The sequence below is a fragment of the Paenibacillus sp. 481 genome, from assembly GCF_021223605.1.
In the GTDB taxonomy this organism is placed as follows: domain Bacteria; phylum Bacillota; class Bacilli; order Paenibacillales; family Paenibacillaceae; genus Paenibacillus_B.
The window spans coordinates 2,593,185-2,708,527 of sequence record NZ_CP075175.1 but is presented as its reverse complement, the minus strand read 5'-3'; the positions used below and the strand labels follow the sequence as shown (position 1 = coordinate 2,708,527).

Genomic DNA, 115,343 nt, shown 5'->3' with positions numbered 1-115,343 from the left:
GTCCCTTCGCCTTTGCCAAAGCCGACGCCTCTAGCCTGTAACGCATGCAAAATGTGACGAAACTCGGCCTGCAACTCTGGCAAGTAGCGAAAGGCAATATTAAAAGCATAGGCAATCTTATACGGCACCCCGATGCGATTTAAGCTGCTTGCAAAGCGTGTCGGGTGTGTCGTAAAAATAAACAGCACCGTAATCGGCATAAGCGACATGTATTTCATCGATAACGTCAGCACGTAAAATACCGTTTCCAGCGTCAGCACATTGTAGCCTAAATGAAGCAGCACGGTTGTCGACCCCGCTATTTCACTCCCATATGTCGGTGTAATCCACATGTTAAGCAGCGAGTTAAAGACGTTAAAGCCAATCATCAGCCAAATGAGAAACCGGACACGTCTAACAGGAAGACGCGCAGAGGATAACAACAGCAAACCGACGACAAATAGCCCTATAAAAATACGTATGTCCTGAAATAGAAACACGATGACGGTCCAAGCCGCCAGCAGAAGCATTTTAGCTGCTCCATCCATCCGATGGAACAGCGTGTCACGTGCGATGTATAGCGTCATTTGACTCATCGTTCGCCACCTAATTGTACCCGCAGCAGCCTTTCTTGCCTCAAAAAGTGGCGTACAAATTCAGTCGGGTCAGCCACACCTGTCTGGCGCGCTAACGCGCTCAGGGACGTTTCGTTCAAATTGGCACGGGCCATAGTGGTCGTATCCGTCAGCACTTGTACCGTGTCCCCTACTGCAATTAGCTCCCCATTGCACAGCACAGCTGCTCGTTCCGTATATTCAAGCGCTACATGCATATCGTGGGTAATAAATAAAAATGAAATCCCGCTGTCCGCCAGCTTCGTAATGAAGCGCATAAAATCAGTGTAGTGCCTGTAATCTTGCCCTGCTGTCGGTTCATCCAAGACGATAAGCGACGGTCTCATCACGAGTATAGAGGCAATCGTAACTCGTTTCTTCTGTCCGTAACTTAGTGCGGAAATCGGCCACGTACGATACCCGCTTAAGCCGCATATTTGCAGCGTTGCTTCCACGTTGCACCGTATCTCTTCTTCAGGCAATCCTTGCATACGCAAGCCGAGTGCGACTTCATCGGCGATCATATGCTGGGTAACCATATGATTCGGATTTTGCATGACGTAGCCGATATGTTGCGCGCGACGGCGTATCGACCAGTCGTTGATACGCTCTCCATGCAGCCGTATGTCACCTGCTGTCGGCTTGGCGATGCCTGTAAGCAGACGGCATAGGGTTGACTTACCGGCACCATTGTTGCCGAGAAGCGCCATTCGCTCGCCCTGCCTGATGGCAAGCGAAACGTCACGCAACACTTGATGTTCGCCGTCATATGTAAATTGTACATTGGTCAATTTAATTAGAGGCTCATGCGTGACGGATGACTTGCTCACTTTATGAGGGGCTTTCACGTCATGTGAAGCAATCATTCCTCGTGAGCCATTCACCTCATGTGAAGTATTCATCTCACTTCCGACATTCACGTCATGTGAAGCATACATCCCATACGAGACATTCACCTCACGAGAGCTATCCGCCTCATTCCGTACAGCAAGGTCATGTCTCGTCGGTGAAGTCGACCATGTCGACATTGTCGACACCGTCGCCTCCGCCATCGACGCGTCTAGCCATTGCGCTAGCTTCTGCCGCACACGCGGTGAAGCCGCCACCGCGTCGAGTGACGCAGGCCGCTCGTCGGCGCGTAACACACATCCTGCACGCTTGAGCGCTACCGCATACAGCGGCTCGCGCAAGCCGTGCACACCTAGCACACCAGACGCCACAATCTCGTCTGGCGCCCCCACTGCAACAATACGTCCTTCCGCCATCAAGATAATCCGATCGAACGGCTGTGCAAGCATATCCTCCAACCGATGTTCAATCATAATCGTAGTCTTATTCGTTTGGCGATGAATTCGATCAATCAACGCCATAGCCCGCTTCGCACTTACGGGGTCCAAGTTAGCGAGCGGCTCATCAAAGAGCAGCACCTCAACATCCATCGACAAAATGCCCGCCAGTGACACGCGCTGCTTCTGCCCGCCAGATAACTCATGCGGGCTGCACGCCTCAAAGGGCAGCATGTCCACAATGTCGAGTGCCGCTTCTACCTTAGGCTTCATTTCGGCCTGCGGCATGCCCTCATTTTCAAATGCAAATGCAACATCCTCACCGACCGACAACCCAATAAATTGACCGTCTTGATCTTGCAAAATCGTGCCCACCGTGCAACTAATTTCCGCTATGTTCATCTCGGCGGGGCATTTGCCCTGAAGCGAATAGCTGCCAGTAATCATGCCGCTGTATGTAAATGGAATAAGCCCATTAATACAATGGGCCAAAGTCGACTTGCCGGAGCCACTCGGCCCGACAACGCCTATTTTTTCTCCTGGATAAATGTCTAGCGTAATATGTTGCAGCGTCGGCTCCGACAAGCTCCGATACTGAAAGCTGAAGTCGCGAAATGAGATAAGCGGTGTTCGAATTGTTTCCCCTTGTGGCATTTGGAGTATTTGTTCCATTGGCAGCAATTGTGTCGCCTGTATCACTTGTTTCATTCGTTTCATTCGTTTCATTCGTTTCACTCGTTCCGCTCGCCTCTTTAGCCTCATGAATGCCCCTCCTGTTATTCAACACTCAAACGCTCAGCAACCTTATTTTTGCACCCTTAAATTTGAGCTACGGCGGTTCACATGAATGAGACCCGCTACTGCGGATACACCAAGCACAAGATGCACCACAATGTTAGCGATAGACGACACAGCCCATTGCAGCCACATTTTAGCCGCTGGTTCTCCGAATAAATAAACGTCCAACACACTAGAAATGCCATAGGAAATGGCCAAACCAAGCGAACCGATGACACCTAACGCAATAAGATTTGATTTCTTAGCCGCACCTTCACTCACGTTGAATGACGAAGCTAGAAATACCAAACCCATGCTCAAACCTGCGAGCCCAGAACCTAATACCCATGACCACCAAATTTGCCCGCCACCCCATGTCAAATCCGTAATGATATGACCAATAGCCCCAATCAGAAAGCCAACCACCGGGCCAAACAGCGCCCCGAAAATAGTCAAAATCGCAACGGACACCCTTAAACCCGTTTGTGGAACAAGCGGAAGCGACAAGTTGCCAATTAGCCCATACAATGCCGCTCCAATTCCAATCGCAACAACCATTTTCGTGGAAAATGAGAACGTGGACGATTTCATATGGATCACCCTTCTTGTACAATGTATTGTATTTCTATGATCATAGTAGGAGTTTAGAACGGACAACATGATGCGCAGCAAAAAAAACCCCTGAAGCGGCGCTTCAGAGGTTAAACCGTGTACAAACTTATAACGGTGGATTTTTGTAACATTTGCGACAAACCGGATAATAACTATCATTACCTCCGATTTGAATTTGTTCACCACTGTATATCGACTTTCCTTGTTCATCAACGCGCATATTCATGGTCGCTTTTCGCTCACAGAACCAGCAAATCGTTTTCATTTCTTCAATTTTATCCGCATACAGTAGCATATACTGGCTGCCCTCAAACAATTCGTTGCGGAAATCATTTTTCAAACCAAAGCCCATCACGGGAATGTTCAACTCATCTACGATTTGTGTAAACTGCATAATGTGCTTCTTGTGAAGAAATTGCACCTCATCGACCAACACACACGAAATTTTGCCGGGATGGCGCTTTACAATCGCATACACATTCGTGTCTTCATAAATGGGTGTCGCTTCTGATCGCATGCCAACGCGCGAAGATACATATCCAACCTCATCCCGGTTGTCCACTGCGGACGTAAAAATAAGGACAGATTTGTTTTGTTCCTCATAATTGTGGGCAACTTTTAAAATTTCGATCGACTTTCCACTATTCATTGCTCCATATCGAAAATATAACTGAGCCAACTTACGCAACTCCGTTCTCTGCTAAAATGTCGACCTAATGATAGCATAAGTGTTGGGGTGAGGTACAGGCCGCAGGTTTTCCTTTTATTATCTCTGAATAGCCAAGCCACTAAATGATGTAGGACCGACTATATCCGCCCTAGTCCCTGTCGTTAAATTTTCAGCTGTTACGAAGTAAGTGTGCGATCCAGACCTTAAATTGGCATCAATCCCTTGAAAGGAAAAAATATAATTCTGTTCAGAAGCTGCCGATTCAACACCTTGCTGCGTTCTAAAAATTTCGTTGCCGTCTCGAAAAATTCTGAACACCACCTGAGCAATACCAGTGACCCCTCTTACTCCCACACTTGCGATCAATTCTACTCTGTTATTTAAATTGGCACTTTGAGGAATGTTGAGGCTAAAAATAGCAAATCTAGTTCTGCGCGGCGATTGAGCAATGATAACGGAATTAGATAAGCTAAATCTACTAAGAGGTTGAACAGCTCTGTAATCCAATACTCGTGACAAAATACATCATCTCCTTTGATATGGATGATGTATTTTATGTTGAATATGAATGAGATGCTTGGATTAAAAACTATCAATATGATAAATAGGTAATCTCTCACTGTAGATGAGAGAGTTGTTCTTATAGCTCTAGTTCCCTATTGGCGAATTGTAACTCTAGTTCCTATCGGAACTAATTTAGATAATTCAAGTACATCTTCGTTGTACATTCGGATGCAGCCATGCGATACGATTCGCCCTATAGATGAAGGATCGTTGGTACCATGGATGCCATAATGGGGCTTGGAAAGACCCATCCACATCGCTCCGAAGGGCCCGCCGGGGTTCGGCTCCTTGTTAATAATGGTGAACTCGCCTCTAGGGGTCTGGGTAACCATCTTGCCGATGCCGACAGGGAAGCCCCTTACGACTATATTTCCGTCTAGCAGGTAGAGCATCCGATCCGACAAATCGACAATGATGCGATATTGAGGCACACTGACCCCTCCTTCTGTGATTAAGCTATGTGAGGGAGGGGTGCTATGCGCTAATGGTAATGCCTATTTCGAGTAGAGTGGATGCCCTGATTAGAGGCTCTGAGCAGAGGCCTTGAGCTGACGCATTGATGCAGCGCCACAACATGCAGTGCCCTCAATCATCAGCGCGGAATCAGTGCTACATGCGCTCTATCAGTCGCTCTGTGTAGCGCAGCTCGTCTATTGTACGAGCGCCAATGCCGAACATAGCTGTGCGCAGCTCAAATTCCACCTGCGCCAGCACATCATGCATCGCTTCATCAGAGTGCGTTGCAGCCGCAAGCAGTGCGCGGCCAAACCCAGCTGCATCTGCGCCCAGCGCAATTGCTTTGGCCGCATCTACGCCTGTGCGCAAACCGCCGCTGGCGATAACCATAGCGTCGGGCAGAGCAGTGCGAACTTCGCGCACGCTGTCTGCCGTCGGAATGCCCCAATCGGCAAACGCATCTGCCGCCCGTCGGCGTACCGGATCGTTGCCGCGGAGCTTCTCCACTTGGCTCCACGACGTGCCGCCCGCTCCTGCAACATCGATAAACGCGATGCCAGCGTTATGTAAATCACGTGCCGTATCGGCTGCAATGCCCCAGCCGACTTCTTTCACACCGACAGGCACATCCAGCTTGCTACACACCGCTTCAATTCTAGTTAATAGCCCTGCAAAGTCGAGGTCGCCTTCTGGCTGAAACACTTCTTGCAGCGCATTCAAATGCAAAATAAGCGCATCCGCCTGCACAATTTCTACCGCACGTCGGCACTCGTCAGCTCCCATGCCCATGTTGAGCTGCACAGCGCCTATATTCGCGAACAGCGGAATTGTTGGCGCGACATCGCGCAATTGAAACGTACGTGCAACGTCTGGATTTTCGACCGCCGCACGCACCGAACCGACCCCCATCGCCCAACCACGCGCCTCAGCCACTGCCGCTAGGCGACGATTGATCGGCCCTGTATGGTCGCTTCCACCTGTCATCGAGCTAATGAGCAACGGTGTAGCTACCTGCTTGCCAAACCACTCTGTCGAGAGGTCAATGTCGTGAAAATTCACTTCTGGCAAAGCCTGATGACGAAAACGAAATCGCTCCAAACCCGTCGTCACACCTACGCCGTTCACTTGCTCTTCCAAGCATATACGTACGTGCTCTGTCTTCCGCTGTTCGGTCGTATGCTGTGTCGTGTCGTTTGATCGTTCCCGCATGCGTTATTCTCCTATTCCTGTCTCTTATCGTAAAAAGCATCTTAAAACGTGTAACAGCCGTCTGTGTTAAAGCTGCTGCCTATTTGTCTATGTTGTCTCTACTGCCTACGTATCTAGGTTGCCCCTATTACCCATGTTTCTACGTTGCTACTATGTTGCTATGTTGCTTCTATGTTTGTATTTTGCCAATTGTATTGTACCCTGAACGAACTTGATTTCAACATGACCTAGCATAGCAAAAATTACGATTCACGTACATGGGATGACGTAAGCACAGTCCGCAATATAAAAAGAAATACCCCACCCCATATCCAATGCGTTGCGCACCGATTAGAAAGCGAGGTACCCCGTATCATTTTAAAATGTAAAAATGAATAATAATTTCTAGGAACTGACGACCTTACTCGGTTCCGTACCGAAAATTTCTTGCTTCAAGCGCACACCTGTCGGTGTAGCCGCCAAACCTCCAAGCGCCGTTTCCTTCATCGTCATTGGCATCGCCTGCCCAATACGGAACATCGCTTCAATAACTTCATCGCATGGAATAACGCTTTCTACACCAGCCATCGCCATATCCGCTGCCACCATCGCTACTGCAGCACCCATCGCGTTCCGCTTCACACATGGCACCTCAACAAGACCTGCAACGGGATCGCACACAAGCCCGAGCAAATTTTTCAATGCGATCGCCATCCCATGGCCCGCTTGCCGCGGCGTTCCACCGACAAGCTCGACCACAGAAGCTGCCGCCATCGCTGATGCGCTACCGACTTCCGCTTGGCAGCCACCTGCTGCGCCGCTGATCGACGCATTGTTTGCCACCACTAAACCGAATGCACCTGCTGTGAACAGAAACTCAATCATCTGCTCACGGGACGGGTTCAGCTTCTCTTTAAGCGCGAACAACACGCCAGGCACAACCCCTGCCGCTCCTGCTGTAGGCGTCGCGCAAATAAGGCCCATTGCCGCGTTCACTTCATTCGTAGCCACCGCTTTACTCACAGCGTCCATAATCGTGTAGCCGCTAAGCATTTTGCCCGCTTGCACATACTGCTGAATCTTCACAGCATCGCCACCCGTTAAACCGGAATGCGACTTTACGCCCGACAAGCCGCGCTCTACGGCCTGCTCCATCACGTCCAAGTTGCGGCCCATGCGCTCGATAACTTCCTCGCGCGTCAACTGCGCCACTTGCATCTCCTGCTCAATCATAATATGAGCAATCTTACATGACTTCTGCTCGGCTAATGCCACCAGCTCCGCCACATTGCGAAACATCACCTTTACCTACCCCTCTCATCCTCAAGCTCAAAACCAACTATTCCAACACCTTTTATGAAAGCGTATTCAATAACACAGTCCCCGCTCAATCTCTACTTCCTAATCTTCCATCCGTAGCACGCGGCTTACCCCTGTCAGATCACGAATTTCATTAATTACTTGCTCGGCAATGCGATCATCCGTCTCGATAACCATCAGCGCCATCTGCCCTTTTTCTTTACGGGACACTTCCATATGGCCGATATTAACCTCTTCACGGCTCAAAATTTGCGTAACCCCAGCAATAACCCCATAACGATCATGATTCAAAATCAGAATAGCTGGGCACGCGCCAGACAAACGCAATTCAAACCCGTTCAACTCAACGATCTCAACCTTACCGCCGCCGATCGAAATGCCGACAACCTCTAATTGCTCTCCCCCATCAATCAAACGGATGCGTGCCGTATTTGGATGCTCTGGAACCGCATCCTCGATAAAGAACTTAACCTCAACACCTGCTTGCTCCGCCAGCACCAACGCTTGCGGCAAACGGTCATCATCTGTATCAAAATCAAGCACACCCGCAATAAGCGCAACGTCTGTTGCATGCCCTTTATGCGTCTCCGCAAAAGATCCATACAAAAATACGTCCACCTGCTTAGGTTGCTTGCCGAATATGCTGCGTGCCAATCTCCCGATTTTTGCCGCTCCTGCTGTATGAGAGCTTGAAGGCCCCACCATAATCGGTCCGATGATGTCAAATACGCTGCGATACTTCATACCGATTCTCCTCCGCTTCGTCCTCCCAATAACTACATTCCACTCATATTGTACGTAAAAACGCGACAAAGTACCATCCGTCAGCCATATATTTATTTTTCCATGTGCTACACGTAATTCCGGTTAAAATACTAAAAAAAGAAAACTCTTTCATTTCTATTTAATTTAATCAAAGCTAATTTACCAAATAGGAAATACATGGTACTATAAAATACAAATATCACTACGTTTTGAGGAGGGAACAACTATGTCCTCGGGTTCGCTACTATATTCAACTATAGGCGATCTCCTTAGACAACGCAGAATAGATACAGGTATATCTGTCCACCAACTACAAGAAATGTCTGGGGTTCATCGAACAAGCATAACAAGAATTGAAAATGGGGAGATCAAGCGACCTGAATTCGTTACCGTTCAGCGTATTGCTAATGCCATGAACATCCCCTTTGAGGAAACAGTTGAATATTATATTTGTGCTGACCAAAAGTCCGATACACTATTCTTAATTCTTGAAGACACGATCCCGACAGGTAATATTTCATTAACTTCCAAAGTAGCCCTTAAATATTTGGAATCCCCAAATGAAGATAGTTACGATTCGATTGAGCGACTGTACAATACGACTTCTACTTGCAAAGCTGATCCCGCATTAAAACTTTCCTTGTTTCAATCGATTGTTAGCTATGCACGTGACCACGGCGTGATGCCGTATATAGCGAAAGGGCAATTACAATCTTATCTAATTGAACGAAACGATTTCACCAAATTAAAAGCAACGTATTACAATGGGCGTTATATCCTTCCCTATTCTCATTTTTTATCTACCGAAGAGCGCATAATGTTGCATTACAAATTAGGCGTACACTCCTATAATTTGAGACTATTTCAAGAAAGTATCGAATTGTGTAGTGTAATTGTTGCTCAAAATGATTTTCAAGGTCAAACCAAAGCAGATGCAATTGGTATAATGTGCGACTCCTATGAGCGTTTAGGTAATTATGAAAAAGCTGAAGAATATTTAAAACTGTACGATACATATACCTATAAACATGTTAAGGAACATGTTAAAGTCACAACAGCAACTTTACATGACAAAAAAGGCAACACCGCACTTGCCATATCTTTATTTAATGAATTACTAGAAAAAGTTAGCGAAAATTCATTGCTTCATGTAGTAAATAAGCTTATTAAATTGCAACAAAAAATGAATAATCTACTCGAAATTGAAAAATTATTAACTTTTGAAGAAAAAATCACTTCTTTCTCGTACACTTCACCCTATAAACAATCAGAACTAGCTCTCTTTTATAAATTAAAAGGGGATTACCAAGTTGCAATGGGAGAAATAATAGAAGGTGCTAATTGTTATTTGGAAAGCGCCCTGAAGTATGCAAAAGTAGATGATAGTAAAAATGAACGTCTTTGCATTGGTCTAATACTAGATCTTCAAATCAATAACAGTAGTATTCTAGACAATTTAATTCTAAAGAAACTTCGTTCCGTTTATTGTCATCCTGAAAATATATAGAGGGAGGATTACCATGAAAGTTATTAAATCATTACTATTAACTGTTTTCTTTCTTACTTTGCCGCTTGGTATGTTCGAACCGGATTCCGTATTCCTCTTCAATGATCATCCTTGGCACCAATAATAATGTGAGCGCCTTACACAATGCAGGGCGCTTTTCTATTTTCACACATAACATAAGCTGGGTGTTTAGCTTTTGTGGGTGCTCAAGTCCATTTACTAAGCTGATAGAGTAATAACAACTCCATTTCATTAGCATAAGAATTTCGCCAGTGCTTGGCATCATGCAAGCACTTTTTTATGCCCTATTTTTGCTATCTCCCCTATCATCGAGCATGTAAAGTTAAAAAAAGGAAGCCCGCGCACGGCGTTATACACTACCGTTAAAAGATAGACGACGAGCTTAAATACACGAGGTGATAAGCTGATGACTTTTTCACAATACGACGGTCATACCTCTCTGTTGTACAAAATGAACAACCTACAAAAGCAGCTAGCACAAGCTGTACAAGAGCATCACAGCTTAACCGCTGATCCTGTAGTACAACTTAGCCAACAATTAGACATCTACATTTTACAGTGTCAAAAGGCCGTATGTACTAAAAAAAGAGTAAAGGAGGTTTTACAATGAAACAGCCGCGTAAATGGCTAATCCACTACCGAGGATCTAGAACTCAAATCGAAGTAGCAAAAATGTCGATGATTCAGCGTAGCTCCTACTCTAACATAGAGCGTGGAAGACGCGATCCGAGTGTCCAAGTAGCTAAAAATATCGGACAAGTTCTAGGTTTCGATTGGAAGCTTTTTTTCGAAGTTGGTGATCCGTTTGTATGTGAGGAATAAGGCTGAGTTTACTGCGAATAAACACAGCCGATTAAGTTATATCCAAATTAAATAATACACCAACTTTCACACTATCGGATTAATTTGATTCCGTGTAATTTTTGTGAATCAACATAACGAACAACACATCTTTGCAACCTCTTTAAATATCCCATGTTAATGAGTAAGACACCTCCCTTATGCACTAAGGACGGTGTCTTACTTATTTTGCGATATTATTTTGATTTCCACACCGTGCCGTCCTGATACACAACCTTGGTCACTTCCACACTCATTTTGACGACCGCGTTACTATAAGTCATCAGCTCCCAGTACGAGCGCCCTCTGTCTCCCCGTGCAACATCTCCATTGTTCACAACGCCAAAAAACGACTCATACTTCGTCTCTTTTTCTGTCACTAGCTTGTTATGTTTATCATAGAAACGCAGCGCAACCTCGAACGATTTCACCGTTTTGTGCGACAAATTAATATGGTCGATTACGGCTTGCTTCACATTCGCATCATTCACTTGTTCGACTATCGCACGTGTAATTTTGATCGGGCCATACTTATTTTTTTTGAACTCTGTGTCTAAATATTGTTGAAACAACTTCGCATCAAGCTCCACATAATAGGTCAGATTCTGTTTGTACTTCGTCTTATAGTACGTGCTATCCTGTTCGAATTGCGGATTCGAAACAACCTTCATTTCGTGATCCTTATAATGCTCAACACTTGCCCCCATATAAAAAATGTGTTTCATTTCATCTTTATACTTTGACCATGTCGCCTCGTTGTCAAACTTCACTTCTTTCCCACTTTCAATGTGACGCACTGTCTCCTTCTCAGTTCTTACTTGCTTCTTTCCAGCATGATAAAAAAAATGTACGACTTGCGCTTCTTTAATCAGATGTTCTGTATTGTTCTTTACGGCTTCTAGCTTCAGCTCAACACCGGCCGGACCTTCATACGATTCATTGTTCAACGTCAATTGCAAGGTTTTTGCTGTTGCGTCATATTGAATGTCGCCGAACACGCTCAAGTCTTTAAAGTTAATGGCTGTACTCCCCTTAATAAGGTAAGAGACTACAGCACGATTCCCTAACTGCACAGACCAATTTGAGGCTTGCAAATCCCCGATCTTACTGCCCACGGCAACGGCAGGTACAACTACCCCTTCGACGTCTTTATTCGCAATGCGCTTCACGCGTACAAATTGCGTATCGTTATCACCAATATGAATATCAAATCCATATTGGGCTAAATCTTTTAATAATACTTTGCCTCCCGTCGGATGCTCATACAATGGGATTTCATACTCATCAATTAGTGCCTTCGTCGCGCTTCCGAAGATGTCACCTATATCATGTTGTTGATTCAGCATTTTAAAGCTTCCGGCCAGAGCCATTTGGGGTGCCATAACGAGCAGACTTGCTACAAGTAGTGCCACTAGCTTCTTGTTCATCGCTTCCTTCTCCTTTATAAGTGAATGAATACATGAATCATGCTCCCTTACTTATAAGTTTACCGAATGTAGTCTTATTTTTCCAATAGCTTGTCCCATTGTGAATCGCCATGCATGAATGACTAACAACCCTACTACATTTATGTAGTGAGGTGATTAACATGAACGGTGTTTATATCGGCAGCAACCGAATGCTCATTAAGGCGGCATATGGAGGGAAACTGATAGCCCCTGCCGACGATTTAAGCATTACACCTGAGCTAGTCATGCACGGTTCTATGGAATGGCCTTTAACGAAATATTTGCACGATCATGTGCAACCTGGTCAAACTGTGGTTGATGTCGGTGCCAACATCGGCTACTTCTCCGTGCTACTTAGTCATCTAGTAGGTCCGAGCGGACGTGTATACGCTTATGAGGCCCACCCAGACATGCATCGCTACTTAGAACATAATTTATCCTTAAACACGATGCATGATCGTGCGCTTACGTTTCCTTATGCGGTCTACTCTAGAGACGAGCTGATTCATTTTCAGGCCTCCTACCGCTATATGGGCAACAGCTCGCTTCAACAGCATAATGAGGAGTATCATCATCATTATCGGGACGATATTAAAACGGTGTCTGTACAAGGTGTAGCACTGGATACGCATTTGAAGCAACTGGGTGTTGATAAGGTTGATTTTCTGAAAATAGACATTGAAGGTGGAGAGTATCACGCTTTTGCTGGGATGGAGACGATCATAAGGGAGCAGGTGAAAGTCGTTGTTTTTGAGCTGAACCGGATGATGCTGCAACACGATGAGCCGAAATTCCACGCCCTGCTCCGGCGCTACGCCATGGAGTACGGGAAACAGTTTTTTCTCATCGATCCGAATGGCCAGCCCGTGCCGACAGCATTGGAATCCATTCTGGAGCATGGCAGCATACCGAATGTTATTATGCAATAATCGTAATAAGGCTGCTCCACATATGTGGAGCAGCCTTATTGTATTTATACAGCCGTGCTTGCCGGAAAACGCAGCTTCACCTTGTCTGGAGAGCTGCAATCGTCTCTAAGCTCACAGTTCTCTGCGCAAACGCGGCCTTTGCCACGTGGCACACACATCGGTGTGCCAAACAGAGGGTCAAAGCAGACGACGCATTCCATGCTGAATACGTCCTTTACCATTTGCGGCGTCAGCACATCTTCCGGTGCCCCTTCTACATAGACCGTGCGCTCACGCACAGCTACGATATGATGGGCATATCGGCATGCTAAGTTCAAATCGTGCAGCACCATAATAATGGTGCGGCCTTCTGTAAGATTCAATTCATACAGCAAATCAAGAATCTCGATCTGGTGCGTCATATCCAAATATGTTGTAGGCTCATCCAGCAACAGAACATCAGTGTTTTGCGCTAGTGTCATCGCTATCCATGCTCGTTGGCGTTGACCACCTGACAACGCATCCACAGGACGGTCAGCCAAGTCAGTCAATCCCGTCACTTCTAACGCTTGGCGAACGAGTCGCTCGTCCTCTGCCGACCATTGATTCAGCCACGATTGATAAGGAAAACGTCCTTGCTTCACGAGTTGAAGCACCGTTAATCCTTCTGGCGCAGTAGGCCCTTGCGGCAAAATAGCCATGCGACGCGCCACTTCTTTCGTGGACGTACGGTGAATATCTTTGCCATCCAACAATACCGAACCTTGCTTCGGCTTCAACAACCGCGCAAGCGAGCGAAGCAATGTCGATTTACCACATCCGTTGCTGCCGATAAGTACCGTAATTTTACCTTCCGGAATGTTTAATGACAAATCTTCGATAATATTGGAATCACCATAAGATAATGTCAGAGACTGTGTCGTTAACGTAGACATGGTCCTCGTTCCCCCTTACCCGTTCTGTTCGTATTGTTGGCGTATATATGAATCATCTTATCGCTCACTTATGTAACTTAGCACTTGAAAATAGATGAAAATAAATGAGGGATAATGAAAATCGTTCTCATAAACATAGACAAGTTTATGATGCCACAAACGACGACTTCCGTCAATGTATTCCAATTTGTTTGAACAACAATTTTAAATATCTTTTATCCTTCGACAACGTACAGGACATCCCGCTCGCCACATACGCTCGCACAATATCAAGAGGGGATGTCTCAATAGCCATTGCAAAATGACGACGAGACATCCCCTGCCAGAATGTGTACCTTATCTATAGTCTTAACTGTATCGTGTATACTACAGCAGCGGCGAGAACAATCGCGCCAACGATTCAAGAAAACGGGTAATCGTCCGCTTACGAGCAAAATTCTCCTCGCGAATGCGGGTCGCATATTGCAAATCCCGCTCAAAATCATCACGCAAACAATTAACACTTTCCGTATGCACAAGCAGCGCGTTAACCTCAAAATTAAGATGAAAGCTTCGCATGTCCATATTGGCCGTGCCGATCGTCGCCACTTCACCATCAATAATAATAATTTTGGAATGAAGGAATCCTTTTTCATACTCATAAATGCGTACTCCCGCATTAATTAAACTCGGGAAATAAGAGTGCGAAGCGAGAAATGGTAGCCACTTGTCAGGCTTAGCCGGAAATAAAAGCCGTACATCCACACCCGATAGCGACGCCACCTTCAAAGCTGTAAAAATATCATCATCAGGTATAAAATAAGGGGTCGCAATCCAGATCGAACGTTTGGCTGAGGTTAGCATCGAAAAAAAGACGTTCTTCATCGTACTGAACTCATGGTCCGGACCGCTCGCAATAATTTGCACAGCGCCGCCCGTTGCCTCCACAGGCTGCGGCAGCAAATACTGAGCACCATAAAGCGTGCTGCCAGTGACGTGCGACCAATCCTGCAAAAAGATAATTTGCAGCGACTGCACAGCCTCGCCACGCACAATCATATGCGTGTCGCGCCAAAAGCCGTACGTCTTGTTGCGGCTCAAATATTCGTCACCCACGTTTAAGCCGCCCATAAAGCCGACATCACCATCGACAATAACAATTTTGCGATGATTGCGGTAGTTTACCCGACTGGACAGCAGTGGAAATTTGACTGCACCAAAAGCTTGCACTTCTACTCCAGCCGCTCTCAAATCGTGCAAAAATGATTTTGGCAGCTGCATACTGCCTACCGCATCATACATAAAGCGGACTTCCACGCCGGATAGCGCTTTTTCCATCAAAATATGTTTGATGCTCCGTCCAATTTCATCATCGCGGTAAATGTAATACTCCATATGAATATGATGACGTGCCTTCTTGAGCTCCGCGAGCAACTCCGTAAACGTCTCTTCGCCGTTCGTTAATATACGGGTTTCCGAGCCGAAACTAATCGGGCTCTTGCTCATCTGGCTCGTCAAACGGAGCAGCATGCGCTCGTCTTCCGTATACGTATCCAGAATTTGTTCTCCACGCACGAGCGCGTCGTTATCAATAAAGGCGTACGCTTGCTTGTTCCTCTTTGCCTTGCGATTGTAGCTCCGCCGCTTGCGATAATTTTGCCCAAAGAGCAAATAAAATATGAAGCCGACAACCGGCACGAGCGCTAAAATAAGAATCCAAGCCACCGTACTCGAAGGATGCCGATTCTCCATAAATATCATAATCGCCAACGTGACGACCGCTAACGTCGTCATAATACTTAAAGTCGTCGCAATGGATCGACCAAATGCATCATTCACGTAATAGCCCAATGTCATTAACATAATGACGAACAATCCGATCTGTAGCCCTCTTCGCATAGCTTGGCCCCCCAACATGATTCACCTATCGGATTTATCCTATTTATATAATACGACATAACTTCGTTTAATTCTTCAACATTTGACTCCCAACGTTCGCCTTGTTCCTGTGAGCTCTCCCTAACTCTCCCTTATCAACCATATTTACTATTCCCGAAAAACCATTTTGCAACTAAAAGGAAAAGGATTGACAAGGTGCTGCTCATGTGAAATAATTCAGGCGTAAACTAACTAACGGTCGTTAGGTAATAATGAATAAGCGTTGAAGTTATATTACTCGCTATGGAGGGATCATTCAATGACCGCAAACCGCATTCAACAGGTCGCTTTAGCGCATTTTGCTGAGCATGGTTACGATGGAGCTTCATTAGCAAAAATTGCTGACGACGTTGGCATTAAGAAGCCTTCCATATATGCGCATTATAAGAGTAAAGAGGACTTGTTCCTGCATGTTGTGCAATATGTGTACAACCGTGAGCAGCAGTGGATTGAGGCTTATTTTACCGAGCAAAATGAAACAAGACCTTCACTTGAATATCAGTTGAAGCAGCTACTTTACTTGTATCGTCAACGTTATGCACAGCAGTTGGAATTGAAGTTTCTGCTGCGTGTATCCTTTTTTCCACCTGCTGTGGTGCAGAGTGAAGTAATGCACAGGCTGTACGTTTATTTAGATGATTTGGAGCAGAAGCTCATGCTCCGTCTACAACAAGCGATGGAGACCGGAGAAGTTCCGCCTAACGCAGGCGTAGCGGCAAGCGAGGCTGCAACCGCCTTTATGTGCATACTGGATGCGTTATTTGTAGAAATGCTGTACGGTGAGCCGGAGCGCGTATCCAAGAAATTAGAGGCTGCTTGGCCTTTATATTGGCGTGGGTTAACGAATTAGATGGATTAGACTTCATTGAACTTCAATGTAGCTTTATTAATAGGAGGAGAACATCATGAACAAAAGCTGGCTATTAGTGCTCATTGCCGGACTGTTGGAAGTGATCTGGGTGTCTGGATTAAAATATTCCAGTGCCTGGTGGGAATGGTTAATCACAATTCTGTTCATTATCGTAAGCTTTAAAGTAGTTATTGAGGCATCCCGTAAGCTCCCGCTCGGGACGGTGTACGCCGTCTTTACTGGACTCGGAACAGCGGGAACCGTTATCGTGGAAATGCTACTGTTCGGCGAGCCTGTGCAGATTACAAAGTTGCTGTTTATCGCCTTGATGGCAAGTGGTGTTATCGGCTTAAAATTGCTAACTAAACCGGAAGATACGAAGGAGGGGACTGCATAATGGCTTGGTTAATGTTACTTGGCGCTGGGCTATGTGAAGTACTTGGTGTATTGTCCCTGAAGCGCATTACAGATAAAGGTGGATTGTTGTCTTACTTGTACTTTGCCTTAGCCTTCGGAACGAGCTTTACCCTGCTCTCTATGGCCATGGATTCGATTCCAATGGGAACGGCCTATGCGATTTGGACGGGGATTGGTACGGCTGGTAGTACATTGCTCGGTATGTTCGTATTCGGCGAGCCAAAGGACTGGAAACGTATTTTGTGTATCTGCCTCATCATTAGTTCCGCTGTGGGCTTGAAATTGCTCACTTAAGCGTGTGGGTGTGGGCGTGTAGCGTGTGAGCGTGTAGCCTGTATTGTGTAGTGCAATTATTGAATAGTTGTTGAGTGTAGTACTAACATATACGTTCTTTATTAAAAAGGAGCTGCCCCTAGGGGCAGCTCTTCAGCTTGTCTAGAAACCTCTGTTTGTTAAGACGATGGTTTCTCTTAGTTAAGATAACGGCAAGCAGCTTTGCACTTATCGGTTGGTAGTTATTTGATAGTCAGTTGGTAGTCTGTTGATTCACTGTGCCCTAACCGTAGGTGGTCAGCTCATTCACCGTGCCTCCACTCCTAACGGTCGCCACAGTTGTTATTTCAGCGAATATGAACCCGTTCAACATTTAACGGTTATGATGGCGCTTATTACGATGAAAACAGCTGGATTTTGAATGAAATTCGAGAAATAAGCTCACCTATAACCATTAGAAATCAAAACGAGCTAAATCTGGCGATATAGCCACTATGGCAACCGTTAAGAACTAACTTTGCTTTCTCGACAGCCTGAGGAGCTGCCCCTAGGGGTAGCTCTTTTTTCTGTCCATTATTCTACAAATGAATAAGGAAATAATCGTCCAAGAATCAGGATACCCCCAAGGAATGGCAGTAAAAATCAAGCCCTTTCCCAAAGCAAGATTGTAAGGAGCCCTGTGAAGATCACAGACTTTTTGGAGTTTATTGCTAATCCGATTATACCTAATACTAAGAACAAAAAGGTTAGCAAAGTTACGAGTATGAGTGGGTTTAACCCTGTTATTTTCGTGATATAATTAAAAATTTTATTTGAAAATAGCAGGAATCCTACGCATATACCCAGTGAAATTAGAGCGGTTGTAATGAGCTTATCCCTCATATGTTTCTTCTTATTATGTGTGAATATGGTATCCAAGAAAGCATCTACTCCCCTATTTATCAATCAAAGTTACTAGGATGCTTCTTAGGTTTACCTGACGGTACAACTTCCTTCACTAGCGATAAACGGCTACGGTCACGGTTTCTGTATCATTGTCTCATTTTCCATAGCTATCTCCCATTCCAGCAGGGTGCATCCATGTTTGTGCTTAAATTTATGCTTAAGACAACAATCGCCCAATAAAAATAATGTAACCAAAGAATAGAAGTGAAATTATACAAAGTACTATTGTGAGGAGTCCTGTGAAGATTACAGGCTTTTTGGAGCTTCCTATTAAGCCTATTATTCCTAATACTAAGGCCAATAAGGTTAGAAAAAATACGAGTATGATTGGATTTAGACCCGTCGTGTTCGTGATGTTATCAAAGATTTTATTTAAAAATAACAGGCATCCCCAACACATAATCAGTAAAATTAGAGCGATTGTAGTGAGCTTTTCCCTCATATGTTTCTCCTTGTGATGTGTGAATATGGTTCCTGATGCACTTCTTAGGTTTACCTGATAATACAACATCCTTTTCTAGCCCGATTACCCCAGCAAAGCTTTTGAACGATGGCAACAATCAAATATTTGTTCATTAGACCCTGAACTCAAGAGGCTTATACTCGAAGGGGAACTCGCTCTGTCCTTAGCTTTTTATATTTCTTTTTCTATCGTGGCGTACCAACACTACTATGAAAATAGTGAAATAAGTAATTAGTCCTGTGATCTCCCAAAAGAAAATGTATTCGCCTGTGAAAAAAGTAACCTCGATCAAATAAATCAAAAAGAAATACGCGATGGTCATAATGGAAGAAAGAGCATTCTTTTTAATATTTTTAATGTTGCGTACATTATCAAAGGCTGTAACCAAACACATGATAATAAAAATCTCTAGGTATGTATGGAGACCTAATTTACCCAGAAGGGAAACAACAAAACAAATGAAAAGAATAGATATAATGGATTGCTTCATGGAAAGCCCCCCTGAATTATAAAACTATTTTCTTTTCAGAACCTGCAACCATGTTAAAAAAGTATCCTCGAACTGTATTTCTTTTATTTCTTTGTATGTATGTTTATCGAGAATTTTCACTGAAGAAGTCGCCTCATTCAACACAAATAAGTAATCATCCACAATTTGAAGTTCCGTAGGGCAGTCAAACCCTTTTAGGGTCTGAATCACCTTTTTCGATTTCGTATCGAAGACGGTTATGCTATCTCCTTTCCGATCATCGTATGAATGCTTATCATTGTGAGCAATATAGGCTACACCATTATCATCAATAGCGATATCTCGGACACCAAAATCAAGTTCATAATCGGCAATTTTGTTTCCAATTGGACTATAGACGGTCAGGTTGCTACTACTATAATTTTCACGTGATATATTAATTGGTATGTTTATTGCGTATATATTTCCATCAGGACCGATATCCATCCCTTTTGAGGCGTAGTCTATTTTCGAGGTTATTTTAGTCTCGCCCGTATCTCTGTTTATCGCAATAATGTAATGATCAGGTACATCTTTATAGCCCAAATCATGAGCTTTCATGACGAAACTGTAGATATAGTCTCCTTCTATAGCCCAATGCATTAGAGCCCCTTTAATAAATATTGTATCTTCAACTTCCTTTGTTGTAGTATTAATGATTTTGAGGGGAATACCTTGAGATTCACCTGTATTCACTTTATATGCAAAGACGACATACAACTTCTCCTTTTCCTGATCGGATACCATCGAATGAGGGCCTGTTTCATTAAACGTAAGCTCTTTTATTTCTTTTGCATCTTTGAATATTTTCACTCTTTTATCTGATTCCATACCAACTCTGTCATAAAAAGAAGCAAAGATGTGCTTATCCTTTGATATTTCTAACGAGCTTAGAATACTACCATCATCTCTAAAGTTAACCAGTTGCGGGTCTGTAGCTTCTAGAGAGCTTCCTTTTTTGCTAATTTGAGAAAATCCCAGATTGCCACCGTGATTCACATACAAGTCATACATTGAGGTAGAGGAGTACTCTATCTGGTTTGACTCCTTGCAAGCCGCAAGTACGAGGACAGTCAACATAATTATTATTATCTTTTTCATTTTCAGCATATACATCACCCTTTCGAAATGATGAAAATCGCCTTGCTTTCTTATAGGGAAATAAGAATAACAAGGCGAATATAGAAAGAATAATGAAGTTGTAACCGTTTCATTCCAACGTTAGTCAAACACTGTCGCTATTTTACCTGTACAAGTTCATGATTCAGTACTTGCACTTTTGTGTTGAACTCGGAATTAAACATGTTATTCTTATACTCTTGTAGTTTTTTAGAGAAGTCTTCATACTGCAAGGACTCATCTAACACGTTGGTCTCCATCAGTTTATTCGTTAGATTTTGACGGGAAAGGAGCTTTTGATATTCTACGGGAGCAAAATCGCTCCAATATTCATCATCGCTTTTTCCCATGGCTATCAGTATCTTTTTCTGTACTTCTTGTACGTTGGATGGTTGCGCGTTTAAGACAGCTCTTAGCCTTTCCGCTTCTCTCTTACCATCTTCTAATGAAACGTACACGCCTTCTTCCTTGGCCTTCAGTAAGTAAAGTTCGTCAATAATGATTTCTTTAAGCAATTCAGAATCAGAAGGAACAGGCTTCTCCTCCAACTTTTTATACGCCTTTAAGCTCTGTAAATCATTGTTAGTGATGAGCACATCTCCGATTTTAACCAAATCAATTGGTTGGTTTGAGTTTATTGCTCTTATTTCGACATTGACTTGAGATGACACAGTTGTTAGAGGATCAGTAGCCCCAGCAAATGAACCAATCAAAATTGATAATGCTGCTATAGAAGAAACGACAAGCAAAATTCGCTTTTTCATTCTGATGAACCTCCCTCATTATTCATATTTTATGTTGGAATTTTCAATTATGCCACTTTTCAAAATGTGATAAATTACTTACTTCACCAATTAAAGTCCACTTGCCCTGTGTTATCGAACTGTATCGCACCCGAACCAGCGAAGAAGCCTGTTTTACCATAGGAGGCACCGTAACCATTCCTATCAAAAGAAATTGGGTCATCTGATAAAATTCCCTGTGCGGTATAGGGTGCACCTATTATATACGACCCTGACTTAGGAAGGTGTTGAATTTGCCCTCGAATGTTTAGCTCTCTTGGTCCAAATTGTGCACTAGGATAAATGTCGAAATAAGACTTAAACGTTTGGCTCATAAGCTCACGCTTGGTAACGTAATATGCATGAGGATTTTCTTGTCTAATAATCGTAACTTTTGAAGTTACACTTACTGGACTATATATAGAACCTTGTCTTGTGACTCTCCAAATACTAATCAAATCCGTGTCTTCATAGGTATGTCCTACTGGGTTAGATGTAATTTCTGCTTCAGTGGAAACTCGTGGAGTTGTGTCAGCCTTAACAAAGGGAGAAAGTAAAGTGAGCGAGAATGTTGCAGTCAAAAAAAGAACAAACAGTCTTTTCATTTTAATGCCTCCTATTCACTGTTTATAAAAATAAAACAAACATGAACAATTATGGGCCCCTAAAAGACTCTACCCTCCTTAACTGTTTTTCCAGCAATATATTGGTTATTACTGGATGATCAGATCATAACATTTATAACCATATATTCAACTATAAGTTTATTTAGTTTTGAGCAAAAAAATGGTATAAATGCATGATATTTAGGTGTTTTGATGCTGCGAACATAGCACATAACCCACATTTTGAACGTTTAAAATATACTCGGGCTGACACGGGTTATCTTCTAGTTTTTTTCGTACTTTCCCAATGTAGACATGAAGCTGATGTGATGAAACCTGCTCTGCATCAACGACCCATGTGTGAGCAATTAATGTCTTGATAGGCACGACTTGATTGAGGGACATGGATAATCGACATAGTAAGCGAAGTTCCGTTGGACTTAGTGAAATAGTAGTGTCGTGTTTCTGAATGAGGTGTCTGCCGAAATCTATATAAACGTGACTTCCCAGTTGAACTGTCATTGTAGGAAAATGTTCGATACTAAATCACTCTCCTTGACTTCTTCATGTAAGAAACCGCCCCAAGGGTTAGGGCGGTCCTGTGTGTATTACCAGTGTTTCGCGGTGGTTTCCAAATTAGCATCATGAGACTGTAAAAACGTACGAGAGATCAAACCTAGCAACCTGCAAGCAATGGCCTCACCCCTCTCACAAGCAGGGGATTAATCTAATGTATCTGCTCTTGTTGCACTTGTCGTGAATGCTTCCAGTTCCAATAATCTGCGCCACTTACTGCTATTAAATGCCCAAGCCATTGGGCGAAATTGATTTGCAAATACGTATTGACCCAGCCGTCATGACCAACTAAGTACATTCCGTCAGCCGTCTCTCGAATGCAGAATCTGGTTAAGTGGCCTTCGACAATGTTCAAATAATGTGGTGTTCCTACTTCTAGCTGCTTGGCAAGCTGCTCTAGGCCAAATAGTTCAATGCCCTTATCTGTGCCAATGCTGAACAATTTCGCACCATTATGAAGCTTTAGAAATTCGATGTATTCACTATGAAGGGTAAACTTATATTGGTCATAAAAGGCGCGGAGTTCATCTGTGGTTGCGGGCGGATGAAATGTAAATCTAGCGACGTGCCAATTGCCGTAGACATCAGGAACAACTAAGGTGCATTGATTCAGCCTCTTTTTCAGACCTTGTACAATATCGATTGTTCTGTAATTGTTGTTCAACGCGAGTCCCCATTTCATTGCTTGATGGCATGAGATGCTGTAAGGGGTTAAAATGTACACATATGTAGTTGATCGTGGTAGTTTTCGCAAAAAATAGAATACCTAGTACTAGACGCAACTTGTTTCATAATGAAATTGTGGTATTTGTTAATCGGCTGTGTTTATCGCGAGTAAGCACAGCCTCTACTCGATCACAATCAATCGCATCACTCCCCTCGAAAAATCGCTGCCATTGAAATCCGAGCGCTTGTCCAATTCGCTTCGCTACAGAAACACTTGGGTCACGCCGTCCTCGCTCAATATTGGAGTAGGAGCTGCGCTGAATTAAGGACAATTGTGCAACTTCGATTTGTGTTCTAGACCCCCGACAGCGGATAAGCCAATTACGCGGCTCAATCATTGTAGAACCTCCCTGTTACATTTTTTAGACCAAACATTTTTTTGAAACTGTAGTACATACATGTCCAGCTCTCGACTAATTTCCAGTACCCGCTCATCGGTTAAGTTGTGGCATTCTTCCACTGCCTGATCTAGTCGTTTCTTTAAGCTGTTCATTTTGAATAACAAGATGTCGTCGTTGCTGTACTGAAAAACATGCATTCGTATGCCACCTCCATGTGTACGAATAAACTGTTCTTGGCAAAGTATAGCATGCGTTTCCAACCCTCTTTATTTTTATATTTTTCGGAAATCAATCCTGTAAAATACAAAAAAACGACCGAAGGCGTCATAAGAAGCAATAATTATCTAACCAACTAGAATGTGGGGGGGTATAAAGGAAAACCTTACGTCTGCACCAATAGCCATCCCTTTAAATAAAAAATTCTCCATTCATTTTCTATCAATTAAATTATCGAGCATGCATTTTAAAATGACCAGTATGGCTATTGCAGAACTGAACAATGAAACAAGATAATAATTGAAATATAGCTTATTGGTGTATGTATTAAGATCTCTAGCTATATAAGAACCAGCCTCGTGTACATTCACCAAGCTAAACGTATACTCGACCAAGCCTATCTGTCCATAAAGTGAGGTTAACAATAAAATAACGAAATAACCTATCATTAGTATTAGATGTTTGGATGTTAGTTGATGTAAGCGACTGTATAACCATAAAGATAAAGTAACCAGAAAACAAAAAAGAAATATATACGATACAACGACAAAAAAAGCACCAATATTGCCATTGCCTGAACTTTGGTTGGGGCGGGCAGTAAGAGTATCACATATCATAATGTTTATATGAATAAGAAATAAGAAGGTTAAGCCCAGTAAGGCTATAATGGTATGACGGTTTATAAAGAATCCCTCCTTGAAACAAATCAGTGCTGTGGTGTTACAGCACTGATTCCAGTTTTACCAGTAACCCCATCCTACATCTACATAATTCTTATTGTAATCCCGATCAATGACCTTTATTACTGTGTTGCGCTGACCACCATCAGAATCAAGGATAGATATGGAATTAGAACTGCCACCGAAACTATAACCTATTATTGCTACAAAATGATAAGATGCATACTGATGGGAACCATCTTTCCAGAAATCAAGATCAATTCTCATTGCTCCGGGATAATCCTTGCATGACCAAACGAAATGTGTGGGAGATCAAGGCGAACCTTTTTTCATTCCGAGGGTATTCCCTCTCAATATAAAAAATTATTTTCTTTTCAGAACATTCATGGAGCTTAAGAAAGTCTCGTCAAATTTCACTTCGTTTACTACCTTATATGTACGCTTATCGAGGATTTTCACCGAAGAAGTCGCCTCATTCAACACAAATAAGTAGTCATCCACGATTTGAAGTTCTGTAGGACAGCTAAACCCTTTTAAGGTCTGAATTACCTTTTTGGATTTCGTATCGAAGACGGTAATGCTGTCTCCTTTGCGGTCGTCATATGAATATTTGTCATTATGTGCGATATAAGCTAGGCCATTATCGTCATCAATTACAATATCACGAACACCGATACCAAGCTTATACTGTGCTATCTGATTTCCAGTTGGACTGTAGACTGTTAGTTCACTATTATTGTATTCCTCACGCAAATTATTGATAGACATATGTATAGCGTATATATTCCCGTCTGCACCAATAGCCATTCCTTTGGAAGCATAATCAACGTTGGAAATAATCTTCGTCTCACCAGTATCTCGGTGTATCGCAATGATATAACGATCTGGTACGTCACCATAACCTAAATCATGTGCTTTCATAACAAAGCTATAAATATAATCCCCTGCTATGCCCCAATGCATAAGGCCTCCTTTAATGTATAACGTACGTTCAACTTCCTTTGTCTTGGTGTTGATGATTTTAAGGGGGATTCCTTTGGATTTCCCTGTATTCACGTAAAAGGCAAATACAACATATATTTTCCCTTTTTCCTGATCAGAAATCATTTCATGAGGGCCCTTCTCATCAAACGTTAACTCTTTTACCTCTGTACCATCCTTTAATATTTTCACTCGTCTATCTGGTTTTCCGCCAACTCGATCATAAAATGAGGCATAAACGTGCTTATCCTGCGTTATTTCTAACGAGCTCAAGATACTACCGTCATGTCTAAAGTTAACTAATTGCGGGTCTGTAGCTTCTAGAGAGCTTCCTTTTTTGCTAATTTGAGAAAGTCCTAGATCGCCGCCATGATTCACATACAGGTCATACGTTGATGTATTCGAATATTCAGTTGGTTTGGAATCCTTGCAAGCCACCAGTATGAGAATTGCTAACAGAAGTAATATCATCTTTTGTATTTTCAACATAAGTTTCACCCCTTATATAGATAAGCAAGTAAGGAACACGCTCTGAACGTGTTCCTTACTTGTTTAATCATTTAAGTAGAATATTTTATTGTTCCAGTTCTGTGTGACATGTATAGATCATCTGGTGTAACCCAGTAACCCCCATTTGTATCGATTTCGGTACCTAACGCACTATAACCATGCCAAGGTATTTTGGAGCAATACCATGAGTTGTGGTCACCTTTTCCTGCATACCAATAATATGTTTCTCCTAAACGCGCCGCACTTCGTGCTTGATCAAAAGCATTTGCTTTAGTTGAAGTAGTTACCCCTGTTACTTCTAACCCCCATGCCTCATCATGACCTCTCCAATGGCTAACCCTTTCCCACTTTACACCCTCACCAGGTTGAGCCGTGTAAATACAATTATCATCTTTTGTTCCATCATACATGCCAGCATGATCTATATTCCCTTGAAGACTAGTACCAGGATCATTAAGGAGCATAATGTCTCCTTTAACCAATCCATCTGTAGTGATGCTGTTTCTACCTTTACCCCCACCACCACTTGATATGCTTATATTGCCGCTACCGTCTGTTTCTAAACCATCTGAGATAATACCCAATTGTTTATTGTGCTGTGCAATTTTGCTTGTGTAAGCCTTCAGCTTCTGCTCAAACTCCTTCACAAAACTCTCATCAACGTTGTTGTCTCTTGACGTAACTGTTCCATCTTCATGAATATAAAGCTTTTTCACCAGTTCCGGATCGAGAGAGTCCAGATAATTAAAATACTCTTCCTGCCCTGTTGCTTTTTTTGCATCAAAAATCTCTTGCTTGATGTTTGACTTGCCCAAAGAGTTGGCAAATGCAAATGGAGCTGACAAAAGACAAAGGGAAATACTCAATGAAAGGACAGCCACTAATTTTTTCATGATTACAATATCCTCCTCAAATGAATGTACTGCAGCAAAAATGGTGCTGTGATGACTTATGTGAGGTAATAGATCATGAAGTAGAACATAGAAGAATTTATCTTGAGAGGTGGCCACCTTTCAATTCATATCAAAATTTCTCGTTTGAACCTTGTTCTTTGAAGATTGAACTTAATTTTTCAACTTTTTGTTTATTCTTGGATGATCAAATCATAGCATTTTTATCCATATATTCAACTATAAGTTCGTTTAGTCGGTAACCATATAATGTAAAACAAATCACATTTTGAAGATACAACTCACCTTTCGTAAATAAAAAGACGCCCTAAGGCGTCCATTACAAGAACTACATTATTTAGGCACAATCCAAGGCGAGCCAACTAATGGATCTACCGTATTATCTACTGAAAATTGACCTACGATGAGAAACATTACGAAAAGTAGAATCGGCAGTTTAATTATCACCTTTTTCATTAACGCCAATCCCCTTCCTCTATCATTTTCAGGCTTAAATTTTCACACAATTCACTAATATCCTGAATGCAGTAATTCTCAAGAAATGAACTGTCATTAATCTTATTTACAATTAATTTTATAAGCACTGAAACGATATAAAAAGCCTTTCTGTATTTAGCTACCCCCATATACTGTGTAATACTTTTACGAAAATACTGAATTGCATCCTTAAAATCATTATTTGAAAGTTGATGATGTCCGTTCAGTTCATAGTACAAGGCTAATTCAGCCCTTTTTTCTGGGGTCGTGCGAATATCTTGAAGAGATAGTTCCATTTGTTCCTCATATCTGCGTAGCTTGCCTGCTGATTCTAAATCATTTATATTCATGTAAAAGTCAAAAAGTGCTGTAACAGAATATATTAAGTTATAAGAAGACGGACTCTCTAAATAATGTTCTAGCTGTTTAATACCTAAATAAAAGTCACCTGTTCGACCACTGATTAGTCCAATCATCAACTTCACATTATCGTCTATATAGTCGTATGGAAATTTGCGATACTCTTCAAGATAAGTCTGGCAAATTTCATATTTATCCAAGTAATAATAAGCACAACATATCGTATATACTGCATGTACACGATACTCACCTTTTGCAGTGTCATTCTCTATCACATACTTACTTAGATCAATGGCTTCGTCATACTTCATAAGACTAAACGCATGAACTGCAAGAGCATAATACAATCTTAACCTTTCTCGCTCACTAAGAAAGTTCGCATAATGTAGAACCGCTCTACCTGAATAATAGGTTGCGGTGAGCTTCGTAAAATCATTTCGTTCAATAATATATTCTTCATACAAACCTTTTGCGATATAAGGCATAATGCCATGATTTCTTGAATATTCGATGATGACTTTGTAGAGTGCAAGTTGAATGGGGGTGTCTTCTATTTGATGTGTATGGGAGTGTAACTGCGCGATGAGGTCTTCACTTTCCCCATATGAGTTAAGGAATTTGTCTGCAACTTGGGTTATGACGAGTTCGTTCCCGGTCTGGATCGTCTCCATTAATATGGCTAACAGCGATTCTGGTTTTTTCTCAATTTCACTGTAGCTTACGGCTATTTCAGTGTATGGAATATGTAGCACGTTGGAAAGGGACAGAACCATATTGTAGTCCGGTTTCTTCACGTCTCCGTGTTCGATCTTTGAAATATTCCCTTTATAAACATTGGCTAACTTGGCTAATTCCGTTACCGTCAATTTGGCTTCTTGTCTGTAATGTCTGATGAGGTCGCCAATCGGAGTATATTCGTGCGAACCCGATGACATGATCCCACCCTTTCTAAAAGATGAAGTAATTAGTTTAAATTTACCATGTTGTTACGTTTAAGTAAATGAGGTTTCAGCACTTTAAGCCGGACTGTATTTACATAAACGAAGGTTATTGTGTACGCGGAAATGAACTAACGTAAGTCGGTATCCTGTAACGGTTGCCACAGGGGCTATTTTGCTAAAAATACACGTTTTTGATTTGCAACGGTTATCAGAGAGCTTATTTTGATAATGGGGGGCTTTATGTTTCCGATTTCATTAATATAAGCCCCACCAGAACCGTTAGAATCCAAATGGCTGTTTATTTATCAACATAACGTCTGTGGCAACCGTTAGAATCAACAGTAACTTTTTCGACTTACTGCTGGCTTGAATTCCATTATGTATTTTTTAAAAATAAACTAATGACGCATACAGTGAAAATAATTCTCAATAAGGGTTATACTTTTACTGAGGAGACAGATTTCACTGCGTTATGCTCGGTCGAGATACGAAATGTACGACAGTATAACAGCATGGCTGCATGATCGCAAGAAACGCAATGTGCGAGCTACGCAATGTAGCGCGGGCAGAGTCTAGCACAAATGACTCCCTCCCCTGTAGCAGAGCAAACAAAAAGAGCAACCCCGCCCAGGGCTGCTCTAGATGCAGGCTCATTTAAGTAAATTAAATTCGCCTAGTTCGCGAAACAGGTTCGCTAATGTGATTGTTAGTTAGATTTTCGCTTCGAACGTTTTGCAGTCTGTCTCTTGGCTATTGCTGGCATGCTGGCCACGATTGCTCACCACATAAATGGACGATGCGGCGCATTTGTTGCCCGCTGCCCAGAACCTGCAATTGCTAACCTCACACAATACATCTTGAGCCATAGTCTTCACCTCCTTACCTACTAAGGATGGACGAATACTATGGCTATTTATACTTGTCTTGCCTAGCTAACTTAACTTTGATTCGCCCAAGCTGCTTCCGCTTCGATAAACTCCGCAAGCAGTAGCCCGATAGCTTGGTATACAGGATGCTGCGCATGCTGTACGACATCATCAGCAAACAGCGGTACCCAGCGCTGCAAATGCTGCGTAATAAATTCACGCTGGCCGTTCATATAGCGCGTAAATCGCATTTCTGTCATCACACTGTTCATCATTTTCTCGATGAGCACAGCCATAAACTCTAATTCAACCGCAATATGATCGTCCGGCTCACCGTTCACTTTTTTAAAATACAAACTAAAATCAGCGTACATTCCGCATACGTCCTGCGCATAGCTTCTTGGCAGCATCTGCTCCTTGGCACGGTACATCGTCTCACAAGGTACAACCGGCAGTTGCCCCGTAATGCCGAACAAGCGGCTATATTGTTCACTCAATGAAGCGTTCAGTGCGTATATCTCCTCTAAAGAAGGCTGTTGCAACTGTACTTGTAACAAACGCGCTCCTTCGAACGATTCAGCTAATCGATTCAATCCTTCATCGTTACGCCAATGCATCCACATTTCCAACGTCGGTGCTTCACTTATAAAATCAACCAATAGTTGATACGACACTTTGCGCAGCTCTAGCTGATCTACGGTCTGTTCATTCCAACTTACAGGTCGTTCCGCCGTCAACAGCATCGTCCTTCCCCTCCTGAACAAACAATCCTCTTACAACCATATTATCCCATAAAACGGACGATTTAGTTGTGACAAAATGTAAACAATTGCTAGTTTGGAAGCGCTTTATGTGTCGCATTTGTGAAACATGCATATATTTTCACGTCTTTATCCATCTTAACTGTTGAAGCTTTAATAAAGGAGTCGTGCGGAGTGAACCGGTTATCGTTTTTTCCATGCTGTAGTCCACAAGAACAAACGGGAGCGCATATGTCCGAGAATATGTTTACCGTTGCAGACATTAAACGCGAGCTTGGAGAGAGCAGTGATCTGGTCATCGGCACGATTCCTTTGGATGATGGCACTGAACTGCAATTCGCCTTTTTGGAGACACTCGTTAATCCCGATCGTCTGTACGATATGTTGGAGGCGATTTATCGGCATTACAAGGATCAACAGGTCACTGGCGTTGAGCTTGAAATACATACGGACGAGCAGCAACCGCAACCAATCTCTCAACGGGGACAGCAATTCGAACGAGCGGTACTGCGAGGTTCCATTGCGGCCAGCACGCCGAAGGATATGGAGGACGCGCTATTATCTTTGTTAGCTGGAGAGACGCTACTTCATTACCCGCCAACAGGAAAATGGTTCGTTATGCGCACTTGCGGCGCTGTGCGGCGTTCGGTAGAGAAACCCGAATCGGAGAGTGTAATCCGCGGGCCACAAGAAGGCTTTAACGAATCACTCGAGGATATGCTGGCGCTTATTCGCAAACGAATGCGGCTGCCTTCTCTACGTATAGAAGAGCTGGTCGTTGGCGATAAATCGAAGACGCGGATCGCGCTCGTGTACGATCAGCAAGCAGCTGATCCTGAATTTACGCGTCATATGCGCGAAACGCTGGCGCACATTAAGATAGATGTCGTGCTTGATAGCAACTACATCGAAGAGTTTTTGCAGGAAAACAAATTCTCCATGTTTCCTACCGTACTCTCGACCCAGCGGCCGGATCGCGCTGTGGCTGCCTTAATGGAAGGCAGAGTCGTCATTGCGGTAGACGGTACACCGTTTGCATTAATTGCACCTGCAACCTTTTTGCACTTTTTTGAATCACCGGAAGATTACAATCACCGTGTGGATATCGGTTTACTGCGTATCCTGCGCTTAGTCTCATTTATGATCTCGGTGCTATTGCCCGCTTTTTTTATTGCGGTAACGAATTTCCATCAAGAAATGATTCCAACGACGCTGCTCATTGATCTCGCAGCCCAGCGCGAAGGGGTTCCCCTGCCCGCGCTTGGTGAAGCGTTAATTATGATTAGTACGTTTGAGTTCCTGCAAGAAGCGAGCGTTCGCCTTCCCCGTGCTATCGGTACATCGGTATCTATTGTTGGTGCGCTCGTCTTAGGTCAATCTGCTGTAGAAGCTGGCATCGTGTCGCCTGTAATGGTCATTATTGTAGCCGTTACTGCCATCTGCGCACTTACGATGCCTAACTACGAAATGAACTATACGATACGCTGGTTGCGCTTCGGCTTTATGCTACTCGCTTCTACCTTTGGCTTGTACGGCGTATTTGTTGGCTTTATCACACTGCTGCTGCATATCAATCATCTGCATTCCTTTGGACAGCCGTACTTATTCCCTGTAGCACCATGGAGTACAAGAGCGCAGCAAGATGGGGTCGTTCGCGCCCCTCTCTGGGGAACGAACGACGCGGACGCTTCTACCACGGATGCAGCAACTGCATCTCACGTGGAATCCTCCCCATCCATGAGTGAGAACAAAGGATGAATGTAACTATGCGAGTAGCAAAGCTATTGTGTGCCATTATATTACTGCTAGCAGCAACAGGGTGCTGGGATGGCAGAGAACTGAATGAAGTTGGCTTTATTATGGGAGTCGGCATCGATTCGAAAAATGAGAAATACACCGTGACCGCTCAAGTCGTTAACCCTCGTGGATCAGCTGCACGCGGTTCTTCCGATTACGGTGCTCCTGTCCACATTTTTAAAGCGCACGGCAATAGCGTATTCGAATGTTTACGTCAAATAAATACACAGGCTGGGCGTATCCTTAATTTAGGTCATCTACGCGTTCTCGTCATTAGTGAGTCCATTGTCCAAAAAAAGTATGCCGTCTTGCGGATTCTTGACTTTTTTGACCGCGATCTGGAAGTTCGTGCCGACTTTAATGTCATGCTGGCCCGTGGTATTAGTGCGAACAAAGTATTGCAAGCCTTACATCCATTGGACAAAAACCCGTCCACGGCTCTGTTCCGTATACCTGAATTGTCTAAAAAGTCGTTCGCCCTATCCTCACAGGTAGACTTTGATCGGATGGTTGGTGATTACTTAATCCGTCTAAAAAACATCGTGCTGCCTGCCGTCTCTATTAAAGGAGACAAACAAAATCTCGGCAACAAAAAAGGGTTAGACTCTGTCGAGAAATTACCCCTCATTACATTCGACAGCATTGCTGTCTTTAGCAAGGGACTCTTGGCAGGTTGGCTTGAGGGGATGGATGCGAAAACGTATAACTTTTTGAATGATCAGGTTGAAAATGCGTTAATATCGGTGCCCTGCACGAAAAAAAATACGTTTGATGCCATTGTGTATGAAATGACACGCAGCTCGAGTCGGATCATACCTGAAATGAAAAATAATAAGCCGGTCATCACAATCAAGTTAAAAGGCAGTGCCTTTATTGCCGAAACACATTGCGATTCGGACTTCACCAAGCCGGATGTTCTGCACCGATTACAGGATGAATTAAATCAATACATGGTGACGCATATTTATCAACTGCTTGATAAGCTGCAACATGTCTATAAATCGGACGTGTTTGGCTTTGCGAACAAGCTACATAGCTATCTGCCTTTGCAATGGAAAGGCTTAGCGAAAGATTGGGAACGAAATTTCGCTAACTTAGCCGTAGAGGTTCAAACTGATCTGCAAATCATTTCGACCGGCTTAAAAAATAAGCCTCTACTGCTGGAGAAAAAACCATATATGAATTGATGGTGTATGGATCTGAAAGAGCTATACCGGAGGAATAACAATGTTACACAGTGCTTTCATTATCATGGTAACCTTACTGCTTATTACTGCCTTTGACTGGCGGCAAATTAAGAGCAAAGCATCCAAAGCAACGAAGCGTGATCGTCGTACATATATCTCCATTACGATTGCTTTTGGCACATTGGCAGTCGCCCAGCAAGTGTTCGGGAAGCTGATGCCGAAAGTAATCCCTATTTTGTATACGATCTTAAAACCGATTCTTTCTTTAATGTATAAGCCACCAGGATAGAAGCACTTTGTTAGGAAGAAAGGGGGGCGCCCATCATGACCAATCGTCAAATTATGATTCTTATACCTTTGTTTCTGATGGGCGGCGCCTTCTTGCAGGTGCCTAACTTTACAGCCGCTATGGCAGAGCAGGATGCGTGGTTAGTTGCCGTGTTAGGCTGCGTGGTAGCTGTTGCGGCAGGCTTTTTGTACGGCGAAATATGTGAGAACAATCAGGGGAAAAACTTTTTGCAAATTGTAGAGTCACGCTGGGGAGTATGGGCTGGGCGCATTTTGGGAGTCATGTATGTCATTTACTTCTTTACTACATGCGCTTTGCTCCTCAACTTTTTATCCTACTTTTTGAAAATTATTTTATTGCGCAACACCCCGCTCATTGCGCTCGGGCTATTGTTTATGTTTTTGATTTGCTATGCGCACCGTCTAGGTGTGACGGCAGTGGCGCGAACGGGCGAAATTTTATTTTGGATGGTCATCGCAGCTGTCATTATATTTATTATCGGGCTCATGCCGTCCATGGACCCCGAACAGCTATTGCCTACAGGTTTCATTGATAAGCGTGCCATCTATCAGGGGCTATTCAACTATGCAGGCTATCCATTGCTTGAAGTAGCTGCCTTTATGTTTTTTGCTCAGCATTTCGATCGCCCTCGTGCTCGATCATTTGCGAAAGGGATGTTGATTGGAAGCTTCATCTTACTGATCTTTATTGTGGCAGCTTTGCTCGTCTATGGGCCGATCAATACGAAGCACAACGCATACGCCACCTATTCACTAGTCGACCGTTGGGGGATTGGATTAAAAACGTTTCGAGTTGAAGCGCTGTTGTCTACTGTGTGGCTTAGCGGCTTTTTCATTAAACTTACGCTGTTGTTTGAAGCCTGTTCGAATTCACTTGCCTACGTATGCCGCATCGCGGAAAATCGTTGGCTTACCGCACCCACCGCTGCGCTCATTTTGTTCGGCGTTGCTAACTTGCAGGACGATGTCGTGGTGCAAGGCTTTCAGACGACCGAGCTGTGGCCCGTGCTCGCCTTTGTTATGGGCCTGCTCATTCCATTTGCCTTGTGGGTATCGCAACGTCCGCAACGAAAAAAGAAGGTGCCAAAAGCGGTGAATCGGCAAACCTGATGTTTCGTCAGCAACTTTTAATCGGCAAATTTTCGCCAACAACTTTTCATCGGTAACCTTTCATCGCACATGTATGCGCCTCTACGTTCACTTCATTTGCGCGGGCAAATATAGGATATATGTTTAAGGCGATTCCATTTCAAGCAGGTACGTGTTATCTTCGAGATATACGATTGATTGTGTTAACGAAAGGAATGACTGCCCGTGGATAAAAAATGGAACCAGTTGCTGGCTACTATGGAAGAACAGCAATTGGACGCACTACTCATTACAGATCCAACGCATGTATACTATTTAACTGGATTTGCTTGTGATCCGCATGAACGCTTCTTAGGTATTGTCATGTGCAAAGGACAAGAGCCTGTACTTATTGTACCTGTACTGGATGCAGACAAAGCTGCATCTGTATCGTCTGTACAACGTATTGCCACACATACCGATACGGATAATCCGTATCACATCCTGAAGCAGCATTTGCCAGCTGGTTTAGAAGTGATCGCGATTGAAAAAGAGCATATGTCTGTCCAGCGCTACGAAGCGCTGCACGAGGCGGTACAAGCCAAACGCTATATGGATATCGGGCCAACGTTGCGTGAAATGCGTCTCATTAAGACCGCTGCGGAAGTCGAGCTTATGGCTGAAGCGGTGCGTGTCGTGGAAGCGGTGCTACGTGAAGGTGTCAGCCGTGTGAAGATCGGCGTGACGGAAGTAGAAATCGTCGCTGAGTTGGAATACCAGATGAAGAAACTTGGCGCTTCTGGTCCTTCCTTCAGCACGATGGTGCTCGCAGGTGAGAAGTCGGCTCTGCCACACGGCTCGCCGGGTACGCGCAAGATTCAAGCAGGCGAGTTGCTGTTGTTCGATCTTGGCGTATATGTGAATGGCTACGCGTCTGACATTACGCGTACTTTTGCCGTCGGTGAGATTGACGACGAGTTGAAGACGATTTACAACACTGTGCTGGAAGCGAATATGCGTGCCATTGAAGCGGTTAAGCCAGGTGTAACGTTCGGCTCGCTCGATCGCACAGCGCGTGACGTGATCACGGATAAAGGCTATGGGCAATACTTTACTCATCGCCTTGGACATGGACTAGGTATCGATGTCCATGAGTATCCGTCGGTGCATGGGCAAGCGGAAGAATTGTTGCAGCCAGGTATGGCGTTTACGATTGAGCCAGGCATTTACGTGCCAGGCCGCGGCGGTGTCCGTATCGAAGATGACGTCGTAGTGACTGAGGATGGCGTCAACGTATTGACGACTTATCCGAAGGAATTGACGGTAATCGGCGTATAGGCTTAGTAAGCGAAGCCTAGTATGCGAAGTGAAGCTAGTCGACATTCATTAAACAAACAGGCTAGCTGAGCGTATGTGGCTCAGCTAGCCTGCTCTATTTAGGGTTACAACATTATTTCACTGGGATTCCTTTTGCTGCACGTTCCTCAGAAGTCATCTTATTAATCTCTTCCATGCTATAGAACACTTCTTCTTCTGCTACTTCGGAATGGTCATGGTGATGAGCGGAATGTCCGTCTGCCTCTAGAATGTTGGACGCGGATGCGGCGATTTTGTAGCCTGGGAAGTAGTTAGCGAGTGGATCAAATGGAGTCGAAGAATTGTCTGTCTTACATGCACCACTGCATGTTCTTGTTTCGAAATGTAAATGGACACCTTGTGATTGTCCTGTGTTACCCATGATGCCTAACTTTGTACCGCTGCTAACCGCTTGACCGACAGATACAACAGGGGATAGATGCAAATGTGCGTATCGGGATTGAATATTTTTGCTGCCAATCTTGTGATGAACGTAGACAACCCAACCGTAGCTAGTTGACCAGCCTGCACGCGCTACACTTCCACTGTAGAAGGACACCACATTATCGCCGGCAACGCCTGCTCTTTTTCCACCAATATCAATGCCCTTATGCGCCCCGCCATACTTTTGTGTAATCCGCTTGGAGTCAGGTACTGGCCAGCTATATCCGCTATTTGCAGAGGCAAAAGAAGATACCGAACCAACCATTAAACCTACTAATGTTAAAGCTACCAAACCTTTTTTCATCGTAAATCCTCCCCATAGAACATATTTAGACTACGAAGAAAAGATAGCATGCCTCCTAGTATATTACAATGTGATCGACTGGGAAAAAATTAATATTTTTATAGATTCCCCCTCCCTTGTATAGTTTCCTTAATTCCTCATTTGCAGACCAGATTGTGCGTGGCTACAACGAAAATAAGCTGTCTCCGGTTGAACACCAGAAACAGCTTATTGCCGAGGGCCTTGTTCCATCTTTCCACTTTTCTTATGAGTGATTGCGGATAAATATAGATGATCTATACAGCCATTTTATTTGTGTATCTAGCAATGTTTTGGGTAATTTTGCGACTCGTTAAAAAACTTACTCCGAACCAAATACAAGCAAAGATGCTAACAAGGAGAGCCAAAATAAACGTATCTACTTTAATGGTTAACACGTTAATTTCGATAAACTTGTACACAAAAGGTGTCACAAACAACATCAATGGTGCGATAAACAGGATCACCCCTGCAAGCAAGCTCCCCAGCCCAATGAATAACTTGAACATCAACAGTCCAGCAATTCGCCAATACTTTTCACTCGTAATCACATCCTTGATGCTTTCTTCCGCATGCCCATGGCTAGAACGATTGTCGTGTGACACATGTTCTGGCGTCTCTTCAGCTAATAAACTGCCTAACACTTTGCGCTTCATCATCATGTCCCAATTGGCGAACTTGGGGGCTAGCTTAAGAACTTGAGCCAATATCGGCAATCCGATCAGTGTAATGGATAGACCAGCACCAAATGTAATACCCACGCTGAAAAAAATGAAATACAGTAAGCCGCTTGCAAATGTGTACATTAGAAATGCGAAATGTTTGAACGCTTCAATTATTAATTTACTCATGGTTCATATCTCCCCCGATTATCATATTGGCGTTGCAGCGCAGACCTGCAAGCCGATACATCAACCATATAAGGAGACATGCCACATTGGTAAGTGACGAAATGTCATATGACATCATTCAATCCTGTTATGTTGTAAAATGATAGCGAAATAGCTTGATACTACAGCATTCCTTCACTTCGAGCAGCATCGACAGCCGCCTCGCGATTGCTTACACCTAGCTTAGAATAAAGCGTGGAGCAGTAATTGCGGACCGTTCCTTCGGATAAGAACAGTCTTGCTGCAATGGATTTGTACCGTAATCCTTCCGACAAATACCGAAGGATCTCCTGTTCCCGCTTCGTAATTCCGTAAGGAAGCTCCGTCGGTGCAGAAATAGACTTCTCGGATTGCTCACGTTGCTGCTTCAAATGCGCAAATATCGTTGGGGAGATCGACTGATCGATCCATGTCCCACCAGTATAGATGAGTTTAAGCGCACTGATCATCTCTTGGGGTTGGATGGACTTAAGCATATATCCGTCCGCCCCTCCTTCAAGAGCCGTGGCAGCTTGTACAGCGTCTTCGAACGTCGTCATGAGGACGATCTTCATATCTGGCCAACGCTGCTTCATCGCTTGCAAGGCATCTATTCCATTCATTCCCGTCATTTGCACATCCATAAGGACGATATCAGGCTCGTGCGTGGCACATTGCTCAAGCGCGCTCTGCCCGTCTTGGGCCGTTGCAATCACGCTAACACCAGCTCGTTGTTCAAGAATATGCTGCAAGCTTTCCGTAATGATTGGCTGGTCATCAACCAGCAGCAAGCGAATGCGGTGCTCCACCGCTTCCTCTTCGGCTACTGGCAATGTGCAAATGACCACTGTTCCTTCATGCAGTGTGGAATGTACCATGAGCGAACCGCGCCACTGGGCGAGACGGTCCTTAATCCCTGTCAATCCAAATCCATGCCGAACGTCTTCCATTCCTACGCCATTGTCTTCTATTTGCAGCCGCAACTGTTCCGGATCAAAGTATAGTTGGACGTTTATGATCGTTGCCTGGCCATGGCGGGCTGCGTTGGTAAGGGATTCTTGCATGCATCTATATAAGCAGAAACTCATTTGATTCGTGATCGGCACTTCAGTTCCAAAGCGCTTGAAATGGATGGTGATACCTGTGGATTGGGAAAACTCATCCATTAACTGCTGTAAGGAATCGCCCAACGACTCCTTGAGCGGGGTTGGAGCTAGTTCGTGCAAATGCTTACGGATATCGTCCAATCCATTGCGTGCGATACCTGTAAGAATGGCAATTCGCTCGGATTGTGAGTCGGTTAAAGAGGGTCGCAATGACTCCATACCAACAACAAGCGAAGTGAGCGTATGCCCAATCGTGTCATGCAGTTCATGGGATAAGCGATTTCGTTCTTCCTTTAAAGTGAGCTCTTCAATTTGGAGAAGATGCTGCTCCAATACACGCTTCTGCTCTTTGATAACTAGGCTCTGCTTATAGTTAAGCACAAGCGTTTGGATCGCATACCCGAACATAAAGTAGAGCGTTCCATTGAACGGCATAGCTAGCAAAGCTTCAAGGAGTGACTCGCTGCGAATCCATCCCATAATAGGTAGCACAATGGCTGCACATGACAGTAAAGACCACCAAAAAGATTCCCGATTGCTGGCATACCCAATCAAAAAGATAAAGATGGCGATTTGCCAGCTATTTTCAGGCAATGCATACGTGAGATAGAGATGAAAGGCGCCTGCCATCGCGATCTCCACAACCAAAAACCATTTATTACTGAATTGTTGTATAAATACAGGAATACTGTAGACCAAAAAGGCCAGTAGAAGAACGAACCATATCGGCGCATTGAAATATTGTGGGTTAATGAATGCCACTATTACGATATTCAACAGCCACAACGTTCTGATGATAGATATCATCCAATCGTACCAATACCATTTCTTTATTTCCATATAGCTATCTTCTCCTCATCTATCTCACAATTTCATCCTCATATGAAGATGTATGCAGACGTACTAAGCGTTAAAAAAGAACTATAAACGAATATGACAAACCGTCACTTGGCGGTATGACTGCTTCTTTGTGATACTTTGGATGGCTGTTCACCACTCATCTAACGGCCCAAACCATTCTAGGGAGGCAATACCATGAAAAAGAACATGTTTAAGTTGTTGCTTGTTTCCATGCTCAGTTTGACCCTGTCGGGCTATTCCACCGTGAAGTCCCCATCCACAATCTCGGACACCAAGGCGATATCTACCCAACCGCATATCCAATGGCTCGAGCGCAATGCTATACCATTAGACTCGTCAAATCCTAGTTCTCCACTTCAAGATTTAGAACCCCTTCGCAACACGATCGGTTCTGCCTCCGTTGTAGGTATAGGTGAAGCTAGTCATGGCATGCACGAAATTTTTACGATGAAACACCGTGTTGTCCAGTTTATGATTACGGAAATGGGCTTTACCAATCTCGTATTAGAGCTAGACTGGGAAACGACTTTGAAGCTTGATCATTACGTCCTTACCGGTGAAGGAAATCCAAGTCATTATCTGACTCCTATGTTCAACACCAAGGAAATGACCGATATGTTTCATTGGATTCGTAACTATAACGCTGACCCTGCACACACCAAGAAAGTACGTGTGATCGGAATGGATAACCAAAGTGCACACAAAAACATATACGACAAGATCATAAACTATGTAAAACAACACAAACCAAATCTACTTCCTGAACTAAACCATAAATTGAAAGAGCTTATAAATGCGACAAAAAGGATTGAACCTTTCATGGTATTACCTAAGGCAGATAAGAAAAAGTATGTAGCTATTGCCCATCATATTGTGAAGACACTTGAAAAAAGCCAGACTGAGGGTGACAAACAAAACGAACAATATGCATGGGTACTGCAAAGCGCTCGTATCCTCAGCCAACTTACTACAACCGGAGCAGCAGAGAACACACCTGATTTCTTCTTCAAACATGATGTGGCTATGTATGAAAACGTAAAATGGGTGCAAGAGAATTTCGGAAAAACGATCGTATGGGCTCATAATGGGCACATTTCCAAAACAAACATGATTCCTTTTGTATACCCTGAAATAGCTGGACAACACTTGGCTAAACACTATGGCGACAACTATGTAACTATCGGAACATCCGTACATTCAGGCAAATATAATGCTAATAATAGTATTGGAAAATTAGGGATGCACGGAACCGCTCGTTCCGATAACCCTAAGAGCTTTAACTACGCACTCGGAAAAATAAAGCACGGTCAGTATGTTATCGATTTACGTAGAGCTAGTGGCTCAACAAAAAGTTGGTTAAATGAAAAACGTCCTTTGCTTCTCGGAGTAGCTACTGTAGCCCCTCATATCCCGTTAACACACGATATTCCGCTCGGCAAGACGTTTGACATTCTCATTCATGTTCAAAAGGTTACTCCATCTCAATTGAATAAATGATGTCATTCGTAGAACATCAACAATCTGCCTCCTGACGAAGGTTAAACAAGCTGTTCCCAAATGTATACTGGAAGCAGCTTGTTGCCTCAGCTTTTTGCCATGACGCCTAAATAGGCCCGTGACCATCCAAATGTTAAAGCGATTTAATATATGTTAGTATATAGGATAATTATTGAAGGAACCTAAAGAAACTATAAAATATGGACTAATGTTGAGGTCAGCGATCAAGACCATAGCAGAGCATCTACCATCCCATGTAATGACTACATGACCTCGCCATATCGTAATCTGTAACAAATTGACGAAATTTAGTTATATAGTCCTAATTTAGCATCTGGTATTAATCCCGATTTTTACGCCGCGCTCGCTTTGTATCCTCGCTCTGACTTTTCAATCATTTTCATCCTACCAATTAATATACAGAATCATTTGTTTAAATTTTACACCTTTAAAAAAATCATGCCGCACAACGGTTTGCCTAAATTAAATAACCATAATAAGTAAAGTTTAAATACGAGATCAAATATCCCCTTACATTTCCATAACATGATTTGTGTTATAAAAATCGCGCCATTCCGCGCTGGACAAGTCCTAGATGAAATAGTTACATTTTTGTCACTTCTGATTCTCCCAGACTATTGCCATCTTTTATAAACATATGGTAGTCTGGTTTTGTCGAGTTTCGACATTAACTTACACATTTTACTTCTAGGAGGGAATCTATGAAAACGGCAGCTAAAGCTGTGCTGATCGCCAGTGCAGTCTTCGGATGCATGCTTTTGGCAGATGGCGCGCTCGGGATGAAAGCTTACGCCTCAAGCGAAGCAAAAAAGCAAGCAACACTTTACATTAATCAAGCACCTGTAACTTTTAACGATATCATTCCAATCATTGATGAAGATAAAACGATGTACGTTCCTATTCGTGCTTTTGCAGAAAAAATGAACTATTCGTTCGAGTGGAAAGCACTTGGCGATGATCAAACGCAAATCGAAATCGCTAACGGCGAAAAAACGATTGTGATTACGTTCGAGTCGGACAAGCCGTTCGCAACGGTAAATGGCGTTAAAGTCGACATGGGTAACGAACCTTGGTCTTATAATGATCATACATATATTCCGTTCCGTTTCTTGATGGAACAGTTTGACTTGGATTTCAAATGGAATCCAGAATACTTAAATACGGTACCGCGCATTCAGCGCTTTGCCGAAGAAGATCCGAATCCAACTAAGCCACCTGTAACGAAGAACAAAGCAGAGCGTGTATTGGACACGGCATATGACCAGTTGGGCGTTAAATATGTGTGGGGTGGAACTACCCCGAGCGGATTTGACTGTTCTGGCTTTGTTAAATATGCGTTCAGTAAGCATGGCATCAATCTGCCACGCACATCGCGTGACATGTACAAATATGCAGGTACGCCTGTGAAAAATCCTGAACAAGGCGACCTCGTCTTTTTCGCAGCTGGCGGCAAAGGCTCGTCGATTACACATGTCGGTATTTATGTCGGCAACAACAAATATATTAATGCTTCATCCGGTAAGGCGCGTAAAGTTGTCGTATCCAGCTTGTCCTCTTCTTGGTCTAAGCGTACATACGTAGGCGCTAAAAGCGTGATGTAGTTATGAATGATGACCCCTACCTCTTTATTGCAGAGGTAGGGGTTTTTTGCATTTTTTGTCCTTTTGGCACGTGTTTCCCCCGACCTCTCACACTCAAATTGAAAACGATATCATTTTCGGGCCAAAATCATATTGTCCCCATTACCAATATCTGCTACGCTCAACTATATGTGTTTCTTATTCTGTTACATCATGCACACGCTAACTTCACATAACCTACTGCGGCTAAGGAGATGTATGAATTCATGAAGCTTTCCATTGGTGCATTTTCGTTTAATAATTTGCGATTAGAAGGTAAAATGAACATTTTTTCTTACATTGAAACGGTCCATGAACGTTTTAACTTACAAGCGCTCGACTTGTGGAATGCTTACTTCGCCAATATTTCGCGTCCACTCTGGCAAGTGGCAGACGACGCTACGCTGTTTCGCATTAGAGATGCGCTCAAGGAGCGCGAGATGACAGTCGTTAATCTCGCGGTAGATACGGCGCATGTGTGGGACCCTGACCCCGAAGTTCGTGAAGCGCTGCATCAGAACGCGCTTACGTATTTGCGCGCAGCTGAGCTGATCGGTGCGCAATCGGTGCGTATTGATGCCGTCCAGCATGGCGACGGTGTCCTCAGTGAGGAAGCGCTTGAATACATTGCAGCGCGCTACCGTGAGTATGCCGCCCGTGGACAAGAAGGCGGCTATTGGGTCGGGCCTGAAAATCACACCGGCTTCTCCGTTCAACCGGAAGCTATCGCTCGCATTAGCACAGCGGTGGATCACCCTAGCTACGGCGTATTGCTGCATATGGGCCGTTGGGCTTCAAAGGTGCCTTCCGTATCACGGAAGCCACAGTTACCAACGGAGGACGAAATGGCCGCTGGCGACGAGCACGTAGCGCGTTGGGCACGCCATACGCACATTGATTGGCGTACGCTGGAGGCAGAGAACGCCGGAGCTAGGCTGCATGGGCTGGCCCAGCAAGGCTATGACGGCTATTGGGCGGTCGAGCATCACGCGCCAAGTGGTCAGTTAGAAGCTGTCGAAGAAGCTTTGCGGCGACTGCGTGCGCATGGCGCACATGCCGCGTCGTTGTCGGCAGCGCTTTAAGCAGGTTAGTCCAGACCTGTTACACAGCACTACGCTGCAACGCGTTTCTATCGCGTTGCGGCGGGTTGTAGCGCGTACTTGGCGCACGTAGTCGGTGCGTACTCGGTGCGTACTCAGCGCGTAATCAGTGCGAGTACTCGGCGCGTGGTCGGCACGCAATCGCTCGTAGTCGGCGCATATCCACTCGTATTAGCGTGTTTCAGTATACCGATATCCTCAGGAGGCCAAGCAACTATGGAACGCAAACGTATCGCCGTCATCGGAGTAGGGCAAATCGGCAAGCACCATTTAGATGAATATAAACGAATCGGTGGAGTAGACATTATCGCGGTGTGCGATTTAAATGAGACCGAAGCCCGTCGGGTTGCAGAACAGTATGCAGTTCCGCATGTATATACCGATTTTCGTGAGTTGTTAAAGCGCGATGACATCGATGCTGTCGATGTGTGCTTGCACAACAACTTTCACGCACCCGTGACGATTGAAGCACTGCAAGCCGGCAAGCATGTTTACTGCGAGAAGCCGCTGGCTGGATCGTACTGCGACGGAGCTGCCATGGTCGAGGCTGCGAAGGAGACGGGCCGCATGCTGCATATTCAGCTTGCGACTCTGTACCAGAGCGAGACGAAGGCCGCAAAGACGCTCATCGACGGTGGCAAGCTCGGGAAGCTGTACCATGCCCGCTCGACAGGCTTTCGTCGGCGCGGCCGTCCGTATGTGGACGGCTACGGTACGCCTGCCTTCACCCGCAAGGAAACGGCCTCAGGGGGCGCTTTGTATGATATGGGCGTGTATCATATCGCCCGCTTGCTCTATTTGCTCCAATTGCCGCAGGTGACGCGTATCAGCGGCCAGACTTATCAAGAAATGGAGATGCTCGCAGATCGACGGGCAACTAGTCAATTCGATGTTGAGGAGCTAGGCATCGGCCTTGTGAAATTTGAAGGCGGTCTAACCATGGATATTATTGAAGCGTGGGCCGTTCAGCTTGATGGCTTTGAGGGCAGCAGCATCGTCGGCTCCGAGGGTGGCATTCGTCTGCCATCCCAGCATCAGGATGCACTGCCGATGACGTATCATTTTACGACATGCGATATCGATATGGATACGGTCATTCATTTAGCTGCCATGGAAAAACGCAGACATTTATTAAATGAACACGAGTGGGCTTATGACTCCTCGCAAGGACATTGGATTGCCGCCCTTAACGGCCTTGTCCCGCTTCTACCTACCGCAGAGCTGGCGCTCCAGACGATGCTCATTAGCGAAGGCATTTACATGTCGAGCACACTCGGGCGCGAAGTTACGGCAGATGAAATCATAGCAGCTTCCGTGTCTACGGCCATACGCCTTTAAGGTATAGGGTGTAGATACAAACAATTGCGCTAAGTGGCCATACAAACAATAATTCCTAGGCATGAACGAGAACTACTCAATCCAAAAGGAGCAGCACAGCAATGGGGGAAACAGGAATAGGCAAGCAAGATAGTGCAGGCAAGGGTTTTAACGGACTGCGTCTATTTATATTTTTACTTTACGGGGGCACATCGATATTCAGCAACTTCTTTCCGCTCTATTTGCAGGAGCACGGCTGGAGCAAAGCGGCTATCGGCACCCTGCTTGCCGTCGGACCGCTCCTCTCTATTTTTGCTAACCCGTTCTGGGGGTATTGGAGTGACCGTCTGCAAAATATTCGACGCATCTTAGCGTTCTTACTTATCGGCAACATGATCGTCGTACAAGTGTTGTTTCAACTTAACGAATACATATGGCTATTTGCGGCAACAAGCTTGTTATACTTCTTCCAAATGCCGCTCTCTGCTCAGGCCAGCAGCTTAATTTTGACTTCCATACAGGGCACCACGTATCAATTTGGCGCTTTTCGCCTATACGGCTCCCTTGGCTGGGCACTGACTGCTGTTGCTGCGGGCCCCTTGTTCAATGCGCTCGGTGTACAAACGCTCCATTACGTGTATGCGTGTCTGCTAGCGCTAACATTCGCCAGCGTGCTGCTGTTGCCGCAAAAGCCAGCTAAGTTAGATAAGTCAGGTAAGTCAGATAAGCCGTCGGGACAGGCTAGTACGTATTCGGCACGCCAAATGGGCCGCGTCCTATTCTCGCCCACATTTGCCGCTTTCCTCGTGTTCAGTGTGCTCGTGAGTGTGCCGAACGCCATGAACATGTCGTTCGTCTCGATCTATATTACGGAGCTGGGCGGCTCGAAGTCTGCGGTGGGCTGGTCTATTTTCATGTCATCTATTTTTGAAATTGTCGTCTTCCTACTATTCGACCGCTTCTTGCGTCGCAATATGCGCTTTATGTTCATTTGCTTGACCATCGTGAGCGCCTTGTATGCACTGCGCTGGCTGTTGATGTCCATTGCGACTGATCCATGGCACATTATTGTGATTCAAGCCCTGCACTCGATTACGTTTGGCGGCTTCTTCTATGTGGGAACACAGTTGACTGCGTTGTTAGTGCCGGGTAAATATCTTACAACGGGCCAATCCATCTATACGCTGGCATGGGGTGGTATTTCCAGCATGATCGCCGGATTTCTCGGCGGTACGCTGTACGACAGCTTCGGATCTACGACAATGTACTTATGGGGGACTTTGTTAGCTGCACTTGGTACATTCGGCTTTGCCGTACTAATGATCAGTGTTACACGCCGACAACCCGATTTGAATAGTGAAAATAGTTAGATTCTTGAACACTATTACACAAAAAAGCGGCCACACCGCCTCAAGGTAAGTTCTCACTTTACCTTAAGCGTGTGGCCGCATCATCGTGCGTTGTTTATGCTTTTGGAAGTACGAACGAGCTCTTCATCGACACAACCAAGTTAAAGACGATGTGGTCTTCCTTCGTATGCTTCGGATCTACGTTAAAGTAGCCGTGACGGAAGAACTGGAATTTGTCTTGCCCTGTTACATCCTTCATGTTCGGCTCAACGAAGCCTTGCTCGGCGATAAGAGAATCTGGATTAATACGCTCCAAGAACGAAGAATCGCTCTCTTCCTCTTCATCAAGAATAAGTGGCTCGTACAGACGGAACTCTGCTGGTACGGCATGTGTTGCTTCGACCCAGTGAATCGTTCCTTTTACTTTACGGCCCGTAAAGCCGCTGCCGCTCTTCGTTTCAGGGTCATACGTGCAATGAATCTCGATTACATTGCCGTTCTCATCCTTCACGACTTCGTTGCACTTAATGAAGTAAGCGTGCTTCAAACGTACTTCGTTGCCCGGGAACAAGCGGAAATACTTGCTCGGCGGGTTCTCCATAAAGTCATCTTGCTCAATATAAATTTCACGCGAGAACGGAATTTGGCGCATGCCCATTTCCGGATTCTCTGAGTTGATTTCAGCATCAAGCCACTCTACTTGGCCTTCTGGATAGTTCGTGATAACCACTTTGAGCGGCTTCAATACGCCCATCGTACGCGGCGCTTTCAGCTTCAAGTCTTCACGAATAAAGTGATCCAAGTACTTGGAGTCAATCGTACCGTTGCTCTTCGTTACGCCGATTTCACGGCAGAAGTTGCGAATCGATTCCGCCGTAAAGCCACGACGACGCAAGCCGGAAATTGTCGGCATACGCGGATCGTCCCAGCCATCAACGACACCCTCGTCCACGAGCAATTTAAGTTTGCGCTTGCTCATAACGGTATTCGTGATGTTCAGACGAGCGAACTCATACTGATGCGGAGTCGCTTCCATCTCCGTCTCTTGCACGACCCAGTCGTACAGCGGACGCTGATCTTCGAATTCAAGTGTACAAATGGAGTGCGTTATGCTCTCAATAGCATCCTCAATCGGATGAGCAAATGCGTACATCGGGTAGATGCACCATTGGTCACCTGTATTGTGATGCGTCGCATGAGCGATGCGGAAAATGATCGGATCGCGCAAGTTAATGTTTGGCGAAGCCATATCGATCTTAGCACGGAGCACTTTCTCTCCGTTGCCGAATTCGCCTTTACGCATACGCTCGAACAGGTCCAAGTTCTCCTCAACCGAGCGGTCACGGAACGGACTGTTCTTGCCTGGCTCAGTCAACGTGCCACGCGTCTCACGAATTTGATCGGATGTAAGATCATCCACATAAGCTTTGCCCTTATTAATAAGAAGCACAGCACGGTTGTACATCTCTTCAAAATAATCGGATGCAAAGAACAAGCCATCCCAATCGTAGCCGAGCCATTTTACGTCTTCCTTAATGGCTTCAACGTATTCTGTGTCTTCCTTCAACGGATTCGTATCGTCAAAGCGAAGATTGACGAGTCCCTTGAACTCACGTGCCAATTCAAAGTTCAGGCAAATGGATTTCGCATGCCCGATATGCAAATAACCGTTAGGTTCTGGTGGGAAGCGCGTAATGACTTTGTCTACGCGACCTGCTTCCAGATCGTCAACGATGATGTTGCGAATAAAGTTAGATGTGTTGTTCGATGTATTGTCTACCATAAAATCAACCTTTCTCTTCCCTATAACGCTTTGCTTACTACTATACCTGTTACATTCGTGGAGTTCAACAGTGAACCGCCGGAGCAAGACGCCCAATTTCTCCACCAACGTCAACGAGCGGTCATTCCATTTATACGAGCATATTGAACAAGTTCAAATCTTTATTCAGCTCGGTATATTGGAAGCCTTTTTTACGCATACGCTCGATCAGCGCATCGTAATCTTCTGCCTGTGCCAGCTCGATGCCAACTAAAGCAGGACCGTTCTCTTTATTATGCTTCTTCGTATATTCAAAACGCGCTATGTCATCATTCGGACCGAGCACATCCTGCAAGAACTCCCGCAAAGCACCTGCACGCTGTGGGAAATTAATCATAAAATAATGCTTCAGCCCTTCATACATAAGCGAACGCTCTTTAATTTCCTGCATCCGATCAATATCGTTGTTGCCACCGCTAATGACGCAGACTACATTTTTGCCGCGAATATGCTCTCGGTATAAATCAAGTGCTGCGACCGTTAAGGAACCAGCTGGCTCAACGACAATCGCATTCTGATTGTACAAATCAAGAATCGTCGTACACGCCTTACCTTCGGGCACTTGAATGACATCGTCCAGCACTTGGGAACAAATTTCATACGTCAACGAGCCCACGCGCTTAACCGCTGCGCCGTCTACGAACTTATCGATATGCTCAAGTGTGATGACTTCCTTACGCTCCAATGCAGCCGTCATGGAAGCTGCACCTGCTGGCTCTACCCCGATGACACGCGTGCTTGGGCTAACCGTCTTCACGTACGTGCCGACGCCCGCTGCCAGGCCACCGCCACCTATCGTCACAAATACGTAATCGGCTGGAACGTCGAGTGACTCCATAATTTCCATGCCAACCGTACCGTTCCCGCCCACGATATACGGATCGTCAAACGGGTGAATAAACGTGCTACCTTCCTCATGACAAATGGCCATCGCTGCCTCATAGGCGTCATCATACGTGTCGCCTGTCAGCACGACATTCACGAACGAGCCGCCGAAACGCCTCACTTGCGCTACCTTCTGGCTCGGTGTCGTGCTTGGCATCACGATCGTGCCGCGAATTTGCAGCGTCTGGCACGAATAAGCTACACCTTGCGCGTGATTGCCCGCGCTTGCGCACACAATGCCACGATCCAACTCGGCTTGCGAAAGATGGCGTATCATGTTGTACGCTCCGCGAATTTTAAACGAGCGGACGATTTGCAAGTCTTCCCGCTTTAAGTACACGTTGCAATCATACTTTGCCGACAACACCGCATCACGCTGCAACGGCGTCCGGACGATGACTTCCTTTAATACGTGATGCGCACGTACTACGTGCTCCATCGTTACAGCAGGTGTCAGTACAGTGTCCTTCTTACTTTTCGTCGTCTCCATCTCTCTAGCCGTCCCTTCATCTCTGTGTTTAAGTCATCGCGATAGGTAGCCCGCGCGATAGCAGTTGTTAATCATGACATCAGGAATGTTCCATTCACGCACCGCCCAAAGACGCAAAAAAACCCGCCCCAACAAGGGACGAGTTGATCTCGTGGTACCACCCTAATTCCGCATAAACCGCGCTTACTTCGATCCAGAAGCAGGGCTTATACGGCGCTTGGCCGCGTTGTGACGCGCATCCCGTTAACGAGGGACAGCCGTCCAAGCTTACTGCTGCGCCTACGTGCGCAAGCCGCTGTTCAGCTCGGAATCTCGGAGATGATATTCAGCTCTGTCAGCCATCGACTTGCACCGTCCGTCGACTCTCTGGAGACTGCGTCAAAGCTTACTCGTTCTCGTCATGGATCATAGTCGAACCTTAATATTGGTACTAATTATGGACTTCCTGTAATCCTCGTGTCAATGGTTGTCTGCTATTTTTTCATCAACAAATAAATAAAGTACGGAGCGCCAATAAAAGCAGCCATAATGCCGACTGGAACGCCATCAGGAGAAGCGATATTACGCCCTATTGTATCGGCGAACAATAAGAGCCAGCTACCAATCAAAATGGCGACCGGAATAAAGAACTGATGTCTTGGCCCGACTAAAGCTTTCGCAATATGCGGAGCAATTAAACCGACAAAAGCGATGCCTCCCGTGACCGATACAGCAGAAGCCGCTAACGCTACGGCCGTTAACAGGAGGATTACTCGCTCCTTCCCAACCGATAGACCAAGCCCAACTGCTACATGCTCATTTAGCGCAAGAATGTTCAGTCTATTCGCTTTATACAGCGTAAACGGGATCAATACGATTAACCACGGCAGCAAGGCCCACACAAATGGCCAATCCGAGCCCCAAATGTTGCCGACAAGCCATTTCGTAATAAAGTCCACTTTCTCACGATCTGCCGATGAGATAAGGACGACCATTAGTCCGGCAAAAGCAAAAGCAAATCCAACCCCCGTAAGCACGAGCCTTACGGGCTGAAGCCCTTCATGCCGATGGTAGGAGCATACGTAAATCAGACATCCTGTCAGCAAGCCTCCCGCAAAAGCAACGAGTGGAAGCACATACACAAATGTCCCCACGTCGATCGGTACATATAAAAAGAACACGGATATCGCTACGCCTGCACCTGCGTTAATGCCTAAAATACCAGGGTCAGCCAAATCATTGCGCGTAACCCCTTGTAAAATAGAGCCCGACAAGGCTAGTGCAGCGCCTGCCAGCAGCGTAATCATAATGCGCGGCAAACGGATGGAAAAGAGGACAAAATCCTCTTTGAAAGTGCCTTGGCCGAGCAGGGTTGGCAGTAGTCTATCGTAAGATAGAGACGCGGGGCCCCATCCCATCCCGATTACGATTGTGACAATAATAAGCGCCGATAGGCCCCCTAAGATGAAGCGCTGTTTCTTAAGTAATGCAGTGTGAATCATGATAATGATTTGCCTCCTTTATGCACAATAAATAGGAAGAAGGGCAAGCCCATCATGGCCACGATTGAAGCTACTGGCGTTTCGTACGGTATGTTCATCGTACGGCCAAGCATATCGGCGAACAACATAAAGTTAGCCCCTAGTATGGCGGACATCGGGACAATAAAGCGATAGTCTGTTCCGACTAATGCACGTGCAATATGAGGAATCATAAGTCCGATAAAGATCATATTTCCGACCAGTGCAACAGAAGCGCCCGCAAGCAAAATAATGACAATAAACAAAATCGCTTTAACTAGTTTTGTATTTTGCCCCAAGCCAACAGCCACTTCGTCACTTAAACTTAAAATCGTAAGCTGTTTGGAAAGAAGCAGGGCAATGACAATCCCCACTATAATAAAAGGAACGATAAATTCTAACTGCTTCCATGAGGTGCCGACGAGGCCTCCTGACGTCCACATAGAAACATCTTTTGAAAGTTTAAAATAAATGCCGATCGCCTCAGCGATAGCGTTCAATAATGCGGTCACAGCCGCTCCTGCGAGTACAATTCGGAAAGGGGACATGTTTCCCTTTTTAATGGATACGATGCCAAGCACCATAGTGGCTCCGACGCCCGCACCGATAAAGCAAGCAACGATGATCGTTATGTAATTGGCAGTAGGCAGCCAAGCAAGCGCGATCGCTAAGGCCGCGTGTGCCCCAGCAGTTAAGCCGAGCAAGCCCGGATCAGCAAGCGGATTTCGTGTCATGCCTTGCATAATAGCGCCTGCTATCGCCAACGCAGCGCCAACAACGATGGCCGCGATTTCCCGTGGTAAACGGATTTCTCGAATAATGGACATCGAATCGCCTACGGCTTGAGTAGTTAAAGCTAACCATACTTCTTGTATAGAAGTATCTGCTGCCCCAACAACCATAGCTAACGCAAATATCGCCACCAGTGAGAGAAAGCCGGCAAAAAGTTTATAGCCAAATGGAATGGAACGTCGTTTATGTATTGTCATTGGTCTCTTCGCTCATCTTTCTGTTATAAAATAAAGGAAGAGGAATTCTTAAATTTAAGAATTCCCCCTCTTACGATTATTTTTTGCCGAGAAAGCTTTTAATAAAGAAGTCTAATTGTAATTCAAGCGTTAACGGATCATTGAAATAAAATTCCATCATATTCGCTTCGAACACTTTATTGTTCTTCACGGCTGGAATGTTCTTGTACGTATTCGTTTCTTGGAACGCAACCGTTGCTTCTTTATTTTTGCTGAAAATGATGTAGTCTCCTGCATATTGAGGAAGAACTTCAAGTGACAACGCGTAGTAGCCATCCTTCAACGCCATTTCCTTTACTTTTTCAGGCATCTTCAATTTCATTTCTTGATACAAAATTTCAGTGCCGCGGCCCCAGTTGTCGCCGTATACGTAAAGCTGCTTATCAAAGTTCTCGATAACAGATACAGTTGCATCTTCACCGATCTTAGCTTTAATGTCTGTTCCGGCCTTTTGTGCACGTTGCTTGAAATCATCAACCCATGCTTGTGCTTCCTTCTCTTTATTGAGAAGTTTACCGATCTCGACGTGCTGGGTTAAATAATCCACTTTACCGTACGTGTATGTGACAGTAGGTGCAATCGCCTTCAGTTTCTCAACATTTTTGACATTGGATAGTCCAATGATGAGATCCGGGTTCAATTCAATAATTTTCTCAATATTCTCATCCGACACTTCAGCTACATTCGTTAGCTTGTCCTTAAAACGTGGATTCTTCATCGTCCATGTATCCACACCAACAAGATTAACGTTCAAAGACATCACGTTACCCGCAAAGGATGACAAAACGACAACGCGTTTAGGATCAGCAGGAACGACAACCGGCCCATTTTCAGATTGGTACGTGATGGTGGTTGCTTGGCTTTCTTTAGCTGGCGTACTATTACAAGCACTCATAATGAGTAGCATGATGAATAGAAACGGAATGTATACTTTTTTCATGGTGTGCTCCCTTGAAATCTTATTGTGACAACGTCTGATAATGTTTGATAATGATTATCATTTACAATCTGATAATTAATATAATGGCAACCATGCGGGATGTCAATAGTGCCTGGAACTACAAAAAAAAGGGAATGGCATTTACTTTATTGAAAATGATATACAAGTAAGCTTTATTTTCAAAAAGTTACAGTTTAAATCGTATTATGCATTGACGTGGTAAAGTGGTCATGTTTTAATAAGTTATCATACTAACGTTTAAGGTGGAACTGATTATGAATGCTGTCTTATTGTCGTTAGGCGTCTTGTTCGGTTTAAGCTTATTGCGTGTAAACGTCGTGCTAGCGATGCTCGTCGCCACGCTGGTAGGTGGACTTACTGGGGGCCTTAATTTTGCTGGCATGACTGGAATATTTACAGAAGGACTTAAAAATAGTGCTGGCCTCGCGCTGAGTTACGCGCTACTTGGCGCTTACGCCGCAGGCTTAGCGGATACCGGCCTACCGGAGCGGCTCGTGAACGGTGCTGTACGGCTGATTAGCCGCAAGCAACGCGCCGAGGTACCTAGCATGGCCGCGCGGATGATTGTGTTGGCAGCGATTGCGCTGATCGCCTGCCTGTCGCAGAACGCGATTCCAGTGCACATCGCGTTCATTCCGGTGTTAATTCCGCCGTTGCTCGTGCTGTTCAACAAGCTACGAATTGATCGACGCGCAGCAGCCAGCGCGCTGACGTTCGGCTTAATTGCCCCCTACATGCTACTGCCTGTAGGATTCGGCGCCATCTTTCATGATACGGTAGCCACAAACATGACACAGAACGGACTTACCGTTGATGCAGCTATGCTGCCGCAAGCGATGCTCCTGCCGACGCTCGGTATGGCCGTCGGTCTCGTCGTAGCGCTTGCGTTCTCCTATCGGAAGCAGCGTGTATATAGCGACAGTACGGGAAATATGGTACATGCGAAAGCAAGCGGTGAACATGATACAACTCGCGAAGAATTTGTTGGTGCAGAAAAAGGAACAGGTACTAGTGCAATTGTTGGTGCGGGAACAGGTGCTGATGCAGCAACCGGAGCAGCCATAGGAACCGCTACAGGCGCAAGCGTTGGTACCGACAAGCAAGCAAAATCTCATGATCGTTGGATTGCAGCTACTGGGCTGGGCTCCGTTATCTCCATGTTAGCCGTACAACTTAGTACTGGCTCGATGATTTATGGCGCTGCCGCTGGCCTTGCTGTCCTGCTCCTCACACGTGCTGTTGCCTGGAAAAATGCCGACCGCGTATTTACGGACGGCATGCGCTCAATGGCTTACATCGGCTTCGTTATGATGACAGCGGCCGGATTTGGCGCTGTACTGCGCGCTACAGGGCATATTAACACCCTTGTAGAAGCTACTGCTGGTGCCGTTGGCGACAATCGGGCGCTTGCCGCCATCTTAATGTTAGCCATCGGCTTGCTCGTCACGCTCGGCATCGGTTCGTCATTCTCAACCGTGCCGATTATCGCTACCGTCTTCGTGCCGCTGTGCGCTGCACTCGGCTTCAGTACGCTAGCAACGGTCGCGCTGATCGGCACCGCCGCTGCACTGGGCGATGCAGGTTCGCCTGCCTCGGACAGCACGCTAGGTCCAACCGCGGGGCTAAACGCGGACGGCCAGCACGACCACATATGGGATACATGTGTGCCTACATTTTTGCACTACAACATCCCGCTACTCATCTTCGGCTTTATAGCCGCAATGGTGCTATAAATAGAAAGGCGACCGATTACATCATCATAATCGGCCGCCTTTTTTGTATGTTGGGAATGTGAACTGCACTTGTCCTTCCTGTATGGAATTACAAGGTTCAGTGTCTTTCAAATAGTGGACAGCTTTTTGGATCTAGGATGTATTAAAGCCTAAGCTGCCTCTACTCGACCGCCTCATCCATATCATATATCTAGTGCATAAATCCAAATTAGAGCACTACATATAGATACACGCACCGTACCCACTTCCGATTAACGCAGCCTATCTTATATCCCCCTGTTGTCCTCTTTTGTATAGACATTTTGTTGTTTTTCTACCACTAGAGGACATCTAAAGCACATTTGGAGTACATCACACGATCGACGGACATCTGAAACATATCTGGTGCACATCACATAATTGACGGACAGCTGACATCATTATCATCGAAGGCATCCTGACCGTTATATTTCCTTTCGCTGAAAGTAAGTTAATCCACCCACAAAAAATACGACAAAACCGCCAATGATAACGAGAAGTAACGTCTCCATCGATACATTAAAAGCTCCGTAGCTGTGCGTCTCGCGTGGCAGCATTGACAATGCAGGCTGGACCCATGGATAAAACGGGCCGAATCTCTCCGAATTGACGATAAGTAAATTCGGCATTGTCAGCATGACATTAATGGCCAGAGGTGCGGCAAAGCTGGACCACGCTACGGAGACGAACATTTGCAGCGCGGCAAGCGGCAATGTAGCCACCCAACTGTTGAAGCCACTGCGCACAAGCTCCGCCCAAGGTACAGGCGTTGCGAAGTCGCGCAAGCAGCCAATAGCCACGACACCGCTAATAAATAGTAGCTGTGTCACCAGCAGCATGAAGCTGACAAGTAGCATCTTCGTTATGTACAAGCTACTGCGCGACATAGGCAGCGCCAGCATCTGCTTCCATCCGCCGCCTGCATGCTCGTAGCGGCAGACGAAGGCCGAAAATACGCCCGCCAAAAGAGGCAAAAATAATAGCACGTGGGCTGCACCCATAACAGACAACAACATTGGCCACTGCATCTGCTCATCGCTACCCACGTTATACATCAAGCCGATCAGCGCGGCTAGGGCTGGGCTTACGAACATGAGCAGCCAAATGTTTGATCGGCGCAGCTTAATCCATTCTGAGCTTAGTAAGTTCATAAATGAAGTTATCGATCCCATGCTAGTTCACGTCCTTTCTGAAGAAGTGAATGACACTGAACCCATAGACAATAGCTCCTGCCGCCAACCCCGCCATAACAAGATGCTCCGGTACATGGCTCTTAATAGCTAGGTGTATCCATTTATAAGGAAACCAGTCTGGCATTGCAAATGAAAATAAGCTGACAACGGTTCCTAAAATGCCAACCGTTAAGGACACGGCTTGGTTACGCACAACGATAGACAGCCATAACTGAAGCGCTACAATTGGCATTGCTGCTCCAAGCGGATAAAAGCAGTTGCTCAACAGCTTAGTCCAAGGCACTTCCCAACCGAAGCCAAGCCCGACGCCTAAGATAACGGTGCCCACTACTAGCAGTAAGCAAGAAACAAACAGTAGGATCAAGCAAAGGATCAGCTTTGATGTATATACACTAGTGCGCGATATAGGCAGCGCCAGCACTTGCTTCCAACTATGTTGCTTATGCTCAAGTCCCGCAATCATCGAAGCCACAAGCGTAATACCGAACAACAGGGCTACCATAGCTAACGAACTTACTTGTTCTAGTAAAGCCCCCCACAAATCAGAGGCATACCTAGTAACTAAATAGTCGTATCGAATACCGAAATTTAGCGCCTGCAAGCTAATGACGCCAAAAGGACCTAAAAAGATAAGTACCCATATCCATGTACGGCGTATTTTAATGAAGTCCGAGGAGAGCACCCTGCCTAGGCCTATCATAGTATGCTCTCCTTCCCCGTCATCGCCAAGAACAGATCCTCTAGCGACTGGCGCTTTTCCTCTACCCGATAAACATCATGGCGTTTATGTACAAGCTGCTCGACTAAGGCAGCTATCTTCGCATCTGTCATGTTGTCGAGCATAATAGCACCGCTCTCAAGCTCGGCTGAACATCCAGCAGCTGACACTGTCCGAAACGCTTGCTCGGGATCGGACACGACAAGGCGCACACGGTGTTGCGCCCGACTTTGCAGCGCTGCTATTGAATCTTGAAACATGAGTCGGCCCTGCTGAATAATAGCGACGCGGTTAGCCATTTGCTCCACTTCACTCAGCAGATGGCTAGAAACGAGTACCGTAATGCCGTGTTCCTGCGGCATGCTTTTGATCAGTTCCCGAATTTCCAAAATGCCGGATGGATCTAAACCGTTTGTCGGCTCATCTAAAATGAGTAGTTCTGGGTTTCCTAATAATGCTGTCGCAATGCCGAGACGCTGCTTCATCCCCAACGAAAAACCTTTGACTGGGCGTCGAGCTTCCTGTGTAAGCCGCACAATGGACAGTACCTCACTAATGCGCGACTTCGGCACATCCAGTATGCGTCGAACGGTCTCCAAGTTCTCCATGGCCGTTAAGTGACCATAATAAGAAGGGTACTCTACAAGCGAACCGACCTTTTTCAAAATTTCCATACGCTGCTGATGCAGCTCTTTTCCGAATATGCGAATATTGCCCTTTGTCGGGCGAATTAACCCAAGCAGCATGCGGATCGTTGTCGTTTTCCCAGCCCCGTTCGGGCCTAAAAATCCGTATATGTCACCACGCTTTAATTGCAGCTTCACGTTATCGACCGCCCGACGAGAGCCGTACTGCTTGGTCAAACCGTCCGTTTCAATCATCATTTCACTCATCGTTATCACCTCGGTAATTAGCTTACAACCGGCAGGTTAAACGAAGAGTACGCTATGTTTAAGTTTCGTTTAATTTCAAGTCTGTTTGTTGAAAAAAGACCACCTGTGTTCCGTCCACACTACTGCGCAGCTCCCACTGCAAGTCCATTTCGCGCATCATCATTGACACAATCGTAAGGCCGATGCCCGCGCCTTTGTCTTCCGATGCGGCCTGAATGCCCGGCCCTCGATCTTCTATGATAAGCGCCAATGTATGACGTACGGGGAGATGTGCAGACGGTGTGCCATCTCCTGTGAGCTTCTTTGGACGATGCGTGGCCTGCGCATCTCGCCCTGCGGCTTCCACCGGAGAATGCGTGGCTTGCGCATCTCGCCCTGCAGCTTCCACACGAATGCCGATATAGCGCCCCGAGACAGCGTGGCGCATTATATTTTGAAACAAGTTGTCTAGTATTCGCTTCATCCACAGCGGGTCAACATTCCACATGAGAGGTTCGTCTGGTAGATCGACGTGTACTTCCAGTCCTTCTTTTTCCCAGATTGGATACCAGCTTGCCGCGCTTGTACGAACTAGGCGCAGGATATCAAGACGCTCTGGATGAAAGGGGTACTTTTTTGCTGAGAGCAAGGTGTAGGAAAATAAATTGTCTACAAGTTGCCCCACATCATCCACCTTAGCATCAATTAATGCGAGCGACTGCTTTCCTTTTGCAGACAGCACTTCATCACCCAAAGAGTGGGCGTGCCCCCTGATCGTCGTCAATGGCGTTCGGAGATCGTGTGACAAATTGGCAATTAGCTTTTTCCGTAATTCCTCTTCTTCTCGCTCCCGTTCACGACTCGTATGTAGCTCGCCAATCATCTGATTGAACGCTTGCTCTAAGCGTCCGATTTCATCCCATTTTTTAACCTCGACTGGGTGTGGAAATCCGCTATCATCTGTTGTCGTCATGGCCTCCTCCAAATGGACGAGTCGCTTGCGCATATGATAGAAGAACAGCCAAGAAGCTGTCACGAAAGCAATAAATATAACCGCGATGACGATGACAATTTCGGTCGTTCCGTATAAAGAATCTTCTTTTACCATAAGGGAACGCTCAATTTGGATGGCAATAAAGCCTTGCTTGGGGTCTTTGCCGATGAATGCAATAGATGTAAAGGGATTTCCATCATACGTTTGCTTCACAAAATGAATACTGTCAGCGGCGCTCCACTGTTGTGGCAGATCGCCTCGCTCCGGCAGCGCAAGCTGCGTGTGTCCCGTACTGTCCACCCAGAAAAACTGCGCCTTCGGATACTGGCGCTTCATTTCATGCAATGCGAGCTTAATCTCCTCAGGAGCGATAGCCTTGAGCTTGCCAGCAGTTTGATGCCATTCCTGCTCTATCCTTTCCCCATTGGCATAAATATTTTTCGCTTCATGATCATTCTGGTCGGATAACAAAAGCGGTAAATTCGTGATAAGGGCGGTAATCGGAAATACAAGCGGCCACACCAAAAGTGCGCCCAACACAATAAGCATATATTTAGCTAGCATCGAGCGAAAGAACGGAACCTTCATCTGTTCCAGCTTCATTGCTTCACTCGGTAGCCGATGCCGCGTATCGTTTCAATAATGTCTGGTTCCCCAGGATTGCGTTCTAGCTTTTCTCGCAAGTGTCGAATATGTACCATGAGTGTCTTATCGCCATCGATGTAAGACGCGCCCCATACGCCTTCATAAAGCTGTTCTTTCGTCAAAATTTGATTCGGATGGCGCAGCAGATACGAAAAAATATGATATTGCTTGCCTGTAAGTGCAATTTCAGTCTCTGTGTTGTTGTCTACGATGCGGTTCTCTTCGAGGTATATGTGTAAGTGCTTGAGCTTGATCATGGCAGGTGTCTGTTTCTCGAAACGGCGCAGTAGCACTTCGATTCTTGCTGCTAACTCATCAGGATGAAACGGCTTCGTTACGTAATCGTCGGCAAACTGCAATCCGTGCAACTTATCGTCAATGGCGGTGCGCGCAGATAGCATGAGGATAGGCGTATGCGGGAACTCCTTTTTTAGCCGCTGTCCGACTGTGAATCCATCTAAACCTGGTAGCATCACGTCTAAAATAGCGAGATCACATCCGCCTATAACTTGGAGAGCTTGTTCCCCAGAGGTCAGCCAGTGGACATCGTAGCCTCGATCAATTAAGTACGCGCTCGTCCATGAGCCAATTTCACGGTCATCTTCAATATATAACAACTTTTGTTTTGTCATGGCGCAATTCTCTCCCATCGTCTCTGAATCAAGGTGATTTGTGTTGAAACGTATACATGAACAGATGGTTGTTGCTTTAATATCCGTAGCAGCAGCGTGCATTTTCTCGCAGCAATACGGCGGCTTCCTGTTCTGTTATCCTTTGCAGTCGGGCCCAATATGCCGCCACATCACGGACCATGGTTGGAACCGTAACTGTTCCAGTGAACTCACCCTCAAACGGCCATGGCCCATCCGTTTCGGTCATGACTTGCGTAATCGGATAGCGTCGTGCTAGCGCTTGAATGTCTTCCTCATATGTAATATCCGGTGTGAACGAAATAAAATAGCCGTTAGCAGCCATCCGCTCTACCGTATCGGCGTCCCCCTTAAACCAATGAAAATGCGCTTTGCGCACGTTATGCCGCTCTAGTAAATCACATACTAGCGGCGCGTCGTCATAGACGGCATGCAGCACAATGGGCTTGTTCCAAGCAGCCGCCCGCTGAACAAATTGCTCTAACAGCTCCACGTAGGGCTCGCGACTAAATACATTCCCTTGCTTTGCCGCCGCTTCCCGCTCGTAATAAGGCAACCCCACTTCACCTACCGCAGCCATCTCTGCTTGGTGGACATCCATCCAAGCCAGCAGTTCTGCCACTTCGGCATCCGTTGGCAGCGCCTGCTCCGGATGGAAACCATATGCAGGCAGCACCCGCTGCGGGTAACGACGTGCCCATGCTTGCGTCGCTTGGCTAGACTTAAGCCCCATCGAGACCGCTACGACATAATCAAGCGGAAGTGTATCGTCTTCAAGCAGCTGAATGATCGCTGCTTGTGCTGCCCCTGAATACGTATCCAAATGAATATGCGCATCGACGTATGCCGACTTCTTTGTAATATCTACATGGCTGCTTTGCATACTTACATCTCCTTAAACGATCGGATAATCATTCCTTTTTAATTCCGTAAGCGTTGCCTAAGCGTTACGTAGAAAGTCTCTCCCGAAGCTGCGGGCGCAGCTCCTGCTTTGTAATGACTTGCGCCTTGTTAATAAGCTGAGCATGCAGCAAATCGAAAGCCTGCTCGCCAATTTCGCGGCTTGAATTCGTAACCGTTGTAATGTCGAGCAATTCGCCTGTCTGTTGATCGTCGCAGCCGACTACTGCTAGGTCACGAGGAATGTCGATCCCGCGCTTCTTCGCCGCGGTCACAATGCCAGCCGCAATATGGGTGCATGCGGTCAGCAGCGCTGTTGGGCGCGTCTGCGGCTGCATGTGCTGCCATTTGTCCACAACCTCGCTGCCGTCTTGGAAAGTTATGCAGCCTTCAAATGCCCACGCAGCCGCTGGGGCGACCTCAATGCGCTGCATAGCATCGAAGTAAGCTCGTCTGCGATGACGGCTATTGAGGCTGTCCGCTCTGCCGATGCAGTAACCGATATGGCAATGTCCTTTTTCGATTAACACATTCATGCCCATCAAAAAGTTGCGGTAGTGATCGGTATATACACTCGAAATACGCTCCGAGTTCGTCATTTCACACGTCACAATAGGGCCAAATTGCGTATAGGGCTCAATCGCTTCATATTCATTTAAATGGGCGCACATAATGACACCGTCCATCTTTTTCATTTTCAACATTTCCAGTACTTCTAACTCTTTATCCGCACGATAGTCGGTCTGGCACACCATCAAATAATAGTTATGGCGGGTAGCTTGCTGCGCAATCCCAGCCAAAATGGAGTTGTAATAATGATTGCTAACAAGCGGCAGGATGACACCGATGACGTTCGTCTTCCCTGTTACGAGATGAATCGCATTTGAGTTAGGTAAATAGTTGAATTGTTTGATTATATTTAAAATTTCGGCTCGTTTCTGTTCGTTTACGTAGGGATGGTTGTTAATGACTCGAGAAACCGTAGACACGGACACGCCAGCCATTTGCGCGATTTGCTTAATATTGTACATGTCAATGTCTCCCTTCTCATCCCTTTAGTATAACGGGACTACAGGTAAATTGTAATTCAACGCTTGCTCTGGAAAGGTTACCACAGTTTATAGTAAGTTGTATGTCATTAAAAGGGAGCATCGTTACTATGCGCATTCAATTAAAGCACTTATTTTTTATTGGCGGCTTACTTATTCTTGCCCTAGGCATCAACATGATGACCACCGTCACTTCGTTCGGGCTTAGTCCGTACGATTCTCTGTTTATCGCTTTGTTTCAGAACTTCGGCGTTAGTATAGGCTTCTGGATGTTTATGATTAATTTCGTGTTTACGATTGTGGTGTGGGTGATGGACAAAAGCTATCTCACAATCGGCACGATATTGACGATGATTCTGATTTCGGTGTTTGTTGATGCAATCGGATCTGTGCAGGTGCTGATGGATATGATCCGTTCCTTTCCTAAGCTGCTTACACTTGTGCTCGGCAATATATGCATTGGAACGGGGATCGGCATATATGTCGCTTCGCGCGTAAGTACAGCTCCGCAAGAAGCGTTCGTACTCGTTGTGTCCGACCGAACCAAATGGACGTTTCGCAAAACGGAAATTATGTTGGCCTTTATCTTTTTGGCTGTGAGCTTCTCGCTAGATGGCCCGATTTATTTCGGCACGATCGTGCTGTCGTTTACGACGGGCTGGATTATTCAAGCAGCCCTCAACGTAGGTGAACGCGTGCTGCAAAAGGCGCAGAAACAGCCGCAATCGGCCTAAGAGGTTACTTGGTTCTTGCGCCCATTATTCTGGGCCAAGGTAGGCAAATGATACAAAAATCGCTCTCTTCTTGTTCAGTAAAGTACGGTATAGGTACGGGCTGAATCTTTTAGAAAGAGCGATTTTTTTGTCGTGTTATATGTTCAGCCAAGCATCCAAACGCTTTTTCTGCCTTAAATGATGCCTAACGTGCATTAAAATGTGATCATACCATTCTATCGCATTGATATGTCCAAAATAAGGATGCTCCACTTTTCGATCAGAATCAATCTTCTCCAATTGGGGTGCCAAATCCCTCATTTCCTGCGCGAAAGCTTGAAGCCGTTCCTTCAATTCTTCTTTGCTCGTCGGCTGAAACGCAGTATGCTCAGCAGATTCCGGCACCTTCGCACGAATGGGTGGTATGGAGCCTAACATAAAGACCACTTTCCCTTTCCACGTCTTCGTGGCCCCGGGCATCTTAGGAGCATCTACACATTTTTTTAGCGCAGCTATTTGCAACAATCCGGTTTCTATAATGTGATTGTACATTTCACCTAGTGACCATTGTTGTGCGGACGGCTTCTTTACTAGTTGCTCAAATGTATACGTATCAAGCGCATGCTCGTACTGTTGCATAATAGATAAAAATTGGCCAAGTATTCGCTTCTGCTTCACAAGTCCATCCCCTTAGCGTGTGGCACCCATAATTAAGATATGTTTCCTTCAAAAATGAAACAAAAAAATTATACCATGTTCACATTCAGCTAAGACATCTTCGTTTCGGTTTGAATATAGCGCAGCAGTTCTGCTAAATCGCGCTTCATGTGTAGGAAGCGCGGCTCTTGCGTCAACTGTTCTGTGCGGGGACGAGCAAATGGCACTTCGATCCGCTCCAATACACGGGCTGGACGATTGGACAGCACGTAAATCGTATCGGACAACAGCAGCGCTTCTTCGATGCTATGTGTAATAAACAGGACGGAGCGGCGATTGCGCTCCCACAAATCAATGAGCCAGCGCTGCATATCGCTGCGCGTCAGTGCGTCCAACGCGCTGAACGGCTCGTCGAGCAGCATCAGCTCTTGCGGGCTCATTAGCGCCCGCAAAAAGGCGACGCGCTGCTGCATCCCGCCAGATAGCGTATGCGGGTACGCCTGCTCGTAGCCGCGCAAGCCGACATTGGCGAGCCATTGACGCGCTTCGGCGCGGGCTTCGTCTTTGGCGCGGCCGGCAATTTCCTGCGCCAAGATCACGTTGTCCTCGATGGTGCGCCACGGAAAGAGCGCAGGCTGCTGCGGCATGTAGCTGATGTGTCCGGTCTGACCGGACACTTCGCTGCCGTGTACATGAATGCTCCCCGCATCAGGGCGCAGCAAGCCGCCGATCAGATGAAACAGGGTACTCTTGCCCGAACCGGACGGGCCGATAATCGATACAAACTCTCCTTGCTTCACTGTCAGCGAAACGTCGTTCAAGACATGCAACGGCTGACGATGCGCATCTTTGAAAGATTTGCTCACTTGCGATAGCTCTAACGCAGACAGCGCTGATACTGGTGCCCGCTCCACTAAAGCAGCTGAGGCAACCGTTGATTCCTCTATGGACTCAGACGCTAACTCTCGTTGATTTTGTGTGGCTTCGACTAACTTGTTATCCATACTGTAGTTAACCTCCCTTCATTGCACTCAGCGGGTTCATTACGCTCATTGTGCGCATCGCACTCATGGCACTCATGGCACTCGTCGTACTCATGACATTCATGGCATTCATGACGTTCATGACGTTCATGACGTTCATAGCGTTCATGACGATCCCACCTAGCGCGTTCATCTTTCAACTTTCATCGTTCACTTTTCACGGTTCATCGTTCATTTTCGGCGTTTATCTTTCATCTGCATCGTTTATCTTTCATCCGCATCGTTCATCCGCGTTGATTACACGCGATCCTTTTCCCGCCACCGCACTGTGTATCGCTCCAACACACGAATAAGCGCGAACATCGCGAGACTAAGCATAACGATAATCGCAATCGCGACAAAAATGCGATCCGTCCGAAACGCTGATTTTTGCAACATTAAATAATGGCCAATGCCCTTATCTGTTCCGATCCACTCCCCGACAATGGCACCCATTACACTGTAAGCAGCAGCAATTTTCAGACCTGAGAACAATGTCGGTAAAGCATGCGGAAACTCTAGCTTCCAAAATAACTGCGTCCGACTCGCCCCAGCCATGCGCATGTATTGCAGCATCGTGCGATCCGTCTGCATCAGCCCATCCATCGCTGCGATACATATGGGGAAAAAGCAGACCAGCGTAATGACGATCACTTTCGGCAGCAAGCCGAAGCCGAACCAAATGGCGAGCAGCGGTAGCAAAGCGATACTCGGCACATTTTGCGTAATAATAATGAGCGGATAAATAGCACGCTTTAACCATGGAATCGAGTGCAACACAAAAGCGAGCAGTAGGCCAACTACTGTGCCTGAACTGAAGCCGACCAGCATAAGCTTCATGGTTGCCCACGTATGCATCGCCAGAGAAGGCGCACTCTTGTAACCCTCTACCACAATGTCGAGTGGGCTTGGTAGCAACCATTTTTCCACTTGGAATACGATGATACCCAATTGCCAAATCATTAAAAAGAGCAGGACCGCCACAATGGGCGGCCCCGCCTTCGTCAACCGACGTCTGTTCATGGCCGATATTTCTCCGATAATGTATCCATCGTAATGCCAGATGGCATGTACAATATTTTCACTTGTGAAATGACATTCAAACTGCCCAGCGCAATCATCGCTTCGTTCATCTGCTCGATCACTTTCATTAACTCGCCAAGCTCACCTTCCATCGTCGTTTCCAGCGGTCCGACTTGGTGTTTGACACCTGATTGCTGAATGATTTCTATCGCGCGATCAACATATGGAATAACGTCTTCCCCGTTTTTAGTCTTCGGAATAATTTGAATGCTTACTAAGCTGTTCGCCATATCTGCTCTCCCCTTCACCTGCATGATGTTATTTCACATGATTTATGGCAAAAAATCGTTCGTAAACGCTTTGTCCACATCAATAGCTTGTTCCAGCAACTTGTGCTGCAGCAGCCAGTTCATATAATTGTCCCACACACTGCGTTTCTGTTCCCCCCAGCGTGGAGCATCGTCTTTATATTTCGGCGCAAGCCACTGTTGCGACTTCATCACAAGCTCTTTGTTCAAATCAGGCACTGCCTTCAACAACATGTTAGCTGCATCTTCTGGCTTGTCGATCGCAAGCTGGTAGCCTTTAGATGTTGCACGCATAAAGGCCTTGATCAGTTCTGGATCAGCCTTGATTAGCCGTTCATTAGTGGCCAGCACAGGCGTATAATAGTCCAACTTGTCCGAATACTGATTGACATACATCATATCAACAGGTTCATTGCGTAGCTCTGCTTCAATGCCTGTCCATGCATAGAAGATCCAAGCAAAATCAATGTCCTTTTTCGTTGCTGTGAAAAAGTCGACATCGCCCATGCTTACGTTCTTCACTTTGCTGTAATCAGCGCCCTCTTGCTCCATAATGGAGCGCAGCACCGCTTCTTCGACGGGGGAGCCCCAGCCGCCGTAAGTTTTGCCTTCAAAATCTTTTGGCGTCTTTATCTTTTTAGCTGTTGGCGCAGCAAAACCAGACGTATTATGTTGAATAACGGCCGCGATCGACACGATTGGCACGTCCTGCGTTCGTGCTTGCGTAATGCTTTCTTGATAGCTTACACCAAATTGAGCTTCGCCAGAGGCAACCAGTGCATCAGCACCCGCTTGTCCAGGTGGAATAATCTCGACATTCAGGCCTTCTGCCTCATAAAAACCTTGGTCCTTTGCAACGTAAAGCCCTGTATGATTCGTGTTCGGCGACCAATCGAGCACCACTTTAATGTCGCGCATCCCCTTCGCTTTATTGCTGTCACCATCTTGGTTACCTTGTGTGCTACCTGTTTGGTTACCAGTTGACGGTTGTGAGCTGGAAGCTCCGCTTCCGCAAGCTGACATGGCAAACGCCATCATGATCGTCAGCGCGAGCAGCATGCCGCGCTTCCACGGTGTACGTGTATGATGTTGCATAAGTTCAGTTCCCCCTGTACAAGTTGTAGTTGATTCTTGCTGCATTCGACTGCCACACGTCCGACATCAACACGCTGCATGCGTAACCACTATATGTCCATTTTCCCCAAGTGGCTCACATGTTAAATCTGCTCTAAGCTCGGCTTGCAATCGCAAAAAAGAGCGCCCCATCTGGGACGCCCTTGCCATTTATATGTGCGTATATGTTAATCCGCGTGGTCATGGTTCTGTTATAACCATACCTTGTCTCTTCATCATATGCTTCCTAAAAAAGTGAACCAGCATGGCTCGTAATGGCATTGCCATCCATCGTTAGCGCCTATCGCCTTGCTTCTAGCTCTGAGCTCTTAACTTGTAACTCTCAGCTTACCGCTTGCGATTTGCAGCTCATCGACACCATTATCCATCGCCCCCCTATTTGGGAGCCATGTAGCAATTATTTGCTCATACGCTGTTGTCTTTTTTAGTAGCACACATGTTACGACGCGGTTCAACGTCTTTCCTACGCTGGCATTACCCAGATCAGGTCTAAGGGTCGGTGTCTTACGGAACACATTCTCAGCTGGCCATATCCCAGCTCCCCTAGCATGCTTATGTAATTGTCGAATGTTGTAGATTCCTTGTTCAACGTAAATTATAGCCCTCGTTGTCGGGAAAGTCCAGCCGTGTTAGCCGCGCTATCCGTGAATCTATTGCGGCACTTCTTGAATGTGTGACATGATGATAAGCAACACTACCTTTAATAGGAGAATTAGCGATGACGATATCTCGCAAGGAACAACGAGCTGCCCGCACGCGCATCGAGCGGCTATGGGCAGCCCACAAATACGACATCATGGCCCGCGGCTACCGCTATTATAAAGAAGTCGCGCTCATGTTCCGGCACGCCACTACGATGGAAGAGCTGCTCGATATTGAAATCCGAATATCTGGCTTGCGCCATTTACCATACACGACGAAAGGTTTGCGCACATCGTTGGAGCATATGTGGGGTTATGTTAAAAAGCACGCGACGGTAGCGGAGCGTACAACGTATGAGCAGCTGACAGCAGCACTATGGGACGCAATGCATGCTCAAGAAAAGGCTGACGGAGCATGGATCAGCGAGCAGCAACCTTTGCCTGTGGAAGCACGCAGTGTGCTTCATCACCTCTCACAATTAGCTAACAAATATGAAATCATGTATTTGCAGACGACGTTCCAGCAATCTTTCGAGTAAATATCTAAGGCGAAAATTGACATGATTCGACATTTTTCTTTGCTACCTAGGCAACGTTATGGTAACATCAACCTCAGAATGTATGATTTTTGCAACGGACATTTCAACAGGAGGATTGACCTACACCATGAAAGATGTACTCATAGGTAGCGCCGTCTCTGCGTTGTCTACCGGATTGGGCGCAGTGCCTATTCTATTTATGAAGCGGATGTCCCACCATTGGCGAGACATATTGCTCGCTTATACGGCGGGCATTATGACGGCCGCTTCCATGTTTAGCTTACTTCCAGAAGCGCTTGCCCTTTCAAATGTATTTGTGATGTCTATCGGCTTGTTGCTCGGCTGCTTTGCCTTGCTGCTACTGGAACACTTTATACCTCACGTCGATCTAGAGAACACGGAACAACGAATGACGACGTTTAATTTGGAACAGAAATCATTTCTAATCATAGCGGCTATTACGCTGCACAACTTACCGGAAGGCTTATCGGTCGGTGTCAGCTACGCAAGCAACGCAGGCGAACTCGGTCCGCTTATTGCGTTCTCGATTGGCTTGCAGAACATGCCGGAAGGCTTTCTTATCGCGCTTTTCCTCGTTCACCAGAACGTAAACCGCTGGAAAGCACTCGGCATTGCTACATTAACGGGCGCTGTCGAAATTGTGACAGGACTCCTTGGTTACTCCCTCAGCTCAGTCGTGGGCGACCTCGTGCCGTACGGCTTGTCGTTTGCTGCTGGGGCAATGATGTTCATCGTGTACAAGGAGCTTATTCCTGAAAGCCACGGTGACGGGCACCAGCGTTCAGCTACCGTATCGTTCATCATGGGTTTAATTACGATGATTAGTTTGACCGAATGGTTTTAAACCTTACAAGCGTTGGCGTAGGGTTACAAAAAAGACGCGTACATCCTTGATCACCTTGTCAGGCGAATCAAGACTGTACGCGTCTTTGCTTTATTGCACCTCATCGCGCACTTTGAAGCTGCGCGCTGCATACAAGACCGGTGTCGATACGACCGACAACACGAGCTTAATGAGGTAAGTTGTAATTAGAATTTGGATCCAAATATCCCATGGATACAGCTCGGAAAAGGCAAACGCAATCGTACAAAACACGAGCGAATCAACGAATTGGCTAATGCCCGTACTTACGTTACTGCGAATCCATAGCTGTCCTGTGTTCGGAAATTTAGCTCGCACCTTACTGAACAGATGCACATCGAGAAACTGGCTAATCAAATAAGCCGACAAGCTTGCAATCGCGATTCGTGGCAAGAAGCCAAAAATCGTTTCTAGTGACGGCTGCGCAAAGTCAGTCGCCTGCGGCGTAAACGCCAATGCCATCTGCATAATGACGGTCGTCATGATCAAGGTGAAGAAACCGAACCAGATCGCACGACGGGCTTCCTTCGGCCCGTACCGTTCATTAAGCAAATCAGTCGTTAAGAACAATGTCACATTGGCCGTGTTTCCTAACGTCATCACGATGCCAAACATATCAATTGTCTTAAGCACTTGAATATTAGCAATTACGGTCATAACGCCTATCCATGCGTATAAGCCGTACTTACCGAACATGCGGTAACAAATAAGGAAGAACGCAAAGTTCGTCAACACGAACAGAACGCCCCACAAAAAATTATACACGAAGAGTTCCCCCTTAGTTTTGATAACGCGGGATGGTTACGAACCGCGGGGCTCACCTTGTGCGCTTCTTCGTACGCCAAGCGTGAACACAGGGCACTACTGTATCACATCTTTGACTCTATGCCAAGCTGTCGGCAATAAGTCCATATATTACCACATTAGCATGAGCAAGTTGCCCGCAACAAAAAAATCGCACATCTGGCTGCCGAATAAATCGGCACCTGCGATTTAGTTGCTAGACTATTTTTTACTTGGCCACTTTCCACCATTCCAACTCGTGTAGCGACTCTATTTGTTCTCCATTGTTATAACCCGATTTCAAATACGAAATCGCACGCTCAAACATACAAATCTGTGAACGATAATCAATTAGACCCAATTGTAGCGATAACATTTGCGGTGGTGACAAGATTGTCTTCGATTCTTCATAGACCGCTTCTAGCTGTTGCAGCAGCGATTGACGAAGCTCTAGCGTCTCTTCTAACCAACCCGTTACTTCTTGAACGTGGGCAAAGCCCCCGAAATATAAGCGCGCTAGCACATCCGAACGATAGAGATCCGGCTGAACGGGCGAAGCAAGATATTGCACAAACTTCTGCCTACCTTCATCGGTAATCGAATACACATGCTTATTCGGCTTACCTTCTTGAATAATCGTTTCTTTCCTAATATGTCCCGCCTTCTCTAATTGCTTTAGCGTCGGATACACCGATCCATAACTCGCATCAAAAAAATGAGACAAGTTCAGCTCGTATGCCTGCTTAATATCATAACCAGATTTCGGGCCTTGCATGAGCAGACCGAGCACGATGTCTTTCGCTTGCATGTTCCCACCCCATTGTTCGTCTACTATTCATTATTTGGAATAATGTACCATTGTTAATATCATTTCTATTTTATAAGATTACCCGCTAATGTGCAAAAAAAGGAATTCAGTTTCAGGGGATACATGCACAAACGCAGCACCTTTTTTAAAATACGTACATAATAAGTACACTTGCCTCATTTATCGTTACATACAGATGGCATCATGAGGTTAGATAGAAGTTCAGGCTGCATTTATATAAAATGGAGTTAAGTACTTTTTGGTTAAACCATATAAATAGCAAGTTGCTGTTAAAAATGCGAGGAGGCCTTCGATGAACCGGATACTTTTACAGGACACGTATCAACAGCTGGGAGACGTTCTTTCTCCAGTAGCCAACATCGCACTGCAAGCCGGCGTGGACGAGCCTATGCTGCTTGAGCTGGCAACTATGCTGTTAGCGCATGATATACAATCGCAGGAACGGTTCGCACTGCTAGGCTGCTACGCATTACTGCTGCAAGCGCTGCGCACGCATCAACATGTGCCTCTGGCGGAGGCGGATGCCGCCAAAGCGGTGCTTGATGGCGATTATTTGCTAAGTATGTATTATCAGCACGCCGTCCGTAACGGCTTGACGAATCTGATCAGCTACTTAGCCACAACTGTCAAACGCGTGCAAATTCACCGTGTAGCAGCGCTCGACGCTAGTCTGCTGCTTCACCAGCGAATGAGCCGCTATGTACAAAAGTCGTATAAGAGGTCTGCCTATGAAGTTATATAACGATTCATCGAACGATTCATTAAGCGAGCCCTTACACATTTCGCTGCGCAAAATAAATCGCCACTTGGAGCGGATCATTCTATTTGACCGCGATCTGCCATCACGCTCCATCATTGCCCGCAACGTTCTAGGGCTTATCCGTGCTGGCGGGAAGCGGCTACGACCGATGATGACTATCGTCGGTAGCCGTTTCGGCCAACACGCCGAATCTAACGAAATCTACCGCCTAGCAGCAGCACTTGAGCTTATTCATGTCGCATCGCTTATCCACGATGACATCTTAGATCAAGCGCCAATGCGGCGTGGCGAACCTGCACTTCATTATAAAACGGACGTATATACCGCCGTCCATATCGGTAATTATGTGATGTGCCGCATTATTGAGCTCATGACTGCATACAGCAGTGAAGTGGAACCTTATTTGCACAACTTAACATCGGTCACGACGGCACAGCTATGCTTGGGTGAATATCAGCAAATGCAGCACCGCTTCAACTTTGATGTGACGCTTGACCAATACTGGGAGAAGACGCGCAACAAAACGGCGCACTTAATGGCTTCCTGCTTACAGCTCGGTGCTTCGATATCGAAAGCAGACACCGATGTCATTCAACAACTGTACACCTTTGGTGACTGTATCGGGATGGCGTTTCAAGTCCACGATGATGTGTTGGACTTTGCCCAGTCAGCCGCAAAGCTCGGCAAACCTGCGGGCACGGATCTGCGCAACGGTCACATCACGTTGCCTGTTATGCTCGCTATGGAGCACCAGCCGATAGCTGACAAGTTGCGGCGCTTGCATGCGAATGCGCCCGCTACTGCCTTTGACGAAGCTGTAGCGCTCATCAGAGAAAGCGACGCGCTAGATCGCGCCTTGGAGATGAGCAACCGCTTTATGGATCAAGCATGGGGGATAACAGAGGAGCTACATTCGTTTCCAGCAAGCCACGATCTACAGCATATTTGGACGTATTTTAAAAATCGCGAGCAGTAGCCGTTTTCCGCCTAAATTCGTACAATGCTTACAACTTGTACCGTTTACTCTAGTGCCTGATGGGGCAAGGTGGTATTATGTAAATATAGATAGTCTCAATTTGAAACAGTCATACCAGCTGTCATCGCACATCTCAGATAAGGGGGATCGATTGTGAAGCCTCGGCGTTTTGTTATTGAAGCCGTCATGTTAGCGGTGTATGGACATTTACTTGCTCCACACCGCCCTGTACAATACATCATTCCATATACGACCATTAGAGAACTGTACGAAATACGGCAAAGTGGAGAGCATGTCTTGCCTGATCCAGAGGAAGATATGCATGCAAAGGAAAAGATTGAGGAATTAATTTCTTATTTCGAAAGTGAACTGAATCGCAAAAAAATTGAACGAGCCTTGTCTGTTCCATGGCGACAAAGCTCCCCTTTATTGTTGCATGCCAACGTATCTTGCATCATCTTAAATGCAGTCGATAGCGCACGTTACGGCGAACTGTTCGATCCGGTTGAGACTGAGCTTATCTTAACGTCAACTCGCGAGCAAGCTCCATTGCTTACGGATCAGTTCGAATTTTTAGAGCGGCTCATCAACAATGAAGTTCCGATTCCGATTTATGATATTGACGATTTTGATTATGCGCTAGAGCAAGACGAGCCGCATCGCGACTCGGGAGCTACTACGTAAATAGACCGATAGCAGGTTGCAAATGTAGGGGATGTCTCAACCGTCATTGAACATGACAGCGAGACATCCCCTTCAGCTTGATTCCTACAAATAAACAGCTTCCAGCTTGGCCTCTTTCAGCGCCCGCAACCATTTTATTTCTCGGCTCAGCACTTCAAACGGCTGAGGCCCGAACCACTCCAAGGATGCAAAATGATCCGTATGATCAATATGATCAATAATCGGTTCGTAATTTACGGCACCCTCAGCTAACGGTACCATCCCCGTGCGGTTACCACTCGCAGCATATACATTTTGCGGCTGGAACACATGCAAATGCTCGGCAGCGCTAATATTTTTCAAATGATAATGCTTGACCCACGGTGCTAACTGCTTGTAACTATCAATCGGATCTGCCCCTGATTCCCACATGTGTAAGAAGTCGAGATTAATTTGCAAGGCATCGTGACGAACTTCGTCCAATAGCTGTAACGTAGAACTTAAATTGTCGCTCAACGTATTCGGATGCGTCTCCGCCAATAAGGAGAACCCATGCTCCTGACACAACTCGCACAACATGCGCAAATGGCGCACATAGCGTCCACGGTCCGTTGTCGTTACACCGTTGCTTGGCTGCTGTCCAGCGAACGTTCGTATTTTGTTGACGCCGAGCCATTTGCCAATCTCAATCAACTTCAAACATTTATCCAGCGTTACATCCATATAGGCTGACGGCGATACATCTAAATAATCGCTAATCATCGCTACACTTAGCTGCTGCTTGCGCATCCACTGCAATTGCTCCTCTGTGCGCTCACGCTCAGACTCGTACAAGTGAAGGGCGTGAATGCCCCACAACTCGATCCCGTCAAACGTCTGCTCACGGGCAAATTGAACGATGTCTGCAAAAGAGACAAGATGATGTCGAAAAGAAATGGTACACAACGAGTATTTCATAAACTAGCACCCACCTTTTTAGCTTAAAAAGATACGAGAAGATACGTTTCAAATCCATGTTGCTTACTGCTTGTCTTACGACGTTACATCTCCTAGCTCCATGCGCTTGCGGCTCACTTTACCGGTAGCATTCTTCGGAATATCAGTAGTATGCTCAATATGAGCAGGCACTTTATATGGCGGCAAATGAGTCATACACCAATCGCGAATCCGATCTGGGGTGACTTCTTCTGCCACAGCAGTCGGCTCAATGATGACTTTGCACTTTGCAATCTCCCCCATGACGGGGTGTTGACCACGGTACACAATGGCTTCGCGAATACCGTCCATTTGCAAAATAACTTCTTCCACTTCTAACGGATATACTTTAAGTCCAGACACGTTAATAACATCGTCCAGACGCGATAGGAACCGAATATGGCCTGTGTCTGTTCGATAACCAAGATCGCCTGTACGTACCTCTTGATTGCCGTTAGTAACGACAATCTCACCAGGCTGTGTTTCATCAGCGCCTGTCGCTACGGTTAAATGCGGCAGCGCTTGTCCTAGATCAGTATGCGTCTGCATCTGATTACAAACGCTGATGCATCCGACTTCCGAGCAGCCGTACTGCTGCATCATCACATCGGTGACCGCGCTCAGCTTCGTGAACAAGGCTTGCGGAAGTGGCACACCGGAACTCATCAGCTTATGAAACCGGGTCTGCCCTTGGCTAAAGCTCGTGATCACATGGAATAGCAGCGGTACGCCATATACAAGATGGCGCGGCGTTTCCCGAATCAGGCTTAGCGCAAATTTAGGATTTTTGTTCGTTACGATAATTGGTGTGCTGCCCCGTTCAAGTGACGCGAGTACACCGCACAACAACCCGTACGAATGGGTAACAGGCGCAAGCACGATTGGCGTTTCCGTCTCATCCGTATCCAGCGTGCGATTGTACGCTTCCATCTCTGTGCGCACAGCCGCCCACGAACGGCGAATGAGCTTGGCATTGCCCGTCGTACCCGAGCTGAATTGATAAATAGACGGCTCGAAGGGCTCGCTGTTGCTTGGACTTACACTGGCGTCTACGTCAGCGTCGGCGTTGCCATTGCCATTCGTGTTAGCCGTTGACTCCATTCCCGCGATTCCCCTACCAGCCTCACGCGACACTTGGTCACGCAACGAGTAGAAATGTTCCGGTTGCCCATACACAAGCCCTTCGCACCGCGCTTCAAGCGCTAGCTGCTGGGCCGTTTCTTGAGGAGTTTCTCCGTGAATCAACAAGACAGAAGCATGGTGATCACGCAAATAAAGGACAAGCGTCACGATTTGCAACGGGTCCGTTAAGCATAGCGCAAACAACTTGCCTTCTACGTGTTGAAAATGCTCTATGCCCTCGTAAGCTTGCATACAGGCAGTAAACTGCTCTCGATTAACAGGATTGCGGTTAACCGAAAGTATAACGTCTGATGAATTGGATAGGTGTGGATTACTCATTTCTGTTTTCACCCCATAGGTAGCATTAATTAGAGCGGATTATGCGAAATGAAAAAACGAAACATGAATTGCATGTGGAGAACAATGGATTGCGTAAACGTTATCTGATATAGCTGCATCATCAATGGCCGCAACATGACCATAGGCTTGTAACAGATATAAGGAAAAAATAAGCGAACAACCCTCTTTTTGAGAATGAGAATTATTATCAAACATATTTTACATAAAAATAGCCATGTTCGCAATCAAAAGGTTTATTCCCGCAAACGAACCTCCTAATTGTAAATAGCATGTGTTCCGGGTTACTGCAAATAATGGAATTTAAATGAAAATGATCTTTTCTTTGCAAGATTTGATGCAACTGATATACTAGCTCATAATTACAACACACTTTTGCAAGCTGTTAGACAACTTAGAAGAACGTCTGTTTAACGCTGCCCGCCGCTGCGGTGCTTTGCCTGTCATCAGGGAAGCGCTGTGTCGGCGGGCGTTTGCGTATGAATAGGCTACAAGAAGATAATGGAAGGGTGTTTGCATTGTTTTGGTTACAATTTCTCGTCGTGATCGCCGCCTTGTACATCGGTTCACGCATGGGCGGCATCGGGTTGGGTGTAATGGGAGGATTAGGCCTTGCTGTGCTTACGTTCGCCTTTGGCCTGCAACCGTCCGCGCCACCCATCGACGTTATGCTTATGATTGCCTCGGTTATTACCGCGGCTAGTGTGATGCAAGCAGCCGGCGGGCTGGACGTGCTGGTCCGCCTAGCCGAGAAAGCGCTGCGCCGCAATCCGCAGCATATTACATTTATGGCTCCGTTCGTGACGTACGTGTTCACGCTTTGCGCAGGTACAGGTCACGTCGCATACTCGGTTATGCCTGTTATTGCGGAAGTGTCCCGCCAATCAGGCGTGCGCCCAGAACGCCCGATGTCGATCGCGGTTATCGCCTCGCAGCAAGCCATTACGGCGAGCCCGATCTCGGCAGCTACCGTGGCATTGCTGGCGCTCATTTCCGGACAAGGCTACCAACTGATCGATATTTTGTTGATCAGCATTCCCGCTACATTCATCGGTTGCTTTGTCGCAGCTCTCGTCATGAGCCGCTACGGCAAGCCGCTCGCAGAAGATGAAGAATATCTTCGTCGTGTAGAAGCAGGCAGCGTAGCTCCGATCGGTGTAGCTGAAAAGGCAGACCAAGGCGAAGCTGCCACTCAAGGCAAGCTAGGACGGGGAGCAGTTGCTTCCGTTATCTTGTTCCTGCTAGGCGTCTTTACCGTCGTCCTGCTCGGCTCTATCCCATCGTTACGTCCTGCTTGGACTGACGCAGCTGGCGCTGTACGCATGCTTGGCATGCCAGAAGTAGTGGAAATCGTCATGCTGTCTGTTGCTGCCATTATTTTAATGGTGACGCGCATTAACGCAGCAAACGTCGTGAAGAGCGGTGTATTTACGGCCGGCATGCAAGCGTTAATTAGTATTTTCGGTATCGCGTGGATGGGCGATACGTTTTTCCAAGGCAATATGGATGTGCTGCAAGGTACGATTCAGCAGATTGTCACAGCAGCGCCGTGGTTGTTCGCATTTGCGCTATTCTTGATGTCCATCTTGCTGAACAGCCAAGCATCGACCGTACGCGGCCTTATGCCGCTAGGTTTGGCGCTCGGCTTGCCTGCTCCCGCACTAATCGCCATGTTCCCGTCGGTCAACGGATATTTCTTTATCCCGAACTATCCGACGGTCATTGCAGCTATTCACTTCGACCGCACAGGCACAACGCGTGTAGGCCGCTACTTATTCAACCACAGCTTTATGCTGCCTGGTCTGATCGCGACTAGCGTAGCTGTCGGCGTAGGCTTCCTGCTGGCATCGATCGTACTGTAATCGTGCTGTACATGTAATTCCAGTTGAGTTCAATTTATCGCATTCAATGATAAGAGGCGTTCCCCTTTTTTTGGAGGATCGCCTCTTTTTCATAGCCAGCCACTTGAATGTAGCCCGACCAGCCATTATGATCAGATCGCAATAGCCCATTTCCAATTGTATAACGATGAAATGCGAGAGGATGGATATGCAATGACAAGGATCAACATGAACAACGTGAACAGTACATCGGCGTTAGATATGCTTCGCTTTAGAGTACCGGGGGAGTTCGAACCGCAAGACAGTGTCATGCTCTGTTGGTCTGACATTGAATACCCTTGTGAAGGATACAACGTAGATGCTGTTAGCGTGGAAATTGTAAAAATAATGCTCGAGCATGTTGAATTAGTCATCGTGAACACATCTAGTGAGCAAGTCACACAACGTGCCAAAGACAAGTTAGAGCAGCAGCACGTTGATAGTAGTCGCATCCAATTTTCACACATCAAGAACCATATTATGTACCCACGCGACTTTGGCGCAGAAATTATCGTTGATGATGCTGGCTGCCGCAAGCTCGTCGACTTTGACTTTGATCTATACGGCGTGTTGACCAAATATGAACCAGTGTCCCGATTAATGGAAGCCTTTGACCGCGAGCACGCCCAGCTGCTCGGTATTGAGGAAACCGTGTTTACCCGCCTGATCAGCGAAGGCGGAGACCGTGAATTCAATGGACAAGGGGTCATGATGACGATTGAAAACACCGAGGTTAACAAACGAAATAGAGGCATGACCCGTGACGAGGTAGAGGCTGAATTCAAACGCATATTCAACTTGAAGCAAGTCATCTGGCTGCCGCTGCCGACATTTGACGACGAGCATATTATGCTCGGCCCCGTGCCTGGGCCAGACGCCGCGACATTGGCCTATCGCTCGGCCTCAGCCAACGGGCATATTGATGAGATGTGCCGATTCGTCGATGAGCGCACGATCCTACTGGCCGAAGTTACCGCAGAGGAAGCTGCTCAGCACGAACTTGCTGCTATGAACAAAGTCAGACTCGATCAAGCCTATGAAGTCCTCCAAAAGAGCTTGAACACTGACGGAGAACCGTTCCGCATTGTACGCATTCCGATGCCTGATCCGATATATGTGCGTGTCAAAGAAGGAGATGCGATATACCAATCATGGCACTTTTTAAAGAGGAGTTTACGCTTAACGCAAATGCACGACGGCTCCGCTTTTCCGACGGGCGATATGACGATGCTGCCTGCCCTGAGCTATTGTAACTTTTTAATTTTAAATGACATCGTAATCGGGCAAAAATATTGGAAAGAGGGGCTTCCTGAACGCATTAAAAAGAAGGACGAAGAAGCCCTGCGCGTACTCCAACACGTATTCCCAGAAAGGCAGGTCGTGTTACTCGACACGATGGCGTTGAATTTATTTGGTGGCGGTGTGCATTGTCATACACGCAATGTTCCTACTGCGTTTAGCTAGTCGCCGCTCTCTTATTGATGCTCTCTCGTTGGCGTCCTTTTTAGCTTTTACTGGATTTGACAAACAACCTAATTTGCATTAATCTATTATTAATCGTAATTATTACTAATTAATACAAGAAAGGAGGTGCACACATGAGAGTCATCGTCACATTAGCTTGTACCGAATCCGGTGATCGTAATTACACGACAACTAAGAACAAAAGAACGAATCCTGAGCGTTTGGAACACCATAAATACTGTCCCCGCTTAAAAAGAGTAACGCTACATCGCGAAACTCGTTAATTCAACTTCGTCCCTTCATCTTCGTGCCTTCATCTTTCATAGGGACGCTTCTGCACAAACAAAGACAGAGCAGCTAAATGAGCTACTAAGCTGCATCCCCCTGCCCTGTCTTTTGCTGTGCGCTGCCCTCAACAACGGCGAAATCATTTTTTTTCAAGTAGACGATATAGTAGGCCCCCGCCACAAACACCGCTCCACCCGTTAAATTGCCCAACCACACCGGAATCATATTTTGAACAAATGCCCCCCAACTATAAGAACCCGCAAAAATAGCGGCCGGAATCACAAACATATTCGCCACCACGTGCTGAAACCCAATCGCTACAAACGCCATCGTTGGAAACCAAATACCCGCGATTTTGCCGCCAAAGCTCTTCGCCCCATACGATAACCACACAGCCAGCGCTACAAGCCAGTTGCAGCCAATGCCTGATAAAAAAGCCTGTAAGAAGTTATCGTGCAGCTTATGACCCGCAATCTCAATTGTCTTCTGCACATAAACACCACTCGCGGTAAAGCCGGCCAGATGTCCGAAAAAATAAGCAACAAACAGCGCTCCCAACATATTGCTGAATGTAATGACAGCCAAATTGCGCATCACCTCAAGCGTTGATAATTGTCCTTGCATGCGCGCCAACGGAACAGCCATCATATTGCCAGTCAGCAACTCTCCCCCTGCCAACACGACAAGGATAAGTCCGACTGGAAATACGGCTGCCCCGACCAAGTTATTCAAACTGCCCCACTCTACAGGCATTGCCGCTGTTACACGAATGCTCAGTAAGTATCCAAGCGCAATAAAGGCTCCTGCCATAAATCCAAGCACAGACATCTGCCCCGCGGGCATACGCCCTTTTGCAATGCCTGCGTTTACTGCGGCTTCAGCGATTTGCTGCGGCTTCAAATCGATAGTCGTACTTCCGTTCATATCTCCAGCCATACTTCCAGCCTCCTTGCTTATGCTTCTCCTCTCATTTTAGTATCCTTTCTCTACATATGTTGTGCAAAAAATCACAATCTTAAATATATAAGATTAGGTACTGCTCGTGTGCTTTCTCACAAGCACCACTACGTTTCCTAGCATAAATTATTAATAGAATCATATAAGTGAAAGATATGGAACGAAGCAAACATGGATTTCGGAAAAAGAGGGGGATTGTACATGACCAATTTCGCAGTCTTTAACAATCAGCCCAATCCGCTCTACACCTTCTTAACGAACACCTACACCAATCCAGGTGTAGGTAGTAGCACAGCCCAAGCAGCTGCACAAAGCGGCGTTGCTTTTACTTTAACGACCACGTCTATCAGCGTACCAGCCAGCCAGAACTTACTGATCCAAATAACAAATCCAAGCGGCAGCGGCAGAACGGTGTACATCAGTCATTTAGTAGGAGGCACATCTGCCTCCGCTACATTAACAGTGCTTTCCGGTGGAACAATAGCTGCTGCGGGAAGCACGACTCCGGTTCCTGTGAATCGAAATCTCGGCAGTGCTACAACGAGCGTTGTGACGACACGGCAGAACACAGGCACGTTAACAGGCACTCCTGTTACGATTTACTCTAACTTTTTAACTGCGGGCGTGTACGGGCTTTCATTTGGCGGGAGCTTAATTGTCCCTCAAAATCAAACGTTTACCATATCGCTAGGAGTTGGAGCACTTACAGGTTCGATTAACTTTGCTTGGTGGGAGTTGGTGACTTCATGACAAATGCTTCTGTATTTAACACGCCCAATAACAACGTCTATACATCATGGACGAATTCACTTAACTCACCTGCCGTCATCACCGAACCACCGTATGATGCAAGCAAGAGCGGCAACGTATACAGCGCCTTCGTCAGCAACTCCGCTTCACTGGGGCTACTCGGTGGTTCTGTGACCGCATCACTCCGCCTTAATAATGGCGGCACCAAAACATGCTACATCATTCGCGTTACAGGAGGAATTGGCGTCGGACTGAGCTTGCTTTCAAGCTTAACGGCGTCAGTGAACTTTTTTAAAAATGGTACGCTCACCGCACCTGCTGCTGTTACGCCTGTTAACAGCAACTTGGGCAGCAGCAACACGAGTACGATGACAGTAACGAGTTCCACCGTTGCCGTCACAGGAGGGACGACGTTAATTTCATTGCCGCTTGGATCGGGCTACTTCGTGACTGACTTCTTCGGCTCGATTATCGTCCCTCCAGCGAGCACATTATCGCTGTCCGTCTCGGGTTCGCTGTCAGTAGCCGGATTGTTAAGTTCTCAAGCGAGCTTGTTCTGGTGGGAGGCTTAATGTGCAAGGCAGGTTAAGCCTAGGCAAAGTGGAACAACGTAATTCGTAGTAGCCCGCTCCCGCTATGACCCCTTAGCTTAGCGGGCATCGTTTAAGTACAGCATTTTCACTTCTATGCGTATAATTGCGCTATTTCTTACTCCATCTGTCCACTATATGCGGAATTTCAAAAGGTTTGTCTTGCAAATAGTGGACATAAAAGGGATGGGCATATATTTTTATTCCAGCTGTTATTGTATTTCGATATCTATATGCAGTGAATAATTTCAGATATATTGTCTATATATAGACATTGAAGAAGGCTTGTCTTTGCAGTTATGCTCCAGACCCTATATGTCCCCTGTGTCCTCTTTTGTATGGACATTCCCGTCATTTGTTCACGGCTCAAGAACATTTAAACCTCCTTAGCTTGCGTTATTGGTGCGTTATTGGTGCTTTATTGGTGCTTATTTGTGATTTATTAGTGCTTATTTGTGCTTTATTAGTACTTTATCGCACGCTCATCAGATGCTACACGCCGTGGAACCCTCTTTTTCGCCCATATGAACGTTCATATGACAATACCAACCGACAGGTATCGGAAATAAAAAAAGATGACGCCTGTGCAGCACAGGAATCATCTTCTAACTGTATCGTGGTCTATCTTGGACCCGTAAAATCACGGGGCAAGCGGATGGTTACGTAGAAGGTCCGTCGGCGAATTTGATAATACGCATATTAGCGGCAGCACTACTGAAGGCATTCCCGGCGGTCAGAACAATCGATCTCGCGCCAACGGATATGTTCGCGAGCTGAATCGTAAATGGTGTAGTTGGTACATTAATGAGTGCTCCACCTGCCAAGTTCCCTCCGCCTGCAGCTGCATTACCCGTTGGCGAAAAGAAGCTCACTCCATTCTGAATCAGTCCAAACACGCTTGCGGCACTCGCGGTGTCTAGGTTGAGCCAATACTCTACGCTATACAACCCTATCTCGTTGACCGTTACCGTATCCGTCCCATTGAAAGTAAAGGCGGTACCGATATTATCTACTATATTGAAGTTAACCAAACCATTTTGGGCAACGGTTTGGGCAACATTTTGGGCTATTTCAATATAACTTGATAGGAATGGCCCTGTTAAACCTGTAATACCAGTTACGCCAGTGGCACCCGTCGTACCTGTTGCTCCTGTGGCACCTGTTGCGCCCGTGGCTCCAGCCCCTGTTACGCCAGTAGCGCCAGTTGGACCTATAGCCCCCGTAATACCTGTCGCACCTGTATTACCCGTGGCTCCGGTAGCGCCAACCCCCGTTGGGCCCGTGGCTCCTGTCGGGCCGGTAACACCCGGATCTCCAGTCGCTCCCGTGGCACCGATCGCACCAGCAGCTCCGGTGGCTCCTGTTGCTCCGGTGGCTCCTGTTGCTCCGGTGGCTCCTGTTGCTCCGGTAGAGCCAGTCGCACCCGTCGCGCCAGTAAGTCCTGTCGGGCCAGGAGGGCCGCCAGATGGTCCAGTAGGGCCTGCAGGACCTGTCGGACCAATTGAGATAGGGGTATTCAAGATGCTGTTCAGCTTACTGTCCAAAATAAATTCCTTCTTCGTAATCTCCCTAATCGTGGCACGAACACTTTCATTCATCGTTAGAATGTCACTAAGTGTCGCACCAGGTGCAGTTACACCAGGAAGTGTGCCGAGTACATACTGTAACTTTTCCCCTTCTGCGTTCAAAATATGGCTAAGTCCCAACTCTTCTAAAGCAATAGAGGAAAGTAACAAGGTAATAGCGTCGTCACGTGTTACGCTAATTACGGGCGTAATGTTAGGAATATTAGATTGAGACATTATATCCCCCCTCTCAATGGATGTTATCGTTCTCTGACTATAGTATGTAATTTTTACTTATTTGATAGAGACAGATGAACCCTAGTTTTTATACTCGTAAAATAGACTAGCTCGTCCCAGCCCTAGACTTCCCTCTATTCGATCTATATAACAGAGCTATTACGTGAAGCCATAGCAAAAAACCCGAAAGACAGCCCTGCGGAACAAAGGGTCTATCTTTCGGGTTATAGTTGATAAATGACTTCGGGGAAATCTACCCTATTTCCCTCCGCTAATCGGAGTACTATACGCCGCGCTTATCCATGATGCCGCGCGCGATGTGTACGCCAGCCGCGCCAGCCTGTGCCAAGCCACGCGTAATGCCTGCGCCGTCGCCGCCACAGTACAGGCCGGCAATTTCGGCCTCCAACGTGACGTCGAGCTTCGGCCGCGCAGAGTAGAACTTCGCTTCCACGCCGTAGAACAGCGTGTGCTCAGACGCAAGGCCTGGCGTTACTTTGTCGAGTGCTTCAACCATTTCGATTAAACTTTTCATCGTATTGTATGGCAGCACAAGCCCTAAGTCGCCTGGCACCGCCTCACGCAGCGTCGGCTCCAAGAAGCCTTCGCGAATGCGGTTGTCCGTTGAACGGCGGCCACGCAAAATATCGCCGTACTTCTGCACGATAACGCCGCCGCTCGACAAATCGTTAGCGCGTTTGCAAATTTCACGCGCGTACTCGTTCGGCTTATCGAACGGGTCCGTGAACTTATGCGACACGAGCAGCGCAAAGTTCGTATTCGGCGAGCCCAGCTTCGGATCTTTGTAAGAGTGACCGTTCGCACACATAATGCCACTATGATTTTCAACAACGACGTGCCCTGACGGGTTGCTGCAAAACGTACGCACCCGCGTCCCTACCGACGTGTTGAACACGAATTTTCCTTCATATAAATGTTCGTTAATTTCACGCATCACGACATCGGACGTTTCAACTCGTACTCCGACATCGACTTGGTTGTTGTACATTTTAAGACGGCGCTTCTTCAAGATATCCGTCAGCCAAGCTGAACCGTCACGCCCTGGCACGATGACGACCTGATCCGCCTCGTGCGTCTCGCCATTTTTAAGCTCAATGCCCTTCAAGACATGACGTCCATCCTGCCTTACGGTTACAATGTCGGCTACTTCCGTTTTGAACTGCATTTCAATGCGCGTGCGCAAGTATTCAAAGATTGATTTTAAAATTTCTAAGTTCTGCTCCGTTCCTAAATGGCGTACCTGTGCCCGCAGTAACTTCAAGCCCGCAGCGTATCCTTGATGCTCAATGCGGCGAACCGTCTCCGTAGTCGGGTCCGTTATATCTGGTGTTGCACCGTGTTCTAAATTAATCGTATCTACATATTGAATCAGATCAAGAACTTGGGAAGGAGGTAAATAATCGGTCAACCAACCGCCAAACTCCGTCGTAATATTAAATTTCCCGTCACTGTAAGCACCTGCGCCACCAAATCCATTTGTGATCGAACAAGCTGGTAAACAGCCTGCAAATTCCTTTTTGCCAGCGGCTGGTGGACACAGTTGAATTTTCTCCTCCAAAATCGGACAACTGCGACGATAAATATCGTGCCCTTTATCTACAAGCAGCACCTTCAAATGGGGAGCTTTCAAAGATAGCTCATAACATGTAAAAATTCCGGCCGGACCAGCGCCTACAACAATGACATCAAATTTACTCATCGTTCCTCGGTTCCTCCTCATAACGTACACGTTAGCTTTTTATCTCTACTGTTCATGCATAAGAACGTTCATTTTTACGATTTTGGGCAAAAAAAAGCCCCGACTTCAACAGGTATGCCAAAGCACACCCATCGTAGTCAGGAATTTACGGCTCCTGGTAGAGACCCTTGGACCATATCTCCAAGAATATACGAAACAGGATAGAGACCATTGTTGTTCCAACCAAATGCTAAAACCAAACATTGCCACGTTGTTAGCGACATGCTTATTGTAACGAACAAATACGAACGAGTCAACAATATAAATGCCTAATGTTCGTATTTTAATAAATATATTATAATTAACACCTATTTATTTTGTTTACTACAATTAATTAACGAACATTTATATGGAACCCCCTGTTTACTTACGCCAAGCGTTGTCTGTTCAACTACTGTATGATATTGTTAACGTTTGACTACAGCAAATGTATAGATGCATTAAAGGAGATTGTAAACTTATGTCGCAACAACTACAGCCTCAGCAACGAATCGATGCCTTGGACATCATTCGAGGCTTCGCTATTTTTGGCATCTTTTTTGTCAACATCCCCGAAATGGCTGGAAACGGGATTATGACTCATTCCAGCTATGAAGGGGCAGATGCACTTATCCGCTTATTTTACGATATGTTTGTCCAGACCAAGTTCTATACGATCTTCTCGTTTTTGTTCGGACTAGGGTTTTACTTGTTTATGCAAAGTGCGGAACGACGTGGTTTGCGAACTGGGCGTTTATTTTCGCGACGCCTCGCCATCTTATTCGCAATTGGAGGAGCCCATTTCATTCTGCTTTGGTTCGGCGACATTTTGCATACGTATGCAATGTTCGGATTTTTGCTACTTCTCTTTTATAAGCGTGCGCCAAAAACAATTTTGATATGGAGCATTACTTTACTTAGCTTATTTGCAGTAACAACGGTGCTAACTACGATACTGATAGCAAATATTCCCGAGTATATGGATACGCCTTCACCATATTCAGGATACGTGGCGATGGATCTCAGTCAGCGCTTCGGGCTATTTTTGACAAGTGGTCTGCCTAACTCGTTGGCGATGAGCTTTGAAGTATTAGGATTGTTCTTGCTGGGATTGTATGCGGGCAAGCAGCGGTGGTTTGAGCAAATTTCGCAACATAACGCGAGGATTCGCCAATTGCAGTGGGCGACATTGATATTATCTGTCCTCATCTTTATCCCGATGCTCGACTACTATCGATCGGCATCGACTTACGAGTATGAGAAGGTATACCATTACACATTCCTTAGTGGCAAAACGATGGCCGTGTTCTACGTCTGTACCTTGCTGCGCCTGATTCAACGCTTTGGTGCCCAGCGCTTTAGCGGCATGGCAGCAGTCGGCCGTATGGCCTTGACGAACTATTTGTCGCATACGATCATTACGATGCTTGTGCTGGGGGTGTTCTGGACTGATGCCGTACAGGCCCCGCTGTGGGCAGGAACGGTGTACTGCACCGTCTTCTTGTTGGTGCAGGTTGCGTGGAGTAAGGCATGGTTCCGCTACTTCCGTATGGGACCAGCCGAATGGCTATGGCGTGCCGGAACGTACTGGCAGCTGCCGCCTTTGCGTCGTTCGCATGCTCATACGCAAGCAGCGCCATCGAAGACAGAGTCGTAAATGCAGCCGCAGACTCAAACGGAGTCGCAGGCACAATCGCAGGCAGCATCTAAAGAGCAGCATTCTAAGCAATCTGACAGCGATGAGTAGTCGCACTGCATATGAAGTTAATTTTACACATAAAGATGGTTGCACCTTATTTCGGAGCAACCATCTTTATGTCGAGAAAGCCCCCTTTCACAAGAACGGGGGCTTTCTACGTTATTTAGGGATGCTGATATGAAATACATGCAATAATGCATCCTTTTTCATCATTTGCGGCATCAGAATATAGATAAGTGCAAATGTGCATCTATTTTACGCCTAATGCTACTCATGAGCTTACCGTGGATTGATATCGCTGCACATTAGCCGGCTTTTTCCGTAATCGTCGAGCTAAGCTTGAAATTAATGTACTTTTACACTTACTAATTGTTAAAGAGGGCTTTGGAACGGTCGTTCACTCTTTTTTATAAGTTGGATTGTTACGCTTGCAGGTTGGTAGTGGCTCATCATCATGCTCATCCGGGTCAAGGAACCCATGCAGCGTTAATTTGCGTCGATCTGTCCGATCCGCCGCCCCATCTTCCGTCGTCCATTCGCGTAAGCCTCGAACGAATGGTAAAGCTAATAAAGCCTCTAACAGCTTCTCCTCCTGCTTGGCACGAGACTTGAGCTTCACATGAACAGACATCGTCAAAGAAGAGCCCTCGTGTGCCATTTGCTCATCCTGCTCATACTCCTCATCTTGGTTATCTTGGTTATCTTGCTCATCCCGATTATCCTGTCTATTCTGTCTATCCCGTCTGTCCTGTTCATCAATAGAGATATCGCACACCGTCATGCCCAGTTCCTTAAATACACGCAGCACTTGGCTTAAATGATTAGGCGCGTCTATCATATTAATCGTTAACTTACGTATGTGAACGGCCTTCGAGAACCGACTAAAGCTCATTTCCAGCTTGCTAAGCAGAAATAAACTAAGCAGCACCGTAACGGTAGATAGAATTGCGCCATAATAAAAACCAGCCCCCACAGCTAACCCAATAGCTGCAACTACCCATAGTGAAGCTGCCGTCGTTAAGCCAGAAACGGTCATTCCCGTCCTTAGAATCGTACCTGCTCCTAAAAAACCGATTCCACTTATTACTTGCGCAGCTAAGCGTGCAGGGTCCATGCGTACATTCGCTTCATAAATAAATGCCGAGAAACCATAGATGGACAGCATCATAATTAATGCCGATCCTAAGCAGACCAAAATATGTGTTCGAAAGCCTGCAGCATGCTCCCCTAGCTCTCGTTCCAAACCGATAATCCCACCAAGCCCGACCGCGATAACAATACGTATCGTTAATTCAGCATAAGAAATTTGCCATACATCTGGATTTACCGATAGACTGATCATCCAACATCCACTCCATAAGATGGTCATATAACATATGCAGTACTTAATCAGAGAAGAACTTACAGCATGAGTAAGCAAGCTATACCTAACTAATTAGGAATAACCTAGCTCCTCATACACAGCAGCCCAGTCCAATATCGATTTGTGACATAAGCTGAGTACAAACAAATCTGGACCCATTTCAAAAAGGAGTGGTTAGGATGACCAGTCCATGTCCCGTTAAACGTCCCATTTCTCTCATTCAACGTTTAGAGCAGCTTATCGGCAAACAAGTGGAAATTGTCGGTTCGAACTTGGCGCTAGAACCAAGTCCGCTGCAAAGCACTTGCGGGACTACATTTATAACCGTGAACAATGAGCTGATCATACCTAGCAGCTTGTTCTACGTTCACGTGTTTAAAGTGCCGCGCGCGACAAAGACGCATCGCGTTGGACTCCGTACCGCATTTGACAGCAACGGGCTATTCGATGACGTGCTCCTTGTATTAATGGGCAAGCAGTTTATAGAAGTACAACCTCGCAAAGCGCTGCATGAGCGCTATTTACTCCCTTTACCGCAAGTACTCGGCATATTCGACCTCTGAGAGCGAGCACTTAGCTCTAACTCTTAACTCTTAACTTTTAACTCTCAACCCTCAACTCTCAACTCTGACCACCGCTCATTCTATCCACCCTCTGAAGCCCATCACAAAATCATGCGGTCACAAAAGACAAGATGACAAGATAAAGCCGCTGCCCCAGCCACCAACATGGTGACCGAAGCAGCGGCTTTTATCCTGTATAGCTCTGTATAGCTTTGCATAGCTCTGTATATCCTCGTACAGCTTCTTACAACGTTTGCAGCGCTACGCTGTTCAAGAAATTCCATGGCTTATTAAAATGAGGCTGGAAGAAGAAGTCCACCACAGCCAACTCATGCACGGTCATGCCCTTTTGGATGCACACCGATACCGTGTTGATGGCTGCCGTTAAGTCTACTTTCGAGCTAAGCTGCGCGCCTACGATGCGTCCAGTATCCGCTTCATATACGATCTTGAGGGTAATCAACTCATACGTCGGCATAAACTCCGGACGATAGTTCTCATTAATTGTGCTAACTTTCACATTCATGCCCGCATCAAGTGCTGCTTGCTCTGTCATCCCCGTCGTAGCGATATGATGCTCGTAAATCTTAATGCCCGACGTGCCTTGCGTACCAAGCGAGCGAATGCGCGGCTCCACTAAGTTGCATGCTGCAATCGTACCCATGCGCACCGCGTTAGTCGCCAGCGGAATGTAAGCTGCCTCGCCTGTCGGATTGTATTTCACAGCACAGCTATCGCCCGCTGCAAACACGTCAGGATGGCTCGTACGCATATACTCATCCACAATAATTGCGCCGTTATCGAGCATTTCAAGCTGCCCGCGGAACAACTCTGTGCTTGGCTTAAAGCCGATACACAAAATGACTAAGTCTGCCTCATACTCCCCTGCATTCGTCACCACTTTGGCAACTTGCCCGTCAACACCTTCAAAGCGGTTCACCGTCTCACCCAGCGCTAGTTTCACACCGCGCTCTTTAAACGATTGCTCAACGGGTGCTGTGAACTCCTCGTCCAAATACTTCGACATAATGCGGTCGCTCATATCAATGAGCGTGACGTTCTTGCCACTCTCTTCGAATGCCTCCACCAGCTCGATGCCGATATATCCAGCGCCAATCACTACAATGTTTTTGGCTTCCTTCGCTTTTTCAATAATCATATTCGAATGGTTGTAGTTCTTGCACAACATGATATTATCTAGCTCAATGCCTGGGAACTTCGGAACAATCGGCCACGATCCAGTCGTTACAATTAGCTTATCGAACGTGTCTTCGACCAACTCTTGCGTTTCTAAGTTGCGAGCACGCAGCGTCTTCTGTTCTACATTAATATCGAGTACATCATGGCGCATCCTTGTTGTGACGCCCATCTCTGCCATTTTTTCTGGGGACGAATAGAATAGTCCTTGTGCATCTTGTACAACTCCACTTACATATAGTGCAATCCCGCAGGATAAAAAGGAAATGTTGTCATTGCGCTCGTAAACCGTAATTTGCGCCTCTGGATAACGTTTTGCTGTTTGCGCGATAGCTGCTGTGCCTGCGTGTGTACATCCGATAACTGCTACTTTCATATATAATTCCTCCTTAAGATGTGTTTCATTCTGATTATTAGTTTGAGGATATTTTATGATTTTGTTTGCTTTGATTTGCTTTCATTATTTCACTTCATTGTGAATGTGAATACATTCACTTACTTAGTTAAAAAATTTTAGCTTCTTGCTAGCCACCATTTATGACTTTTTTTATTGCGTTGTTTGTGGCTTATCGTCTTGCTTGTGAAAAGTGTAACATTCACAAAGTCCCCTGTCAAGCCAATGTGATCAATGTTATTGAAAATAGGAAACACTATCCCAGAGGAAGTAAATAACTGTCATCCTTTTTTCGTATATTTATGCTTGGAATTTTGGATAAATTGTATTAAAGTAAACGATGTTGCATAAATATACTACTTTTACGCTTTAAAGGAGTTTTTAATAGATGTCATTCAAACACGACTCTCAGGCACCGTTGCCCGCACAATCTCGCCTATCACTAAGCGGACTACTGCGATTTGGGCTTCCTTCCCTGATTGGACTTATGCTATTTGTTATTCCGATTCCGTTGAACGGACAAGTTACAGTACCCATTGCCTTTTTGGCTAAAATGATTCAGAACGGATTAACCGATTGGTGGCCGATCGCAGCTGCTATCATTATTGTGCTTGCATGGATCGGAACAGCCATTACTCGTTGGGTGAAGCCTAGCGCTTTATTAAAGCTTCCTTTGTGGAGAACGCTGTTCGATATTTCACTGTTCTGGTTCGCGGCACGTACACTCGGCGTGATCTTCGTGATCGCAACCTTGTTCCAAGTAGGGCCCGAATGGATCTGGTCTGATCAGACTGGCGGAATGCTGCTCAACAACTTGATTCCTGGCCTGTTTGTCGTCTTTATGCTGGCGGGTCTATTGCTGCCGCTGCTCGTTGATTTTGGCTTACTTGAGATGTTCGGTACGCTAATGACGAGAATTATGCGTCCTTTGTTTACGTTGCCAGGTCGCTCCTCTGTTAACTGCATGGCCTCATGGCTTGGGGACGGCACGATCGGTGTAATGATGACGAGCAAGCAATACGAGCTCGGCTATTATACGAAGCGTGAAGCGGCCGTGATCGGAACGACGTTCACGGCGGTGTCGATTACGTTTACGTTTATCGTATTGTCGAACGTGAACTTAGCACATATGTTTATACCGTTCTATGTGACGGTTACGCTGGCAGGTATGGTGGCGGCTATCATTATGCCGCGCATTCCACCATTGTCACGCAAGGCGGATACGTACTTCGAGGATAAACCCGCTGGTGAGGACGAAACGCTGCCAGCTGGCTGGAAGCCATTGTCTTGGGGGCTGCATCAAGCGGTGAACAAGGCGGAGCAGCATGAGGGTGTCGGTTCATTTTTTAGAAATGGTCTAAAAAATATTCTCGACTTATGGATCGGCGTCATTCCTGTCGTCATGGCCATCGGCACAACAGCCGTCGCCATTGCTGAATATACACCCATCTTCAAATGGCTCGGCGCTCCTTTTGAGCCGCTGCTCGTGTTGATGGGCGTTCCGGAGGCTGCGGCTGCTTCGCAGACAATACTAGTCGGCTTTGCCGATATGTTCTTGCCGACGGTGCTCGCTTCTGGAATCGAGAGCGAAATGACTCGTTTCGTCGTTGCAGCCCTTTCGGTGACACAGCTTATTTATATGTCCGAAGTAGGCGGATTGCTGCTTGGCTCTAAATTGCCTGTAACGCTGAAAGATTTAATCATTATCTTTTTGCTACGTACGATCATTACTTTGCCGATTATCGTCGGCATCGCTCATCTTCTATTTTAAAAAATAAAATATTTAAATTTTAACATAAGTGAACGTTAGGCCCTGTCCTTAGGCGAGAATATGGTATTCTCCTTCGGATACGGGCCTTTTTGTGTGTTGATATTCTGTATGAATAGGATTAGAGTTACATCATCTTCCAAATGGGTGGTGCCATTAATGACCCGATGATTCTTCAATATAAAAGCTATCGATAACTACTCCGTACTCACCCGGTAGCTATGCCATCACGCATCATCCATCATTCATCACCCAGTGCCCATCGTTTGAGCAAGACGTTGCACACATACTTTAGAAGGGAAAGATGCACATGCTCCAACAGTCCAACACTACACCTGCACCAACAGAGAAAACATCCATCGCTCAGTCACAAGCAACTTCGCAATCAACTGTATATCGCATTTTGCTTGCCATTAGTTTCGTCCATCTCTTTAACGATTCCATTCAGGCCGTAATCCCGGCTATCTTTCCGATCTTGAAGCAGAACATGCAACTTACATATACCCAGCTAGGGTGGATCGCGTTCGCCATCAACTTTACCTCTGCCATTATGCAGCCGATTATTGGCTGGGCGGCGGACCGCAGGCCAACACCTCTCGTGCTGCCAATTGGCATGTGCTTTACGCTTACAGGCATGTTGCTGCTCGCTTTTGCCCCGTCCTACTGGGTCGTACTGCTGGCAGTCACCTTAGTTGGATTAGGCTCAGCAGCCTTTCACCCCGAAGGTTCAAGGGTGTCGCATATGGCCGCAGGCATGCGTAAAGGGTTAGCCCAATCGATCTTTCAAGTGGGCGGCAATACTGGATCAGCACTGGCTCCATTATTGACAAAGTGGATCTTTATCCCGTACGGCCAATTCGGTGCGATCGGGTTTACCTTCATTGCCGCGGCAGGTATTGCTGTTCAGACGTATATTGCCCGTTGGTATCAAGGCATGCTTAATAGTGGTTACGTGTTCACGAAGCGGCGGGCTAGCGGTAGCGTGGACCCAGCCAAGCGCAAGCGCATCATATGGGCAACGATTATCTTAGTTATGATCGTATTCGGCCGTTCTTGGTATGGCGCCGCCATGGGAAGCTATTATTCCTTTTACTTAATGAATCAGTACCAACTATCACTTGAAGACGCGCAAATCTATGTATTTTTATTTTTGGTATCAGGCGCTATTGGCACATTCTTTGGTGGACCGCTAGCTGACCGATTCGGAAAAAGGAACGTGATCAAGTTCTCGTTTCTCTTTGGCGTACCGTTGGCGATTGCGATTCCGTTCGTAAGTCTTACATGGGCGAGCATCTTACTGCTCCTAACCGGATTTATATTAATGTCCAGCTTCTCCGTCGTGGTCGTGTATGCGCAAATGCTGCATCCCGGCAGCATCGGTACGGTGTCAGGCCTCATTACAGGCTTAGCCTTCGGCATGGGTGGCCTCGGCTCACTCGTCTTAGGCAACTTCATCGACACCTATGGCATTACAAATGTGATGCTCATCTGTGGCTTCTTACCGTTAATCGGCATGCTCACATGGCTGCTACCTTCAGATCGCACGCTCCAAGAGTGGTCTAATAGCTAAGCAAGTGGCTTGAAAAGTGGCTAACAAACTTCTGAAAAAGTAGCGAAGACCGCTCAACTACATCCTATAGCTGAAACAAAAAACAACACCGCTACTGTAAGGCATCCTTCACGGAACCTTTGCAAATAGCGGTGTTGTCTTATCATATGTTATAAGTCAGCTGTCATATCGAACGTATCGATCACATCGATGCCTGCTCCGTTGTTGTCTTCGCAGACACACCCATGCGGCTCCATATAAATAGGAGCACCATGACGATGAACATAAACGCTGCGCCAATCCGCATCGCAATATCATAATCACCTGTAACAGCTCCGATTCCAGATGAACCAGCCACTACGCCTAAGGAATAGAAGGCGTAAAAAATACCGAATGCTTTGCCACGGTTAGCTTCATCCACATGGCGCGTAAGCAGCGCGTTCATGGATGGGAATAGTAAGGCGTAGCCGAGTCCGTACAAGCCCATTGCCGCATACATCATCGTTTTGTGCTCAAATAAAGATAATAGTAGCAATGCCATGGTAACGACTAATCCGCCAACCAACATAAGGCGCAGCGGATTAACACGGTCGTACAGGCGATTCGTCGGCAACAAGAACATTAAGATAGCCACGATGCCAAATGTACTTAACAGCATCCCCGATGTTTGTGCAGGGAAGCTTAGGCCATCCGCTTTCAGCGGGAGCGCAAAAGTTAACGATCCCATGGCGAACATGAGCGCAAACGCACATGCATAGCTTTGCGCGACAGGCTTAAGCGTAAACAGCTCACGGAAACCGATCGTTTGCTTGCGCTGTGTCCCAGATGCTGCGTCAGCCGCACTTACCGCGATTTCGGCAAGCTCAACCGCGTTCGTTGACTCAGCGATGCCTGCTCGGTCTGCCAGTGGCGCAGCATCACCTTGCTTAGCTTTGCTGCTACGTGGCAACAGCATCGTGAGCAGCGCACCGATCGCTAACAAGCCAGCGACCATATAGAACAGCGTATCCATGCCAACCTTGGCCTTTAAAATACCGCCCGTAGCTGGCCCAATAATAGCGGCCAACCCAACAGCCGCCCCAGACAGCGCCATCGTCTTGCCTTGATTATGGCTACCAGCATTTTGCGAAGCAAGCATGAATGCGCTCGGCACGAGCAGTCCGCCAGTTAAACCATGTATAAACCGCAGTCCGATAAGCTGTTCAGGCGTTTGCACGAACGGATACAGAAGCAGTACACCAACGGTCAAAATAAAACCGCTCAGCAATACGCGCTTGCCCCCGAACTTATCAATCCAACGCCCTGCCGCAATATTACCGAACATATTCGTTAAAGAGTACATCCCAATGGCTAAACCGATGCCAAGCGAAGATGCGCCTAGTCCTTGTGCAAACGTCCCAATAACGGGCAGCTGCACAAACATATCCATAAAACAGATGATAATAATTACGTAAATAAATGCTCTCATCTGCTCCCCCTCGTCTTGTCTGTATTTGCCTCTTCGTTGAGTATTTAGGTGAGTATAGTTCTCAATTAACTACCCAGCTCTTACTCATTGTAAGATATTTTAGACGAAGACGCGACCCTTTCCACACATTGGTCGATCCATTTTTAGGATAATAGAGTGCTTTGTTTTCATTTTTGACACACAACAACCTTATGTAACTAGCTTCAACCGATTACGGTCAGTAGAACACCCACGCCAATTAATACAACACCAATGCCTCCGAGCAGCGATAACTTTTCACCGAGAAACAGCAGGGCAAACAGCACAGCCAATACGACGCTCAACTTATCAATTGGCGCTACTTTGGACACTTCCCCCATTTTTATCGCCATAAAATAAAACAACCAAGATAAAGCCCCCGCCAAGCCACTAAGTACAATAAACAGCAACGCTTTGCGATTAGCTAGCACTTCACCGATTTGAGTAGCTTTTCCTTCCACTAGGACAACCCCAACCAAGAACGCCGCCATAATAACAGCTCTGATCGCGGTAGCCGTATTTGCATCTACACCTTCAAGTCCGATTTTTCCGAAAATAGAGACGAGAGCAGCCATAACAGCAGACAGTAATGCGAATAATAACCAACTTGCCACAGTATCGTACTCCTTTCTAAGTAATCTTTTTAAAAAGATTGCTTTTATCTTTGCACTAATCTAAGTTTAAAATGCTCGTTTGGTGTTGTACATCGAACAAGCATCTCGTTGAAAAAGAGGTAAACATTTACATTGTACATTTTTATATTTACAGACCCTGTCAGGGAACGATATACTAGTGAACGTTTTTTTCACATCAATTACAACAAGAATGGCAGCATAAGGAGACGTTCACATGACTTCATGGCGACAACAGACAATGCACTGGACGCCCGCACGCATACTCGTCACTGGGTTTCTTATCATTATTACAATCGGTACCTTTTTACTTAAACTGCCTATGTCTATGCAGCCTGGCCGTTCTTTGAGCTTTATTGACGCCTTGTTCACAGCGACTTCTGCTGTCTGTGTAACAGGCCTTGTCGTCGTCGATACCGGCACGACTTTTTCGACCTTTGGTCAAATCGTAATTATATCACTCGTGCAAATTGGCGGAATTGGCTTCATGTCTGTCGCGCTGATGTTTTATTTAATGCTCGGGAAAAAGGTGTCGCTGCGCGAGCGGCTTATCCTGCAAGAAGCGATTAACGCGAACAGCATGGAAGGCATCGTTCGCACCGTACGCCGCGTCATTATTTTTGTGGCTGTCATACAAGCTGTTGCCGCGTTAATACTAACTGCCTACTTTGCAACCCATATGCCGCTGGCGCAGGCCTCTTATTATGCGTTGTTCCATGCGATATCGCTATTTAATAACGGTGGCTTCGATTTGTTCGGCAATAGCTTTCAGCACTATGCGAATGATTTCCTGTTCAACCTCGTTGCCTTTTTGCTCGTCATGGCCGGAGGAATTGGCTTTATCGTTCTTGCAGAGCTGTATGAATATCCAAAAAGACGCCGACTGTCCTTGCACTCTAAAGTGGTCCTGACAATGTCGTCCGCTTTGGTGCTAGTTGGTGCTATATTTATATTTGCGCTTGAGTTCACGAATCCGCACACATTGGGACCTCTATCAATGGAAGGGAAAGTGTACGCTTCCTTTTTCCAATCCATATCGGCGCGGTCTTCAGGTACGACGACTGTCGATGTGGCCCAATTTAGAGAAGTGTCACAGTTCTTCGTCATCATCTTAATGTTTATAGGTGCATCTCCTGGATCAGCAGGTGGCGGTATTAAAACGACTACATTTGCGATCCTGCTTAGCGCGGTCTACGCAATGTTGCGTGGGCGTGAAGATGCGGTGTTGTTCCGTTCCCGTTTGCCGAAGGAGCAAATTATTAAAGCTTTGACGATTATTATTTTGGCACTCATGCTCGTGCTATCCGTGTCGATATTGCTAGCTGTTGTGGAGCAGCAGCCGTTCTTGGACGTTCTGTTTGAAACGGTATCAGCGGTAGCAACGGTCGGCTTGTCTACGGGTATAACACCTGAGCTAACCGTTTGGGGCAAAATTATTATTTGTGCCACGATGTTTATCGGACGCCTCGGCCCCATGACGCTCGCATACGCGCTAGCTAACCGAAAAGAACCGATGTTGTATCGTTATCCAGAAGGAAAAATTATGATTGGATAATGACGAAAAAAGTTCCATGTGGAACATTTAATGATATTAATTAACACAAATGCACCGAAATGATATGGAATATTAACAGCCCTCCCATCACCTATATGGTGTTGGAAAGGGCTGTTTGCTTGTGGCGCCGGACTTAACATCAGCCAGCGATCCTGCTCTGCTCTTTAGCTATTTAAGGTAAGGTAACCTGCATCGTAACTTCCACCAAGCTAATTGCTCTGATGTGGACGAGCCCGCCGTGTAGCTAAAGCTTCATACGGATTGTCAGGCCAATAATGCTTCGGATATCGGCCCTTTAAGTCTTTCTTTACTTCGAAATACGTGTTGTCCCAGAAGCTTTTTAAATCTTGCGTCACCTGTACAGGACGCTGCGCTGGCGACAACAGATGCAACGTGAGCGCCACCTTGCCCTTAGCGATGCGCGGCGTATCTTGCAGCCCAAACAGTTCTTGCAGCCTGACAGCCAGTACAGGCTGGTCAGGGTTGCTGTAATCAACAGCGATACGCGAGCCACTTGGCACGACGATGTGCGTCGGTGCCTCTGCATCAAGCTGTTGGCGGGCTTCCCACGTCAGTAGCGATTCAAGCGCCGCTGCGACGTTCAGTTTCTGCACGTCGGCACGGCTACGCATGCCGTAGACGTGCGGGCCGAGCCACTCATCAAGCGAAGCGATGAGTGCTTCTTCGGTGGCATCGGGCCAGTCCTCTGGCAGATGCCGATGCATGAATTGCAGCCTCGCCTGTAATTGGCGCGCGTGCTTGGTCCATGGCAGCAAGGTGAGCCCCTCTTGGGCGATGCCTTGCAACAGTGCTTGCAGCACCGCTTCCGCGTCTGGCGCGGGGTGCTGCGTGTCTTTGAGCGTGAGCGCACCTAATTGCTCACGTTGGCGGACGCGGACGGACTGTGTCGTCCGTTCCCAAGCGATATGCTCTTCGCGCAGGATGCTGTCGGCAAAGTGCTGCTCAAGCAGTTCCCGCGTCACCGGAGCCGCCAACATGATGCGGCTGTCTGCGCCGACATCGTCCAGCTCAGCGCAAACTAAATACGGGGCTTGCATTAACGACCCTGTTACCCCCGCCAATCCTGCTGCACCCACACCTGCACCTGCGCCCGCTCCTGCTCCCGCTGCCCCGATAGCACGATTCGCTGCCGACAAAAAGGCAGCCCCCCGACCATTACTAAGCAAATAGCGGCCATCCGTTCGCCGCTCCGCAATCCGGTCAGGATATGCAAAGCCGAGCAATAAACCTACAGCATGACTATCCACTTTATGCTCCGTGTGCGAACCGCTGCGCTGATCCAACCTCATCGCAAATACCCGTCTCCACTGAGCTGCTTCCTCCTGCACACGTTTAACAGCGCCGATGTCAACCGACTCACTCTTACTCGCATGTTTAAGCAAATCTACCCGTGAACGCATATCAGGATCAAATAGAGCCGTATTTCCCCTGCTATCACTCGCTCTTCCAGAGGCAGCACCTCGCCGGACAATGTCACGTTCAGACAGTAAAGCCGCTAAATCACAAGCAAGCACACCCAAGCCAAGAGGAATAGCCCGCACGATCATATGCGCCAAGCGTGGATGTACACCCACCTCAGCCAGCTTGCGCCCGTGCGGCGTCAACACGTTATTTCCGCCCGCTGCAAAGACGCCGAGCTGTGTCAGCAATTCTCGTGCCTGCGCCAGTGCCGGAGCAGGTGGTGGTGTCATCCATTGCAAAGTAGATTCATCCGCTCCCCAAGCAGCTAGCTCCAACGCGAGCGGCGCCAAGTCAGCCTCGAGCATTTCAGGTACACTCTGCTTCTTCAAATACCCGTGCTCCTGCTCCGTCCACAGTCGGTAACAAACACCAGGCCCAAGTCGGCCTGCACGGCCGCGCCGCTGATCTGCTGATGCCTGCGACACCGCTACCGTTTCCAAGCGCGTCATCCCTGTGCGCGGTGAAAACTTCGGCACACGCATCAATCCGCTATCGATCACGACACGCACACCTTCCACCGTCAGACTCGTCTCCGCAATCGACGTCGCAAGTACTACCTTCCGTAAACCTGCTGGATTGGGCGCAATCGCCTCATCCTGCTCGGCTTGCGGCAATTGACCATAGAGGGGAGCAATTCGCACCTGCTTGTTCTTACGATGAACCGAATCTAAATCCGAATCTGAATCCAATCGTGCATCAGAACCTGAGACAGAGTCAGAATTCAAGCCTGAATTCAAACCCCAACCCAGCTTACGCAGCTCCGCTTCCACGCGCCGTATCTCGCCCACGCCCGGCAAAAATACCATAATGTCGCCTTCATGATCACGCAAGGCAACCTCAACTTGGGTAGCAACTGCGCGTTCGAATTCACCTTTTGCACCACTCTTATATGCCGCTCCCCCAACAATATCGCCCAGACGCCCGACATAATGCGTCTCAACAGGGAAACTGCGCCCTTTGCTGCGAATAATCGGTACGTCCCCCATGACCGCAGCTACCGACTCCGCCTCCAACGTTGCCGACATCACCAGTAAGCGTAAGTCATCGCGCAGCACAGACTGTGACTCTAACGCCAGCGCCAAGCCAAGGTCAGCGTGCAAATGCCGCTCATGAAACTCGTCAAAGATAACGAGACCAACCCCTTCAAGCGAAGCATCTTCTTGCAGCATTCGAGTTAAAATACCTTCCGTAATCACTTCCACACGCGTCCGCTCACTAATTTGCGTATCCAGCCGCACCCGATAACCAATCGTCTCGCCCACACGCTCACCAAGCGCTTTCGCCATATAGCGTGCAGATGAACGTGCAGCAATGCGCCGCGGCTCCAACATCAAAATACGCCTACCCTCAAGCCACGGCTCATCCAACAGCGCAAGCGGAACACGCGTCGTTTTCCCCGCTCCTGGCTCTGCGACCAACACAGCTCCCGATTTCATACTTAAAGCTGCCCGTAGCTCTGGCAGTACTTCGTCTACTGGCAAGGTCAAGGACAAGTCGCTTCCCACTAGAGATTCCGTACACTCACGCCCGTTATGTATATGTTTATTCTTCAATTTTCTCACTCCAAGCTAACTACAAACTAAATACAAACTCAATACATACTAACTTCTGACTAACCTTAAACTAACTACAAATGAAATTCAGACTAATCTTAGACTAACCGCAAATGAACTTCAGACTAGCTTCAGACCCACCGCAACGTAAATCAAATGTTTTTTTAAAAAAGTTCTTTTGAAAAGTTCTTCTAAAAGCGCCCACGTCCGTCTACTGTGGATTTTTAAACTTAACTGTCTTTCAAATAGTGGACACCTTTTCTGAAGGGAGATACATTGTTCCCCACGATTACGATTACACATATAGCGATTTCTATAGAATCCACATCTAGATATAGACCTTTTATCCTGCAAAATCATTCCCGCCATATGTACATGTACCGTCCACTTTGGTATAGACAATTCGGTCATTTGTCCGCCAATAAAGAACAGCTACAAGTTAATATCTGTGCAACGAAGCGAGGAGTTAATCAGCCGGACAGTCATACACAGTATACAGTCTACTCCACGAACAAATATAAAGCCAAGCCAAGCAAAAAAGATCCCCGCACACCAAACCGCAAATGAGTGCTTAACACCTGAGTGCTCAACACCTTAATGCTGCCTGCCATGCAAGGATCTCTTATTATAAGTTCGAATGATTCCGCTAAGCTATTCTACATATTGATGACGTTTTAAAAAGTCCAACATACGCTCGTAAACGAGTATTTCGTTCTCTTTTTTGGAGAAACCATGCCCCTCATTATCCAGCACGACATACTCCACATCGCGGCCCTTGCTGCGCAGCGCTTCAACAATTTGGTCAGACTCCTCTTTCACGACGCGCGGGTCGTTAGCCCCTTGAATAACGAGCATCGGATTCACCATCGTATCCAAATACGTAATCGGTGAATCGGTAATAAACCGCTCGCGATCCTTTTCCGGATCGCCGACCCAACGTTCCATCATCGGCTTCCAAAAATCAGGCACCGATGTTACGAACGTAAACAAATTGCTGACACCGAATATATCGACGGCTGCTTTAAAGTAGTCGGCATGACGTCCTGCCAACAACAGCGTCATATAACCGCCATAACTGCCGCCGATTACGAACAGCTTGTCGCGGCTGGAGATGCCTTGCTCGAACAGCCACTCCATTCCTTTTAGGCAGTCCTTGCGCGGGCCTTCGCCCCAATCGCACTCGACCAACTTAGTAAAGTTGCTGCCGTAACCTGTACTACCGCGGAAATTCGGCGCGAATATATGATAGCCATTAGCTAGCAGCGTTTGGAACAAGCTGCGGAATGATTTACGCTCTGCGGCCTGCGGCCCGCCATGCGGCCAAAATACCGTATACCCGTTAGCCACCTCATCCTTGGCCCGGAACAACAGCGCTTCGATGTCTATATCATCGAAGGAACGGTATTTTACAACTTCCGGCTCCACCAAATCTTCTTCGGTTAATCCTACTACCCGATTATCCGTCAGTGCCTCCCATGCGCCTTCCGCTTCCCGATAAATATTCGTTGGCTTGGTCGCACTGCGGCCAAGCACATAAATGCGACCGGAGTCCGCCACTTTATAATCTTCAATAACACTGACTGGAAGCGAGATAGATTCCAGCTCTTTCGTATCTAGCGACCAACGATACAGCTGGTCTTCTACACCGCGCTCAGTAAACAAAATAACGGTGCGGCTTTCTTTGTGCCATTTGATATCTGAAATGTTGGACTGCGGAATTCGATACAGTTCCTCGAACTTACGCGTTGGAATATGGTACGCTGCCAAGTAACCAAAGTCAGACTCGTAATCCGTTGCAAACAGAACGGTTTCATCATCAATAAAGGTCAAGCCCCTGACAACATGTACGACATCTGGTGATGGCGTGACACATAGATCCTCCCCATTCACACGCACATAGCCTGGCGTGAACGTGTTAGCCAAATGCTTTACGTATGCAATCAACTGCTCATTCGGACTGATCGCACTCGCAAAGGTTACCGCATCCTCACCTTGGATAAGCAGCTCATTTTGACCCGATTCTATATCATAGCAACGCGTATTTAAAAATTGCGGATTGGCTTCGCTCGTAATGTAATACACTCGCTTCCCATCCTCGGACAGCTGCGCGAAGAACAATTTTTCCGCGTCCTCTGCTTCTATCAGCTTATGCAATTCGCCGCCTTCAGGCTTTAGCGCGTAAATTTGATAATTCTCATCACCGTCCTGATCAAAGCCAGCTAAAATGTGCCTACCTTGTGGGTCCACTTTAATAAAGCTGCACGCTTGATTGCTGTAAGTAAGTCTATACGGATACCGATTGCTCCCGTTAAGAGGGATGGCCCATAAGTTATAATGACCGTTTATATTTGCACTAAAAATGAGACGCTCTTCATTTGCACTAAGTGCAAATAGATCAATAACATACGATTGAAAAAATTGCTTCACATCAGGCTTCGGGAATTGAATCATCAGAATCCTCCTCAGTCATATGCACATTGTACATATACTATGAATTAGCGCTGTCGATAAGCGTAGTCTTATTCTAAGTTCATGATAATGCCGCCCTATCCCGTTTGCAAATCTTCCCTTCTCGCCTGATGCTGACTATTTTTGCAGGGTCATGATTGTTTTGTGTATCCAAATAGCGGCCTGTGATCCTTCCCCGATTGCAATCGCGACCTGCTCCGCGTGCAAACCAATATCGCCTATAGCCCATACCCCGTCTACATTGGTCATTTTACTGCGCAGCTCGGTCGGAATGTGTTCATTCTCAAAGCGCTCTACTCCGAGTTGCTTCAACAAAGTGGAGTGAACCTTATTGCCACCAAATGCAATAAACGCCCTTTCCGCTAAAATGACACGTCCATCAGCCAACTCCACGCCTTGAAACTGTCCATCTCCTACTGTCAGCACCTTTACGACCTGCTCATGTTGCACCTCAATTGCCTTTGCTTGCAGCTGAGCCGCCACTTTTTTCGATACGGGGCTAGAACGGTAATCATGATTGATATAAATAAGATGCTGGGTGCGCTCATACAGGGTTAAAGCCATTTGCGCTCCCGTGTCCCCAGCTCCAAGCACGATCGTGCGGCGGTTGCGCACTTCATAACCGTCACAGTCCGGGCATACATATACCGTCAGCCCTAAGCATTCCCGCAACCCTGGTACAGTTGGGAATCGATCCGTCACGCCGGTTGCAAATAAGACAGTCAGTGCATGAAACTGCTCATGTCGCTCAGTGTCTGCTGTATGCCCCGTATGCTCCATATGGTCTATACACTCTGTTTGCTCTATATGCTCAGTGTGCTTTATATGCTCAGTGTGCTCTGTATATTCGATTCCCTCGGTATGTTCTATATACCCTGAGTGCTCTGTATTTTCAGTTTCCTCGGTATGCTCGGTATGCTCGGTATGCTCTGCACGCTGTGTATGTTCAGTTTCTCCGGTAGCGCGAGCCGCAGTGATGATAAAACCCACACCCTCATCTGTACAATCTGTATTGCCTGTATTACCTGTATTAGTGATTACATTTTCCTCTGTACTATTATTTCGCTCAGCATGGTTTACTTTAACGACTACCCCATGTCTAAATTCAACTCCAAATCGCTCTGCGTGTACCCGGCCGAGCCGCCGCAATTCATCTCCTGATATACCGTCCGGCCAGCCGAGCAAGTTCCGATATTGGCGGCACAGGGTGGAGCGCCCTGTGCCTGCATCAATGACTAGCACACGATGCGCATACCGCCCCAACTGAATCGCTGCCTGCAAACCTGCAATGCCACCCCCGACTATGATGCAATCATACATACAAGCGCCTCCACGTTTGAAATGACTAAATTGGAATGACTTCACTTGGGATGTTGGGAATGATTTCATTCCTTTTTCATGGATATACAATGCCCCTCACTCGAATAAAAAATGCACGTTATTCCTGTACTTCTCACTCGCCGAAAAAAGTTGTGGAAAATTTTTATAAAAAAAGGCTTCCCTTTTTCAACACAACTGTTATAATACAGATCAAATAAGTCATATACTGTTTCATAACAGTTGTGATAACAAACCACCAATATCACTGAGGAGGATATGAATATGGATTGCTGCTATTGCCACGGAAATGGAGATTTGAATTGCACGGAATGTGAGGGTACGGGCTCGATAATGGAAGGCGGACATTGCTCCTCCTGCTCGGGACATGGAACGAATCCATGCTTGCGCTGTAACGGAAGCGGTCGCTTGGACTACGACTACAATGAACAGGACTCCATTGCCAGCATTTTGCAATCGATGTATTTCAGTCCTAACTTTAGCAGGGGGAGGTAGGCCAGATGTCGGGAGCATTCCTCGAACCAACGTCTAACCAAATAGGCGTTCTTGCTCCAATGTCAGACTCGTGCTATGAAATTGTAACTCCCGAAGCGCTGGCCTTTGTCGGCAAGCTACACAAGCAATTCAACGAACGTAGGCGCATGCTGCTGGAGGCCAGAGCTGAGCGGCAGCAACGCCTTGATGCGGGTGAGATGCCGCATTTTCTACTGGAAACGCAGGCGATACGCGACAGTAAATGGTCGGTCGCCCCCGTTCCTCCTGATTTACGCGACCGCCGCGTTGAAATTACAGGCCCTGCAGGTGATGCCAAAATGGTCATCAACGCCTTCAACTCTGGAGCGAAAGCGTTCATGGCTGACTTCGAGGATGCCAATTCGCCTACGTGGGCGAATACGATTGGCGGGCAATTGTATTTGCGCGACGCCATTCGGCGCACGATTTCCTACACCAGCCCTGAAGGGAAACACTATAAGCTGAATGAGCAGGTGGCAACACTGCTCGTCCGACCACGGGGCTGGCATATGGAAGAGAAGCATATTACGTTTGATGGTGAGCCAGCATCGGCAAGCCTAGTCGATTTTGGATTGTTTCTGTTCCATAACGCACACACTCTGTTACAGAACAGTTCGGGCCCTTATTTTTATTTGCCGAAACTAGAGAGCCATCTTGAAGCACGACTGTGGAACGACGTCTTCGTGTTCGCACAGCAGCAGCTTCATATTCCACAAGGCACCATTAAAGCAACAGTCCTCATCGAGACGATTCTCGCCACCTTTGAAGCAGACGAAATCTTATTTGAACTACGTGAACATAGCGCAGGCTTGAACTGCGGGCGCTGGGATTACATGTTCAGCTTCATTAAACGATTGAAACAACATCCACATGTTCTACTCCCTGACCGCGCTCAAGTGACGATGACCGCGCCATTTATGCAGGCGTACACCTCTTATGTGATACAGACGTGCCATAAACGCGGTGCCCATGCCATGGGCGGAATGGCCGCGCAAATACCGATTAAACATGATGCCGCCGCAAATGAAGCGGCAATGGAACGAGTTCGGGCCGATAAGCTGCGCGAAGTTCGCGCAGGGCATGACGGCACGTGGGTTGCCCACCCTGCACTCGTGCCGATTGCGATGGACATTTTCAATGCAGAAATGGCCGGAGATAACCAGCTGAGCAACAAGCGCGAGGACGTGCGAATTATCGCGGGAGATTTGTTGGCTGTACCGGAGGGCACGATTACGGAGCAAGGGCTGCGCACGAATATTAGTGTCGGGCTGCAATATATAGAGGCTTGGCTGCGCGGGTATGGTGCTGTGCCGATTTTTAATCTGATGGAAGACGCAGCGACAGCAGAAATTAGCCGCACGCAAGTGTGGCAGTGGATACGCCACCCACAAGGAAAGCTGTCAGGTGACGGCACCGATATTACGCTGGAACTGGTATTGCAATTCATTGAAGAGGAATTAACCGCCATTAAGGAGCATATGGGCGAGTTGACGTTTAACGGACGGAAGTTCGCAGAGGCTAAGGTATTGTTTACGAAGCTGATTAGCGATGAAAGCTGTAGCGAGTTCTTGACGGTCGCGGGCTATGATTTGTTGGGATGAATGAGTTTGGGTGATTGAGTTGGGATGAATGAATCGAGTACGAGGAGATGGTTGCGATGATGCAGCAGAAGAAGTTGAATGAGCTTGAGCAAAAATGGACTGGTGCGCGTTGGGAAGGGGTAACGCGGCCTTACACGGCCGAAGATGTGCTGCGTTTGCGCGGTTCTGTGCAAGTGGAACATACGTTGGCGCAATTGGGGGCAGAACGGCTATGGCAACTGGTGCATACGGAGCCCTATGTAGCTGCGCTTGGTGCGTTAACGGGCAATCAAGCGATTCAGCAGGTGAAGGCTGGGCTGAAAGCTATTTACTTAAGCGGCTGGCAAGTCGCTGCGGATGCGAATTTATCCGGCCATATGTATCCGGATCAAAGCTTATATCCGGCAAATAGTGTACCGCAAGTCGTTAAACGCATTAATCAAGCGTTGCAACGCGCCGACCAAATTCAGCACGGGGAAGGCAAAGAGGATACTTATTTCTTTGCCCCGATTGTGGCTGACGCTGAGGCAGGCTTCGGTGGGCCGCTTAACGTATTCGAACTCATGAAGGGAATGATTGAAGCGGGGGCAGCAGGCGTACACTTCGAAGACCAGCTGTCTTCGGAGAAGAAATGCGGGCACTTGGGCGGCAAAGTGTTGATCCCGACCCAACAGGCGGTGCGTAATTTAGTAGCTGCACGCTTAGCAGCTGATGTGATGGGCACCGACACGCTCATTATCGCCCGCACTGACGCAAATGCTGCGCAGCTCATTACGAGCGATGCCGATCCGTATGATCGTCCATTCCTGACGGGCAAGCGGTCTCCGGAAGGGTTCTACTACACCCGCTCCGGTCTGGATCAAGCCATCGCGCGCGGCCTAGCCTATGCACCATACGCAGATCTCGTCTGGTGTGAGACGTCCGAACCGAACATTGAGGAAGCACGCCGCTTCGCTGGAGCGATTCACGCCCAGTACCCAGGTAAGCTGCTTGCTTACAACTGTTCCCCTTCTTTCAATTGGAAGAAGAAGCTTGATGATGCCGCTATCGCCAGCTTTCAACGGGAGCTCGGGCAGATGGGCTATAAGTTCCAGTTCGTCACACTTGCTGGATTTCATGCACTCAACTACAGCATGTTCGAGCTGGCTAGAGGCTACAAGGAACGTGGCATGGCTGCATATTCCGAGCTGCAACAGGCCGAATTCACGCTGGAGCCGTACGGCTATGAAGCCGTGAAGCATCAGCGCGAGGTCGGCACTGGCTACTTCGATGAGGTTGCACAAGTCATCGCCGGAGGCAACTCCTCGACGACCGCGTATCAACACTCCACCGAGGCAGAGCAATTCACTTAAGCTGTGCAAGTCGCTTAAGTGGGCTCCGACACCAAGCTCCGATCGATCCTTAACCTAATTGCGTTACCTTCTTGCGGGTTGACCAACGTTACGTCACTAGCACGCTCGCTTCAAGTATGCCACCATCGGCTACGAATAGCTGCTGCTCCCTCGTGGGGTAAGGTCAACCCGCTGTCCACTTTACCGCTTTCGCATCACATTTCGTTTGACCTCTGCGTTATTTATCTATCCTATCCATGCCGCCTCATTACGGTTTAGATGCAGGGACAGCAGAGAACTCTGCTTCGTATACTTTCATCAACAACTCTGTCATGACAGCGTTTAGATCATTGCCATGGTAGTTAATGCTCATTGTTGCTGCATGTTTCCCATCACTCGTAACAAACGTATACGTCCTAAATCCTTGAATACCTCCGGCATGGCCCCACAACTTCACCCCATTTGGGAGCTGCGTCTCTATAATGCCAAGACCATAACTTCCGCCAGCTTCGGGGAGTGGTAGCGTATGTTGCAACTCCTTCATTTGTTCGGGCTTAAGCAACTTGCCATTTATCACTGCCGTTATGAAGCGATTAAGGTCATCGGCTGTCGAGATCATTCCGCCTGATGTAGAAGCTGCGGTGACATTAAGCTCTGTAAAATCTTCTAATGGCCCACCTGCTTTATGCTGGTAGTAGCCTCTGGCGTGCGGCTCGGGCAGCTTCGTGACAGAGCCTGGTACACTCGTATTTTTCAGCTTCAACGGTTCTATAATACGCTGTTTAATTTGCTCGGCAGATGATTGTCCGGTCACCTTTTCAATAATCATTCCAGCAATAATGTAATTCGTGTTGGAGTAAGACGACTTAGCGCCTGGTGCGAACAACGGCTTTTGTTGAATGCCTACTTTTACGAGTTCCTCAGAAGTAAAGCTCTTAAATCGATTTTCATATAACTTCTTCATAAACGCTTCATCCGTATAGCTAGCTATACCGCTTGAATGGTTTAGCACTTGTCGGACTGTAATGTCGCTTCCCTTATAGCCGTTGCCTTGCACAAGTCCTGGCAGCCATTTTTCCACGGAGTCATCCAGACTTAACTTACCTTCTCCTACGAGTTGCAGTAGCGTAACCGACACAAATGTTTTTGTAATGCTGCCGATTCGGAAATGAAAGTCTGTCTTCATACTTCGCTCTGAAAAGAGGTTAGCTGACCCTGAAGTATAATGCTGCGCGACTCCGTCCTTATTCGTAACGAAGAGAACGCCCGGAATCCCCTTAGCAACTCCCTCTTTTAACGCCTGCACAATAGTACGATTGAGCTCATTATGTTGTCCGCTCTTAGTTGAATGTATCGATTGGTTCGTCGCTGCTTTTGTATTGGCGTTCGTAGCGGTAGTATCGCCTGTCGCACCTGTCGTGCCCGCTGCTGCTAACACGGCTCCCCCGCCTGCCGTCAGTATGGTTGCACTAGTCAATAAGACGGTTAAGCTAAGCATCATCACTTTTCGGATATTCATCTGCTTCATGCCTCCTCGCCAAATGGCTGGAATTTTTTAGATTCACACCTATGACGTGAGTGCATTAAAATAGCCCTTCACTTACTTTGCTGAATGAGTAAATTCCGCTTCGAGTACCTTTTGGCTAATCTCTTTTATCGATTTCATCTTATCGATAGCAAGTAAATTCAGACTATAACTAATCACGTGCTTGCCATGGAGTGTCCCACCTACAAACGTCAAGTATCCTGGGATAGCTCCGTTATGCCCCCACACGGCTACACCATTCGCAAGCTTCGTCTCAAAAATACCAAGTCCGTAGCGACCATTCGGGCTATCTACTGTATCTTCAAACATCTGCTTCATTTGCTCCGGTTTAAGCAGCTTGCCCGACAACAGTTCCGTGAAGAAGCGATTGATGTCTCCCGCTGTTGAAACCATACCCCCCGATGCATACGCCGCCGTAGCATTTATCTCCGTAAAATCTCGTAAGTCCCCGCCCGGCTTTTGTGCAAAATAGCCTCTCGTATATGGTTCTGGCAGTTGATGCTGTGACGCTTCTGGCACATATGTATTTTTTAATTGCAAAGGCTCAATGATTCGATTTCTCACTTGTTCGGGGTACGTACTCCCCGTTACTTTCTCAATGATTAAGCTCGCTAACACATAATTCGTATTGGAATAGAACCATGAGGTTCCCGGTGCAAATAATGGTTTTTGCTGCAAGCCAAGTTTAACTAGTTGTTCCGGCTTATAGCTTTTAAGTGGATTTTCAAGCGCATCTTTTGCAAACTGTGTATTTGCTTCGTTAAAGCTCGCAATTCCACTCGTCATATTCAACAGCTGCCTAATCGTAATTTTGCTACCATCATAGCCGTTGCCTTGTACCACACCGGGCAGCCATTTTTCAACGGTATCGTCTAAGCTTAACTTCCCCTCACCGACTAATTGCAGCACCACAGTGGCGGTAAAGGTCTTCGTTGTACTTCCAATCCGAAAATGAAAATCAGGCTGTATACTGCGACCCGAATGAATGTTAGCTTTACCTGCTGCATATCCCCACTTCACGCCGTCTTTCAAGGATTGTGCCAACACACCCGGAATACCTAGAGCAACCATTTCATCCAAAGCTTGTTGGACTGCCTTTTTTTGTTCCTCTGTGCCTAAACTCTTTAAGGAAATTGCAGGCGTTAAATGGCCTATATTCGCTTGCACGGCGTTAACTTTTACCGCGCCTCCAGTCGCATACAGCAACATCGTCCCTGCCATCATCATGGATAAGCTCAACAGTACTGTTTTCTTTGCGTTCATTTCTAATCTCTCCTCAAATATCAGATAAGTAAGCTGTGCTCGGGCTTATGTAATGGCTTTCCTTGGTCGTTGTACCGCGGATCGAACACATGATTTAGAATAAGCGAGCTGCTGTCAACTCTCCTAGTGACGCAATGTCATATGACATAATTAAAGGCTGCCCTTATGAGAAAAGCATCTCTGGGCAGCCTTTTTCCCTATTTATTTCGCGGATTGAGCGAACTCCGCTTCAAATACTTTATTGCCTGCCTCCAATATAGACGTCATCTGCTTGATATCGCCGGAGAGTAGATTAATGTTGAAATTGATGACATGCTTACCTCCGAGTGTCCCACCTACAAACGTAGCGTAGCCTGGAATACTTCCATCATGTCCCCAGACCGCATGGCCATTCGATAACTTTCTTTCATAAATACCGAGCCCGTAACGCCCCAATGGGCTGTCAATTGGTGATTCGAACATCTGCTTCATTTGCTCAGGCTTGAGCAATTTGCCCGACAGCAGTTCACTGAAGAAGCGATTGATGTCCGCGTTGGATGAAATCATTTCACCTGCCGCATGGGCAACCGTGACATTTTGCTCGGTGAAATCTTCTAAAGATTTATCCGGCTTATATGCATAATATCCTCTTGCATGCGGCTCTGGGAGCTTCTGCGATTTGCCTGGTACATACGTATGCGTTAACTTTAACGGTTCGATAATACGCTGTTTAATTTGCTCGGCATGTGTTTGTCCCGTTGCTTTTTCAATCATTAGACTGACGAGTACCGTGTTTGTATTGGAATAGGACCACTGTGTTCCAGGCGCAAATAACGGCTTTTGCTGCAAAGCCATTTTGACTAGATCATCTGGTTGGTAGGTTTTGAAACGATTCTCAATCATGCCTTTTGTAAATTGTTCGCTGCTGGTATAGCTCGCAATGCCGCTCGTCATATTAAGCAATTGCTTGAGCGTAATTTTGCTGGCATCATAACCGTTGCCCTGCACCACACCTGGCAGCCATTTTTCTAGCGTATCGTCTAGGCTTAGTTTCCCTTCACCGACTAATTGCAAGGCCACCGTTGCGGTAAAGGTCTTCGATGTACTCCCAATCCGAAAATGAAAATCAGGCTGCATACTCCGTCCGGAATGTACGTTGGCTTTGCCTGCTGCATAATCCCACTTCACGCCGTCTTTCAAGGATTGTGCGAGGACACCTGGTACGCCTTTAGCAAGAATGTCATCCAGCGCTTGTGTAACCGCCTTTTTTTGCGCATCGGTATTCGTCTTATTTAACAGCACGTTAGGTGTAGTGCTCGTACTCTTCGCTTGAGTTTCTAATTGATTCACTGCTTGAGTTTCTGCTTGAGCATGAGCGAGTGTCGCTCCTCCATTTGCATACAATAGCGTTGTCCCTGCTGTCATAACAGCTAGGCCTAATATCATTTTTTTCTTTACGTTCATGTGTAACATCTCCTTTGGTTGCTAGATCGCCGTTGCTTCATTTCGATACATGCTGGTGCATGTTGGTGCACGTTGGTGCACGTGCCCTCGTTGACCCGTGTGCCTTAACACGATTCACGATGCACAATGTACGAGCACATGAGTCAGCATAAGCGTGTAGCTGTCATATTTCCAAGTGACAATATGTCATATGACATATTGAACATGGCGAAATAAGCGCGCATTAGGTAAATAGCAGCTGAGAGGTTCCATCCTTGAGGCCCTCTCGCAAGCACGCTTTTTTTATGTCCGCCACATGTAAAAGGGGATGCCTCACCGTCATGATCAATGACTTTCGAGACATCCCCTTTCGTCTATTTTTCAGTTGATTGGAATAGTAGCGCTGGTATCTTATCTTGCAAACTCATAACTACTTCAAGCCGAGGTGTCAATTTACCAGGAGTAAGATAATTATTATTTAATGTGACAACCTGCTTCCCGCCTAAGGAACCTACCGTTAGCGATACTGAGCCGTGAATTCCTCCACCATGTCCCCAGACGGAGGCCCCATTTGCCAACTTTATCTCACGAATACCTAGACCATAACGTACATGCTGACTCTCTACACAATCAAGCATTTGCTTCATCTGTTCGGGCTTTAGTAGTTTTCCAGCTAGAAGCTCTGTGAAGAAACGGTTCAAATCGTTAGCTGTCGAAATCATATCACCGGATGCATCAGCCACAGCTGGATTCATTTCCGTAATATCATGAAGCTGCTTATCGCTCGTACTGTAGTAAGCTCTTGCATGTGGTTCTGGCAGCTTAGATGAAGCCCCTGGAACCAAACTATTTTTCATACCGAGCGGCTTTATGAGTCGTTCGGTAATTTCCTCCGCGTGCGTCTTGCCCGATACTTTATGAATGACTAAGCCAGCTAACACATAATTGGTATTAGAATAATAGAAGTCCGTCCCGGGTGCGAATAAAGGCTTTTTCTGTAAACCAACTTTCACAAGCTCATTAGCCGTGTAGGCTTTAAAAGGGCTTTCAAAAGACTTCTCCATAAATGCCGTATCATCCGTGTAGCTAGCAATGCCGCTCGTATGATTAAGTAATTGTCGAACGGTAATCTTGTTGCCGTCATAGCCATTACCTTGTACGACACCCGGGAGCCATTTTTCAATCGAATCATCCAAGCTCAGCTTGCCTTCCCCAACTAATTGCAGCACAACAGTAGCTGTGAACGTCTTCGTAATGCTCCCAATTCGAAAATGAAAGCCGGGCTGCATCTTGTGTTCCGCAAATATACTGCTCTTCCCCGTTCCATATTCCCACTTCACTCCGTCATTCTGCGTTTGGATGATCATGCCGGGTATGCCTTGCTTGATTGCTTCTTCCATCAGCTTCCTGATTGCATCCTTAGTTTGCTCGGATGTCCCGGATATCTCTGTTGTAGGCTTTTTCGCAATAATTGAACGACTTGATTGATCCACAAAAGCGGCGGACGTCCCTTCATTTGCATACAAAAGCGTTGTACCTGCCATCATAATCGCAAAGCTCAGCAGCATTGTTTTTTTTACGTTCATATTCACATCTCCTCAATCGCTCTAATGGTTTCTGTTTCTGTGCCTCAGCACACCATTAGAGTAAGCTTGAGCGTGTCATGCTTGATAGTGACGATTCATCATCATCTTGACTGACCAACTGTCATATGACAAAAAACTATACCTGCATAAGTAACCTCTTATTAAATGGAAGTTGACATCCACTTCGATTTGGCCTATCGTTAACATTGATTATAGTTAGTACTCACTAACATTTAAGGAAAGGGGCGTCACCATGAGCCAACGTGCAGAAAAGACAGCTGACAAAATATTAGAAGCTGCCATTGAACTCATCTGCGAGCACGGCTACCAAGCAGTGACTACCAAGAGCATTGCCCAAGCTGCTGGGGTCAGCGAGATGACCGTATTTCGTATCTTCGGGACGAAGAAGGGGATATTAGAGGCAGCGATTGATAAATATTCATATAGCGTTCCGATGACGCACGCTTTTGAAGAATGCATCAAATGGAACTTGGAAGCGGATTTGTTCATGGTGAGCAAACTGTATCACGATTTGATGAGGAAAAACCGGAAAGTGTTCGTCATTTCGATGATGGAACGAAACACGATGCCGGAGCTCTTTACGCAGTCGACAGCGCACCCGCGCAAGCTGAAGGAGCTGTTAACAGACTACTTTGCTGAAATGCAGCGTAGGGGCCTAGTCGTTGCCGGTGATCCCGAGCATCAGTCGATTACGTTTCTATATATGAATCACGGCAAATATGTGAGCGAGACATTTACAGGCGGTTTAGTGTCATCCATTCAGCTCGATGATTGGCTGCCTGATGCTATTCGCGTGTTAGCTAGAGGGTTAACGCCTTAGTACCGTTATTACCGTTATTATCTTAAACCAACAACAAGGAGATGCCCTAATGACCACACACAAACAGACACCAACTGCAACACCGTCGATTTGGTCCAAGACATTTGTCACCTTAATACTGGCCAATCTACTGCTGTTCATGGGCTTTCAAATGTTGCTGCCCACGATCCCGACATTCGTTGCACAGCAAGGCGGCAGCGAGTTCGTCATCGGCCTGATTATGGGGATGTTCACGCTATCCTCCATTATTATCCGACCTATTTCCGGCGCAGCACTGGATAAATTGAACCGCAAACGCATATTGCTCGTCGGATATGTCATTTGTTTAATCGCAATCGCTCTTTATAATTGGTCTGTTCTTGCAGGCTATGTCTTACATGTTCGGTTTCTTCACGGATTAGGATGGGGTATTGTAACGACGACCGTCGGAACGATTGCCTCTGATTTAGTTCCGGCAGCTCGTCGTGGCGAAGGACTTGGCTATTTTGGTCTATCAACTATTTTGGGCGCGGCTCTTGGCCCGATGGCGGGTATAGCACTATCCAACAGCTTCGGATTTAAGGCCATGTTTACAACGTCATTTATCTTGACTGTATTATCCATGATCGTCACGTTATTGCTTAGTCTTCCACGCCCAGCAGGCAGTCAAGTGCAGGAGAAGATGTCGCTATGGGCCCGATTTTTTGAAAAAAAGGCGCTATTCCCATCATTACTTATGCTTATGTTCGGGATTACGTACGGTGGAATCGCAAGCTTTATTACCTTGTTCGGTATTGAGGCTGGCATCGCCAATGTAGGCTGGTTCTTCTTCATTAACGCTATATGCGCCTTTCTTGTGAGGCCGATAGCGGGTAAGTTGTTCGATAAAAAAGGACATGTTACCGTGTTGCTACCAGGTGCTGTACTTGCGATAATCGGGCTGATTATATTAGCAAATGCGGATTCGACCATGCTGCTTATTGTGGCAGCGTTGTTCTATGGTTTAGGCTTCGGTGCCGTGCAGCCTTCTTTGCAGGCTTGGGTTATTAACCGCGTGACTCCGCAGCGCAGAGGGGTTGCCAACGGGATGTTCTACTCCTCGTTTGACCTTGGTATCGGTGGAGGAGCGATGATCCTTGGCCCTGTTGCCAGCCAGATGAGCTATTCGGGCATGTACTTGTTCTCTATCTTGTTCATCGCGTTGTATCTGGCCATTTATACAGGGTACTTGTTAAAAAATAAGAAAGCGAAGATGGCAAACGCCTAATATTTATTAAAGAAGCAAACCGGATATCCCTTATGGAGTTACAGCCATAGGTACATCCGGTTTCTTTATTTTTAAATGTGAGCCTGCATGTCGGTCGAGTGTCTACTTCGAAGCTGCGTTAAAATGTAACGCGTCCAATTTGTCGATAACCCCAAATATAAGCTCTCTTCCATCGTCACCAAGTTTATTTATATTAACCGCTAGCACCTGTTTGCCATCTCGTGTTCCGACGAGGTGAGAAGCCGAGCCGGGTACTCCACCGTCGTGTCCCCAAATAGACAGATCTTTAGATAATTTGGTTTCGAAAATCCCAAGACCC

106 protein-coding genes, 2 riboswitches and 1 other annotated feature (2 of these 109 cut by a window edge) are annotated in these 115,343 nt (G+C 46.5%); of the genes, 39 read left to right on the top strand and 67 right to left on the bottom strand.

What is annotated here, in order from left to right:
- The 9 genes from KIK04_RS11875 to sdaAB all read right to left on the bottom strand — a co-directional run.
- A protein-coding gene (locus KIK04_RS11875) for an energy-coupling factor transporter transmembrane component T family protein (RefSeq protein ID WP_232278426.1) crosses the window boundary here: on the bottom strand, positions 1-575 show its 5' portion. The gene continues 250 nt to the left of window position 1, outside the view; the window shows 575 of its 825 coding nt (coding positions 1-575); the start codon lies at positions 573-575; its stop codon lies beyond the left edge, outside the window.
- On the bottom strand, positions 572-2,533 hold the full coding sequence (locus KIK04_RS11870; RefSeq protein WP_232278705.1) for an ABC transporter ATP-binding protein: 1,962 nt from the start codon (positions 2,531-2,533) through the stop codon (positions 572-574). The genes KIK04_RS11875 and KIK04_RS11870 overlap by 4 nt, the downstream gene beginning before the upstream one ends.
- Positions 2,534-2,683: 150 nt before the next feature.
- A complete protein-coding gene (locus tag KIK04_RS11865) occupies positions 2,684-3,247 on the bottom strand; it encodes an ECF-type riboflavin transporter substrate-binding protein (protein WP_232278425.1) in 564 nt (187 codons plus the stop codon).
- A 127-nt stretch (positions 3,248-3,374) separates the two neighbouring features.
- Positions 3,375-3,947 carry a thymidine kinase gene (locus KIK04_RS11860; protein ID WP_232278424.1) on the bottom strand — a complete coding sequence of 191 codons (573 nt, stop codon included), beginning with the start codon at positions 3,945-3,947 and terminating at the stop codon, positions 3,375-3,377.
- Between the two features lie 87 nt (positions 3,948-4,034).
- Complete coding sequence (locus tag KIK04_RS11855) at positions 4,035-4,457, bottom strand: exosporium protein C (protein WP_232278423.1); 423 nt, start codon at positions 4,455-4,457, stop codon at positions 4,035-4,037.
- Positions 4,458-4,594: 137 nt separating this feature from the next.
- Positions 4,595-4,933: a L,D-transpeptidase gene (locus KIK04_RS11850; protein ID WP_232278422.1), complete on the bottom strand. Its 339-nt coding sequence runs from the start codon at positions 4,931-4,933 to the stop codon at positions 4,595-4,597.
- A gap of 178 nt (positions 4,934-5,111) precedes the next feature.
- Entirely contained in the window at positions 5,112-6,167 is a 1,056-nt protein-coding gene (gene fni, locus KIK04_RS11845) for a type 2 isopentenyl-diphosphate Delta-isomerase (protein WP_232278421.1), read from the bottom strand.
- 384 nt (positions 6,168-6,551) lie between these two features.
- Positions 6,552-7,445 carry an L-serine ammonia-lyase, iron-sulfur-dependent, subunit alpha gene (sdaAA, locus tag KIK04_RS11840; RefSeq protein ID WP_232278704.1) on the bottom strand — a complete coding sequence of 298 codons (894 nt, stop codon included), beginning with the start codon at positions 7,443-7,445 and terminating at the stop codon, positions 6,552-6,554.
- Positions 7,446-7,547: 102 nt separating this feature from the next.
- Complete coding sequence (gene sdaAB / locus KIK04_RS11835) at positions 7,548-8,210, bottom strand: L-serine ammonia-lyase, iron-sulfur-dependent subunit beta (protein WP_232278420.1); 663 nt, start codon at positions 8,208-8,210, stop codon at positions 7,548-7,550.
- Positions 8,211-8,457: 247 nt separating this feature from the next.
- On the opposite strand from sdaAB, the gene KIK04_RS11830 reads away from it, so the two are divergent.
- From KIK04_RS11830 to KIK04_RS11820, 3 genes are all read left to right on the top strand, one after another.
- Positions 8,458-9,738, top strand: a complete 1,281-nt coding sequence (locus KIK04_RS11830; RefSeq protein ID WP_232278419.1) for a helix-turn-helix domain-containing protein — start codon at positions 8,458-8,460, stop codon at positions 9,736-9,738.
- Between the two features lie 427 nt (positions 9,739-10,165).
- Positions 10,166-10,369, top strand: coding sequence for an aspartyl-phosphate phosphatase Spo0E family protein (locus KIK04_RS11825; RefSeq protein ID WP_332330012.1), 204 nt, complete (start codon positions 10,166-10,168; stop codon positions 10,367-10,369).
- The gene (locus KIK04_RS11820) at positions 10,366-10,581 is read left to right on the top strand and encodes a helix-turn-helix transcriptional regulator (protein ID WP_232278418.1); all 216 of its coding nucleotides are present in this window, start codon (positions 10,366-10,368) and stop codon (positions 10,579-10,581) included. Before KIK04_RS11825 ends, KIK04_RS11820 begins: the two co-directional genes overlap by 4 nt.
- A 215-nt stretch (positions 10,582-10,796) precedes the next feature.
- Here KIK04_RS11820 and KIK04_RS11815 read toward each other — a convergent pair whose 3' ends face one another.
- Positions 10,797-12,026 carry a hypothetical protein gene (locus KIK04_RS11815; protein ID WP_232278417.1) on the bottom strand — a complete coding sequence of 410 codons (1,230 nt, stop codon included), beginning with the start codon at positions 12,024-12,026 and terminating at the stop codon, positions 10,797-10,799.
- Positions 12,027-12,187: 161 nt separating this feature from the next.
- On the opposite strand from KIK04_RS11815, the gene KIK04_RS11810 reads away from it, so the two are divergent.
- Positions 12,188-12,976, top strand: a complete 789-nt coding sequence (locus KIK04_RS11810) for an FkbM family methyltransferase (protein ID WP_232278416.1) — start codon at positions 12,188-12,190, stop codon at positions 12,974-12,976.
- A 44-nt stretch (positions 12,977-13,020) separates the two neighbouring features.
- Here KIK04_RS11810 and KIK04_RS11805 read toward each other — a convergent pair whose 3' ends face one another.
- Together KIK04_RS11805 and cls are read right to left on the bottom strand one after the other, a co-directional pair.
- Complete coding sequence (locus tag KIK04_RS11805) at positions 13,021-13,890, bottom strand: ABC transporter ATP-binding protein (RefSeq protein ID WP_232278415.1); 870 nt, start codon at positions 13,888-13,890, stop codon at positions 13,021-13,023.
- 366 nt (positions 13,891-14,256) lie between these two features.
- On the bottom strand, positions 14,257-15,768 hold the full coding sequence (gene cls / locus KIK04_RS11800; protein WP_232278414.1) for a cardiolipin synthase: 1,512 nt from the start codon (positions 15,766-15,768) through the stop codon (positions 14,257-14,259).
- 298 nt (positions 15,769-16,066) lie between these two features.
- Between cls and KIK04_RS11795 the strand changes: the two genes are divergently transcribed.
- From KIK04_RS11795 to KIK04_RS11785, 3 genes are read left to right on the top strand one after another with little or no spacing between them, the layout of a single operon-like run.
- The gene (locus KIK04_RS11795) at positions 16,067-16,657 is read left to right on the top strand and encodes a TetR/AcrR family transcriptional regulator (protein WP_232278413.1); all 591 of its coding nucleotides are present in this window, start codon (positions 16,067-16,069) and stop codon (positions 16,655-16,657) included.
- A gap of 55 nt (positions 16,658-16,712) precedes the next feature.
- Entirely contained in the window at positions 16,713-17,054 is a 342-nt protein-coding gene (locus KIK04_RS11790; RefSeq protein WP_232278412.1) for a DMT family transporter, read from the top strand.
- The gene (locus KIK04_RS11785) at positions 17,054-17,368 is read left to right on the top strand and encodes a DMT family transporter (protein WP_232278411.1); all 315 of its coding nucleotides are present in this window, start codon (positions 17,054-17,056) and stop codon (positions 17,366-17,368) included. The genes KIK04_RS11790 and KIK04_RS11785 overlap by 1 nt, the downstream gene beginning before the upstream one ends.
- A 1,550-nt stretch (positions 17,369-18,918) precedes the next feature.
- Here KIK04_RS11785 and KIK04_RS11780 read toward each other — a convergent pair.
- From KIK04_RS11780 to KIK04_RS11730, 14 genes are all read right to left on the bottom strand, one after another.
- Positions 18,919-19,245, bottom strand: coding sequence for a hypothetical protein (locus tag KIK04_RS11780; RefSeq protein ID WP_232278410.1), 327 nt, complete (start codon positions 19,243-19,245; stop codon positions 18,919-18,921).
- Between the two features lie 24 nt (positions 19,246-19,269).
- On the bottom strand, positions 19,270-20,373 hold the full coding sequence (locus KIK04_RS11775; protein WP_232278409.1) for a YncE family protein: 1,104 nt from the start codon (positions 20,371-20,373) through the stop codon (positions 19,270-19,272).
- Between the two features lie 128 nt (positions 20,374-20,501).
- Entirely contained in the window at positions 20,502-21,146 is a 645-nt protein-coding gene (locus KIK04_RS11770; protein ID WP_232278408.1) for a hypothetical protein, read from the bottom strand.
- 83 nt (positions 21,147-21,229) lie between these two features.
- Positions 21,230-21,769: a hypothetical protein gene (locus KIK04_RS11765; protein WP_232278407.1), complete on the bottom strand. Its 540-nt coding sequence runs from the start codon at positions 21,767-21,769 to the stop codon at positions 21,230-21,232.
- A gap of 201 nt (positions 21,770-21,970) precedes the next feature.
- Positions 21,971-22,291, bottom strand: a complete 321-nt coding sequence (locus tag KIK04_RS24435) for a winged helix-turn-helix domain-containing protein (protein ID WP_442951152.1) — start codon at positions 22,289-22,291, stop codon at positions 21,971-21,973.
- A gap of 205 nt (positions 22,292-22,496) precedes the next feature.
- Positions 22,497-23,009: an SMI1/KNR4 family protein gene (locus tag KIK04_RS11760; protein WP_232278406.1), complete on the bottom strand. Its 513-nt coding sequence runs from the start codon at positions 23,007-23,009 to the stop codon at positions 22,497-22,499.
- Positions 23,010-23,133: 124 nt separating this feature from the next.
- Entirely contained in the window at positions 23,134-23,409 is a 276-nt protein-coding gene (locus KIK04_RS11755) for a helix-turn-helix transcriptional regulator (protein WP_232278405.1), read from the bottom strand.
- Positions 23,406-23,564, bottom strand: a complete 159-nt coding sequence (locus KIK04_RS24430; RefSeq protein ID WP_442951168.1) for a Spo0E family sporulation regulatory protein-aspartic acid phosphatase — start codon at positions 23,562-23,564, stop codon at positions 23,406-23,408. Before KIK04_RS24430 ends, KIK04_RS11755 begins: the two co-directional genes overlap by 4 nt.
- A gap of 1,107 nt (positions 23,565-24,671) precedes the next feature.
- Positions 24,672-25,778, bottom strand: coding sequence for a YncE family protein (locus KIK04_RS11750; RefSeq protein ID WP_232278404.1), 1,107 nt, complete (start codon positions 25,776-25,778; stop codon positions 24,672-24,674).
- Positions 25,779-25,849: 71 nt separating this feature from the next.
- Positions 25,850-26,692 (bottom strand): hypothetical protein, encoded by an 843-nt coding sequence (locus tag KIK04_RS11745; protein WP_232278403.1) that lies wholly within the window; start codon positions 26,690-26,692, stop codon positions 25,850-25,852.
- Positions 26,693-27,043: 351 nt separating this feature from the next.
- Positions 27,044-27,166: a hypothetical protein gene (locus KIK04_RS24200; RefSeq protein WP_269671019.1), complete on the bottom strand. Its 123-nt coding sequence runs from the start codon at positions 27,164-27,166 to the stop codon at positions 27,044-27,046.
- Complete coding sequence (locus tag KIK04_RS11740; protein WP_232278402.1) at positions 27,166-28,482, bottom strand: helix-turn-helix domain-containing protein; 1,317 nt, start codon at positions 28,480-28,482, stop codon at positions 27,166-27,168. The genes KIK04_RS24200 and KIK04_RS11740 overlap by 1 nt, the downstream gene beginning before the upstream one ends.
- 716 nt (positions 28,483-29,198) lie before the next feature.
- The gene (locus KIK04_RS11735) at positions 29,199-29,354 is read right to left on the bottom strand and encodes a DUF1540 domain-containing protein (RefSeq protein ID WP_232278401.1); all 156 of its coding nucleotides are present in this window, start codon (positions 29,352-29,354) and stop codon (positions 29,199-29,201) included.
- A 71-nt stretch (positions 29,355-29,425) separates the two neighbouring features.
- A complete protein-coding gene (locus KIK04_RS11730) occupies positions 29,426-30,097 on the bottom strand; it encodes a TorD/DmsD family molecular chaperone (protein WP_232278400.1) in 672 nt (223 codons plus the stop codon).
- Between the two features lie 192 nt (positions 30,098-30,289).
- Between KIK04_RS11730 and KIK04_RS11725 the strand changes: the two genes are divergently transcribed.
- From KIK04_RS11725 to KIK04_RS11705, 5 genes are all read left to right on the top strand, one after another.
- Positions 30,290-31,873, top strand: coding sequence for a spore germination protein (locus KIK04_RS11725; protein WP_232278399.1), 1,584 nt, complete (start codon positions 30,290-30,292; stop codon positions 31,871-31,873).
- A gap of 8 nt (positions 31,874-31,881) precedes the next feature.
- On the top strand, positions 31,882-33,099 hold the full coding sequence (locus KIK04_RS11720; RefSeq protein ID WP_232278398.1) for a Ger(x)C family spore germination protein: 1,218 nt from the start codon (positions 31,882-31,884) through the stop codon (positions 33,097-33,099).
- Positions 33,100-33,139: 40 nt separating this feature from the next.
- Positions 33,140-33,388 carry a hypothetical protein gene (locus tag KIK04_RS11715; protein WP_232278397.1) on the top strand — a complete coding sequence of 83 codons (249 nt, stop codon included), beginning with the start codon at positions 33,140-33,142 and terminating at the stop codon, positions 33,386-33,388.
- Positions 33,389-33,423: 35 nt separating this feature from the next.
- A complete protein-coding gene (locus KIK04_RS11710) occupies positions 33,424-34,518 on the top strand; it encodes a GerAB/ArcD/ProY family transporter (protein WP_232278396.1) in 1,095 nt (364 codons plus the stop codon).
- A gap of 204 nt (positions 34,519-34,722) precedes the next feature.
- Positions 34,723-35,814, top strand: coding sequence for a M24 family metallopeptidase (locus tag KIK04_RS11705; RefSeq protein WP_232278395.1), 1,092 nt, complete (start codon positions 34,723-34,725; stop codon positions 35,812-35,814).
- Between the two features lie 112 nt (positions 35,815-35,926).
- Here the strand turns inward: KIK04_RS11705 and KIK04_RS11700 are convergent, their stop codons facing one another.
- The 3 genes from KIK04_RS11700 to KIK04_RS11690 all read right to left on the bottom strand — a co-directional run bounded on the left by KIK04_RS11700 (position 35,927) and on the right by KIK04_RS11690 (position 39,413).
- Complete coding sequence (locus KIK04_RS11700; protein ID WP_232278394.1) at positions 35,927-36,580, bottom strand: M23 family metallopeptidase; 654 nt, start codon at positions 36,578-36,580, stop codon at positions 35,927-35,929.
- A 275-nt stretch (positions 36,581-36,855) separates the two neighbouring features.
- A complete protein-coding gene (locus KIK04_RS11695) occupies positions 36,856-37,449 on the bottom strand; it encodes a sensor domain-containing protein (protein ID WP_232278393.1) in 594 nt (197 codons plus the stop codon).
- 161 nt (positions 37,450-37,610) lie between these two features.
- Positions 37,611-39,413, bottom strand: a complete 1,803-nt coding sequence (locus tag KIK04_RS11690) for a helix-turn-helix transcriptional regulator (protein WP_232278392.1) — start codon at positions 39,411-39,413, stop codon at positions 37,611-37,613.
- A 195-nt stretch (positions 39,414-39,608) separates the two neighbouring features.
- Here KIK04_RS11690 and KIK04_RS11685 point away from each other — a divergent pair, with 195 nt between their 5' ends.
- The 5 genes from KIK04_RS11685 (at position 39,609) to KIK04_RS11665 (ending at position 46,358) form a co-directional block, all read left to right on the top strand.
- Entirely contained in the window at positions 39,609-40,931 is a 1,323-nt protein-coding gene (locus KIK04_RS11685) for an erythromycin esterase family protein (protein ID WP_232278391.1), read from the top strand.
- 722 nt (positions 40,932-41,653) lie between these two features.
- Positions 41,654-42,553, top strand: a complete 900-nt coding sequence (locus KIK04_RS11680) for a C40 family peptidase (protein WP_232278390.1) — start codon at positions 41,654-41,656, stop codon at positions 42,551-42,553.
- Between the two features lie 245 nt (positions 42,554-42,798).
- Positions 42,799-43,653 (top strand): sugar phosphate isomerase/epimerase family protein, encoded by an 855-nt coding sequence (locus KIK04_RS11675; RefSeq protein ID WP_232278389.1) that lies wholly within the window; start codon positions 42,799-42,801, stop codon positions 43,651-43,653.
- A gap of 234 nt (positions 43,654-43,887) precedes the next feature.
- On the top strand, positions 43,888-45,009 hold the full coding sequence (locus KIK04_RS11670) for a Gfo/Idh/MocA family protein (protein WP_232278388.1): 1,122 nt from the start codon (positions 43,888-43,890) through the stop codon (positions 45,007-45,009).
- Between the two features lie 101 nt (positions 45,010-45,110).
- Positions 45,111-46,358: an MFS transporter gene (locus KIK04_RS11665; protein ID WP_232278387.1), complete on the top strand. Its 1,248-nt coding sequence runs from the start codon at positions 45,111-45,113 to the stop codon at positions 46,356-46,358.
- Between the two features lie 94 nt (positions 46,359-46,452).
- On the opposite strand, the gene KIK04_RS11660 is transcribed toward KIK04_RS11665, so the two are convergent.
- The 5 genes from KIK04_RS11660 to KIK04_RS11640 all read right to left on the bottom strand — a co-directional run bounded on the left by KIK04_RS11660 (position 46,453) and on the right by KIK04_RS11640 (position 53,001).
- Positions 46,453-48,120, bottom strand: a complete 1,668-nt coding sequence (locus KIK04_RS11660; RefSeq protein ID WP_232278386.1) for a glutamine--tRNA ligase/YqeY domain fusion protein — start codon at positions 48,118-48,120, stop codon at positions 46,453-46,455.
- Positions 48,121-48,250: 130 nt separating this feature from the next.
- Complete coding sequence (ilvA, locus tag KIK04_RS11655; protein ID WP_232278385.1) at positions 48,251-49,534, bottom strand: threonine ammonia-lyase IlvA; 1,284 nt, start codon at positions 49,532-49,534, stop codon at positions 48,251-48,253.
- A gap of 131 nt (positions 49,535-49,665) precedes the next feature.
- Positions 49,666-49,945: a binding site (T-box leader), on the bottom strand.
- Positions 49,946-50,007: 62 nt separating this feature from the next.
- Entirely contained in the window at positions 50,008-51,015 is a 1,008-nt protein-coding gene (locus KIK04_RS11650; protein ID WP_232278384.1) for a FecCD family ABC transporter permease, read from the bottom strand.
- Positions 51,012-52,022 carry a FecCD family ABC transporter permease gene (locus KIK04_RS11645; RefSeq protein ID WP_232278383.1) on the bottom strand — a complete coding sequence of 337 codons (1,011 nt, stop codon included), beginning with the start codon at positions 52,020-52,022 and terminating at the stop codon, positions 51,012-51,014. Before KIK04_RS11645 ends, KIK04_RS11650 begins: the two co-directional genes overlap by 4 nt.
- 76 nt (positions 52,023-52,098) lie before the next feature.
- Positions 52,099-53,001 carry an iron-hydroxamate ABC transporter substrate-binding protein gene (locus KIK04_RS11640; protein WP_232278382.1) on the bottom strand — a complete coding sequence of 301 codons (903 nt, stop codon included), beginning with the start codon at positions 52,999-53,001 and terminating at the stop codon, positions 52,099-52,101.
- A 275-nt stretch (positions 53,002-53,276) separates the two neighbouring features.
- On the opposite strand from KIK04_RS11640, the gene KIK04_RS11635 reads away from it, so the two are divergent.
- Entirely contained in the window at positions 53,277-54,755 is a 1,479-nt protein-coding gene (locus KIK04_RS11635) for a Na+/H+ antiporter family protein (protein ID WP_232278381.1), read from the top strand.
- A 443-nt stretch (positions 54,756-55,198) separates the two neighbouring features.
- Here KIK04_RS11635 and KIK04_RS11630 read toward each other — a convergent pair whose 3' ends face one another.
- The 7 genes from KIK04_RS11630 to KIK04_RS11600 all read right to left on the bottom strand — a co-directional run bounded on the left by KIK04_RS11630 (position 55,199) and on the right by KIK04_RS11600 (position 61,776).
- Positions 55,199-55,924, bottom strand: a complete 726-nt coding sequence (locus KIK04_RS11630; protein WP_232278380.1) for an ABC transporter permease — start codon at positions 55,922-55,924, stop codon at positions 55,199-55,201.
- A gap of 22 nt (positions 55,925-55,946) precedes the next feature.
- On the bottom strand, positions 55,947-56,666 hold the full coding sequence (locus tag KIK04_RS11625) for an ABC transporter permease (protein ID WP_232278379.1): 720 nt from the start codon (positions 56,664-56,666) through the stop codon (positions 55,947-55,949).
- The gene (locus KIK04_RS11620) at positions 56,663-57,577 is read right to left on the bottom strand and encodes an ABC transporter ATP-binding protein (RefSeq protein ID WP_232278378.1); all 915 of its coding nucleotides are present in this window, start codon (positions 57,575-57,577) and stop codon (positions 56,663-56,665) included. The genes KIK04_RS11625 and KIK04_RS11620 overlap by 4 nt, the downstream gene beginning before the upstream one ends.
- A gap of 58 nt (positions 57,578-57,635) precedes the next feature.
- Complete coding sequence (locus KIK04_RS11615) at positions 57,636-59,153, bottom strand: HAMP domain-containing sensor histidine kinase (protein WP_232278377.1); 1,518 nt, start codon at positions 59,151-59,153, stop codon at positions 57,636-57,638.
- Positions 59,150-59,827 (bottom strand): response regulator transcription factor, encoded by a 678-nt coding sequence (locus KIK04_RS11610; protein WP_232278376.1) that lies wholly within the window; start codon positions 59,825-59,827, stop codon positions 59,150-59,152. Before KIK04_RS11610 ends, KIK04_RS11615 begins: the two co-directional genes overlap by 4 nt.
- A 76-nt stretch (positions 59,828-59,903) precedes the next feature.
- Positions 59,904-60,728: a TatD family hydrolase gene (locus KIK04_RS11605; protein WP_232278375.1), complete on the bottom strand. Its 825-nt coding sequence runs from the start codon at positions 60,726-60,728 to the stop codon at positions 59,904-59,906.
- Positions 60,729-60,792: 64 nt separating this feature from the next.
- Complete coding sequence (locus KIK04_RS11600; protein ID WP_232278374.1) at positions 60,793-61,776, bottom strand: LacI family DNA-binding transcriptional regulator; 984 nt, start codon at positions 61,774-61,776, stop codon at positions 60,793-60,795.
- A gap of 128 nt (positions 61,777-61,904) precedes the next feature.
- Between KIK04_RS11600 and KIK04_RS11595 the strand changes: the two genes are divergently transcribed.
- Positions 61,905-62,528, top strand: coding sequence for a YczE/YyaS/YitT family protein (locus KIK04_RS11595; protein ID WP_232278373.1), 624 nt, complete (start codon positions 61,905-61,907; stop codon positions 62,526-62,528).
- Positions 62,529-62,663: 135 nt separating this feature from the next.
- On the opposite strand, the gene KIK04_RS11590 is transcribed toward KIK04_RS11595, so the two are convergent.
- From KIK04_RS11590 to KIK04_RS24195, 7 genes are all read right to left on the bottom strand, one after another.
- On the bottom strand, positions 62,664-63,185 hold the full coding sequence (locus KIK04_RS11590; protein ID WP_232278372.1) for a DinB family protein: 522 nt from the start codon (positions 63,183-63,185) through the stop codon (positions 62,664-62,666).
- 89 nt (positions 63,186-63,274) lie between these two features.
- The gene (locus KIK04_RS11585; protein ID WP_232278371.1) at positions 63,275-64,168 is read right to left on the bottom strand and encodes an ABC transporter ATP-binding protein; all 894 of its coding nucleotides are present in this window, start codon (positions 64,166-64,168) and stop codon (positions 63,275-63,277) included.
- Between the two features lie 7 nt (positions 64,169-64,175).
- Positions 64,176-64,316: a hypothetical protein gene (locus tag KIK04_RS11580; RefSeq protein WP_232278370.1), complete on the bottom strand. Its 141-nt coding sequence runs from the start codon at positions 64,314-64,316 to the stop codon at positions 64,176-64,178.
- Positions 64,317-64,444: 128 nt separating this feature from the next.
- Positions 64,445-65,209, bottom strand: a complete 765-nt coding sequence (locus KIK04_RS11575) for an ABC transporter permease (RefSeq protein WP_232278369.1) — start codon at positions 65,207-65,209, stop codon at positions 64,445-64,447.
- Positions 65,206-65,499, bottom strand: coding sequence for a thiamine-binding protein (locus KIK04_RS11570; protein ID WP_232278368.1), 294 nt, complete (start codon positions 65,497-65,499; stop codon positions 65,206-65,208). The genes KIK04_RS11575 and KIK04_RS11570 overlap by 4 nt, the downstream gene beginning before the upstream one ends.
- A 42-nt stretch (positions 65,500-65,541) precedes the next feature.
- Positions 65,542-66,612, bottom strand: a complete 1,071-nt coding sequence (locus KIK04_RS11565; RefSeq protein ID WP_232278367.1) for an ABC transporter substrate-binding protein — start codon at positions 66,610-66,612, stop codon at positions 65,542-65,544.
- Positions 66,613-66,959: 347 nt separating this feature from the next.
- Positions 66,960-67,085, bottom strand: a complete 126-nt coding sequence (locus tag KIK04_RS24195; protein WP_269671018.1) for a hypothetical protein — start codon at positions 67,083-67,085, stop codon at positions 66,960-66,962.
- 8 nt (positions 67,086-67,093) lie between these two features.
- Positions 67,094-67,206, bottom strand: a riboswitch (TPP riboswitch).
- Positions 67,207-67,369: 163 nt separating this feature from the next.
- On the opposite strand from KIK04_RS24195, the gene KIK04_RS11560 reads away from it, so the two are divergent.
- Positions 67,370-67,831, top strand: coding sequence for a hypothetical protein (locus KIK04_RS11560; protein ID WP_232278366.1), 462 nt, complete (start codon positions 67,370-67,372; stop codon positions 67,829-67,831).
- A 127-nt stretch (positions 67,832-67,958) separates the two neighbouring features.
- Positions 67,959-68,696 (top strand): ZIP family metal transporter, encoded by a 738-nt coding sequence (locus tag KIK04_RS11555; protein ID WP_232278365.1) that lies wholly within the window; start codon positions 67,959-67,961, stop codon positions 68,694-68,696.
- A 90-nt stretch (positions 68,697-68,786) separates the two neighbouring features.
- Here KIK04_RS11555 and KIK04_RS11550 read toward each other — a convergent pair whose 3' ends face one another.
- On the bottom strand, positions 68,787-69,479 hold the full coding sequence (locus tag KIK04_RS11550) for a queuosine precursor transporter (RefSeq protein ID WP_232278364.1): 693 nt from the start codon (positions 69,477-69,479) through the stop codon (positions 68,787-68,789).
- Positions 69,480-69,726: 247 nt separating this feature from the next.
- Complete coding sequence (locus tag KIK04_RS11545) at positions 69,727-70,305, bottom strand: PadR family transcriptional regulator (RefSeq protein WP_232278363.1); 579 nt, start codon at positions 70,303-70,305, stop codon at positions 69,727-69,729.
- A gap of 313 nt (positions 70,306-70,618) precedes the next feature.
- Here KIK04_RS11545 and KIK04_RS11540 point away from each other — a divergent pair, with 313 nt between their 5' ends.
- The 3 genes from KIK04_RS11540 to KIK04_RS11530 all read left to right on the top strand — a co-directional run bounded on the left by KIK04_RS11540 (position 70,619) and on the right by KIK04_RS11530 (position 72,746).
- Complete coding sequence (locus KIK04_RS11540; protein ID WP_232278362.1) at positions 70,619-71,068, top strand: heptaprenyl diphosphate synthase component 1; 450 nt, start codon at positions 70,619-70,621, stop codon at positions 71,066-71,068.
- A complete protein-coding gene (locus KIK04_RS11535; protein WP_232278361.1) occupies positions 71,055-72,062 on the top strand; it encodes a polyprenyl synthetase family protein in 1,008 nt (335 codons plus the stop codon). The genes KIK04_RS11540 and KIK04_RS11535 overlap by 14 nt, the downstream gene beginning before the upstream one ends.
- A gap of 153 nt (positions 72,063-72,215) precedes the next feature.
- Positions 72,216-72,746: an ADP-heptose synthase gene (locus KIK04_RS11530; RefSeq protein ID WP_232278360.1), complete on the top strand. Its 531-nt coding sequence runs from the start codon at positions 72,216-72,218 to the stop codon at positions 72,744-72,746.
- An 84-nt stretch (positions 72,747-72,830) separates the two neighbouring features.
- On the opposite strand, the gene KIK04_RS11525 is transcribed toward KIK04_RS11530, so the two are convergent.
- Both KIK04_RS11525 and KIK04_RS11520 read right to left on the bottom strand, forming a co-directional pair.
- Positions 72,831-73,682: a sugar phosphate isomerase/epimerase family protein gene (locus KIK04_RS11525; protein WP_232278359.1), complete on the bottom strand. Its 852-nt coding sequence runs from the start codon at positions 73,680-73,682 to the stop codon at positions 72,831-72,833.
- Between the two features lie 75 nt (positions 73,683-73,757).
- A complete protein-coding gene (locus KIK04_RS11520) occupies positions 73,758-75,161 on the bottom strand; it encodes an AMP-binding protein (protein ID WP_232278358.1) in 1,404 nt (467 codons plus the stop codon).
- Between the two features lie 536 nt (positions 75,162-75,697).
- Here KIK04_RS11520 and KIK04_RS11515 point away from each other — a divergent pair.
- The 3 genes from KIK04_RS11515 to rpmG all read left to right on the top strand — a co-directional run bounded on the left by KIK04_RS11515 (position 75,698) and on the right by rpmG (position 78,807).
- Positions 75,698-77,041 (top strand): anaerobic C4-dicarboxylate transporter family protein, encoded by a 1,344-nt coding sequence (locus KIK04_RS11515; RefSeq protein WP_232278702.1) that lies wholly within the window; start codon positions 75,698-75,700, stop codon positions 77,039-77,041.
- A 207-nt stretch (positions 77,042-77,248) separates the two neighbouring features.
- Entirely contained in the window at positions 77,249-78,523 is a 1,275-nt protein-coding gene (locus KIK04_RS11510; protein WP_232278357.1) for an agmatine deiminase family protein, read from the top strand.
- A gap of 134 nt (positions 78,524-78,657) precedes the next feature.
- Positions 78,658-78,807, top strand: a complete 150-nt coding sequence (rpmG, locus tag KIK04_RS11505; RefSeq protein WP_232278356.1) for a 50S ribosomal protein L33 — start codon at positions 78,658-78,660, stop codon at positions 78,805-78,807.
- A gap of 85 nt (positions 78,808-78,892) precedes the next feature.
- On the opposite strand, the gene KIK04_RS11500 is transcribed toward rpmG, so the two are convergent.
- Positions 78,893-79,747, bottom strand: coding sequence for a formate/nitrite transporter family protein (locus KIK04_RS11500; RefSeq protein ID WP_232278355.1), 855 nt, complete (start codon positions 79,745-79,747; stop codon positions 78,893-78,895).
- A gap of 222 nt (positions 79,748-79,969) precedes the next feature.
- Here KIK04_RS11500 and KIK04_RS11495 point away from each other — a divergent pair, with 222 nt between their 5' ends.
- A complete protein-coding gene (locus KIK04_RS11495; RefSeq protein ID WP_232278354.1) occupies positions 79,970-80,518 on the top strand; it encodes a hypothetical protein in 549 nt (182 codons plus the stop codon).
- Entirely contained in the window at positions 80,515-81,090 is a 576-nt protein-coding gene (locus KIK04_RS11490) for a hypothetical protein (RefSeq protein WP_232278353.1), read from the top strand. Before KIK04_RS11495 ends, KIK04_RS11490 begins: the two co-directional genes overlap by 4 nt.
- A 677-nt stretch (positions 81,091-81,767) precedes the next feature.
- On the opposite strand, the gene KIK04_RS11485 is transcribed toward KIK04_RS11490, so the two are convergent.
- Positions 81,768-82,910, bottom strand: coding sequence for a collagen-like triple helix repeat-containing protein (locus tag KIK04_RS11485; RefSeq protein WP_232278352.1), 1,143 nt, complete (start codon positions 82,908-82,910; stop codon positions 81,768-81,770).
- Positions 82,911-83,193: 283 nt separating this feature from the next.
- Positions 83,194-84,630 carry an NAD(P)/FAD-dependent oxidoreductase gene (locus tag KIK04_RS11480; RefSeq protein WP_232278351.1) on the bottom strand — a complete coding sequence of 479 codons (1,437 nt, stop codon included), beginning with the start codon at positions 84,628-84,630 and terminating at the stop codon, positions 83,194-83,196.
- A 114-nt stretch (positions 84,631-84,744) separates the two neighbouring features.
- Positions 84,745-84,844, bottom strand: a riboswitch (purine riboswitch).
- Positions 84,845-85,129: 285 nt separating this feature from the next.
- Between KIK04_RS11480 and KIK04_RS11475 the strand changes: the two genes are divergently transcribed.
- Positions 85,130-86,305, top strand: a complete 1,176-nt coding sequence (locus KIK04_RS11475) for a DUF418 domain-containing protein (protein ID WP_232278350.1) — start codon at positions 85,130-85,132, stop codon at positions 86,303-86,305.
- Positions 86,306-86,744: 439 nt separating this feature from the next.
- On the opposite strand, the gene KIK04_RS11470 is transcribed toward KIK04_RS11475, so the two are convergent.
- Positions 86,745-87,689 (bottom strand): MgtC/SapB family protein, encoded by a 945-nt coding sequence (locus tag KIK04_RS11470; RefSeq protein WP_232278349.1) that lies wholly within the window; start codon positions 87,687-87,689, stop codon positions 86,745-86,747.
- A gap of 200 nt (positions 87,690-87,889) precedes the next feature.
- Between KIK04_RS11470 and KIK04_RS11465 the strand changes: the two genes are divergently transcribed.
- Positions 87,890-88,273, top strand: coding sequence for a hypothetical protein (locus tag KIK04_RS11465; RefSeq protein ID WP_232278348.1), 384 nt, complete (start codon positions 87,890-87,892; stop codon positions 88,271-88,273).
- A gap of 244 nt (positions 88,274-88,517) precedes the next feature.
- On the opposite strand, the gene KIK04_RS11460 is transcribed toward KIK04_RS11465, so the two are convergent.
- On the bottom strand, positions 88,518-89,846 hold the full coding sequence (locus KIK04_RS11460; RefSeq protein ID WP_232278347.1) for an FAD-dependent oxidoreductase: 1,329 nt from the start codon (positions 89,844-89,846) through the stop codon (positions 88,518-88,520).
- 406 nt (positions 89,847-90,252) lie between these two features.
- Here KIK04_RS11460 and KIK04_RS11455 point away from each other — a divergent pair, with 406 nt between their 5' ends.
- Both KIK04_RS11455 and KIK04_RS11450 read left to right on the top strand, forming a co-directional pair.
- Positions 90,253-91,635, top strand: coding sequence for a YjiH family protein (locus KIK04_RS11455; RefSeq protein WP_232278346.1), 1,383 nt, complete (start codon positions 90,253-90,255; stop codon positions 91,633-91,635).
- A gap of 307 nt (positions 91,636-91,942) precedes the next feature.
- Complete coding sequence (locus KIK04_RS11450) at positions 91,943-93,202, top strand: MFS transporter (protein WP_232278345.1); 1,260 nt, start codon at positions 91,943-91,945, stop codon at positions 93,200-93,202.
- A 181-nt stretch (positions 93,203-93,383) separates the two neighbouring features.
- Here the strand turns inward: KIK04_RS11450 and KIK04_RS11445 are convergent, their stop codons facing one another.
- Together KIK04_RS11445 and KIK04_RS11440 are read right to left on the bottom strand one after the other, a co-directional pair.
- A complete protein-coding gene (locus tag KIK04_RS11445) occupies positions 93,384-94,649 on the bottom strand; it encodes an MFS transporter (RefSeq protein ID WP_232278344.1) in 1,266 nt (421 codons plus the stop codon).
- A gap of 203 nt (positions 94,650-94,852) precedes the next feature.
- The gene (locus KIK04_RS11440; protein ID WP_232278343.1) at positions 94,853-95,281 is read right to left on the bottom strand and encodes an EamA family transporter; all 429 of its coding nucleotides are present in this window, start codon (positions 95,279-95,281) and stop codon (positions 94,853-94,855) included.
- Between the two features lie 235 nt (positions 95,282-95,516).
- Here KIK04_RS11440 and KIK04_RS11435 point away from each other — a divergent pair, with 235 nt between their 5' ends.
- Positions 95,517-96,854, top strand: a complete 1,338-nt coding sequence (locus KIK04_RS11435; RefSeq protein ID WP_232278342.1) for a TrkH family potassium uptake protein — start codon at positions 95,517-95,519, stop codon at positions 96,852-96,854.
- A 209-nt stretch (positions 96,855-97,063) separates the two neighbouring features.
- Here KIK04_RS11435 and KIK04_RS11430 read toward each other — a convergent pair whose 3' ends face one another.
- The 3 genes from KIK04_RS11430 to KIK04_RS11420 all read right to left on the bottom strand — a co-directional run bounded on the left by KIK04_RS11430 (position 97,064) and on the right by KIK04_RS11420 (position 103,678).
- A complete protein-coding gene (locus KIK04_RS11430) occupies positions 97,064-99,772 on the bottom strand; it encodes an ATP-dependent RNA helicase (RefSeq protein WP_232278701.1) in 2,709 nt (902 codons plus the stop codon).
- A 768-nt stretch (positions 99,773-100,540) separates the two neighbouring features.
- On the bottom strand, positions 100,541-102,340 hold the full coding sequence (locus KIK04_RS11425; protein WP_232278341.1) for a S9 family peptidase: 1,800 nt from the start codon (positions 102,338-102,340) through the stop codon (positions 100,541-100,543).
- Positions 102,341-102,475: 135 nt separating this feature from the next.
- Entirely contained in the window at positions 102,476-103,678 is a 1,203-nt protein-coding gene (locus tag KIK04_RS11420; RefSeq protein WP_332330011.1) for an NAD(P)/FAD-dependent oxidoreductase, read from the bottom strand.
- 282 nt (positions 103,679-103,960) lie between these two features.
- Between KIK04_RS11420 and KIK04_RS11410 the strand changes: the two genes are divergently transcribed.
- From KIK04_RS11410 to aceA, 3 genes are read left to right on the top strand one after another with little or no spacing between them, the layout of a single operon-like run.
- Positions 103,961-104,191: a hypothetical protein gene (locus KIK04_RS11410; RefSeq protein ID WP_232278340.1), complete on the top strand. Its 231-nt coding sequence runs from the start codon at positions 103,961-103,963 to the stop codon at positions 104,189-104,191.
- A 5-nt stretch (positions 104,192-104,196) separates the two neighbouring features.
- The gene (aceB, locus tag KIK04_RS11405; protein WP_442951151.1) at positions 104,197-105,810 is read left to right on the top strand and encodes a malate synthase A; all 1,614 of its coding nucleotides are present in this window, start codon (positions 104,197-104,199) and stop codon (positions 105,808-105,810) included.
- A 56-nt stretch (positions 105,811-105,866) separates the two neighbouring features.
- The gene (gene aceA / locus KIK04_RS11400; RefSeq protein WP_232278339.1) at positions 105,867-107,141 is read left to right on the top strand and encodes an isocitrate lyase; all 1,275 of its coding nucleotides are present in this window, start codon (positions 105,867-105,869) and stop codon (positions 107,139-107,141) included.
- 247 nt (positions 107,142-107,388) lie between these two features.
- On the opposite strand, the gene KIK04_RS11395 is transcribed toward aceA, so the two are convergent.
- From KIK04_RS11395 to KIK04_RS11380, 4 genes are all read right to left on the bottom strand, one after another.
- Complete coding sequence (locus KIK04_RS11395) at positions 107,389-108,639, bottom strand: serine hydrolase domain-containing protein (protein ID WP_232278338.1); 1,251 nt, start codon at positions 108,637-108,639, stop codon at positions 107,389-107,391.
- A gap of 81 nt (positions 108,640-108,720) precedes the next feature.
- Positions 108,721-109,929, bottom strand: a complete 1,209-nt coding sequence (locus tag KIK04_RS11390) for a serine hydrolase domain-containing protein (RefSeq protein WP_232278337.1) — start codon at positions 109,927-109,929, stop codon at positions 108,721-108,723.
- 201 nt (positions 109,930-110,130) lie between these two features.
- Entirely contained in the window at positions 110,131-111,372 is a 1,242-nt protein-coding gene (locus KIK04_RS11385) for a serine hydrolase domain-containing protein (protein ID WP_232278336.1), read from the bottom strand.
- A 353-nt stretch (positions 111,373-111,725) separates the two neighbouring features.
- Positions 111,726-112,937, bottom strand: coding sequence for a serine hydrolase domain-containing protein (locus tag KIK04_RS11380; RefSeq protein ID WP_232278335.1), 1,212 nt, complete (start codon positions 112,935-112,937; stop codon positions 111,726-111,728).
- Positions 112,938-113,190: 253 nt separating this feature from the next.
- Here KIK04_RS11380 and KIK04_RS11375 point away from each other — a divergent pair, with 253 nt between their 5' ends.
- Positions 113,191-113,778, top strand: a complete 588-nt coding sequence (locus KIK04_RS11375) for a TetR/AcrR family transcriptional regulator (protein ID WP_232278334.1) — start codon at positions 113,191-113,193, stop codon at positions 113,776-113,778.
- A 49-nt stretch (positions 113,779-113,827) separates the two neighbouring features.
- Complete coding sequence (locus KIK04_RS11370; RefSeq protein WP_232278333.1) at positions 113,828-115,024, top strand: MFS transporter; 1,197 nt, start codon at positions 113,828-113,830, stop codon at positions 115,022-115,024.
- Between the two features lie 102 nt (positions 115,025-115,126).
- Here KIK04_RS11370 and KIK04_RS11365 read toward each other — a convergent pair whose 3' ends face one another.
- Positions 115,127-115,343, bottom strand: partial view of a serine hydrolase domain-containing protein gene (locus tag KIK04_RS11365; RefSeq protein ID WP_232278332.1) — the final stretch only. Its footprint extends 986 nt past the window's final position; the window shows 217 of its 1,203 coding nt (coding positions 987-1,203); its start codon lies off the right edge, out of view; the stop codon is at positions 115,127-115,129.

What these genes read in the sequence shown, in the direction of transcription:
- KIK04_RS11870 (WP_232278705.1), bottom strand. Translation starts at nt 2,533, where the DNA reads ATGCCACAAGGGGAAACAATTCGAACACCGCTTATCTCATTTCGCGAC.
- KIK04_RS11865 (WP_232278425.1), bottom strand. Translation starts at nt 3,247, where the DNA reads ATGAAATCGTCCACGTTCTCATTTTCCACGAAAATGGTTGTTGCGATT.
- fni (WP_232278421.1), bottom strand. Translation starts at nt 6,167, where the DNA reads ATGCGGGAACGATCAAACGACACGACACAGCATACGACCGAACAGCGG.
- sdaAA (WP_232278704.1), bottom strand. Translation starts at nt 7,445, where the DNA reads ATGTTTCGCAATGTGGCGGAGCTGGTGGCATTAGCCGAGCAGAAGTCA.
- sdaAB (WP_232278420.1), bottom strand. Translation starts at nt 8,210, where the DNA reads ATGAAGTATCGCAGCGTATTTGACATCATCGGACCGATTATGGTGGGG.
- KIK04_RS11830 (WP_232278419.1), top strand. Translation starts at nt 8,458, where the DNA reads ATGTCCTCGGGTTCGCTACTATATTCAACTATAGGCGATCTCCTTAGA.
- KIK04_RS11825 (WP_332330012.1), top strand. Translation starts at nt 10,166, where the DNA reads ATGACTTTTTCACAATACGACGGTCATACCTCTCTGTTGTACAAAATG.
- KIK04_RS11820 (WP_232278418.1), top strand. Translation starts at nt 10,366, where the DNA reads ATGAAACAGCCGCGTAAATGGCTAATCCACTACCGAGGATCTAGAACT.
- KIK04_RS11815 (WP_232278417.1), bottom strand. Translation starts at nt 12,026, where the DNA reads ATGAACAAGAAGCTAGTGGCACTACTTGTAGCAAGTCTGCTCGTTATG.
- KIK04_RS11810 (WP_232278416.1), top strand. Translation starts at nt 12,188, where the DNA reads ATGAACGGTGTTTATATCGGCAGCAACCGAATGCTCATTAAGGCGGCA.
- KIK04_RS11805 (WP_232278415.1), bottom strand. Translation starts at nt 13,890, where the DNA reads ATGTCTACGTTAACGACACAGTCTCTGACATTATCTTATGGTGATTCC.
- cls (WP_232278414.1), bottom strand. Translation starts at nt 15,768, where the DNA reads ATGCGAAGAGGGCTACAGATCGGATTGTTCGTCATTATGTTAATGACA.
- KIK04_RS11795 (WP_232278413.1), top strand. Translation starts at nt 16,067, where the DNA reads ATGACCGCAAACCGCATTCAACAGGTCGCTTTAGCGCATTTTGCTGAG.
- KIK04_RS11790 (WP_232278412.1), top strand. Translation starts at nt 16,713, where the DNA reads ATGAACAAAAGCTGGCTATTAGTGCTCATTGCCGGACTGTTGGAAGTG.
- KIK04_RS11785 (WP_232278411.1), top strand. Translation starts at nt 17,054, where the DNA reads ATGGCTTGGTTAATGTTACTTGGCGCTGGGCTATGTGAAGTACTTGGT.
- KIK04_RS11780 (WP_232278410.1), bottom strand. Translation starts at nt 19,245, where the DNA reads ATGAAGCAATCCATTATATCTATTCTTTTCATTTGTTTTGTTGTTTCC.
- KIK04_RS11775 (WP_232278409.1), bottom strand. Translation starts at nt 20,373, where the DNA reads ATGCTGAAAATGAAAAAGATAATAATAATTATGTTGACTGTCCTCGTA.
- KIK04_RS11770 (WP_232278408.1), bottom strand. Translation starts at nt 21,146, where the DNA reads ATGAAAAAGCGAATTTTGCTTGTCGTTTCTTCTATAGCAGCATTATCA.
- KIK04_RS11765 (WP_232278407.1), bottom strand. Translation starts at nt 21,769, where the DNA reads ATGAAAAGACTGTTTGTTCTTTTTTTGACTGCAACATTCTCGCTCACT.
- KIK04_RS24435 (WP_442951152.1), bottom strand. Translation starts at nt 22,291, where the DNA reads ATGACAGTTCAACTGGGAAGTCACGTTTATATAGATTTCGGCAGACAC.
- KIK04_RS11755 (WP_232278405.1), bottom strand. Translation starts at nt 23,409, where the DNA reads ATGATTGAGCCGCGTAATTGGCTTATCCGCTGTCGGGGGTCTAGAACA.
- KIK04_RS24430 (WP_442951168.1), bottom strand. Translation starts at nt 23,564, where the DNA reads ATGAACAGCTTAAAGAAACGACTAGATCAGGCAGTGGAAGAATGCCAC.
- KIK04_RS11750 (WP_232278404.1), bottom strand. Translation starts at nt 25,778, where the DNA reads ATGTTGAAAATACAAAAGATGATATTACTTCTGTTAGCAATTCTCATA.
- KIK04_RS11745 (WP_232278403.1), bottom strand. Translation starts at nt 26,692, where the DNA reads ATGAAAAAATTAGTGGCTGTCCTTTCATTGAGTATTTCCCTTTGTCTT.
- KIK04_RS24200 (WP_269671019.1), bottom strand. Translation starts at nt 27,166, where the DNA reads ATGAAAAAGGTGATAATTAAACTGCCGATTCTACTTTTCGTAATGTTT.
- KIK04_RS11740 (WP_232278402.1), bottom strand. Translation starts at nt 28,482, where the DNA reads ATGTCATCGGGTTCGCACGAATATACTCCGATTGGCGACCTCATCAGA.
- KIK04_RS11735 (WP_232278401.1), bottom strand. Translation starts at nt 29,354, where the DNA reads ATGGCTCAAGATGTATTGTGTGAGGTTAGCAATTGCAGGTTCTGGGCA.
- KIK04_RS11730 (WP_232278400.1), bottom strand. Translation starts at nt 30,097, where the DNA reads ATGCTGTTGACGGCGGAACGACCTGTAAGTTGGAATGAACAGACCGTA.
- KIK04_RS11720 (WP_232278398.1), top strand. Translation starts at nt 31,882, where the DNA reads ATGCGAGTAGCAAAGCTATTGTGTGCCATTATATTACTGCTAGCAGCA.
- KIK04_RS11715 (WP_232278397.1), top strand. Translation starts at nt 33,140, where the DNA reads ATGTTACACAGTGCTTTCATTATCATGGTAACCTTACTGCTTATTACT.
- KIK04_RS11710 (WP_232278396.1), top strand. Translation starts at nt 33,424, where the DNA reads ATGACCAATCGTCAAATTATGATTCTTATACCTTTGTTTCTGATGGGC.
- KIK04_RS11700 (WP_232278394.1), bottom strand. Translation starts at nt 36,580, where the DNA reads ATGAAAAAAGGTTTGGTAGCTTTAACATTAGTAGGTTTAATGGTTGGT.
- KIK04_RS11695 (WP_232278393.1), bottom strand. Translation starts at nt 37,449, where the DNA reads ATGAGTAAATTAATAATTGAAGCGTTCAAACATTTCGCATTTCTAATG.
- KIK04_RS11690 (WP_232278392.1), bottom strand. Translation starts at nt 39,413, where the DNA reads ATGGAAATAAAGAAATGGTATTGGTACGATTGGATGATATCTATCATC.
- KIK04_RS11685 (WP_232278391.1), top strand. Translation starts at nt 39,609, where the DNA reads ATGAAAAAGAACATGTTTAAGTTGTTGCTTGTTTCCATGCTCAGTTTG.
- KIK04_RS11680 (WP_232278390.1), top strand. Translation starts at nt 41,654, where the DNA reads ATGAAAACGGCAGCTAAAGCTGTGCTGATCGCCAGTGCAGTCTTCGGA.
- KIK04_RS11675 (WP_232278389.1), top strand. Translation starts at nt 42,799, where the DNA reads ATGAAGCTTTCCATTGGTGCATTTTCGTTTAATAATTTGCGATTAGAA.
- KIK04_RS11670 (WP_232278388.1), top strand. Translation starts at nt 43,888, where the DNA reads ATGGAACGCAAACGTATCGCCGTCATCGGAGTAGGGCAAATCGGCAAG.
- KIK04_RS11665 (WP_232278387.1), top strand. Translation starts at nt 45,111, where the DNA reads ATGGGGGAAACAGGAATAGGCAAGCAAGATAGTGCAGGCAAGGGTTTT.
- KIK04_RS11660 (WP_232278386.1), bottom strand. Translation starts at nt 48,120, where the DNA reads ATGGTAGACAATACATCGAACAACACATCTAACTTTATTCGCAACATC.
- ilvA (WP_232278385.1), bottom strand. Translation starts at nt 49,534, where the DNA reads ATGGAGACGACGAAAAGTAAGAAGGACACTGTACTGACACCTGCTGTA.
- KIK04_RS11650 (WP_232278384.1), bottom strand. Translation starts at nt 51,015, where the DNA reads ATGATTCACACTGCATTACTTAAGAAACAGCGCTTCATCTTAGGGGGC.
- KIK04_RS11645 (WP_232278383.1), bottom strand. Translation starts at nt 52,022, where the DNA reads ATGACAATACATAAACGACGTTCCATTCCATTTGGCTATAAACTTTTT.
- KIK04_RS11640 (WP_232278382.1), bottom strand. Translation starts at nt 53,001, where the DNA reads ATGAAAAAAGTATACATTCCGTTTCTATTCATCATGCTACTCATTATG.
- KIK04_RS11635 (WP_232278381.1), top strand. Translation starts at nt 53,277, where the DNA reads ATGAATGCTGTCTTATTGTCGTTAGGCGTCTTGTTCGGTTTAAGCTTA.
- KIK04_RS11630 (WP_232278380.1), bottom strand. Translation starts at nt 55,924, where the DNA reads ATGAACTTACTAAGCTCAGAATGGATTAAGCTGCGCCGATCAAACATT.
- KIK04_RS11625 (WP_232278379.1), bottom strand. Translation starts at nt 56,666, where the DNA reads ATGATAGGCCTAGGCAGGGTGCTCTCCTCGGACTTCATTAAAATACGC.
- KIK04_RS11620 (WP_232278378.1), bottom strand. Translation starts at nt 57,577, where the DNA reads ATGAGTGAAATGATGATTGAAACGGACGGTTTGACCAAGCAGTACGGC.
- KIK04_RS11615 (WP_232278377.1), bottom strand. Translation starts at nt 59,153, where the DNA reads ATGAAGCTGGAACAGATGAAGGTTCCGTTCTTTCGCTCGATGCTAGCT.
- KIK04_RS11610 (WP_232278376.1), bottom strand. Translation starts at nt 59,827, where the DNA reads ATGACAAAACAAAAGTTGTTATATATTGAAGATGACCGTGAAATTGGC.
- KIK04_RS11605 (WP_232278375.1), bottom strand. Translation starts at nt 60,728, where the DNA reads ATGCAAAGCAGCCATGTAGATATTACAAAGAAGTCGGCATACGTCGAT.
- KIK04_RS11600 (WP_232278374.1), bottom strand. Translation starts at nt 61,776, where the DNA reads ATGTACAATATTAAGCAAATCGCGCAAATGGCTGGCGTGTCCGTGTCT.
- KIK04_RS11595 (WP_232278373.1), top strand. Translation starts at nt 61,905, where the DNA reads ATGCGCATTCAATTAAAGCACTTATTTTTTATTGGCGGCTTACTTATT.
- KIK04_RS11585 (WP_232278371.1), bottom strand. Translation starts at nt 64,168, where the DNA reads ATGGATAACAAGTTAGTCGAAGCCACACAAAATCAACGAGAGTTAGCG.
- KIK04_RS11580 (WP_232278370.1), bottom strand. Translation starts at nt 64,316, where the DNA reads ATGAACGCTATGAACGTCATGAACGTCATGAACGTCATGAATGCCATG.
- KIK04_RS11575 (WP_232278369.1), bottom strand. Translation starts at nt 65,209, where the DNA reads ATGAACAGACGTCGGTTGACGAAGGCGGGGCCGCCCATTGTGGCGGTC.
- KIK04_RS11570 (WP_232278368.1), bottom strand. Translation starts at nt 65,499, where the DNA reads ATGGCGAACAGCTTAGTAAGCATTCAAATTATTCCGAAGACTAAAAAC.
- KIK04_RS11565 (WP_232278367.1), bottom strand. Translation starts at nt 66,612, where the DNA reads ATGCAACATCATACACGTACACCGTGGAAGCGCGGCATGCTGCTCGCG.
- KIK04_RS11560 (WP_232278366.1), top strand. Translation starts at nt 67,370, where the DNA reads ATGACGATATCTCGCAAGGAACAACGAGCTGCCCGCACGCGCATCGAG.
- KIK04_RS11555 (WP_232278365.1), top strand. Translation starts at nt 67,959, where the DNA reads ATGAAAGATGTACTCATAGGTAGCGCCGTCTCTGCGTTGTCTACCGGA.
- KIK04_RS11545 (WP_232278363.1), bottom strand. Translation starts at nt 70,305, where the DNA reads ATGCAAGCGAAAGACATCGTGCTCGGTCTGCTCATGCAAGGCCCGAAA.
- KIK04_RS11540 (WP_232278362.1), top strand. Translation starts at nt 70,619, where the DNA reads ATGAACCGGATACTTTTACAGGACACGTATCAACAGCTGGGAGACGTT.
- KIK04_RS11535 (WP_232278361.1), top strand. Translation starts at nt 71,055, where the DNA reads ATGAAGTTATATAACGATTCATCGAACGATTCATTAAGCGAGCCCTTA.
- KIK04_RS11525 (WP_232278359.1), bottom strand. Translation starts at nt 73,682, where the DNA reads ATGAAATACTCGTTGTGTACCATTTCTTTTCGACATCATCTTGTCTCT.
- KIK04_RS11520 (WP_232278358.1), bottom strand. Translation starts at nt 75,161, where the DNA reads ATGAGTAATCCACACCTATCCAATTCATCAGACGTTATACTTTCGGTT.
- KIK04_RS11510 (WP_232278357.1), top strand. Translation starts at nt 77,249, where the DNA reads ATGAACAACGTGAACAGTACATCGGCGTTAGATATGCTTCGCTTTAGA.
- rpmG (WP_232278356.1), top strand. Translation starts at nt 78,658, where the DNA reads ATGAGAGTCATCGTCACATTAGCTTGTACCGAATCCGGTGATCGTAAT.
- KIK04_RS11500 (WP_232278355.1), bottom strand. Translation starts at nt 79,747, where the DNA reads ATGGCTGGAGATATGAACGGAAGTACGACTATCGATTTGAAGCCGCAG.
- KIK04_RS11495 (WP_232278354.1), top strand. Translation starts at nt 79,970, where the DNA reads ATGACCAATTTCGCAGTCTTTAACAATCAGCCCAATCCGCTCTACACC.
- KIK04_RS11490 (WP_232278353.1), top strand. Translation starts at nt 80,515, where the DNA reads ATGACAAATGCTTCTGTATTTAACACGCCCAATAACAACGTCTATACA.
- KIK04_RS11485 (WP_232278352.1), bottom strand. Translation starts at nt 82,910, where the DNA reads ATGTCTCAATCTAATATTCCTAACATTACGCCCGTAATTAGCGTAACA.
- KIK04_RS11480 (WP_232278351.1), bottom strand. Translation starts at nt 84,630, where the DNA reads ATGAGTAAATTTGATGTCATTGTTGTAGGCGCTGGTCCGGCCGGAATT.
- KIK04_RS11475 (WP_232278350.1), top strand. Translation starts at nt 85,130, where the DNA reads ATGTCGCAACAACTACAGCCTCAGCAACGAATCGATGCCTTGGACATC.
- KIK04_RS11470 (WP_232278349.1), bottom strand. Translation starts at nt 87,689, where the DNA reads ATGATCAGTCTATCGGTAAATCCAGATGTATGGCAAATTTCTTATGCT.
- KIK04_RS11465 (WP_232278348.1), top strand. Translation starts at nt 87,890, where the DNA reads ATGACCAGTCCATGTCCCGTTAAACGTCCCATTTCTCTCATTCAACGT.
- KIK04_RS11460 (WP_232278347.1), bottom strand. Translation starts at nt 89,846, where the DNA reads ATGAAAGTAGCAGTTATCGGATGTACACACGCAGGCACAGCAGCTATC.
- KIK04_RS11455 (WP_232278346.1), top strand. Translation starts at nt 90,253, where the DNA reads ATGTCATTCAAACACGACTCTCAGGCACCGTTGCCCGCACAATCTCGC.
- KIK04_RS11450 (WP_232278345.1), top strand. Translation starts at nt 91,943, where the DNA reads ATGCTCCAACAGTCCAACACTACACCTGCACCAACAGAGAAAACATCC.
- KIK04_RS11445 (WP_232278344.1), bottom strand. Translation starts at nt 94,649, where the DNA reads ATGAGAGCATTTATTTACGTAATTATTATCATCTGTTTTATGGATATG.
- KIK04_RS11435 (WP_232278342.1), top strand. Translation starts at nt 95,517, where the DNA reads ATGACTTCATGGCGACAACAGACAATGCACTGGACGCCCGCACGCATA.
- KIK04_RS11430 (WP_232278701.1), bottom strand. Translation starts at nt 99,772, where the DNA reads ATGAAATCGGGAGCTGTGTTGGTCGCAGAGCCAGGAGCGGGGAAAACG.
- KIK04_RS11425 (WP_232278341.1), bottom strand. Translation starts at nt 102,340, where the DNA reads ATGATTCAATTCCCGAAGCCTGATGTGAAGCAATTTTTTCAATCGTAT.
- KIK04_RS11420 (WP_332330011.1), bottom strand. Translation starts at nt 103,678, where the DNA reads ATGTATGATTGCATCATAGTCGGGGGTGGCATTGCAGGTTTGCAGGCA.
- KIK04_RS11410 (WP_232278340.1), top strand. Translation starts at nt 103,961, where the DNA reads ATGGATTGCTGCTATTGCCACGGAAATGGAGATTTGAATTGCACGGAA.
- aceB (WP_442951151.1), top strand. Translation starts at nt 104,197, where the DNA reads ATGTCGGGAGCATTCCTCGAACCAACGTCTAACCAAATAGGCGTTCTT.
- aceA (WP_232278339.1), top strand. Translation starts at nt 105,867, where the DNA reads ATGATGCAGCAGAAGAAGTTGAATGAGCTTGAGCAAAAATGGACTGGT.
- KIK04_RS11395 (WP_232278338.1), bottom strand. Translation starts at nt 108,639, where the DNA reads ATGAATATCCGAAAAGTGATGATGCTTAGCTTAACCGTCTTATTGACT.
- KIK04_RS11390 (WP_232278337.1), bottom strand. Translation starts at nt 109,929, where the DNA reads ATGAACGCAAAGAAAACAGTACTGTTGAGCTTATCCATGATGATGGCA.
- KIK04_RS11385 (WP_232278336.1), bottom strand. Translation starts at nt 111,372, where the DNA reads ATGAACGTAAAGAAAAAAATGATATTAGGCCTAGCTGTTATGACAGCA.
- KIK04_RS11380 (WP_232278335.1), bottom strand. Translation starts at nt 112,937, where the DNA reads ATGAACGTAAAAAAAACAATGCTGCTGAGCTTTGCGATTATGATGGCA.
- KIK04_RS11375 (WP_232278334.1), top strand. Translation starts at nt 113,191, where the DNA reads ATGAGCCAACGTGCAGAAAAGACAGCTGACAAAATATTAGAAGCTGCC.
- KIK04_RS11370 (WP_232278333.1), top strand. Translation starts at nt 113,828, where the DNA reads ATGACCACACACAAACAGACACCAACTGCAACACCGTCGATTTGGTCC.